Annotated in this window: 112 protein-coding genes, 2 tRNA genes and 1 other RNA gene (2 of these 115 cut by a window edge); 71 read left to right on the top strand and 44 right to left on the bottom strand. The window is 63.8% G+C overall.

Annotated elements, in window-relative coordinates; translation table 11 throughout:
• The 6 genes in view from C7446_RS11430 to C7446_RS11405 are tightly spaced (at most 47 nt apart) and all read left to right on the top strand, a layout consistent with a single transcriptional unit that may run on beyond the window.
• Positions 1–60 carry the 3' end of a phage baseplate assembly protein V gene (locus C7446_RS11430; RefSeq protein WP_121173230.1) on the top strand. The gene continues 522 nt to the left of window position 1, outside the view, so 60 of the gene's 582 nt are visible here — the last part of the coding sequence; its start codon lies off the left edge, out of view; its stop codon occupies positions 58–60.
• A gap of 47 nt (positions 61–107) precedes the next feature.
• On the top strand, positions 108–446 hold the full coding sequence (locus tag C7446_RS11425) for a GPW/gp25 family protein (RefSeq protein WP_121173229.1): 339 nt from the start codon (positions 108–110) through the stop codon (positions 444–446).
• Positions 446–1,357: a baseplate assembly protein gene (locus C7446_RS11420; RefSeq protein ID WP_121173228.1), complete on the top strand. Its 912-nt coding sequence runs from the start codon at positions 446–448 to the stop codon at positions 1,355–1,357. Before C7446_RS11425 ends, C7446_RS11420 begins: the two co-directional genes overlap by 1 nt.
• Entirely contained in the window at positions 1,350–1,973 is a 624-nt protein-coding gene (locus tag C7446_RS11415) for a phage tail protein I (RefSeq protein ID WP_121173227.1), read from the top strand. Before C7446_RS11420 ends, C7446_RS11415 begins: the two co-directional genes overlap by 8 nt.
• A gap of 9 nt (positions 1,974–1,982) precedes the next feature.
• On the top strand, positions 1,983–3,146 hold the full coding sequence (locus tag C7446_RS11410; RefSeq protein WP_121173226.1) for a phage tail protein: 1,164 nt from the start codon (positions 1,983–1,985) through the stop codon (positions 3,144–3,146).
• A gap of 13 nt (positions 3,147–3,159) precedes the next feature.
• Positions 3,160–3,771 (top strand): tail fiber assembly protein, encoded by a 612-nt coding sequence (locus tag C7446_RS11405; RefSeq protein ID WP_147408757.1) that lies wholly within the window; start codon positions 3,160–3,162, stop codon positions 3,769–3,771.
• A gap of 45 nt (positions 3,772–3,816) precedes the next feature.
• On the opposite strand, the gene C7446_RS16330 is transcribed toward C7446_RS11405, so the two are convergent.
• Both C7446_RS16330 and C7446_RS16325 read right to left on the bottom strand, forming a co-directional pair.
• Positions 3,817–4,350: a hypothetical protein gene (locus C7446_RS16330; protein ID WP_147408756.1), complete on the bottom strand. Its 534-nt coding sequence runs from the start codon at positions 4,348–4,350 to the stop codon at positions 3,817–3,819.
• Between the two features lie 210 nt (positions 4,351–4,560).
• Entirely contained in the window at positions 4,561–4,851 is a 291-nt protein-coding gene (locus tag C7446_RS16325; RefSeq protein ID WP_147408755.1) for a hypothetical protein, read from the bottom strand.
• 212 nt (positions 4,852–5,063) lie between these two features.
• On the opposite strand from C7446_RS16325, the gene C7446_RS11400 reads away from it, so the two are divergent.
• The 8 genes from C7446_RS11400 (at position 5,064) to C7446_RS11365 (ending at position 12,908) form a co-directional block, all read left to right on the top strand.
• On the top strand, positions 5,064–6,584 hold the full coding sequence (locus C7446_RS11400; RefSeq protein WP_211327941.1) for a phage tail sheath subtilisin-like domain-containing protein: 1,521 nt from the start codon (positions 5,064–5,066) through the stop codon (positions 6,582–6,584).
• Positions 6,584–7,090, top strand: coding sequence for a phage major tail tube protein (locus tag C7446_RS11395; protein ID WP_121173224.1), 507 nt, complete (start codon positions 6,584–6,586; stop codon positions 7,088–7,090). Before C7446_RS11400 ends, C7446_RS11395 begins: the two co-directional genes overlap by 1 nt.
• Positions 7,091–7,165: 75 nt before the next feature.
• Positions 7,166–7,459 (top strand): phage tail assembly protein, encoded by a 294-nt coding sequence (locus C7446_RS11390; protein ID WP_121173223.1) that lies wholly within the window; start codon positions 7,166–7,168, stop codon positions 7,457–7,459.
• 140 nt (positions 7,460–7,599) lie between these two features.
• On the top strand, positions 7,600–9,987 hold the full coding sequence (locus C7446_RS11385; RefSeq protein ID WP_121173222.1) for a phage tail tape measure protein: 2,388 nt from the start codon (positions 7,600–7,602) through the stop codon (positions 9,985–9,987).
• Positions 9,980–10,387, top strand: coding sequence for a phage tail protein (locus C7446_RS11380; protein WP_121173221.1), 408 nt, complete (start codon positions 9,980–9,982; stop codon positions 10,385–10,387). The genes C7446_RS11385 and C7446_RS11380 overlap by 8 nt, the downstream gene beginning before the upstream one ends.
• Positions 10,362–10,574 carry a tail protein X gene (locus C7446_RS11375; protein ID WP_121173220.1) on the top strand — a complete coding sequence of 71 codons (213 nt, stop codon included), beginning with the start codon at positions 10,362–10,364 and terminating at the stop codon, positions 10,572–10,574. Before C7446_RS11380 ends, C7446_RS11375 begins: the two co-directional genes overlap by 26 nt.
• Positions 10,565–11,671 (top strand): phage late control D family protein, encoded by a 1,107-nt coding sequence (locus C7446_RS11370; RefSeq protein ID WP_211327940.1) that lies wholly within the window; start codon positions 10,565–10,567, stop codon positions 11,669–11,671. Before C7446_RS11375 ends, C7446_RS11370 begins: the two co-directional genes overlap by 10 nt.
• Before the next feature lie 166 nt (positions 11,672–11,837).
• On the top strand, positions 11,838–12,908 hold the full coding sequence (locus tag C7446_RS11365; protein WP_245977828.1) for a helix-hairpin-helix domain-containing protein: 1,071 nt from the start codon (positions 11,838–11,840) through the stop codon (positions 12,906–12,908).
• 412 nt (positions 12,909–13,320) lie between these two features.
• Here C7446_RS11365 and C7446_RS11355 read toward each other — a convergent pair whose 3' ends face one another.
• The 10 genes from C7446_RS11355 to C7446_RS11310 form a co-directional block, all read right to left on the bottom strand.
• Positions 13,321–14,490, bottom strand: a complete 1,170-nt coding sequence (locus tag C7446_RS11355) for a tyrosine-type recombinase/integrase (protein WP_121173218.1) — start codon at positions 14,488–14,490, stop codon at positions 13,321–13,323.
• Positions 14,491–14,652: 162 nt separating this feature from the next.
• Positions 14,653–14,729, bottom strand: a tRNA-Met gene (locus tag C7446_RS11350).
• A gap of 93 nt (positions 14,730–14,822) precedes the next feature.
• A complete protein-coding gene (gene ychF / locus C7446_RS11345) occupies positions 14,823–15,914 on the bottom strand; it encodes a redox-regulated ATPase YchF (RefSeq protein ID WP_121173217.1) in 1,092 nt (363 codons plus the stop codon).
• 51 nt (positions 15,915–15,965) lie between these two features.
• Positions 15,966–16,550 carry an aminoacyl-tRNA hydrolase gene (gene pth / locus C7446_RS11340; RefSeq protein ID WP_121173216.1) on the bottom strand — a complete coding sequence of 195 codons (585 nt, stop codon included), beginning with the start codon at positions 16,548–16,550 and terminating at the stop codon, positions 15,966–15,968.
• Positions 16,551–16,674: 124 nt separating this feature from the next.
• Entirely contained in the window at positions 16,675–17,373 is a 699-nt protein-coding gene (locus C7446_RS11335; protein WP_121173215.1) for a 50S ribosomal protein L25/general stress protein Ctc, read from the bottom strand.
• A 129-nt stretch (positions 17,374–17,502) separates the two neighbouring features.
• Positions 17,503–18,444 (bottom strand): ribose-phosphate pyrophosphokinase, encoded by a 942-nt coding sequence (locus tag C7446_RS11330; protein WP_211327939.1) that lies wholly within the window; start codon positions 18,442–18,444, stop codon positions 17,503–17,505.
• A 78-nt stretch (positions 18,445–18,522) separates the two neighbouring features.
• Positions 18,523–18,597: transfer RNA gene (locus C7446_RS11325), tRNA-Gln, on the bottom strand.
• 34 nt (positions 18,598–18,631) lie between these two features.
• Positions 18,632–19,477, bottom strand: a complete 846-nt coding sequence (gene ispE, locus C7446_RS11320; RefSeq protein WP_121173213.1) for a 4-(cytidine 5'-diphospho)-2-C-methyl-D-erythritol kinase — start codon at positions 19,475–19,477, stop codon at positions 18,632–18,634.
• Entirely contained in the window at positions 19,474–20,118 is a 645-nt protein-coding gene (gene lolB / locus C7446_RS11315; protein WP_121173212.1) for a lipoprotein insertase outer membrane protein LolB, read from the bottom strand. Before lolB ends, ispE begins: the two co-directional genes overlap by 4 nt.
• Positions 20,115–21,908, bottom strand: coding sequence for a tetratricopeptide repeat protein (locus tag C7446_RS11310; RefSeq protein ID WP_170150067.1), 1,794 nt, complete (start codon positions 21,906–21,908; stop codon positions 20,115–20,117). The genes lolB and C7446_RS11310 overlap by 4 nt, the downstream gene beginning before the upstream one ends.
• A gap of 317 nt (positions 21,909–22,225) precedes the next feature.
• Between C7446_RS11310 and hemA the strand changes: the two genes are divergently transcribed.
• From hemA to C7446_RS11240, 14 genes are all read left to right on the top strand, one after another.
• Positions 22,226–23,509, top strand: coding sequence for a glutamyl-tRNA reductase (hemA, locus tag C7446_RS11305; protein WP_121173210.1), 1,284 nt, complete (start codon positions 22,226–22,228; stop codon positions 23,507–23,509).
• Positions 23,506–24,606, top strand: coding sequence for a peptide chain release factor 1 (gene prfA / locus C7446_RS11300; RefSeq protein ID WP_121173209.1), 1,101 nt, complete (start codon positions 23,506–23,508; stop codon positions 24,604–24,606). The genes hemA and prfA overlap by 4 nt, the downstream gene beginning before the upstream one ends.
• Before the next feature lie 8 nt (positions 24,607–24,614).
• A complete protein-coding gene (gene prmC, locus C7446_RS11295; RefSeq protein WP_342768370.1) occupies positions 24,615–25,478 on the top strand; it encodes a peptide chain release factor N(5)-glutamine methyltransferase in 864 nt (287 codons plus the stop codon).
• A gap of 25 nt (positions 25,479–25,503) precedes the next feature.
• Positions 25,504–26,016 carry an Lrp/AsnC ligand binding domain-containing protein gene (locus C7446_RS11290; protein WP_121173208.1) on the top strand — a complete coding sequence of 171 codons (513 nt, stop codon included), beginning with the start codon at positions 25,504–25,506 and terminating at the stop codon, positions 26,014–26,016.
• 30 nt (positions 26,017–26,046) lie between these two features.
• Complete coding sequence (locus tag C7446_RS11285; RefSeq protein WP_281272352.1) at positions 26,047–26,820, top strand: HesA/MoeB/ThiF family protein; 774 nt, start codon at positions 26,047–26,049, stop codon at positions 26,818–26,820.
• A gap of 89 nt (positions 26,821–26,909) precedes the next feature.
• Entirely contained in the window at positions 26,910–28,187 is a 1,278-nt protein-coding gene (locus C7446_RS11280; protein WP_121173207.1) for an NAD(P)/FAD-dependent oxidoreductase, read from the top strand.
• Positions 28,188–28,241: 54 nt separating this feature from the next.
• Complete coding sequence (locus tag C7446_RS11275) at positions 28,242–29,378, top strand: ABC transporter ATP-binding protein (RefSeq protein ID WP_121173206.1); 1,137 nt, start codon at positions 28,242–28,244, stop codon at positions 29,376–29,378.
• Positions 29,379–29,389: 11 nt separating this feature from the next.
• Positions 29,390–30,292 (top strand): ABC transporter permease, encoded by a 903-nt coding sequence (locus C7446_RS11270; protein WP_121173205.1) that lies wholly within the window; start codon positions 29,390–29,392, stop codon positions 30,290–30,292.
• On the top strand, positions 30,289–31,095 hold the full coding sequence (locus C7446_RS11265; RefSeq protein ID WP_121173204.1) for an ABC transporter permease: 807 nt from the start codon (positions 30,289–30,291) through the stop codon (positions 31,093–31,095). The genes C7446_RS11270 and C7446_RS11265 overlap by 4 nt, the downstream gene beginning before the upstream one ends.
• 52 nt (positions 31,096–31,147) lie before the next feature.
• A complete protein-coding gene (locus C7446_RS11260; RefSeq protein WP_342768369.1) occupies positions 31,148–32,224 on the top strand; it encodes an ABC transporter substrate-binding protein in 1,077 nt (358 codons plus the stop codon).
• 171 nt (positions 32,225–32,395) lie between these two features.
• Positions 32,396–33,736: a glutamine synthetase family protein gene (locus C7446_RS11255; RefSeq protein ID WP_245977825.1), complete on the top strand. Its 1,341-nt coding sequence runs from the start codon at positions 32,396–32,398 to the stop codon at positions 33,734–33,736.
• A 68-nt stretch (positions 33,737–33,804) separates the two neighbouring features.
• Positions 33,805–34,866 carry an ABC transporter substrate-binding protein gene (locus tag C7446_RS11250; protein WP_121173202.1) on the top strand — a complete coding sequence of 354 codons (1,062 nt, stop codon included), beginning with the start codon at positions 33,805–33,807 and terminating at the stop codon, positions 34,864–34,866.
• Positions 34,867–34,963: 97 nt separating this feature from the next.
• Positions 34,964–36,220, top strand: coding sequence for an NAD(P)/FAD-dependent oxidoreductase (locus tag C7446_RS11245; protein WP_121173324.1), 1,257 nt, complete (start codon positions 34,964–34,966; stop codon positions 36,218–36,220).
• A gap of 71 nt (positions 36,221–36,291) precedes the next feature.
• A complete protein-coding gene (locus C7446_RS11240; protein WP_121173201.1) occupies positions 36,292–37,140 on the top strand; it encodes an EamA family transporter in 849 nt (282 codons plus the stop codon).
• Positions 37,141–37,152: 12 nt separating this feature from the next.
• On the opposite strand, the gene C7446_RS11235 is transcribed toward C7446_RS11240, so the two are convergent.
• The 9 genes from C7446_RS11235 to gatC form a co-directional block, all read right to left on the bottom strand.
• Positions 37,153–38,526, bottom strand: a complete 1,374-nt coding sequence (locus tag C7446_RS11235; RefSeq protein ID WP_121173200.1) for a glutamine synthetase family protein — start codon at positions 38,524–38,526, stop codon at positions 37,153–37,155.
• A gap of 164 nt (positions 38,527–38,690) precedes the next feature.
• Positions 38,691–39,827, bottom strand: a complete 1,137-nt coding sequence (locus C7446_RS11230; RefSeq protein WP_121173199.1) for a lycopene cyclase family protein — start codon at positions 39,825–39,827, stop codon at positions 38,691–38,693.
• A complete protein-coding gene (locus tag C7446_RS11225; RefSeq protein WP_121173198.1) occupies positions 39,824–40,750 on the bottom strand; it encodes a phytoene/squalene synthase family protein in 927 nt (308 codons plus the stop codon). Before C7446_RS11225 ends, C7446_RS11230 begins: the two co-directional genes overlap by 4 nt.
• A gap of 23 nt (positions 40,751–40,773) precedes the next feature.
• Positions 40,774–42,234, bottom strand: coding sequence for a phytoene desaturase family protein (gene crtI, locus C7446_RS11220; protein ID WP_170150066.1), 1,461 nt, complete (start codon positions 42,232–42,234; stop codon positions 40,774–40,776).
• Positions 42,234–43,157, bottom strand: a complete 924-nt coding sequence (locus tag C7446_RS11215) for a polyprenyl synthetase family protein (protein WP_147408754.1) — start codon at positions 43,155–43,157, stop codon at positions 42,234–42,236. Before C7446_RS11215 ends, crtI begins: the two co-directional genes overlap by 1 nt.
• A 185-nt stretch (positions 43,158–43,342) precedes the next feature.
• Entirely contained in the window at positions 43,343–43,951 is a 609-nt protein-coding gene (locus C7446_RS11210; protein WP_121173196.1) for a cupin domain-containing protein, read from the bottom strand.
• 123 nt (positions 43,952–44,074) lie between these two features.
• Complete coding sequence (gene gatB, locus C7446_RS11205) at positions 44,075–45,529, bottom strand: Asp-tRNA(Asn)/Glu-tRNA(Gln) amidotransferase subunit GatB (protein WP_121173195.1); 1,455 nt, start codon at positions 45,527–45,529, stop codon at positions 44,075–44,077.
• A 57-nt stretch (positions 45,530–45,586) separates the two neighbouring features.
• Positions 45,587–47,050, bottom strand: coding sequence for an Asp-tRNA(Asn)/Glu-tRNA(Gln) amidotransferase subunit GatA (gene gatA / locus C7446_RS11200; protein ID WP_121173194.1), 1,464 nt, complete (start codon positions 47,048–47,050; stop codon positions 45,587–45,589).
• 156 nt (positions 47,051–47,206) lie between these two features.
• The gene (gene gatC / locus C7446_RS11195; RefSeq protein WP_121173193.1) at positions 47,207–47,494 is read right to left on the bottom strand and encodes an Asp-tRNA(Asn)/Glu-tRNA(Gln) amidotransferase subunit GatC; all 288 of its coding nucleotides are present in this window, start codon (positions 47,492–47,494) and stop codon (positions 47,207–47,209) included.
• Positions 47,495–47,709: 215 nt separating this feature from the next.
• Here gatC and C7446_RS11190 point away from each other — a divergent pair, with 215 nt between their 5' ends.
• From C7446_RS11190 to tldD, 7 genes are all read left to right on the top strand, one after another.
• On the top strand, positions 47,710–48,747 hold the full coding sequence (locus C7446_RS11190) for a rod shape-determining protein (protein WP_121173192.1): 1,038 nt from the start codon (positions 47,710–47,712) through the stop codon (positions 48,745–48,747).
• A gap of 63 nt (positions 48,748–48,810) precedes the next feature.
• A complete protein-coding gene (mreC, locus tag C7446_RS11185; protein ID WP_281272351.1) occupies positions 48,811–49,731 on the top strand; it encodes a rod shape-determining protein MreC in 921 nt (306 codons plus the stop codon).
• Positions 49,715–50,194 (top strand): rod shape-determining protein MreD, encoded by a 480-nt coding sequence (mreD, locus tag C7446_RS11180; protein WP_121173191.1) that lies wholly within the window; start codon positions 49,715–49,717, stop codon positions 50,192–50,194. Before mreC ends, mreD begins: the two co-directional genes overlap by 17 nt.
• Before the next feature lie 34 nt (positions 50,195–50,228).
• On the top strand, positions 50,229–50,819 hold the full coding sequence (locus C7446_RS11175; protein WP_121173321.1) for a Maf family protein: 591 nt from the start codon (positions 50,229–50,231) through the stop codon (positions 50,817–50,819).
• 52 nt (positions 50,820–50,871) lie between these two features.
• On the top strand, positions 50,872–52,335 hold the full coding sequence (gene rng, locus C7446_RS11170; RefSeq protein WP_121173190.1) for a ribonuclease G: 1,464 nt from the start codon (positions 50,872–50,874) through the stop codon (positions 52,333–52,335).
• 2 nt (positions 52,336–52,337) lie between these two features.
• Positions 52,338–56,150, top strand: a complete 3,813-nt coding sequence (locus C7446_RS11165; RefSeq protein WP_121173189.1) for a YhdP family phospholipid transporter — start codon at positions 52,338–52,340, stop codon at positions 56,148–56,150.
• The gene (gene tldD, locus C7446_RS11160; RefSeq protein ID WP_121173188.1) at positions 56,147–57,613 is read left to right on the top strand and encodes a metalloprotease TldD; all 1,467 of its coding nucleotides are present in this window, start codon (positions 56,147–56,149) and stop codon (positions 57,611–57,613) included. The genes C7446_RS11165 and tldD overlap by 4 nt, the downstream gene beginning before the upstream one ends.
• Before the next feature lie 5 nt (positions 57,614–57,618).
• On the opposite strand, the gene yjgA is transcribed toward tldD, so the two are convergent.
• Positions 57,619–58,134 (bottom strand): ribosome biogenesis factor YjgA, encoded by a 516-nt coding sequence (gene yjgA, locus C7446_RS11155; protein WP_121173187.1) that lies wholly within the window; start codon positions 58,132–58,134, stop codon positions 57,619–57,621.
• An 83-nt stretch (positions 58,135–58,217) separates the two neighbouring features.
• Between yjgA and pmbA the strand changes: the two genes are divergently transcribed.
• Positions 58,218–59,555: a metalloprotease PmbA gene (gene pmbA, locus C7446_RS11150; protein WP_121173186.1), complete on the top strand. Its 1,338-nt coding sequence runs from the start codon at positions 58,218–58,220 to the stop codon at positions 59,553–59,555.
• 15 nt (positions 59,556–59,570) lie between these two features.
• On the opposite strand, the gene mgtE is transcribed toward pmbA, so the two are convergent.
• The 11 genes from mgtE to C7446_RS11095 all read right to left on the bottom strand — a co-directional run bounded on the left by mgtE (position 59,571) and on the right by C7446_RS11095 (position 68,521).
• A complete protein-coding gene (mgtE, locus tag C7446_RS11145; protein ID WP_121173185.1) occupies positions 59,571–60,926 on the bottom strand; it encodes a magnesium transporter in 1,356 nt (451 codons plus the stop codon).
• 98 nt (positions 60,927–61,024) lie between these two features.
• On the bottom strand, positions 61,025–61,294 hold the full coding sequence (locus tag C7446_RS11140; protein WP_121173184.1) for an HPr family phosphocarrier protein: 270 nt from the start codon (positions 61,292–61,294) through the stop codon (positions 61,025–61,027).
• Positions 61,281–62,174: an RNase adapter RapZ gene (gene rapZ, locus C7446_RS11135; protein WP_121173183.1), complete on the bottom strand. Its 894-nt coding sequence runs from the start codon at positions 62,172–62,174 to the stop codon at positions 61,281–61,283. Before rapZ ends, C7446_RS11140 begins: the two co-directional genes overlap by 14 nt.
• A gap of 2 nt (positions 62,175–62,176) precedes the next feature.
• Positions 62,177–62,650 carry a PTS IIA-like nitrogen regulatory protein PtsN gene (gene ptsN, locus C7446_RS11130; protein ID WP_121173182.1) on the bottom strand — a complete coding sequence of 158 codons (474 nt, stop codon included), beginning with the start codon at positions 62,648–62,650 and terminating at the stop codon, positions 62,177–62,179.
• A gap of 371 nt (positions 62,651–63,021) precedes the next feature.
• Positions 63,022–63,330: a ribosome hibernation-promoting factor, HPF/YfiA family gene (hpf, locus tag C7446_RS11125; RefSeq protein ID WP_121173181.1), complete on the bottom strand. Its 309-nt coding sequence runs from the start codon at positions 63,328–63,330 to the stop codon at positions 63,022–63,024.
• A gap of 65 nt (positions 63,331–63,395) precedes the next feature.
• A complete protein-coding gene (locus tag C7446_RS11120; RefSeq protein ID WP_245977824.1) occupies positions 63,396–64,796 on the bottom strand; it encodes an RNA polymerase factor sigma-54 in 1,401 nt (466 codons plus the stop codon).
• A 132-nt stretch (positions 64,797–64,928) separates the two neighbouring features.
• A complete protein-coding gene (gene lptB / locus C7446_RS11115; RefSeq protein ID WP_121173180.1) occupies positions 64,929–65,654 on the bottom strand; it encodes an LPS export ABC transporter ATP-binding protein in 726 nt (241 codons plus the stop codon).
• Positions 65,651–66,223, bottom strand: coding sequence for a lipopolysaccharide transport periplasmic protein LptA (lptA, locus tag C7446_RS11110; protein WP_121173179.1), 573 nt, complete (start codon positions 66,221–66,223; stop codon positions 65,651–65,653). The genes lptB and lptA overlap by 4 nt, the downstream gene beginning before the upstream one ends.
• Positions 66,224–66,263: 40 nt before the next feature.
• The gene (gene lptC / locus C7446_RS11105) at positions 66,264–66,854 is read right to left on the bottom strand and encodes an LPS export ABC transporter periplasmic protein LptC (protein WP_121173178.1); all 591 of its coding nucleotides are present in this window, start codon (positions 66,852–66,854) and stop codon (positions 66,264–66,266) included.
• Between the two features lie 103 nt (positions 66,855–66,957).
• Complete coding sequence (locus C7446_RS11100) at positions 66,958–67,509, bottom strand: KdsC family phosphatase (RefSeq protein ID WP_121173177.1); 552 nt, start codon at positions 67,507–67,509, stop codon at positions 66,958–66,960.
• 31 nt (positions 67,510–67,540) lie between these two features.
• The gene (locus C7446_RS11095; protein ID WP_121173319.1) at positions 67,541–68,521 is read right to left on the bottom strand and encodes a KpsF/GutQ family sugar-phosphate isomerase; all 981 of its coding nucleotides are present in this window, start codon (positions 68,519–68,521) and stop codon (positions 67,541–67,543) included.
• A gap of 204 nt (positions 68,522–68,725) precedes the next feature.
• Here C7446_RS11095 and C7446_RS11090 point away from each other — a divergent pair, with 204 nt between their 5' ends.
• From C7446_RS11090 to hisD, 9 genes are all read left to right on the top strand, one after another.
• Positions 68,726–69,538, top strand: coding sequence for an ATP-binding cassette domain-containing protein (locus C7446_RS11090; protein WP_121173176.1), 813 nt, complete (start codon positions 68,726–68,728; stop codon positions 69,536–69,538).
• Positions 69,535–70,314, top strand: a complete 780-nt coding sequence (mlaE, locus tag C7446_RS11085; RefSeq protein ID WP_121173175.1) for a lipid asymmetry maintenance ABC transporter permease subunit MlaE — start codon at positions 69,535–69,537, stop codon at positions 70,312–70,314. Before C7446_RS11090 ends, mlaE begins: the two co-directional genes overlap by 4 nt.
• Positions 70,314–70,775 (top strand): outer membrane lipid asymmetry maintenance protein MlaD, encoded by a 462-nt coding sequence (mlaD, locus tag C7446_RS11080; protein ID WP_121173174.1) that lies wholly within the window; start codon positions 70,314–70,316, stop codon positions 70,773–70,775. The genes mlaE and mlaD overlap by 1 nt, the downstream gene beginning before the upstream one ends.
• A 33-nt stretch (positions 70,776–70,808) precedes the next feature.
• On the top strand, positions 70,809–71,453 hold the full coding sequence (locus C7446_RS11075) for an MlaC/ttg2D family ABC transporter substrate-binding protein (protein ID WP_121173173.1): 645 nt from the start codon (positions 70,809–70,811) through the stop codon (positions 71,451–71,453).
• Entirely contained in the window at positions 71,453–71,782 is a 330-nt protein-coding gene (locus tag C7446_RS11070) for an STAS domain-containing protein (RefSeq protein ID WP_121173172.1), read from the top strand. Before C7446_RS11075 ends, C7446_RS11070 begins: the two co-directional genes overlap by 1 nt.
• Before the next feature lie 157 nt (positions 71,783–71,939).
• Entirely contained in the window at positions 71,940–72,191 is a 252-nt protein-coding gene (locus tag C7446_RS11065) for a BolA family protein (RefSeq protein WP_121173171.1), read from the top strand.
• Positions 72,192–72,209: 18 nt separating this feature from the next.
• Positions 72,210–73,469: a UDP-N-acetylglucosamine 1-carboxyvinyltransferase gene (gene murA / locus C7446_RS11060; protein WP_121173170.1), complete on the top strand. Its 1,260-nt coding sequence runs from the start codon at positions 72,210–72,212 to the stop codon at positions 73,467–73,469.
• Positions 73,470–73,494: 25 nt separating this feature from the next.
• On the top strand, positions 73,495–74,154 hold the full coding sequence (gene hisG / locus C7446_RS11055) for an ATP phosphoribosyltransferase (protein ID WP_121173169.1): 660 nt from the start codon (positions 73,495–73,497) through the stop codon (positions 74,152–74,154).
• A gap of 61 nt (positions 74,155–74,215) precedes the next feature.
• Complete coding sequence (gene hisD / locus C7446_RS11050) at positions 74,216–75,556, top strand: histidinol dehydrogenase (protein ID WP_121173168.1); 1,341 nt, start codon at positions 74,216–74,218, stop codon at positions 75,554–75,556.
• Between the two features lie 12 nt (positions 75,557–75,568).
• Here the strand turns inward: hisD and C7446_RS11045 are convergent, their stop codons facing one another.
• Complete coding sequence (locus C7446_RS11045) at positions 75,569–76,900, bottom strand: Do family serine endopeptidase (protein ID WP_121173167.1); 1,332 nt, start codon at positions 76,898–76,900, stop codon at positions 75,569–75,571.
• A 143-nt stretch (positions 76,901–77,043) separates the two neighbouring features.
• Between C7446_RS11045 and C7446_RS11040 the strand changes: the two genes are divergently transcribed.
• The gene (locus C7446_RS11040; RefSeq protein ID WP_121173166.1) at positions 77,044–77,811 is read left to right on the top strand and encodes a Nif3-like dinuclear metal center hexameric protein; all 768 of its coding nucleotides are present in this window, start codon (positions 77,044–77,046) and stop codon (positions 77,809–77,811) included.
• A gap of 11 nt (positions 77,812–77,822) precedes the next feature.
• Here the strand turns inward: C7446_RS11040 and C7446_RS11035 are convergent, their stop codons facing one another.
• Positions 77,823–78,284 (bottom strand): Z-ring associated ZapG family protein, encoded by a 462-nt coding sequence (locus C7446_RS11035; protein WP_170150065.1) that lies wholly within the window; start codon positions 78,282–78,284, stop codon positions 77,823–77,825.
• A 160-nt stretch (positions 78,285–78,444) separates the two neighbouring features.
• On the opposite strand from C7446_RS11035, the gene zapE reads away from it, so the two are divergent.
• From zapE to C7446_RS11010, 5 genes are all read left to right on the top strand, one after another.
• On the top strand, positions 78,445–79,608 hold the full coding sequence (zapE, locus tag C7446_RS11030; protein WP_121173164.1) for a cell division protein ZapE: 1,164 nt from the start codon (positions 78,445–78,447) through the stop codon (positions 79,606–79,608).
• Between the two features lie 154 nt (positions 79,609–79,762).
• Positions 79,763–80,191 carry a 50S ribosomal protein L13 gene (rplM, locus tag C7446_RS11025; RefSeq protein ID WP_121173163.1) on the top strand — a complete coding sequence of 143 codons (429 nt, stop codon included), beginning with the start codon at positions 79,763–79,765 and terminating at the stop codon, positions 80,189–80,191.
• 12 nt (positions 80,192–80,203) lie between these two features.
• Positions 80,204–80,596, top strand: a complete 393-nt coding sequence (gene rpsI, locus C7446_RS11020) for a 30S ribosomal protein S9 (protein ID WP_070977773.1) — start codon at positions 80,204–80,206, stop codon at positions 80,594–80,596.
• 147 nt (positions 80,597–80,743) lie between these two features.
• Positions 80,744–81,376 (top strand): glutathione S-transferase N-terminal domain-containing protein, encoded by a 633-nt coding sequence (locus C7446_RS11015; protein ID WP_121173162.1) that lies wholly within the window; start codon positions 80,744–80,746, stop codon positions 81,374–81,376.
• Positions 81,377–81,483: 107 nt separating this feature from the next.
• A complete protein-coding gene (locus C7446_RS11010; RefSeq protein WP_121173161.1) occupies positions 81,484–81,960 on the top strand; it encodes a ClpXP protease specificity-enhancing factor in 477 nt (158 codons plus the stop codon).
• 69 nt (positions 81,961–82,029) lie between these two features.
• Here C7446_RS11010 and C7446_RS11005 read toward each other — a convergent pair whose 3' ends face one another.
• The 4 genes from C7446_RS11005 to C7446_RS10990 are packed head-to-tail and all read right to left on the bottom strand — an operon-like array spanning position 82,030 to position 85,369.
• Positions 82,030–82,575, bottom strand: coding sequence for a BON domain-containing protein (locus C7446_RS11005; RefSeq protein WP_170150064.1), 546 nt, complete (start codon positions 82,573–82,575; stop codon positions 82,030–82,032).
• A gap of 14 nt (positions 82,576–82,589) precedes the next feature.
• Complete coding sequence (locus C7446_RS11000) at positions 82,590–83,183, bottom strand: phosphoheptose isomerase (protein ID WP_121173159.1); 594 nt, start codon at positions 83,181–83,183, stop codon at positions 82,590–82,592.
• Between the two features lie 39 nt (positions 83,184–83,222).
• Positions 83,223–83,597: a YraN family protein gene (locus C7446_RS10995; protein WP_121173158.1), complete on the bottom strand. Its 375-nt coding sequence runs from the start codon at positions 83,595–83,597 to the stop codon at positions 83,223–83,225.
• Complete coding sequence (locus tag C7446_RS10990) at positions 83,594–85,369, bottom strand: penicillin-binding protein activator (protein ID WP_121173157.1); 1,776 nt, start codon at positions 85,367–85,369, stop codon at positions 83,594–83,596. Before C7446_RS10990 ends, C7446_RS10995 begins: the two co-directional genes overlap by 4 nt.
• Before the next feature lie 175 nt (positions 85,370–85,544).
• Here C7446_RS10990 and rsmI point away from each other — a divergent pair, with 175 nt between their 5' ends.
• The 16 genes from rsmI (at position 85,545) to lpxC (ending at position 103,751) form a co-directional block, all read left to right on the top strand.
• Entirely contained in the window at positions 85,545–86,399 is an 855-nt protein-coding gene (rsmI, locus tag C7446_RS10985) for a 16S rRNA (cytidine(1402)-2'-O)-methyltransferase (RefSeq protein ID WP_121173156.1), read from the top strand.
• Between the two features lie 104 nt (positions 86,400–86,503).
• Positions 86,504–86,862: RNase P RNA component class A (gene rnpB, locus C7446_RS10980), an RNA gene on the top strand.
• A gap of 44 nt (positions 86,863–86,906) precedes the next feature.
• Positions 86,907–87,869, top strand: a complete 963-nt coding sequence (rsmH, locus tag C7446_RS10975) for a 16S rRNA (cytosine(1402)-N(4))-methyltransferase RsmH (protein WP_121173155.1) — start codon at positions 86,907–86,909, stop codon at positions 87,867–87,869.
• The gene (gene ftsL / locus C7446_RS10970) at positions 87,866–88,222 is read left to right on the top strand and encodes a cell division protein FtsL (protein WP_245977822.1); all 357 of its coding nucleotides are present in this window, start codon (positions 87,866–87,868) and stop codon (positions 88,220–88,222) included. The genes rsmH and ftsL overlap by 4 nt, the downstream gene beginning before the upstream one ends.
• A complete protein-coding gene (locus tag C7446_RS10965) occupies positions 88,219–90,048 on the top strand; it encodes a peptidoglycan D,D-transpeptidase FtsI family protein (protein ID WP_121173153.1) in 1,830 nt (609 codons plus the stop codon). Before ftsL ends, C7446_RS10965 begins: the two co-directional genes overlap by 4 nt.
• On the top strand, positions 90,045–91,535 hold the full coding sequence (locus C7446_RS10960) for a UDP-N-acetylmuramoyl-L-alanyl-D-glutamate--2,6-diaminopimelate ligase (protein ID WP_121173152.1): 1,491 nt from the start codon (positions 90,045–90,047) through the stop codon (positions 91,533–91,535). Before C7446_RS10965 ends, C7446_RS10960 begins: the two co-directional genes overlap by 4 nt.
• Positions 91,532–92,917 (top strand): UDP-N-acetylmuramoyl-tripeptide--D-alanyl-D-alanine ligase, encoded by a 1,386-nt coding sequence (locus C7446_RS10955; protein ID WP_121173151.1) that lies wholly within the window; start codon positions 91,532–91,534, stop codon positions 92,915–92,917. Before C7446_RS10960 ends, C7446_RS10955 begins: the two co-directional genes overlap by 4 nt.
• 9 nt (positions 92,918–92,926) lie before the next feature.
• Positions 92,927–94,009, top strand: a complete 1,083-nt coding sequence (gene mraY / locus C7446_RS10950) for a phospho-N-acetylmuramoyl-pentapeptide-transferase (protein ID WP_121173150.1) — start codon at positions 92,927–92,929, stop codon at positions 94,007–94,009.
• A gap of 1 nt (position 94,010) precedes the next feature.
• Entirely contained in the window at positions 94,011–95,399 is a 1,389-nt protein-coding gene (murD, locus tag C7446_RS10945; protein WP_245977820.1) for a UDP-N-acetylmuramoyl-L-alanine--D-glutamate ligase, read from the top strand.
• The gene (gene ftsW / locus C7446_RS10940; RefSeq protein ID WP_121173149.1) at positions 95,399–96,601 is read left to right on the top strand and encodes a putative lipid II flippase FtsW; all 1,203 of its coding nucleotides are present in this window, start codon (positions 95,399–95,401) and stop codon (positions 96,599–96,601) included. The genes murD and ftsW overlap by 1 nt, the downstream gene beginning before the upstream one ends.
• Positions 96,598–97,695 (top strand): undecaprenyldiphospho-muramoylpentapeptide beta-N-acetylglucosaminyltransferase, encoded by a 1,098-nt coding sequence (gene murG / locus C7446_RS10935; protein WP_121173148.1) that lies wholly within the window; start codon positions 96,598–96,600, stop codon positions 97,693–97,695. Before ftsW ends, murG begins: the two co-directional genes overlap by 4 nt.
• A 19-nt stretch (positions 97,696–97,714) precedes the next feature.
• A complete protein-coding gene (gene murC, locus C7446_RS10930; protein ID WP_121173317.1) occupies positions 97,715–99,160 on the top strand; it encodes a UDP-N-acetylmuramate--L-alanine ligase in 1,446 nt (481 codons plus the stop codon).
• A 78-nt stretch (positions 99,161–99,238) separates the two neighbouring features.
• Positions 99,239–99,970, top strand: coding sequence for a cell division protein FtsQ/DivIB (locus C7446_RS10925; RefSeq protein ID WP_121173147.1), 732 nt, complete (start codon positions 99,239–99,241; stop codon positions 99,968–99,970).
• Positions 99,971–100,174: 204 nt separating this feature from the next.
• Positions 100,175–101,458, top strand: a complete 1,284-nt coding sequence (gene ftsA, locus C7446_RS10920; RefSeq protein WP_121173146.1) for a cell division protein FtsA — start codon at positions 100,175–100,177, stop codon at positions 101,456–101,458.
• A gap of 37 nt (positions 101,459–101,495) precedes the next feature.
• Positions 101,496–102,668 carry a cell division protein FtsZ gene (ftsZ, locus tag C7446_RS10915; protein WP_121173145.1) on the top strand — a complete coding sequence of 391 codons (1,173 nt, stop codon included), beginning with the start codon at positions 101,496–101,498 and terminating at the stop codon, positions 102,666–102,668.
• Between the two features lie 171 nt (positions 102,669–102,839).
• Complete coding sequence (gene lpxC / locus C7446_RS10910) at positions 102,840–103,751, top strand: UDP-3-O-acyl-N-acetylglucosamine deacetylase (protein WP_121173144.1); 912 nt, start codon at positions 102,840–102,842, stop codon at positions 103,749–103,751.
• 99 nt (positions 103,752–103,850) lie between these two features.
• Here the strand turns inward: lpxC and C7446_RS10905 are convergent, their stop codons facing one another.
• Complete coding sequence (locus tag C7446_RS10905; protein ID WP_121173143.1) at positions 103,851–104,321, bottom strand: DUF721 domain-containing protein; 471 nt, start codon at positions 104,319–104,321, stop codon at positions 103,851–103,853.
• 67 nt (positions 104,322–104,388) lie between these two features.
• Between C7446_RS10905 and C7446_RS10900 the strand changes: the two genes are divergently transcribed.
• From C7446_RS10900 to C7446_RS10885, 4 genes are all read left to right on the top strand, one after another.
• On the top strand, positions 104,389–104,727 hold the full coding sequence (locus C7446_RS10900; protein WP_121173316.1) for a hypothetical protein: 339 nt from the start codon (positions 104,389–104,391) through the stop codon (positions 104,725–104,727).
• Between the two features lie 48 nt (positions 104,728–104,775).
• Positions 104,776–107,535, top strand: coding sequence for a preprotein translocase subunit SecA (gene secA, locus C7446_RS10895; RefSeq protein ID WP_121173142.1), 2,760 nt, complete (start codon positions 104,776–104,778; stop codon positions 107,533–107,535).
• A 33-nt stretch (positions 107,536–107,568) separates the two neighbouring features.
• Positions 107,569–108,777, top strand: coding sequence for a bifunctional glutamate N-acetyltransferase/amino-acid acetyltransferase ArgJ (argJ, locus tag C7446_RS10890; protein WP_121173141.1), 1,209 nt, complete (start codon positions 107,569–107,571; stop codon positions 108,775–108,777).
• A 77-nt stretch (positions 108,778–108,854) separates the two neighbouring features.
• Positions 108,855–109,805, top strand: coding sequence for a Nudix family hydrolase (locus tag C7446_RS10885; RefSeq protein WP_121173140.1), 951 nt, complete (start codon positions 108,855–108,857; stop codon positions 109,803–109,805).
• Between the two features lie 112 nt (positions 109,806–109,917).
• On the opposite strand, the gene yacG is transcribed toward C7446_RS10885, so the two are convergent.
• The 4 genes from yacG to C7446_RS10865 form a co-directional block, all read right to left on the bottom strand.
• On the bottom strand, positions 109,918–110,154 hold the full coding sequence (gene yacG / locus C7446_RS10880) for a DNA gyrase inhibitor YacG (RefSeq protein WP_121173139.1): 237 nt from the start codon (positions 110,152–110,154) through the stop codon (positions 109,918–109,920).
• A 58-nt stretch (positions 110,155–110,212) separates the two neighbouring features.
• Entirely contained in the window at positions 110,213–110,833 is a 621-nt protein-coding gene (gene coaE / locus C7446_RS10875) for a dephospho-CoA kinase (RefSeq protein WP_342768367.1), read from the bottom strand.
• A 45-nt stretch (positions 110,834–110,878) separates the two neighbouring features.
• A complete protein-coding gene (locus C7446_RS10870; RefSeq protein ID WP_121173138.1) occupies positions 110,879–111,724 on the bottom strand; it encodes a prepilin peptidase in 846 nt (281 codons plus the stop codon).
• Between the two features lie 86 nt (positions 111,725–111,810).
• Positions 111,811–111,832 carry the end of a type II secretion system F family protein gene (locus C7446_RS10865; protein ID WP_121173137.1) on the bottom strand. It continues 1,223 nt past the right edge of the window, so 22 of the gene's 1,245 nt are visible here — the last part of the coding sequence; its start codon lies beyond the right edge, outside the window — the gene reads right to left on this strand; it ends in the stop codon at positions 111,811–111,813.

The following is a 111,832-nucleotide window of genomic DNA, read 5'->3' as shown; positions in this document are numbered from 1 at the left end:
CAGGTCGATCATATCCACGACGGCGACAGCGGCGGCAAGACCAGCCCGCCCAAACGATAGAACCCCTGCCAGCGGCTCGCACGCGCCCGCTCACGCAAGCTGACGGCATGAACGGTACGAACGCACAGACCGGGCGCTCCCTTTCCGGCATCGACCATCTGCGGCAGTCGCTGCGCGACATCCTGACAACGCCAATCGGCACCAGGGTGATGCGGCGCGACTACGGCTCAAGGCTGTTCGAGCTGATCGATGCGCCCATGAACAACGCGACCCTGCTCGAGCTCTACGCGGCCACCGCCGAGTCAGTGGCGCGCTGGGAGCCGCGCTTTCGATTGACGCGAGTGCAGGTTGCCAGTGCCGCCCCCGGCCATGTCGTTCTGGATCTGCACGGTCGCTACCTGCCGAACGGCCAGGCCCTGCAACTCGATGGCATTGAGGTGCGCTGATGGCATCCCCGATCAATCTGTCCGCGCTACCGGCTCCCGACATCGTTGAAACCATCGATTACGAGACGCTGCTGGCGGAGCGCAAGGAATATCTGATCTCGCTGTATGCCGAATCCGAGCGGGCAGGCATCCGGGAGACTCTCGAACTCGAATCCGAGCCGATCACCAAGCTGCTCGAAGAAAACGCCTACCGCGAGACTATCCTCCGGCAGCGCGTCAACGAGGCCGCCCGGGCGGTGATGCTGGCCTACGCCGGCGGCGATGATCTTACCCAACTTGCGGCGAACTACAACGTCACCCGCCTGACCGTCGATCCCGGCGCTCCGGATGCCGTACCGCCGGTACCGGCGACGATGGAGAGCGATACCGACCTGCGCCTGCGTGCCCAACGGGCGTTCGACGGCCTGAGCGTCGCCGGCCCGCGGGCGGCCTACGTGTTTCATGCCCTGTCAGCCGATGGCCGGGTGGCCGATGCCACCGCGATCAGCCCATCGCCCTGCGTCGCTATCGTTACCGTGCTATCGCAATCCGGTACCGGCGAGGCGGATGCCGAGCTGCTCGATATTGTCGAAGATGCGCTTTCCGCCGAGGACATCCGCCCGCTCGGCGACCGGCTCACCGTGCAGTCGGCCCGCATCGTCGATTACGCCATCGCCGCCACGCTCTATCTCTACCCCGGGCCGGAGCAGGAGCCGATCATCGCCGCCGCACGGACCAAGGCCGAGACCTACGTCAGCGAGCAGCGCCGGCTGGGGCGCGATATTCGCCTGTCCGCGATCTATGCCGCACTGCACGTCGAGGGCGTGCAGCGGGTCGAGCTGACCAGCCCGGCTGAGGATCTGGTGATCGACGAAACCCAGGCTTCGCACTGCACTGGCATCACGATTACCAACGGTGGCACCGATGAGTAGCCCGATTCTGCCCCCGAATGCCACCGCGCTTGAGCGCGCCGCCGCCGAGGCGCTGGCCGAACTCGAACGCGTCCCGGTACCGCTGCGCACGCTCTGGAATCCCGACACCTGCCCGGCCTCGCTGCTGCCTTATCTCGCCTGGGCGTTCAGCGTGGATCGCTGGGATCCGACATGGTCCGAGAGCGCCAAGCGCGGCGTGATCCGCTCAGCGTTCTACGTCCATCAGCACAAGGGGACGATCTCCGCGCTCAGGCGCGTGGTTGAGCCGCTCGGCTATCTGCTTGAAGTTGAAGAGTGGTGGCAGCAATCGCCCGAAGGCGAGCCCGGCACGTTCGCCCTGCGCATCGGCGTACTCGATACCGGCATCACCGACGCGATGTATACCGAGCTGACGCGGCTGGTCGAAGATGCCAAGCCGCTGACGCGCCACATCGCCGGCCTCGATCTGCTCGGCGAGACGCGCGGGCCGCTTTATTTCGGCTGCGCCACCTACGACGGTGACGTGACCACGATTTATCCCTACGCCGCCCCGGATGCCGAGACGACCGGGCCGCTCTACATCGGTGCCGGGATCGATGTGCTCGACACCCTGACCGTTTACCCGCAGACCGCATAGGAGCCGCCCATGGCCCAGTACTACACACTGCCCACGGCCGTCGGCGAGGCCAAGCTGGCCAACGCCATCGCCCTGGGCGGCACCATCACCATCAGCGAGCTGGCTCTCGGCGACGGTGGTGGCACCCTGCCCACCCCGGACAGCGATCGCACCGCGCTGATCAACGAGGTGCGCCGCGCCCAGATCAATACCTCGGTCGTCGATGAGGATAATCCGAACTGGATCGTAGTCGAGCAGGTACTCCCGCCCGATGTCGGCGGCTGGACCATTCGCGAGGTCGGGCTCTACGACGCCGACGGCGACATGATCGCCTATGGCAACTACCCCGAGACCTACAAGCCGCAACTCTCCGAGGGAAGCGGACGAACCCAGACCATCCGCTTTGTGATGCAGGTCAGCGACACGGCAGCGGTGACCCTGAAAGTGGACCCGACCGTGGTACTGGCCACGCGCAGCTATGTCGATGACTCGATCCGAGCCCACGCCGAGAGCCGCAATCATCCCGAGGCCACGACTACTGCAATCGGCTTCGTCGAGCTGGCCACCGGCACCGAGGCGAAGGCCCGGGCGGATAAAAAGCGTGCGCTGACACCGGACACAGGCGGCCAGATGTTGGCCGCGCACGAGCAGGCCGAAACGGCGCATGATGCCGGGCAGATCGCGTTGGCTGAGGCGCTGGCGAATTTCACTGATGCCGAGACTGTGCAGGCCGTGCTGGCGTTAATTCAGCGAGCTGCGCTACTCCCTACAGCAACCACTGAGCAGGCACAGGCATTGTCGAGCGATGATGTCGTGCTGACGCCCGCGTCGCTTGCGGCCATCTTTTCAGGCCCTGGCCAGACGCTTGGACCCAAAGGGTGTCAGCCACTGCCGGGCGGTCTCTATCTACAGTGGTCTGAAGTGACGGTCACGGGGCAGGTCAGAACACAGAACATTGGGGATGCCTCGCTGATCATCTACGACGAAAGCGCCTATGTCACATGGTCGATGAAGTATCCCAATGCATGTGTGCTGGCAACTGGCAGCTTTGGGGATATTGGCGAAGGAATTATCGAAAACATGACCTGCCGGGGCTCGCAGACGGGCGCCAGTGTTCGCGCCAATGGTCTCGCCAGCCGTCCAGCCGGCACCAGCTACTCGATCAGCGGCACTATTTACGCGCTGGGTCACTAATAGAGAGGGACTCATGAAATTCAGTCCGAGCGAATTATCTTTCCTCCCCGACGCGTTGCTCGAAGCGTATCGCAAGGCCGGTAGTCTGCCGGATGATCTGGTCAGTATCTCTGATGACCAGTATCGCGAATACGCACTGAGCAGCACCCCGGCCGGCAAAGTGCTCTCTGCCGACAGTAATGGCATGCCAGCATGGGTCGATGTTCCTACACCTGAGCCCCAGCCCGCCGAAACCCGCCGCGCCAGCGCCATCGCCCGCATCGACACCCGGGCCGGCGCGGTCCGCGCGGCCTACGCGAGTGACGGCATCCTGGTCGACGCCGAATACCAGCAGGCTCTGACCGCTGCTCAGAACTGGGACGCCGCCGGCCGGCCGGCCGATGACGTGCCTGACGATGTCCAGGCATGGGCCGATGCCACCGGCAACGATGCCGGCTGGGCCGCTGATGACATCATCAGCACTGCCGAGGCGTGGTCGCATGCGCTATCACAGATCCGGCGCGTGCGGCTGACGGGGAAAGAGGCGATCAGGGCGGCGGCCGATGACGCCGATTTCGACGCCCTCGCACAGCAGTACATCGACCAGCTGGAGCAGATCGAAGCGGCCGTGCCCGAGGATATGTGACCCTAGAACGCTTAACCCAAGCCCGCCAAACGGCGGGCTTTTGCATTATACATCTCCCCAAGAGCGGCTGACCTTCCTTCCATGTTTATCAAACACTGTATGCCATTTCTCATCAAACATGTCTCGATAAAAAACCGTTAGTTTTATTTGTTTTAACATTTTTTCGAGGCTTATTGTGCCATCGATGATTTCCGAGGTATCATTGTCAATTATTTGTGTGAAATCAATAATCAATTTGCTTTCATCTTTTCCGAAAGGGTGCCCTTTGCCGAAAAAGGAAGATCCGTTGATTTTCGGTAATATTTTTTTGTTGTCGCGAAACAGCTTTTTGAGCGATTCGTTGAAGAGGATTTCAGGGGGCGCTACAACCTCTTTGTTATCAATGAAAACCTTAACTTCATCAATAATGGCGGGGCCATTACCTTTATTGCTCAAGTAGTACTGATAGCTTTCAGCTTTCTTGTCTCTCCATACAGATAATACGGGTCGCATGGAAAGGCGACTGCTACGTATCGAGAAAATAGCACTTACTATTGCTACCAAAGTTGCCACTACAGACACCCAAACATCTGGTGACATGATACCTCCTGTAGGTCTGTTATATTCCTCTACTCTACAGCGCCCAGCGCGTGTAAATGGATTAAGCACCGCCGATTTAACCACGTTAATCGAGGACTACACCGCACTTCACAGATCTTTTCCGAACGCTTGCCGAGGCGCATCCTTAGATTTTCGATATACCGCTCAATGCGAAGCCCGCCACTCGGCGGGCTCCTTGTAACTAAGCCATTAGGCTTTAGAATCTCTGATTGTCCTACCGCCCGCATTGAGCCAAGAGCCGCTTCTTTGCATGGTGTTCGTAGCACCCCAGTTACTCACGAGTTCTCCAACAAATAGCTCATCATCACTATCAACGTATTGCTGTAAATGATTCCTTATTTCAACTGCGCTCTTGTATGAGTCAATAAACCAGAATGACTCCAGCTCACTATCGTAATATGTATAAGTTTTTATAGCTGCATAAAGCCTTTGATAGTCTTTATATTTATTCAGATCGTAGCTGACGATATAAACTGGCATTTTGCCCTCGCTTGGTCTTGGTCTGATAAGGTTATTGTACAGACACTTAAGGTAAGCTTTATCAAGGCTGCACACAGGTTTGTAACTTAATGTCACTGCGATGACAAGTAGCGGATAGAACTACTGCCAGCGGAGCCTGTTGCCCTCACGCGCGATGCTGTAAGCACCATTGGTCATCACCGATTCCGCTGATCAGCAGAGGCAATATCCGCATGGCTGACACTTTCCTGCATGGTGTGGAGGTGCTGGAGATTGATACCGGCCCCCGGCCGATCCAGACCGTCCGCTCCAGCGTCATCGGCATCGTCGGCACGGCGCCGGATGCCGAGGGCGCCACCGCCGCAACGCTCACTGCCGGTACCGTCGCTGCCGATTCGGCAGTCGATTACACTGCCGTCCAGACCGGCACCAGCGGCAACAACATCCGTATTCGCTACGTCGATCCCGGCCAGTCCAGCGCCACGCTGGCGGTCTCGGTATCCGGCAATGACATCACTGTCACCCTGGGCACCGATGCAGATGGCATCGTGTCGAGCACGGCCACCGATGTCGTTACCGCTGTCAACAATTCGGCCGAGGCTTCCGAACTGATCTCGGCCGCCTTGCCCGATGGCTCTGACGGTGCCGGCCTGACCCGTGCTCGGGGCTATCGCTCGCTCTCCGGCGGCGAAGCCGAACCCTTCCCGCTCCATACGCCGACGCTGGTGGCCGGCAGCCGTACCAAAGCTGCCCGGCTCGGTACCGCTGGCACCCTGTATCGTGCGCTGGAAGGCATCTTTGATCAGATCGGTGCCGTGGTGATCGTCGTGCGCGTCGAGGAGGGCGACGACGAGCAGCAGACCATCGCCAACGTGGTCGGCGGTGCCAATGCGCAGACCGGCAAGCTCGAGGGCGTGCATGCGCTGCCGGGTGCCAAGTCAGTGGTTGGCTACCAGCCCCGCATCCTGGCTGCTCCCGGCTTTACCCATCAGCGCGAGTCAGGCCGGCGCAATGCCGTGGTTGCCGAGCTGGTCGGGATCGCCGATCGCATGCGCGCCATCATCGTCGTGGATGGTCCCAATACCACCGACTCGGCCGCCCAGCAGTATGCCAACGACTGGGGTAGCGCCCGGGTCTACATGCACGATCCCTGGTATCAGGTGCTGGCGGATGATGGCAGCTATGCGGATGAGCCGTCATCGGCGCGCATTGCCGGCATCATCGCCCGTACGGATAACGATCAGGGCTTCTGGTGGTCACCTTCCAATAAGCCGGTGAACGGCATTGTCGGAACCAGCCGGGCGATCGACTTCACCCTGGGCGATGCCAACGCCCGCGCCAACCTGCTCAACGAGGGCGGCATTGCCACCACTATCCATCAGGATGGGTACCGGCTGTGGGGCAATCGCACCCTGACCGATGACACCCAGTGGATGTTTCTGTCGGTGCGCCGCACGGCGGACATGATCAACGACAGCATCCTGCGCGCTCATTTATGGGCGGTCGATCGCAACATCACGAAGACCTACGTCGAGGATGTCGAGGAGGGTGTCAACGCCTATATCGCCAGCCTCAAGGCACAGGGTGCCTTGCTCGGCGGCCGCTGCTGGGCCGATCCGGATCTGAACACACCGGCCAACATCCAGCAGGGCAAGGTGTATTTCAACTTCGAGTTCACGCCCCCGTACCCGGCGGAGCACATCACCTTCCGCTCCATGCTGGTGAACGATTATATCGAGGAGGTCTTCGACTGATGGCTGCGCGCGACATCATCAAGAACATGACCATTTCGGTCGACGGCCGCGGCTATGCCGGCAACGTCGACGAGTACACGCCGCCCCAGCTGACGCTGGCCACCGAGGACTACCGCGGCGGCGGGATGGATGCGCCGATCACCCTCGATATGGGGATGGAAGCGCTGGAGACCTCTTTTGTGCTCAGCGCCTATGACGCAGACGTGCTGCGCCAGTTCGGCGTTGCCGAGGGCAATCAGGTGCCGTTTGTTGGTCGTGGGGCGCTGGAATCCTATGACGGCACCGTGCGGGCTACCAAGCACGTGATGCGCGGCAAGATCACCGGTGTTGATCGGGGCACCTGGACGCCGGGCAGCAAGCCGACCATGACGGTCACCATGCGGCTCGACTACTACCGCGAGGAGCACAGCGGCGAAACGATCCACGAGATCGACGTGGTCAACATGGTCCGCACCGTCAACGGCACCGACCGTCTCGCTGAAATCCGCGACGCACTCGGCATCTGATTGCAACCGCGTGGCAGCCCCTGGGCCGGCTTCGGTCGGCCCCTTTTTCCTTCCCCATCTTCATGAGTGACCCGCATGAGTAACCAGCAGGAAACCCCAGACTATCTCGAGTACGCCGATGATGGTAGCCACGTGGTAATCACGCTGGTGCGTCCGGCGAGCATCGCCGGTGTTGAGCAGAGTGCGCTCCAGATGCGTGAGCCGACCGTCGAGGATCAGATCGTGGCCAGCGAAATGAAGGGCAGCGATGCCACCCGGGAAGTGGCCATGTTCGCCAATCTCTGTGAAGTGAGTCCGGACGACATCCGCCGGCTGCCGATGAAATCGTTCCGCCGCGTGCAGGAGGCGTACGCGGGTTTTTTGGAATAAAGGGCCCGGAAGCGCGGCGCCTGGTACTGGCGCTGGCGTCGTACACTGGCTGGTCGATGGCGGAAATCCTCGCCCTGCGTACCAGCCGGTTTCTGTGGTGGATCGACGGCCTGCCACGGCGGAAGCAATAGGGAAGCGGTATGGCGAATCAGCGCCTCAATGCGGTCATCAATATCGGCGGATCGGTCTCCCGGGCATTCAATTCGTCCATCGGGACCACCCAGCAGCGCATTGCCGGTATCGGTGATTCGATCCGGGATGTCGAGCAGCAGCGGCGGCGCATTGATCGCTTCGACATCAAGGGGCTGCGTGAGACCCGCGATCAGCTGAAGGAGGCGCGGCGTAACGTTTCCCGGCTATCCGATGAGCTGAGCGAATCCCGCCGTTCTACCCGGCAGGCCAGTGATGCCTATGACGCGGCAAAGGATCGCGTCGAGCAGCTGGCGGATGAAATGCGCCGGGCCGATGAGCCCAGCGAGGTGCTGCGCCATGACTTCGAGCAGGCCCGGGAGGAGGCCAAGCGCCTCGGCAAGGAGCTGCAGGACAGCGAAAAACAGACACGGAAGTTGGCGCGGGAGCAGAAAGCCGCCGAGCGTAGCGTCGATGCCCTGCAGGGGCAGTTCGAGCAGGAGCGCGATGAGCTCAGGCGCACCCGGGATCAGCTGCAGGAGGCGGGTGTCGATACCCGCAATCTGGCCGATGAAAGCGAGCAGCTGGCCCGGAAGATGGAACGGTTGCAGCGACGCCAGCAGGGCTGGCAACGCGTGCAGGATCGCTCCGGCCGGGTGGGATCGTCGTTCTCCCGGATGAATCAGGAGGTCGGCGCGCTCGGGCGGAACATGGCCGTGCTCGGCGGTGCTGCCACGGCGGCCGTCGGCACGGTGGTGCATTCCTTTGCAGAGGGTACGGAAGAAACCGACCAGTGGGCCAGGCGGCTGGGGATGGCCACTTCATCGCTTTCCCAGTGGGTCTACGCCGGGCAGCAGTTCGGTGTGCAGCAGGATGCCATGATCGACGGCTTCAAGGAGCTGTCGATGCGTACCGACGAATTCGTTAAAACGGGCAAGGGCCCGGCGTCGGAGGCTTTCCAGCGGCTGGGCCTGAGCGCTGATGAACTGGGCAGGGTATCGGATGACACCGATGCCTTGATGGGCAAGGTGCTCGGCCGGATCCGGGAGATTGATAACGTTGCCTCACGGCAGCGCATCGTGGATGAGGTATTCGGTGGCCAGGGCGGTGAGCAGCTGGCGGAGATGGCATCACTCTCCGCCGAGCAGCTGGGGAATCTGCGACGCGAGGCGGACAGGCTCGGCGTATCGTTGACCCGCAAGGACGGCCCGGCAGCACGGGAATACATGACGGCATGGCGAGGCTTCAAGGGCGCCATGCTGGGGGTGCGCAATACCTTCGGCAGATCGCTGATGCCGCTCATGACGCAGGGGCTCAACAAGCTCACCAGTTTCATCAAGGATAATCGTGACCAGATCAAAGGCTGGGCGAACGATTTCGGCCAGCACCTGAAGGACGCGCTGCCGACCGTCATCGACATCGGCCGTGGCTTCTGGCGTGCGGGGCAGGCGGTAGGGGCCGTCATCAACAAAACCGCGGATCTGGTCGGTGGCTTCGACAATCTGGCGACCATCGTGGGCACGCTGTTTGCAGCCAAGGCCATCGGCTCGATTTTCTCCTTCGTCGGGGCGGTATTCAGCTTGGGTCGAGCAATGGTGAGTCTGGCCAGCGCCACGCCGCTGGTTGCGGGTGGTATTCGAGCCATCGGCGCGGCACTGATGGCCAACCCCATCGGCGCCATCATCGGTGGTATCGCGCTGGCGGCCGGCCTCATCTATGCCAACTGGGACAGTCTCGGCCCGTGGCTCTCCGATCTATGGGATGGCATCACGGCCAAGGTCAGTGCCGTGTGGGACTGGTTCAAAAGCACCTTTTCCTGGCACCCGCTGGCGATGATTGCCAATCACTGGGGTGGTATCACGGACTGGTTCGGCGATCTATGGAGCGGTTTCAAAAGCGCGGCCAGCACCGCATGGGACGGTCTCAAAACCGTACTGGCGTGGTCGCCTATCGGATTGGTCGCTCGCGCATGGGGCGGCGTTTCTGACTGGTTCGCGGGTCTCTGGAGCAGCATTACCGGGCAGGCGCAGAAAGCCATTGACTGGATTGCCGGCAAGCTGAGCTGGGTTGGTGATGCGTTCTCGACAGCGGCCGGCTGGATCGGCCTGGGCGATGACGAGAGCAAATCCGGGGAAGGGAAATCCCGAAACTCACTTGAAAGCACCGCCGATCGGCCAACATTCGAGGCGCCGGACATCCAGCCCAGGGGATCCGGATCCTCAACTCAGGCAGCTGCCGAGGCGGTACGCAAGGTGACCAACAACATCACCAATAATGTCTCGCTGAGCGTCTCCCGCCGGGAGGGTGAGCGAGACGAGGCCTATGCCCGGCGCATCACCGACATGGTGCTCGAGGAGCTCAACGACCGACAACAGGGGGCACTGTACGACCATGGCTGATGTGATGCTCAAGCTGGGGCGCTATGCCTTCTCGATCGAGACTGCTGCTTATCAGCAGCTCAGTCGCAAGACGCAATGGACATGGGCATCCCAGTCCCGGGTCGGCGCGCGCGAGGCGCTTCAGTTCACGGGGAAGGGCGCGGATACCATCACCCTGGATGGCGTGATCTTTCCCGAGTGGAAAGGTGGCACCAGTCAGCTCGACAACATGCGCTCGGAAGCCGACCGTACCCTCCCGCTATTGCTGGTGGATGGTAATGGCTACGTACATGGTCGCTGGGTGATCGAGTCCGTGGAAGAACTCGGCGATACCCATGCCCGTGCCGGTACGCCTCGGCGCCAGCGCTTCACTCTCCAGATCAGGCATTACGACGATGGCCCGACAGTATCGAACCAGTAGCAATGACTCGCTCGATCGGATTGTCTGGAAAGTCTACGGTCGGCAGAGCAATCGGATCGTCGAGACCGTGCTGCAGGCCAATCCCGGGCTGGCCTCCCATGGCCCATTGCTGCCTGCCGGGCTGCTGATCGAGCTGCCCCAGGTGTCTAACGCTACCGGTCAGCAGCAGGTACGGCTATGGGGCTGAAAATTGCGCCATCGTTTCGCATCGAGGCCAACAGTGAGGACGTGACCGCGGCGATTGCCGACCGTTTCGTCTCGCTGCGCATCACCGATCAATCGGGCATCGAGTCCGACGAGCTGACCCTGACTTTGGCGGATCATGACCCGCAGAATCCGATCGCCTTTCCGGCGACGGGCGCCGAGCTCGAGGTGTGGCTCGGCTACGATGACAAGGTCGATCGTATGGGACTGTATGTGGTCGACGAGGTCGAGCTGCGCTGGCCACCGAACCAGATCCGGGTGAAAGCCAAGGCGGCACCTCAGGCAATCAGTAAGAGTGATGACAGCGACGACAGTCCGGCGGCGGGTACCGGCGCTGGTTCGAAGCGCCCTCAGTTGCAGGGCCAAAAAACGCGTTCCTGGGAGAGTGGCACCACTATCCGTGACATGGTGGCTACTATCGCGCAGGAGCATGGCCTCGATCCGGCGGTTGGTGATGGGGTGTCCGCTATTGAGCTGCCGCAGGTCGATCAGATCGATGAATCCGACATGCAGGTGCTGACGCGTATCGCCATGCAGTATGACACCATTGCCAAGCCTGGTGGCGGTAAGCTGCTGTTTGTTGCCCGGGCAGCGTCCAGGGCAGTGGCGGCTGCCGGCGGCGCCGGTTCGAACAGCGATGCATCCGGCATGACAGAGAATGCGCCTGAGCTACCCACGGTAGCCATTACCCCCGAGATGGTGACCTCGGGCCGCATGACGCTTTCTGAGCGCAAGAGCCCGGGTAAGGTAATAGCGCGGTGGCGGGATGTGGTCGAAGCAATCACGCGGGAGATAACTGCCGGTACCGGTGACCCCATTCAGCGGCTGTCGCAGATCTTCCCGGACGCCGAGAGTGCGACAGCGGCTGCCCGTTCGGTGCTCAGCAGAGGAGAGCGCAGTGGCCAGTCACTGAAGCTGACCCTGCCAGGTATGACCATGCTGATGGCGGAGGGCAGGATCTCGCTGTCCGGATTTCGCACGGGAGCGGATGGAGAATGGCTGCTGACGAAGGTGGAGCACACCCTCGATGAAGCTGGCTATAAGTGCAGTGTTCAGGCCGAGGCGCCGAAGTCAGATTGATACGGCTATGCAGTTTTTGCTCAAGGCAGACCGGGTGCGGCCGATAAGATTGCCGTGTCTATAGACACCCATTCGAAGTAATTCCCCGGCCGTATCCTGGCCGGGGTTTTTTGTTTGGTGGGTCATGCAGGTATCGTGCATGACTCAATCTCCAAGAGTGGCAGGTATGACCCGAGCAAGATGCACCGCCATCGGAATGGTGTTGGCGGCAACAATGGCACTGGCGGGCCCGGTCGCGGCTGATATGACGATCGGATCGTGGAACCTGAAGCATTTGGGCTGGGATAACGGCAAGGATCTGAGTCAGGTGGCACAGATCGCCCAGGGCGCTGATTTGTGGGCGCTCGAGGAGGTGATGGATTCCGATGCCGTCACTCGGCTTGAGCGCCAGTTGGAGCAGCAAACCGGCGAGCAGTGGAACTCCATGGTCTCGCATGAGGTGGGGCGCAGCTCGTACCGGGAAAGCTACGCGTACCTGTGGCGTGACAGCGCTGTCGAATACACGAAAGGCGCGGTGGTCTACATGGATCCGGGTGACCAGTTCGCACGGGAGCCATATCTGGCCGAGTTCCGTGATCGCGATGATGGCCAGACCGTCGCCATGGCCGCGGTGCACATCGTCTACGGCGATAGCCGCGCTGATCGCACACCAGAGATCCGAGAGCTGTCGAGCATCTGGCAGTGGATGAGCGAGGTCTACCCGGGCACGCCGCGAATTATCGCCGGAGACTACAATTTGTCGCCCGATAACGCTGCCTGGCTGCCGCTACGAGAGCAGGGCGCACAGCCTGCCATTACATCTGGAGCCTCGACGCTCAGCGAGACAGACGGGCAGTACGCGCACCTCTACGACAATCTCTGGTACGACTCTGGCGCGCTCGACGTGACCGGTAGCGGCATCGTGCAGTACCCAAGCTTACTCGGGATCACGAACGCGGAAGGACGCAGCACGGTCTCCGATCACGCGCCGGTCTATCTCACGCTCGGCGATGCGGAGCCCGGGTTCACTTCAGCTGAAGCTGGTGATAATTCCAGTGGATCGGCGAGCAACTGCATCGACCTGAATAGCGGCTCCGCTGAGCGACTGGATGCGCTGCCGAACATCGGCCCGGCCCGTGCGCAGGACATCATCGATGGCCGGCCGTGGCAGAGCGTCAGCGACCTGACCCGCATTGATGGTATTGGCCCCGCTAGGATGCGGGAGATTCAGGATACCGGGCAGGTCTGTAGCATCTGATCTCGAATTGGTCGCAGTTTGGTCGCAGACAGGCTGCGACCATCCATTATCATGCGAACAATGCAATTCCGTAAGCCATTGATTCGCTGGGCAACCGGCGTGCAAGCGCGGCCGTGGAAATGCCCTAAAACGGATTCAAAATCCGCCGAGCCTTCAAAATCAATGGCTGGCTACTAGTATCTTATGCGCAAAACGGTGCAAAGCATGTCCTCGCCATCGATCTTGTCGATACGGAAATCAAACCACCGGTCTGGTTCGCCATCATTAGGAATGAGATGCGCATGCGTTGAATCGGGCGCTGTCGAATAAGTCCCACCTACCTTGGGCTCGTCAAAACCCCGAAACCTGTCCGTGGAGAGATGAATTACGTCTCCCGGTTGAAGCCTTCTGTTCTCGGTATTCATTACGATCCTTATTTTTGCCGTTCTAATTGGTCCAAGTAATCAGCATACCATTGCATCATCTCCCGACGCTGCTTCAGGTACGTTGCTCGGTTATAGATGCCCGCCACACCTTTCTGACCGTGCGATAGCTGGGCCTCAATGTGATCAGATGGCCAGCCGTGCTCATGGAGCAGAGTGGATGCGGTGTGACGTGAACCGTGACCGACCAGCTTACCCTTGAATCCGATCCGGTGAATCACCTTGTTGATGGTGGCATCGCTCATTACCGCGCTGTCGCGTTGCCCAGGGAACAAATACTGGCTTCGGCCTGTACGTTCATGGAGGCGCCGCAGATCCGCCATCACTTGGGTGGCCAAAGGCACATGATGCTCTCTGCGCATCTTCATCTTGTGCGCCGGCACGACCCAGAGCGATTCGTCGAAGTCGATCTCTGACCACTCGGCATTTCGCACCATCCCCGGCCGTGATGCCGTTCTGAGCAGCATCCACGTGGCGATGGTGGCGATCATGTGGCTGTTGGTATTGCGAAGCGCACGAAGAAACTCAGGGAGCTCAGGCTCGAGCAGGTGAGGGAAGCGCTGGGGCTGGGTGGGTAGGGCAATCTGACGGAGCTCTGAGGCCGGGTTCAGCTCGCAATGGCCCTGGGCGATCGCGCGACTGAATATCTGGGTCATCCAGCCCCGCACCTTCTCGGCGGTGCGCCGGGCATTCCGGGACTCGACGCGGGTCTGCACTCGGGCGCAATCACCGCGAGCTACGTCCTCGATATGCATGTCGCCCAGCAAGGGCAAAATATCCTTGTCGAGGTAGATCCGCATCTGGCGCGTACTGCTGGGAGCGATGCCGGCGGTGACCTTATGCTGGTACCAATCTTCGGCCGCCTGGCGGAACGTGTATACGGGCTTGTCCGGACCGTGTATATCCTCCCGCCCGTGCTGTATATCGTGTACACGTGCTCGTGCTGTCTTGGCACTGACGGCAGGGTATGACCCGAGACCTTTCCAGCTCCACTTGCCATCCCGTCGCTTGAACCGGTAGTGCCAGAGCTTGCTGCCTTTGGGCGTCACGCACAGGTACAGGCCGTTGCCGTCATGTTCACGGTATTGACGTGCTTCGGGCTCCAGCTTCGATATGGTGGTGTCTGCCAGCGGTCGCCGCTTGATCTCTGAGCGCTTCATACCCGTCCCCTTGTATACGCTGACAGCACATATACAAGCCGATATACACGGTTGGCAATCATGGGCGGGTGTAACGAGGGGTAGAGAGAGGCAAAGAAAAAGCCCGGAGCCGAGTGTTTACGGGCTTCCGGGCTTGATCAGAGCCTTTCGGACTCTTCAATCTGGTGGCTACGCCCTGATTCGAACAGGGGACCCCATCATTATGAGTGATGTGCTCTAACCAGCTGAGCTACGTAGCCGTTCAACGGAGGCGAATATTAAAGATGCCTCCCCGTATCGTCAAGCCCTTTCCCGCATGAAGTCGTTGATCATGACGGAAAAGGGCAGGGCGCTCAGACGTTGAAGCGAAAGTGCACCACATCGCCGTCGCGTACGACATACTCCTTGCCTTCCAGCCGCCAGCGGCCGGCATCCTTGGCACCGCTTTCGCCCTGGTAATGGACGAAATCGTCATAGGAGACGACCTCGGCGCGGATGAAGCCCTTCTGGAAGTCGGTGTGAATCGCGCCTGCCGCCTGTGGGGCAGTAGCGCCGATGGGTACCGTCCAGGCACGCACTTCCTTCGGTCCGGCAGTGAAATAGGTCTGCAGCCCGAGCAGGCCGAAGCCGGCGCGAATGACGCGATCGAGGCCGGGCTCGCTCATGCCCATCTCCTCCAGAAAGAGCGCGCGCTCCTCGTCTTCCAGTTCGGCAATCTCGGCTTCAAGCTTGTTGCAGACCGGCACGACCACGGCACCTTCCTCTTCGGCGATGGCGTGTACCGTATCGAGGTGCGGATTGTTGTCGAAGCCGTCCTCGTTGACGTTGGCGATGTACATCGTCGGCTTGAGGGTCAGGAAACCATATCCCTTCACCAGCTGGCGCTCGTTGTCGTCCAGGCTCAGGCTTCGCAGCGGCTGACCCTCTGCAAGATGAGGCTGCATGCGCTCCAGCACGCTGCGAGTGGCAATGGCCTCCTTGTCACCGCCCTTGGCGACCCGGGTGAGACGCTGGATGGCGCGTTCGACGGTATCGAGATCGGCCAGCGCGAGCTCGATGTTGATGGTCTCGATATCCCCTCTGGGATCGACCCGGTTGTCGACGTGAATGACATTGTCATCATCGAAGCAGCGCACCACGTGAGCGATGGCATCGGTCTCGCGGATATTGGCCAGGAACTGGTTGCCCAGCCCTTCACCCTTCGAGGCCCCCGCCACGAGTCCGGCGATATCAACGAACTCCATGGTGGTCGGAATGGTCTTTTCGGGCTTTACGATGGCCGCCAGTGCGTTCAGGCGCGGATCCGGCATGGGGACAATACCGGTATTGGGCTCGATGGTGCAGAAGGGAAAGTTCTCGGCATCGATGCCCGATTTGGTCAGGGCATTGAAGAGGGTGGACTTGCCGACGTTGGGCAGACCGACGATTCCGCAGTTGAAACCCATGGCACGTTCCTGCGTTGAGAAGGGTGAACGATTGAGGCGACGGCTGGCGCTTCAGTCGCGAGCGCTGTGAAGGCGATTCATGGCGCGAGCCCAGTCGCCGCCAACCGCAAGTGGCAGCTGCTCCAGGGCCGCCCCGATGGCCTCGTCGATGGCCTGGCGTTCGGCCTTGCCGGGGGCGCTCAGCACGTAGTTGACGACCTGAGCGGCACTGCCCGGATGGCCGATGCCGAGACGCAGTCGATGAAAGTTGCGATTGTTGCCCAGGGCCGCAATGGTATCGCGCAGCCCATTGTGCCCACCATGGCCGCCGCCCTGCTTGAAGCGGGCCGCGCCGGGGGGCAGGTCAAGCTCATCGTGAACGACCAGCAGCTGTTCGGGGGAGAGCTTGAAGAACTTGCACAGCGCACCTACCGACTGACCGCTGTGGTTCATCAGGGTGGTCGGGGCAAGCAGGTGAACATCCCGGCCAGCCAGCGTGACCCTGGCGTAACTGCCGAGGAACTTGCGCTGTTCGCGCAGGGTGACGCCACAGTCGCGTGCCAGCGCCTCGAGCAGCCAGAAGCCGGCATTGTGGCGGGTTGCCTCGTAGCGTGCGCCGGGATTGCCCAGACCGATGATCGCGTGCAGTTCGTTCATGTCGATCCATTCGACGAAAGCGTGGAGAGGCGGACCGTTTCAGCAGGCCCGAAATGAAACGGCCGGTCGGCCCCGACAGCAACTGCCGGGGCCGACCGGCCGGATCCCGTACGACGGAAGAGGCTCAGTCGCCCTTGTCTTCGCTGTCGTTGATCGGCTCACCGGCGCTGCCCTGCTCGGCGTCGGTGTGATCGACGTCGGTCGGCGGCTCGCCTTCACCATGGGCTTCATCGGTGCCGCGATCCGGATGAGTGACACTGACGATGCCGGCGTCGAAATCGTCGCCATGACTCAGGGTGGTCAGGGTCACGCCCTTCGGCAGCGGGATGTCGGAGAGGTGCAGGGTGTCGCCGATCGACAGCTTGAGCACGTCAACCTCGAGATACTCGGGCAGATCGTTCGGCAGGCAGGTGATCTCGACATCATTGTGCAGCACGTGCAGCACACCGCCCTCGACCTTGACGCCCTCGCACTCTTCGGTATTAGCGAAGTGCAGCGGAATCGTCATGGTCAGCTCGTGGGTCGCATCCACGCGCATGAAGTCGGCATGCACGACCACCGGCTTGTAGGGGTGGCGCTGCAGATCGCGCACGATGACCTGCTCTTTTGTCCCCTCGACATCGATATCGAGAATCGAGGAGAAGAAGGCCTCGTCTTCCATGGCCTTGTAGAAGGCCGATTTCTCGACGGCGATCGGCTGCGGCTCGGCAGTGCCGCCGTAAACGATGGCGGGGACGTGAGTGTTCTCACGACGCAGGCGGCGGCTCGCACCTTTCCCCAGCGCCCTGCGAACATTGGCGGTCAGGTTGTACTGGTGTTTCATGGGATGGACCCTCGTTGGTCAATGAAGGAAAACGATACCGCCCGCGACCAGGTCGGTATCGTTTCCATGGTGAGAAGCGCCCGGGACGCCTCTCGGGTCAGCGCGCGCTGCCCGGCTGTCGGAACGAGCCTAGTGGAACATGGCGCTGACGGATTCCTCGTTGCTGACGCGGCGGATGGCCTCGGCAATCAGGCCGGCCACCGAGAGCTGACGAATCTTGCCGCTGCGCCTTGCATGCTCGGCCAGCGGGATGGTGTCGGTGACCACCAGCTCATCGAGGTTGGAGTCGGCAATGTTGTCCACTGCCGGGCCCGACAGGATGGCGTGGGTGGAGTAGGCCAGCACCCGGCGGGCACCGTGCGCCTTGAGTGCTTCGGCAGCCTTGCAGAGTGTCCCGGCGGTATCCACCAGGTCATCAACCAGCACGCAGGTGCGATCGCGGATGTCACCGATGATGTGCATCACCTGGGCCTGATTGGCCTGCGGGCGACGCTTGTCGATGATGGCGAGATCGGCATTGAGCTGCTTGGCGATGGCGCGGGCACGGACCACGCCGCCCACATCCGGGGAGACAATCACGACATCGTCGTAGTTCTGCCGTTCGATGTCGTCGAGCAGGATCGGCGAGCCGTAGACGTTATCGACCGGCACATCGAAGAAGCCCTGGATCTGATCGGCATGCAGATCCATGGTCATGACCCGGTCAACGCCGGCCTTGACCATGATATCGGCCACCACCTTGGCGGAGATCGGCACGCGGGCAGAGCGCACGCGGCGGTCCTGCCGGGCATAGCCGAAGTAGGGCACCACGGCCGTGATACGTGTCGCCGAGGCCCGACGCAACGCATCAACCATCAGGATCAGCTCCATCAGGTTGTCATTGGTGGGGGCGCAGGTTGACTGCAGGATGAAGACGTCCTTGCCGCGGACGTTCTCATTGATCTCGACGGCGATCTCTCCATCGCTGAACTGGCCGACCGTGGCGTGCCCGAGCCGGTTGTCGAGACATTCGGCGACCTTACGGGCCAGCTCGGGGTTGGCGTTCCCCGCAAAGACCATCAGTTTAGACACGCGCTTCCACCTTACGGACGCTTGTGGGATATCGAGGCGGTTGACGACCCGGTCGGGTACTCGTCGACACGAAGAAAATGGCTGGGGTACCAGGATTCGAACCTGGGAATACCGGTACCAGAAACCGGTGCCTTACCACTTGGCTATACCCCAGTGACGATGGGTCATGGATAGTGTCATGACCGCTTTACTTCAGAGCGACATGAAGGGGGGAGATGTTACACCCCTGCGCCATGAATGTCTGCCATTGCGGATGCTGCCGCCCGGTTTCCTGCATGACTTCCGTGGCGGCGCTGCAATCGGGCAGCGGGCAGAACACGCAGGACCCTGTGCCCGTCATCATGGCAGCTCCGAAGTGTTTCAGCCAGTCAATGGCGACTCCCACGGATGGCTGCAGGCGACGAGCGACGGGTTCGCAATCATTGCGTCCCCCCTGCAGTGCGCGCGCCATACTAATCGAGGGGGTCTGGCGTGTCAATTCCGGGTGGTTGAAGAGCGCGCCGGTCGAGACACTGACCCCGGGGTGAACCACCACGAACCAGGGGGTATCCAGCGGCGCCGGCTGCAGGCGTTCACCGACACCTTCCCCCCAGGCAGCAAAGCCGCGCACGAACACCGGAACATCGGCGCCCAGCTCGACACCGATCGCAGCCAGCCGCTCTTCGCCGAGCTCGAGCTGCCAGAGCCGGTCGAGCGCCAGCAGGGTGGTGGCCGCATTCGAGCTGCCGCCCCCCAGACCGCCGCCCATGGGCAGCCGCTTGTCGAGCGTGATGTCGATGCCACGAGAGGGGGCGGCCAGCGCCTGCAGGCGCTGTGCGGCCCGCACGATCAGGTTGGCATCGTGGGCGACGCCGGGGATGTCGGGGATGAGCCGGATCCGGCCATCCGTTCGCGGGGTAAAATGAAGGGTGTCGCCATGGTCGAGGAACTGGAACAGCGTCTGCAGTTCGTGATAGCCATCCGCACGCCGCCCGGTGATATGCAGCATGCGGTTGAGCTTGGCCGGCGCCGGCAGGCTGAGCGGGCGACTCATGGTGACGCGGTATCGAGCTGCCACTGGTTGAGCACCAGAATGGCGTGCAGGTCACCATAATCCATGGTCAGCTTGCGCGGCAGCCAGAGCCCGTCTGCCCGCGTCCAGTCCTGATAATGGAGGGTCCAGCCATTCTGCTGCATGACGGCCGGGAAGCCGGCCCGGTCATGCTCGATGTCATGAGGGGTGTCGGGGGCAGGCAGTCCGCGCACCCAGTAGTCGAGAGCCGAGATCGGCAGCGACCAGCCCATGCGGGCCTGCATCAGGGCTTCCGGGGTTCGGGCAGTAAAGGTGCCTTCACCATTGGAGAGCGTGACGCGCTGTCCGTTGCCCTCCAGGGTGTTGCGGCCGGCCCCGAAGGGACCGCTGACCATGATCCGGTAGTGCCGGGGCGTACGTTTCCAGTCGAGATTGGCACTTTCACTGTTGTCGGGCGTGCGAATGGCCACCTTGCCGGCAATTTCCCACTGCTCCAGGGCGGTCAGTCGTTCGCGCTGGCTCTTCCAGTCGCCGGGGTGGCGATCCACGTCGGGCTGGGGCGGTTGTCCGGCGCAGCCGGCCACCAGTGCCACGAGCAGTGCGGCCGCAATCAGTCGTATCGACTGCCGGGGATGGCATGAAAGGGGCGTCGCGTGTGTCATGAGTCGGTCTTCTCGGCATCGGGAGTCGAGGGAGTGGGTGATTGCAGTCCGGGATAGCGCTGCAGTAGTCGGTCGAGCCGGGGATGGGGTGAGAACCGCTCGAGCATGCCGTCGAGCATCCGGCGCGCACGCACGGGCTGATCGGCCAGCCACAGCGCCTCGATCAGGTGGGCGCCGATCTCTTCGTCAGGCTGCGCCTGCCAGGCGCGATTCAACCAGTGCGTGGCCTTTTCATGCCGGTCGAGCCGGAACCAGGCCCATCCCAGGCTATCGAGTATTGCAGGGTTGTCGGGCTCGAGACGATGAGCGTGCCGGATCATCTGCAGGGCTTCCCGGTAGCGGTCGGTACGCTCGAGCAGGGTGTAGCCATAAGCGTTGAGGACCGTGGCGTCGTCGGGGTTGCGCTCGAGCAGGGTGGTCATGTCCCGCTCCATGGCGCTCAGACTGCCGGATTCCAGCGCCCGAACGGCACGCATGAACAGCAGGGCATCATTGTCCGGCGCGCTGGTCGTGATGGCACGATCGAGCAGCCGATCGGCGCGCTGGTGCTGCCCGGCACTGTCCAGCAGGGAGAGTTCGAGCTCCAGCAGGTCGGCATTGCTTTCCGGATAACGGCTGCGCGCCCGGTCGAGCAGGGTCAGGGCATCCTCGAAGCGCTGATGGTCCACCAGCAGGCCGGCCGCTCGGGCCCGGGCGCCGAGGAATCGGTTGCCGGGCGGTACTCGGCTGTAGAGTGAAACGGCGCGGTCGATCCGTGCCTGGCGCTCGGCGGTCATGGCGGCGAGCAGCAGGGCTTCGGCCGGCGGATCCTTCCGGGCGACCAGGGGGGCCAGCAGGCGCTCGGCCTGGGCCTCGGCGTGATGATTCAGATAGAGCTGTGCCAGTGACAGGCGCAGCTCGCTGCTTTCCGGCATGCGGGTCAGCAGACGGTCGAACTGGCGTTCGGCCCGGTCCGGCTGGCCGAGGGCGAGATGGGCCTGCGCCATGGCCAGCAGGAAACGATTGTCATCGGGGGCCAGCCGATGACCGTATTGCGCGGCCTCCAGCCCTTCCCGGAAACGGTGGCGTTCCATGGCGATCTGGCTGCGGGCCAGCCACAGTGACGGATGTTCGGCAAAACGCCCGGCGACGCGCTCGAGCGTGCGGTCGGCCGCCCGGAAATCCTCCGTTTCGGCCTGCAGCAGGGCCATTGCGATCAGCGCATTCGGTCGGCCGGGGTACGTTTCGGCATGCGCCTTGAGCTGTTCGATCAGGGCGGGAATGTTCGCGCCGGCTGCGGCAGCCTCCTGCACGAAGGTTTCCAGCTCGGCCCGTGCGTTGCGAGCGTCAATGGCCAGCAGCTGGGTCAGCGCCTGCTGCCACATGCCATGGGCAGCCGCCTGCTCCGCCAGCAGCTGGCGCGGCTCCTCGGCAGCGGGAGAGAGTCGACTCCACAGCAGCGCGGACCGGTTCAGCAGCTCATCATCACTGGCCAGACGGGCCGCCAGTGCCGCCCGACGGGCCAGCTCCGGTGACCGATAGCGCTCGCCCTGGGAGAGATAGCCGCGCGCCGCCCGGGTGAAATCACCCCGCTGGCCGGCGAATTCGGCCTCGAGCAGGGCGGTGAGTCCCCGGGCATCCAGCCCTTCGGTGATGGCCGGTGCCTGCGCCAGCAGGTCATCGCTCGCAGGGCGGTCCGTTGACGGGGCCGACTGGCAACCGGCCAGTGCGCCCGCGGCCAGCAGAATCGCCGCCATAAAAAAGAACAATGAGCGTGGGCGCATGCCATCCTCTTCAATACGGGCAGACATCAGCATAACGCCTGATCCGAGCGGGGCAACAGCACCCCATGACAGAAACGGTTATGTTAGAATGTCGAGCAGTAATCCGCGAGGGTGAACTCCTGATCAGTGCGTAATTGCATCCCGACATCGAGTTCGATCGTCTTTCCGGCCTGACCGACCAGCGAAAGACGCGTTTCCCTGTTGGCCGTTGCGTCTGCTTCGCCTTCGCGGCAGAGGACCTGACAGGCACTGGTGTCACACCACGGCAATAATCATGGTGCGGGCGCCGGGTGTCGGCGTTCTCCGAAAAAATTTCGGATACACGTTTCTGACACGGAATCACGATGCTTCTTGTACTCGGCATCAATCATACTACCGCCGAAATCGCCGTACGTGAGCAGGTAGCCTTTGGTCCGTCCCAGCTCGGGGTGGCGCTTGATGAGTTGCGTACCCTGCCGGGCATGCACGAGGCTTCGATCCTTTCCACCTGCAACCGTACCGAACTCTACTGTGCCCTGCAGGATGGCAGCGAGCAGACCATTCTGGACTGGCTGGCCCGCTTTCACCGGCTGCCCGTCGAGGCCCTGCAGGCGTGCACCTATTACTATCGCGAGGGCGAGGCCGCCCGCCACATGATGCGGGTGGCCTGCGGGCTGGATTCGATGGTGCTGGGCGAGCCCCAGATCCTCGGCCAGCTCAAGGAGGCCTATCACGGTGCGCGCGAGCATGGCAGCCTGGGCAGCGAGCTCGAGCGCCTCTATCAGCATACCTTTGCGGTGGCCAAGCAGGTGCGCAGCGAAACCGGCATCGGCGAGAATCCGGTATCGGTGGCCTATGCGGCGGTCAATCTGGCCGGTCGTATCTTCGATGATATCCGGCGCTCCCGGGCACTGCTGATCGGCGCCGGCGAGACCATCGAGCTGGTGGCGCGCCATCTGAAAAAGGCCGGCATCCAGGGCATCATCGTGGCCAATCGGACCCGCGAACGTGCCCAGGCGCTGGCCGACGAGATCGATGGCGTGGCGATCGGGCTCGATGAGCTGCAGTCGGCGCTGGTCTGTGCCGATGTGGTGATCTCCTCGACCGGCAGCCCGATGCCGATGCTGGGCAAGGGCATGGTTGAAACCGCCCTCAAGGCTCGCAAGCATCGTCCCATCTTCATGGTCGACATCGCCGTGCCGCGCGATATCGAGCCCCAGGTCGGCGAGCTGGATGACATCTTTCTGTACACCATCGACGACCTCCACGAGGTGATCAGCGAAAACCGTCGCTCCCGCGAGAGCGCGGCCGCCCAGGCCGAGGAGATCATCGTCTCCAATGTCTCGGCCTGGCAGCATGAGCGGCGTATTCGCGGGGCCGGTGATCTGATTCGCCGTCACCGTCAGCAGGCCGAAAGCGTGCGCGAGGCCGCGGAAGCCCAGGCACTCTCCCAGCTTGCCCAGGGGCAGGATCCGGAGGCGGTGATCCGGCGGCTTTCGCAGCAGCTCACCAATCGGCTGCTGCACGGTACCACCCTGCGCCTGCGCGAGGCCTCCGGCGCCCAGCGAGAGGATCTGATCGCTGCCGCCGAGGAGCTGCTGCTCGATGCGCCCGCGCCGGCATTCGAACCCGAGCGTACCCCATCATGAAGACATCGCTGCGGCAGAAGCTCGACGGTTTCCGGGAGCGTTTCGAAGAGCTGGCAGCACTGCTCTCCGAGCCCGATGTGATCGGGGACCAGAAGCGCTTTCGCGATTATTCGCGCGAATATGCCGATCTCGAGGCGCTGGTCGAGAGCTGGGATCGCTATCGCCGGGTCGAGGCCGATCGCGATACCGCCGAACAGATGCGTCACGATGGCGATCCCGACATGCGGGCCATGGCCGAGGAGGAGCTTGCCGAGGCGGAGGCTGCGCTGGAACGCCTCGACGGCGAGCTCAAGCGGCTGCTGGTACCGAAGGATCCCGACGACTCGCGCAGTGTCTTTCTCGAGATTCGTGCCGGGACCGGGGGCGACGAGGCGGCACTGTTTGCCGGTGACCTGTTTCGCATGTACACCCGTTACGCCGAAGCACTGGGCTGGCGAATCGAGACCATCAGTGCCAGCCATGGCGAGCATGGCGGTTTTCGGGAGATCATCGCCCGGGTCGCCGGCAGCGGGGTTTACGGGCGGCTCAAGTTCGAGTCCGGGGTGCATCGGGTCCAGCGGGTGCCGGCCACCGAATCCCAGGGCCGCATTCATACCTCGGCCTGTACCGTCGCCATCCTGCCCGAGGCCGATGAGGTCGGCGAGGTCGAGCTCGACAGCAATGATCTGCGCGTGGATACCTTTCGGGCCAGCGGGGCCGGCGGGCAGCACGTCAACACTACCGATTCGGCGATTCGCATCACCCATCTGCCCACCGGGCTGGTGGTGGAGTGCCAGGATGAGCGCAGTCAGCACAAGAATCGTGCCCGGGCGATGGCGTTTCTGGCCGCACGCCTCAAGCAGATGGCGGTGGACAGCCAGCGTCAGCAGCAGGCCGATGCCCGCCGCTCGCTGGTGGGCTCGGGTGATCGCAGCGAACGCATCCGGACCTACAATTTTCCGCAGGGGCGGGTGACCGACCATCGCATCAACCTGACCCTCTACAAGCTTTCCGAGGTCATGACCGGTGCGCTCGATGATGTCATTGATCCGCTGGTACACGAATACCAGGCCGAGCAGCTGGCAGCGCTCTCCTCGGCCGAAGCCACCACGGCCTGAATGCGGCGATGATGGCCATTGACCACTGGCTGGCCCGGGCCGCCGCGCGGCTCGGCGCGGTCAGCGAAACCCCGCGACTGGACGCCGAGCTGCTGCTCGCCCATGCCTGCAGACAGAGCCGTACCTGGCTCTATACGTGGGGTGATCGCCCGCTTGCGGCGGATCAGCAGGAGCGCTTCGAGACCCTTTTACAGGCGCGCCAGGCAGGCGAGCCGGTGGCCTATCTGCTCGGCCGGCGCGAGTTCTTCGGCCTCGAGCTGGAACTGACCCCTGCCGCGCTGATTCCCCGTCCGGATACCGAGCTGCTGGTCGAGCAGGCGCTGGCGCTGATGCCTGCCGATCACGGTGGGCAAGTGCTGGATCTGGGCACCGGTAGCGGGGCCATTGCGCTGGCGCTGGCGACTGCCCGAGCCGACTGGCAGTGCACCGGGGTGGATCTGAGTGTCGCCGCCCTCGAGCTGGCCGCACGCAATGCGCGGCGACTCGGCGCAGCCAACGTACGCTTTCTGCAGAGTGACTACTTTGAGGCGCTGACCGGCGAGCGCTACGGTATCATTGTCTCCAACCCGCCCTATCTGAGCGACAGTGACCCGCACCTCGGGCAGGGCGATCTGCGTTTCGAGCCGCGTTCGGCACTGGTGGCCGGGGATAACGGCCTGGCGGATCTGGCACGCCTGATCCGCCAGGCGCCCGGTTACCTGCAGGCCGGCGGCCATCTGCTGCTGGAGCACGGCATGGCGCAGGGCGCCGGGGTAAGAGCGCTGTTCAGGCAGGCAGGGTATGACATGATCGCAACCCATGAAGATCTGGGTGGGCGCCCCCGGGTCACCCTGGGGCGTTATCGACCCGTGGATGAGGTGAGTCAACGATGACCGGCCGAAAGGCGGAGAGATCAGCATGACCGGCAAGCAGCGTGCCAGAACCCTGGACCGTATCGATCTCAATATCCTGCGCTGTCTGCAGGAGAATGCCCGCATCTCCTATGTGGATCTTGCCGCTCAGGTAGGCCTGTCGACCACCCCCTGTCTCGAGCGGGTGCGCCGGCTCGAGCGCACCGGGGTGATTCGCGGCTATCGGGCGCTGCTCGATCCCGGCGCGCTGCGCTCCAACCTGATGGTCTTCATCGAGATCAGTCTCGAGAATCAGTCACCGACCGCCTTTGATGAGTTTCGTCAGGCGGTACTGCAGCTGCCCCAGGTACGCGAGTGCCACCTGGTCTCGGGCCAGTTCGACTACATCCTCAAGTGTCGTATTCCCGAAATGTCGGCCTATCGTCAGCTGCTGGGAGATGTCGTGCTGCGGCTGCCCGGGGTCAAGGAGTCGAAGAGCTATGTGGTCATGGAAGAGGTCAAGGAGGATTTCACGCTGCATGTGCCCGATATCGACGAATTCACCGATAGTGAGCCCTGAGTACCGTCTCCGGGTTCGGGAGCAACGTCCGTGACTACCTCGCTCAACGATGACCAGCTGCTGCGCTACAGTCGGCAGATCATGCTGCTGGAGCTGGACTATGAGGGGCAGCTGCGTCTGCAGCAGAGCCACGCCCTGATCATTGGTCTGGGTGGGCTGGGCTCGCCGGTAGCGCTCTATCTGGCGGCCGCCGGGGTGGGCGAGCTGACGCTGGCGGATCATGATCGGGTCGATCTCTCCAATCTGCAGCGACAGATTGCCCATGGGGAAGCCGACATCGATACCCCCAAGGCGGTCTCGGCCGCGCAGCGTATCGATGCCATCAACAGCGACTGTCGCACCCGGGTGATCGAGTCCCGGCTGGTCGATCATGCCCTTCATGAAGCGGTGGCGGCCGCCGATGTGGTGCTCGACTGTACCGATCGCTTCTCCAGCCGTTTTGCCATCAATCGGGCCTGCGTGGCCACGCGTACGCCACTGGTGTCCGGAGCGGCCATTCGCTTCTCCGGGCAGCTGGCGGTGTTCGATCTGCGCGACGACAGCGCGCCCTGTTACGCTTGCCTTTATGGTGAAGAAGGGGGCGACGATGACGAACTGCGCTGCGCCGAGAATGGCGTGATTGCCCCGCTGGTAGGCGTGATCGGGGCGTTTCAGGCGCTCGAGGCGCTCAAGCTGCTGGGCCGCGTGGGCCGGCCCCCGGCCGGGCTGGCAACGCTGGATGGGTTGCAGGGCGAGTGGCGCCGCTTCGGGGTCCGGCGTGATCCCGGCTGCCCGGTCTGTGCCGGGCGGCCGCCCGGCGAATGATCGCTCGAGTGCCGTGGCAACGGCATCGAACATGACGGGGCAGCGCCGGACCATGCAGGCGAATGGTCGCAGGGCAGGTGGAGAGTGGCATGACGTCAGTGGAAGACAGCTACTACCGTGACACCATGACCGTGGCACCCCGGGCGCAGGCACCGCTGGCCGGCGAGCGCCGGGTGGATGTCTGCGTGATCGGTGGCGGGGTGACCGGCTGCTCCACGGCGCTTCACCTGGCCGAGCGCGGCTATCGGGTGGCGCTGCTGGAAGCCGGTCCGATCGGCTTCGGCGCCTCGGGGCGCAGCGGCGGCCAGATCCTGCCCGGGCTGGGCACCGACATGCGCACCGTCGAGAAGCAGCTCGGCTTCGAGGATGCCCGCGCCATCTGGGAGCTCAGCCGCGAAGCCGTCTCCCTGACCGCCGAGCTGATCGAGCGGCACGCCATCCCCTGCGATTTTACCCGGGGCTATCTGCATGCCGCCCTCCGGCCTCGCCATGTGCGTGAAATGCGTGCCTGGCAGGCGACCATGGCCCAGCGCTATGACTACCATGCGCTCGAATGGCTCGAGCCGGAGCGTTTTCGCCAGCGGGTGGTGTCCGAGGCCTATCTGGGGGGACTGGATGATGCCGAGGGCGCGCACCTGCATCCGCTCAATTACACCCTGGGACTGGCTCGGGCGGCCGAGCGCCAGGGGGCCGAGCTCTATCCCTTCAGCCGGGTGACCTCGCTCGAGCCCGGTGCACCGGCGAGGGCAGTGACAGAACAGGGTGTGGTGCGGGCCGACCACGTGGTGGTCGCTGCCAACGCCTATCTCGGTCGCCTGCTGCCCGAGCTCGAGAGTCGCATCATGCCGGTGGCCAACTACATCATTGCCACCGAGCCGCTGAGCGAGGCGCAGGCCGCTCAGCTGCTGCCCTGCAACGATGCGGTGTCCGATGCCAATTTTGTCCTCGATTACTACCGGCTCTCGGCGGATCGGCGGTTGCTGTACGGGGGCCAGGTCAGCTATACCGGGCGCGAACCGCGAGGGTTGCGACGGCGCATGGAGCTGAAGATGGCGCAGCTGTTTCCGGTGCTGCGCCATGTCGGTATCGACTATCGCTGGGGCGGTTCGGTGGCGATTACCCGCAATCGTGCACCACATTTCGGCAGACTGCATGACAATATCCTGTTCGTGCAGGGCTATTCGGGCCATGGCATGGCACTGGCCGGGCTGTCGGGTAAACTGTTGGCCGAAGCCGTGGCCGGTCAGGCCGAGCGCTTTGATCTGTTTGCACGCTTGAGGCACGCTCGCTTTCCCGGCGGGGCGTATTTGCGTACGCCGCTGCTGGTGATGGCAACCTCGCTGCTGAAACTGCGTGATCAACTGTGATGGGTGGCAGAGCCTGTCGTCGCGTGATGAACAATGAGCCCGGGAGACGCACACATGACGCAGACCACTGCACAGGCGGATAGCCCCGATACCCGTGGCACCAGTACGACGCCGGAGTATGCCGCCCCGGATGCGGTGCCGCGCGATGCGTCCTCGATTTCGCTGCGCCGGCTCAGGAAGAGCTTTGGCGCCGACGCCGTGGCCCTGGATGGCGTGGATCTCGATATTCGGCCGGGCGAGTTCTTCACCCTGCTGGGGCCGTCAGGCTGTGGCAAGACCACGCTGCTGCGGCTGCTGGCGGGGCTGGAGCTTGCCGATGACGGGCATGTCGAAATCGGGGGCCGGGATGTGACCGAGGTGCCGCCGCACAAGCGCAGCGTCAATACGGTCTTTCAGTCCTATGCGCTGTTCACGCACCTGTCGGTGCGCGACAATATTGCCTTCGGACTCAGGATGCGCGGTGTGGGCGGCAGTGAGCGTCAGCGGCGGGTCAGCGAGATTGCCGATTTCATCAAGCTCGGTGGCCTGATCGATCGCCGGGTCGATCAGCTCAGCGGTGGCCAGCGCCAGCGTATCGCGCTGGCCCGGGCGCTGGTCTGCGAACCCGATGTGCTGCTGCTCGATGAGCCGCTGTCGGCGCTCGATGCCGGTCTGCGCAGCCAGCTGCAGGTCGAACTGCAGCGTATCCAGAAGCGTCTGGGCATGACCTTCGTGTTCGTCACCCACGATCAGCAGGAGGCGATGGTGATGTCCGATCGCATCGCCGTACTCAATGACGGTCGCATTCAGCAGATCGGTACGCCCCGCGAGATCTACGAGAAGCCCGTCAATCGTTTCGTGGCCTCTTTCATGGGCCATGAGAACCTGTTCGATATCGAGTCCCGCGAGGGTGATTGCATCGATACCGCTGCACTGGGACGCCTGAAGGTCGAAACGCCGCCCCATGGCGAGCTGGTCATGATCCGCCCCGAAGCCCTGGAATTGGGCAGCGAGGTCTCTTCGGAATTCAATCGTTTCGAGGGCGAGGTCCGCGAGTTCTTCTACCGGGGCAGCCACATCGAGTACCGGCTGGAGGTCAATGGCATGCGCATGAAGGCGCTGAGCAGCAACCAGGGTCAGCGCCTGTTCCGGATCGGGGATCGGGTGCCGATGTGCGTCTGGCCGGAAGATCTGGTCACCCTGGCGCGCTGAAGGAGAGGCCGATGTCATCGGGAGTGCCCCGTGCCCTGCGCGAGACGCGCCATCTGCTGTGGACCACGCTGCCGGCTGCGCTGTGGATCGTGATCTTTCTGATCCTGCCGAGTCTCTATCTGGTCTCCATGGCATTCATGACCAACGGCCCCTACGGTCAGCCGCAGCTGCCGCTGTCGCTGGAGGCCTTCCATCAGCTGGCCGGGTTCGGCTTTCTGGGGTGGAGTCCCGGCAATCTCTATACACTGCTGCGCTCGCTGTGGCAGACCGTGCTCTCCACCACGATGGTGGTGGTGCTGGCCTATCCGCTGGCCTACTACATCACCACCTGTCGACAGAAGTGGCGACCGATCATGCTGCTGGCGGTGGTGGTGCCGTCCTGGACCAATCAGGTGATTCGTGCCTTCGGCTGGATGAACCTGCTGGCGCCGGATACCTGGCTCTCCGAGCTGGCCGTTCGGCTGGGCTTCATTCCCGAGCACCTGGGGCTGTTTCCCTCCTCGTTCGCGGTGACCCTGGGGCTGATCTACAACTTCCTGCCCTTCATGGTGCTGCCCCTGTATGCGGCGTTCGAAAAGCTCGACATGTCGCTTTTGGAAGCAGCACGCGATCTTTACGCCTCTCCGGTGCGGGCCTTTCTGGCGGCGGTCGTGCCGCAGACCCTGCCGGGGCTGCTGGCGGGCATCGTGCTGGTGGCGATTCCCGCCTTCGGCATGTATGTGATTCCCGAACTGCTGGGCGGTGGACGCTCGATGATGATCGGCAATCTGGTGGCCGCCCAGTTCGCCGAAGGCTCCAACTGGCCGCTGGGTGCGGCGGGTTCGATCCTGATGCTGATTGCCACGCTGGTGGGCATCGTGCTGCTGCGCCGGCTGGGGCGCCGCTTCGGTGGCGGCGAGGAGGTCGTGATATGAGGGGCGGAAGCATGCGGCGGTCGCTGGCCGTGGTGTGGTGGGTGGTGATGGTCTTTCTCTACCTGCCGCTGGGCGTGGTGGTGCTGTACTCCTTCAACTCGGTCAACAGCGCGGCGACCTTTGCGCACTTCTCCCTGCGCTGGTATCACAGGCTCTTCAGCAACCCGCAGATCATCGAGGCCTTCTGGCACAGTCTCCTGCTGGCACTGATCTCCTCGATGATTGCCGTGGTGCTGGGCACCCTGATCGGCTATGGCATGTATCGCCATCGCGGACGCCGGCTGGGCTGGCTCATTGCGCTGATCTACCTGCCGATCGTGATGCCGGATATCGTCTTCGGTATCTCCGAAATGACCTTTTTCGTGCGCTTCAACCAGCTGACGGGGCTGCTCGGTCCGGGGCTCGGGACCATGATCATCGCGCATGTCACCTTCGAGATCCCGTTCGTGGCACTGATCGTCTATTCACGCTTCGTGGGCATGGACGCAACCCTGTTCGAAGCCAGCAAGGACCTCTACGCGGGCCCGGTCAGGCGGGTCTGCCATTTCATCATTCCGGCCATCAAGCCGGCGCTGATCTCGGCATTCTTCCTCTCCTTCACGCTCTCGATCGATGACTTCGTGATCAGCTTCTTCACTTCGGGGCCGGAGAGTACCACGCTGCCGATCTATATCTGGGGCGCCATCCGCAAGGGGGTCTCGCCGGAGATCAACGCCATTGCGACCCTGATGATCGGAGCCGTGGCCATTGCGGCGCTGCTGAGTCTGGCGCTGTCGAGACGCCGTTCGGCTTCCCGGCAGTAACGATGTCATGAAGCCCTCTACACCAATACCGACAGGCAGGGAGATGATTCAGATGGGAATGGCCAACATGCGCAATGCCGTGCTGCTGACGCTGGGTCTCGGCAGTGCGCTGGCTGCCGGCACCACTCCGGCGGCAGAGCAGAAGCTGTATCTGTTCAACTGGACCCAGTACATGGATCCGGAAATCATCAGCGAATTCGAGCAGCGCCATGATGTCGATGTGGTGCAGAGCTACTTCGGCTCTCTGGCGGAGATGTATGCCAAGCTGCAGGCCGGTGGCGACAGCCAGTACGATGTCATCGTGCCCTCGAACTATTTCATCCCGCGGCTGATCGACTCCGGGCTGGTGCAGAAGCTCGACAGGTCGCAGATCCCCAACCTCGATCATGTCATGTCGCGCTTCCAGAACCCGGCCTACGACCCGCAGGCGCAGTATTCCGTGCCCTATCAGTGGGGGACCACCGGCATCGTCTATAATACCGAGACCTTTCCCGATGCGCCGCAGAGCTGGTCGCTGCTGTTCGATCCCGACGTCAACGCGTCACAGCCGTTCTCGATGATGACGGATGGCCAGGTCATGCTGGGTGCGGCCTGCGCATGGCAGGGCAATGACTACAACTGTGCCAATCGGGAGGCCTGGGTAGAGGCCGCGAAACTGCTGCTCGATACCAAGGGACGGCGCAACTTTACCGGCTTTGTCGATGGTACTCCGGTACTGCAGCAGCTCGAGCGCGGGGTCTCCCAGGTGGGGCTGACCTATAACGGTGATTACCTGCTGAACCGGTCGGAAAATCCCGAGGCGTATGAGCATCTGGATTTCATGCTGCCGAAGGAGGGCTCGGAGCTCTGGGTCGATGCGATGATGATCCCGGCCCGGGCGCCGCACCCCGAGCTGGCGCACGAGTTCATCAACTTCATTCTGGAGGCGCAGATCGGCGCCCGGCTGTCGAACTACAATCGCTATTCGACCCCCAACAAAGCGGCGGTACCCTATCTCGATGAAGAGCTGCAGGGCCCGCCGGCACAGCCGAGCAAGGAGCAGATGGCGCGGCTGCAGTTCACCCCGAGTCTCGACGGGCAGCAGCTGCAGACCTTCCAGCAGCTCTGGAACGAGGTGAAATCCCGCTGATCCATGCCAGCGCCCCGGCCATTGCCGGGGCGCTGGCATGAGCGGTCGAAGGACCGGGAAACTGCGGCAGTGCCGCATGAGGGCGCCGCGCCGACCGGGCGCTCCCGGGTCCTTGTCATCGCAATACCAGTATCAGGAGCCGTTATGGCGGTGGAGCGCAGGGGCGTTGACATGAATGCCTGGTTCGAGGAACACGGCATTACCGAAGTGGAGTGTCTGGTCAGTGACCTGACCGGCATTCTCAAGGGCAAGATCATGCCGGCCGGCAAGTATCTGCATGGTGGCCGGCCGCGACTGCCGGATTCCATCTTCATCCAGACCGTGACCGGCGGCTACCCGGATGATGATGAGCTGCGCTTCTGGAATCCGGCCGAGCTCGACATGCAGCTGGTGGCCGATCAGGCGGCGGTCTATCCGGTGCCGTGGGCGGAGGATTCGACGGCGCAGATCATCCACGACTGCTACTACATGAACGGCGAGCCGGTCGAGGTGGCGCCGCGTTACGTGCTCAAGCGCGTGCTCGAACTCTACGCAGCGCGAGGCTGGCGGGTGGTGGTGGCCCCCGAGGTGGAGTTCTACCTGGTCAAGACCAACGTCGATTCGGACTACCCGCTCGAGCCCCCGGTCGGGCGCTCGGGACGTCAGGAGAGCGGGCGTCAGTCCTACAGCATCGACGCCGTCAACGAGTTCGATCCCGTCTTCGAGGAGATGTACGACTTCTGCGAAGCCGAGCAGCTCGATATCGACACCCTGATCCACGAAGAGGGTGCCGGTCAGATGGAGGTCAACTTCCAGCACGGCGATCCGCTGGCGCTGGCCGATCAGGTGGTCATCTTCAAGCGAACCCTGCGCGAGACGGCTCTGCGCCACGGCATGTATGCCACCTTCATGGCCAAGCCGATGGCCAACGAGCCCGGCAGTGCCATGCACATTCATCAGAGCCTGTGGGACAGCGAGGGCAGGCGCAACCTGTTTGCCGACGAGAACGGTGATCCCAGCAAGCTGTTTTTGAACTACGTGGGCGGGTTGCAGCAGTACATGCCCGCGGCGATGCCGTTCTTCGCCCCCAACATCAACTCCTATCGTCGTCTGATGCCGAGCGATACCAGCGGTTCGGCACCGGTCAACGTCGAGTGGGGATTCGACAATCGCACCGCAGGCCTGCGGGTGCCGGTGGGCTCGGCGCAGAACATGCGGGTGGAAAACCGGTTGCCCGGGGCCGATGCCAACCCCTATCTGGTGATGGCGGCCTCGCTGGCCTGTGGCTATCTCGGCATGATGACCCGGATCGACGCCCGACCGCCGCTGTCCGGGTCGGCATGGGCCTCGGGCTTCACCCTGCCCAACGACGTGGGGCCGGCGCTGTCGCTGCTGAGCGAATGCGAGGCATTGGCCGACGTGCTGGGCGAGCGTTTCGTCAAGAGCTACCTGGCCGTCAAGCGCGCCGAGCACCAGGCGTACTTCCGGGTGATCAGCTCGTGGGAGCGGGAGCATCTGCTGCTGCGGGTCTAGCGGCCAGCTGTTCGGATGACAACAACATTCAGGGGAGACGTCCCGTAACGGGGCGCGGGGAGGGCAGCATGCAGTTTCCGTCAGTCCGCTGGCTCCTGGCCGCAGCGCTGCTGGCCGGCAGTGCCATGGCACAGGCCGCCGACAGGCTCTATCTGTTCAACTGGGCCGATTACATGCCGCCCGGGGTCATTCATGACTTCGAGCAGCAGTACGACGTGAATGTCGTGCAGAGCTACTACAACTCCAATGCCGAGATGCTGGCCAAGCTGCGCGCCGGCGGGGACCGTCAGTATGATGTGGTCTTTCCCACCGATTATTTCGTGGCCCGGCTGGTGCAGGCCGATCTGCTGCAGCCGCTGGGGAAGAAGGTGACCGGGCGTGATCATCTCTTCCCCGAGTTCCGGGCGCCATCCTACGACCCCGAGGGGCGCTACAGCGTACCCTATCAGTGGGGCGATACCGGGATTGTCTATAATACCGAAACCCTCCCGAACCTGCCGCACAGCTGGGATGCGCTCTATGACCCCGAGCTCAATGCCGAGCAGCCCTTCGCGCTGCTCAAGGGCGATGGTCAGTTTACCCTGGGCACGATCTGTGCCTGGCAGGGCCACGGTTTCGATTGCCATGATCGCAAGCAGTGGGTCGCGGCTGCGAAGGCGGCCCGGTCGACCATGAACCGGCCCAATTTCAGTGGCTTCGTCAATGGACTGGCGGCGATCGATCAGGTGGCCCGGGGTGTGATCCAGGTCGGCATCGCCTATAACGGTGATTACGTCAACAAGCGGGCCACGGGGGGTGAAGCCTATCGGAAGGTGGGTTTCTTCGTGCCTGAAGAGGGCTCCCAGCGCTGGGTGGACAGCATGGTGATCCCGAAGCATGCGCCTCACCCCGAGCTGGCCCGGCAGTTCATCAGCTACATGCTCAGGCCGGAAGTGGCCGCCCGGATTTCGAATTTTACCGGCTACACCACGCCCAACCGGGATGCCTTGCCACGGCTGGAGCCCCGTCTGCGCCAGCCTCCGGCCCTGCCGGATGAGAAGACCCGGCAGCGGCTGAGCGTGACGCCGGCACTCTCCGGAGAGGATCTGCAGTTCATTCAGCAGCTCTGGACCGAAGTGCGCAGCCGTTAGTCGGCCCCATGATTCAGGATATCGGTAACCAGTGAGCAGCAACAGCAACTCCCAGGCAGCCCGGGGCGAGCATGCCGCCTCCTGGTATGTCGCCTCGATGAACGATCGCCGCGAGCGCGCACGCCTCGATGGTACGGTGAGCGCCGATGTCTGTGTGATCGGCGCCGGCTTTACCGGTATTTCCGCGGCGCTGCATCTGGCCGAGCAGGGTCATCGGGTGGTGGTGCTCGAGGCGGTGCGCATCGGGTTTGGCGCTTCGGGACGCAACGGCGGGCAGATCGTCAACAGCTACAGCCGCGACATGGATGTCATCGAGGCGCACTACGGCGCCGAGACCGCCCGGGCACTGGGAAACATGGCGTTCGAGGGCAATCGGATCATTCGCGAACGTGTCGCGCAGTACGCCATTGACTGCGATCTGAAGGATGGCAACCTGTTTGCCGCCTGCAATGAGCGTCAGTTCAGGGCGCTGCGTGAACATCAGCAGCTCTGGGCGCGCTACGGGCACGACCGGCTCGAGCTGCTGGGGCCGGACGAGTACCGTCGCGAGATCGGCTCGAACCGCTATCGGGGCGCGCTGCTCGATCACAGCGGCGGCCATCTGCATCCGCTCAATCTGGTGCAGGGGCAGGCGCGGGCGCTGGAGTCGCTGGGTGGGCGCATCTTCGAGCACTCGCCGATGAGCGAGCTGCTTCATGGTCAGCCGGCGGTGGTGCGCACGCCCGGAGGCGAAGTGCATGCCGAGCGGGTGGTGATCGCCGGCAATGCCTATCTCGGCCAGGGCCCGGGGCAGCACAGCGTGCCCGAGCTGCTGCAGCGCAGCATGCCCTGCAGTACCCAGATGATCGCCACCGAGCCGCTGGACGAGGCCCGGGCGCGGGCACTGCTGCCGACCGATCGCTGCGTCGAGGACTGCAACTATCTGCTCGACTACTACCGGCTCTCGCGCGAGCGACGACTGATCTACGGCGGCGGGGTCAGCTACGGCGGGCACGATCCGGCCAGCATCGAGGCCGTCATTCGCCCCAAACTGCTCGAAACCTTCCCCGAGCTGAGCGATGTGCGCATCGACCATGCCTGGAGCGGGGCCTTTCTGATGACCCTCAACCGGCTGCCCCAGTTCGGCCGGCTCAACGACAACGTCTACTACGCCCAGGGCTACTCCGGCCACGGTGTGACCTGCGCCCATCTTGCCGGGCGACTGATCGGCGAGGTGATTCGTGGCGAGAGCCAGCGCTTTGACGCCTTTGCCGGTATTCCTCATCTGCCGTTTCCCGGCGGGCGGCGCTTTGCGGTACCGCTGTCGGCGCTGGGCGCCTGGTACTATGCGCTGAGAGATCGGCTGGGCATCTAGTGGCGTCCGGGCAGGCTGGCATCATGACGGGGCCATGCTACTGTCATGAGTTCTTCTGAAACCGGGGGCTCATGACCACTTCGGTCTTTCTCGCCATTCTTGCCGCTGCCGCACTGCACGCCGGCTGGAATGCGCTGGTACGCGTCAACCTCGACCGCCTGCTGGCCATCACCCTGATCCAGATCGGCTCGGGAGGACTGGCGCTCCTCGGTCTCGCTTTCGTGCCGGTACCGGTGAGGGCGGCCTGGCCGTGGCTTGCACTCTCGGCCGTCATGCACATCGGCTATAACGTCTATCTGGCACGGGCCTACCGCATCGGCGAGCTGGGGCAGGTCTACCCCGTTGCGCGCGGTGCGGCGCCGCTGCTGGTGACGCTGGTGAGCGTGATGTGGCTCGGCGATCCGCTGGCGCCGGCCGAGGTGAGTGGCGTACTGGTACTGGTGGGCGGTATCGTCACCATGGCATTCGTGGGCGGCCGCCGCGGGGCCGCGCCCATCGATCGCCGAACGATCGGGTGTGCCCTGATGACCGCCTGTTTCATTGCCGCCTATACCCTGAGTGATGGTGCCGGTGCGCGCATCAATGGTCATGCCCCGGGCTATGCGCTGTGGCTGTTTGCCGTCAACGGGCTGGTCATGGGCGGCATGCTGTGGCGGCTGCGCGGTCGGCGTGCGCTGGCGGCACTGAGCGGCTACTGGCGAGTCGGCCTGGGCGGTGGGGCAATGTCATTGCTGGCCTATGGCATTGTCATCTGGGCCATGAGTCGGGCGCCGATGGCGCTGGTGGCGGCACTGCGCGAGTCGAGCATACTGTTTGCGCTGCTGATCGCCACGCTGTGGCTGAAGGAGCCGCTCGGTCGAGGACGAGTGCTGGCCGCCGGCATGATGCTTGCCGGCATGGTGGTGATGCGGCTGAGCTGAGGGGCACGGCGCTCAGACCGTGCGCAGGTACCAGTCATATTCCAGCGCGCTGACGGCCTGGCGTGCCTGGGCGCGTTCCGCTTCGCGGTTGGCCAGATAGACGTGGTGAAACCGTTCGCCCAGCGCCTCGCGCAGTACCGTGCTGGCGGCCCAGGCATCGAGTGCCTTGCCCCATGAATCGGGCAGGCCGGGGGCCACGCTGGTGTAGGCGTTGCCCTCGATGGGGTCGGGCGGCGTCAGTTCATGGCGAATGCCGTGTTCGATGGCAGCCAGCAGAGTCGCCATCAGCAGGTAGACATTGACGTCGGCCCCGGCGACACGATGCTCGAGCCGCTTGGCGGCGGGAGGGCCGGCGGGCACGCGCAGTGCCACCGAACGGTTGTCGTACCCCCAGGTCGGTGCCATGGGGACGTAGAGCGCCGGCTGGAAGCGCCGGTAGGAGTTCAGGTTGGGCGCCAGGATGGCCATCGACTCCGGCATCAGTTCGAGCATGCCGGCCGCGGCCTGATGCAGCAGTCGGCTGCCCAGCGGGGCATCGCCATCTGCCATCAGATTGTTGCCGGCGCTGTCGATCAGGCTGATGTGCACATGGGTACCGCTACCGGCTTCCCCGCCCCATGGCTTGGCCATGAAGGTCGCCTCGAAGCCGTGGCTGATCGCCACGCCCTTGATCAGTCGCTTGAGCATGACGGCATCGTCACAGGCGCGCAGGGCATCATCACCATGCAGCAGGTTGATCTCGAACTGGCCCGGCGCGCACTCCTTGAGTGCGGTATCCAGCGGCAGCGACTGCTCCCGCGCCGCGCTTGCGATATCGTCGAGGAAGGCCTGATACTCGTCGAGTTCGGAGATCGAGTAGACCTGACTCTGGCGAGCGCGCTCGCCGGTCAGCGGTGAGCAGGGCGGCAGCGGCAGGCCGTGCTCGTCGCGCTGCAGATCGACCAGATAGAACTCCAGCTCCAGTGCCGTGACCGGACGCATGTCACGGGACAAGAAGCGCGCCAGCACGCGGCTCAGGACCTGACGCGGATCGGCCTCGAAGGGGGAGCCGTCGGTATCGAGCATGGTCATCAGCAGCTGGCCGGTGGGCGTGCGCTGCCAGGGAGCCAGGGTGAGCGTGCCGGGTACCGGCACACAGCGGCGATCGCCGTCGCCGCTCTCCAGGCCCAGCCCGGTCTCCTCGATGGTATTGCCGGAGATGTCCAGCGCGAACAGCGAGGCCGGCAGATGAATGCCCTCCTGCCAGGCCTTCTGCAGGTTGTCCCGGGGGATGCGCTTGCCGCGGATCACCCCGTTGAGATCGCTGATCAGCAGATCGATATGCGCCACCTCGGGGTGGGCCGCGAGAAAGCGGGCCGCTTCGTCATCGGGCAGGTCATGGGCCATGGGAGTCGAGTCCTGTCACGCATCCATGGCTTCCGGGCGGATACGCCATGCTGATGTGGATGAAAGCGGGGATCAGGCGCTGCGACATCCTGGCCTGTCCGGGACGGCCCGAGGGGTCGCCGATGGCATCCATTCAAGAGCAATCGTCGGGGATTGGCAAGCGGCTATCCCCGCAGCGCCGCCTGCAGGAACGGGCCCGGTGGCAGGCTGCGCATGATGTTCAGGGTATCGCGCCAGCGCGGAGCCCCGGCCAGAAAGCGTACCACGCTGGCAGCCGGGGCCCGCGCAAACAGCTGACGATAGAACTCGGGAGCCTTGCCGGGGTGATGCTCGATGGCCCTCATGTAGATCCGGTCGAGACGCTCGAGCCACGGCTGGCGTCGGGGCGCACGGGGAGGATCACCCTTCAGCAGCGCCTCGCTGCACTCATCGGCCCAGCGCTGGATGGCGTGAAAGGCGTAACCGGTTGCCGCCCGCATCGAACCGGCATAGGCGCCGGCCACCACGCGTGCGCCATGGGAGACGGCCGTGGGCGGCGCCATCGGCAGGGAGCCCATCTCCTCGCGCACAATGCGATAGCCTCCGGGGAACTGCGCCTCGAGATGGGCGATCAGCGACGCCCTCAGCGCATGGGGATCGGAGGCCGGCCGGCCGAAGCGGGTCCACTCGAACAGTGCACGCCCCGGTGCATGGGGCAGCCGATAGATGAAATCCAGCTGCTCCGGCGTGGCGACCCGGAAGTCCATCAGATCCGGTGGTTGCGTGGCGTCGATGCCCCCGGCTTCGATCTCCAGTCCGGCAAAGTCCTGCCACGCCCAGGGCGTGCCCAGTCGCTCGGGGCGGGGCAGGGTATCCACCACATGACGTGCCTGCAGCTGCTGTCCGTCGGCAAGTCGGACCTGCACGCCATCGGCGTGATCCTCGATGGCCACCACGCGGTGACCGCGCCAGAGGGCAATGTCGGGATGGGCCTCGATGGCGGACAGCGTCCGTTCGTGAAACGCGGCCGAATTCAGCATTTCGTAGGGCCAGGGGCTGCCGGTGACATGCTGGCTGCCCTGCGCCGTATGGATCCACCAGCTCTCCCAGCGGGCCGTGACCAGATCGCTGAACGGATGCGGGGTCAGCGCCCAGCCGCACCAGGTACGGTCATCGCTGTGTTCATGGCGCGGTTCGATGATGATGGTGCGGGGAGGCGCAGGACTGCAAGCCAGCCGGTAGGCAAGGCTCAGCCCGGCGCAGCCTCCGCCGAGAATCAGCAGTGGAACCCGAGGATTGCTGTCAGGGTGAGGGCCATTCATGGCATCTCGCGGACCCCGGCATCGGCGCCGGGACGATGGGCAATGTGACGATGCAGTTCGGGATCGTGACGCGCCCGCCCGGGGGCGCGAATATCCCCCTGACCGCCGAGGGTGCGGGTAGCCAGCCAGAGCTTGCCGCCCAGGGGGACATGGACCCGTCCCTGATGCCAAGCATGGCCCGAGCGGGCAAGGCGCCGGCCGATGCCGCGATAGACCTCGGCGGCCACCCGGATGGCGCGGCGGTTGCGGCGGGGAATATAGTTGAAGCCATCGGCGGCGCTGCAGTAATAGGCTTCCGACAGGTGCAGCAGTCGCTCGACCGCGGCTGCCACTGCGGCATGATCCTCCTGCCGGGTTGCCGCCAGCCGGGTGGCACTGCGCTGCTCGAGCCACTCGCCGGGCAGGTAGCGTCGCCCCTGACCGGCATCCTCGAGCACGTCGCGGGCGATATTGGTCATCTGCATCGCCATCCCCAGATCGATGGCATGGGCGCTGGCTTCCGGGCGGGCGCCGATCACCGCACACATCATGACGCCCACCGTACCGGCCACCCCATAGCAGTAGTCGAGCAGTTCGGCTTCGGTGGCCACCGTGGCGGGCCGGTCGACATCCCGGATCAGGGCATCGATGAGCGCGGTGGCGGCCTCGAGGTCGACGCCGCGGCGTGTCGACAGATCGAGCAGGTTGAGACTCAGCGGATCATGGCCGCGACGGGCCTGAATCTCGCGGCGGATGGTCATCAGACGATCACGGGCACGCTCGTTCTGTTGCGGGTCGGGCAGTTCCTGATCGGCGAGATCGTCGAGCTCGCGACAGGCCATGTAGAGTCGCGCTGCATCATCGGTATCGTGACGCTCCATGAAGCGGCTGGCGAACCAGAAGGACTTGCCGTGTTGTGCCAGGGTCTGTCGGGCCGGGTCCATGAACCTTCCTGTCAGTATGGGTCTCAGACAGACGGTAGCAGATGTTCGAGTACGCGGGCGCTGGATAGCACTCCCGGCACACCGGCGCCCGGATGGGTGCCGGCGCCGACCAGCAGCAGGTTGTCGAGCGCCTCGCTGCGGTTGTGAAAGCGAAACCAGGCCGACTGCCGGAAGATTGGCGCAATCGAGAAGCCCGTTCCGAAGCGGGACAGGTAGCGCTCGCTGAAATCCTCGGGGGTCATGTGAAAGCGGGTCACCAGCGATTCCCGCAGCCCCGGCAGGGTGGTGCGATCCAGCGCATCGATGATGCTGTCCGCCAGCCGCTCGGCCTCCGTGTGCCAGTCGACGTTGCCCTGCAGGTTGGGGACCGGCGCCAGGATATAGAAGGAGTCGCCCCCCGGGGGTGCAAAGGAAGGATCGGTGGCCGTCGGTCGATGAACATAGAGCGAAAAGTCCGCGGCCAGACGGTGATGTTCGAAGATATCTGCCAGCAGCTCCCGAAAGCGCGGCCCCATCCAGATGGTGTGATGCTCGGCATCGGGAAACTGCCGATCGGTGCCCAGATAGAGGACGAACAGCCCCATCGAGTAACGCGCATGCTCGAGCTTGAAACGCAGCGACGCCGGCACGGTGTCCACCATGCTGGTGTAGAGATGGGCGGCATCGGCATTGCTGATGACCAGATCCGCCGGCAGCCGCTCACCGCCGGCCAGTGCCACGCCGTTGGCGCGACGCCCCTGTGACAGGATGCGCTCGACCGTGGTGTCGGTGGCGATGGTGATCCCTTCCTCGCGCATCAGCCGCTCCATGGCGGCCACCAGCGCCCCGGTGCCGCCCACCGGGAAGTGCACGCCCCAGCGGCGCTCCAGCCAGGGGATCAGGGCATAGATGCTGGTGGTATGAAACGGATTGCCGCCGACCAGCAGCGGCGGGATGGAGAAGGCCTGGCGCAGTGACGGATCCTCGATGTGGGCACTGACCATCCCCCACACCGAACGGTAGCTTTTCAGCCGCAGCAGTGCCGGCACCTGCGCTGCCATGGTGGAGAAGCGATGAAAGGGGCGATCGGCCAGCTGTTCGAAGCCGATCTCGAAGATTTCCCGTGAGCTCTCCAGAAGCCGCTGATAACCCTCGACATCACGCGCATTGAAGGCGCGGATATTGTCCAGGGTGGCCGCCATGTCGGCGCCATAGCTGAAGCGTCGGCCGTCCTGGAAATAGAACTGATACCAGGTGTCGAGGGCGATCAGTTCGACGTAGTCCGACAGGCGCTTTCCGAACAGTTCGAACAGCTCCTCGAACAGGAAGGGCGCGGTGATCACGGTGGGCCCGGCATCGAAGCGAAAGCCGCGATCCTCGAACACCTGGGCGCGCCCACCGAGCTGGGCGCAGCGTTCGATGAGCGTGACCTCGTGACCGCGACGGCGTGCCCGCAGTGCGGCCGCCATGCCGCCGAAACCGCCGCCGATGACAATGGTACGCATTATCCCGATGCTCCGGTCAGGCCGTGGATGCGCGTGCGCAGCAGGTCGCATTCGTCAGTCAGGGCAGTGCCGCTGGCGGCCGGCAGCCGCCCGGCGAGTCGCTGACTGCGTGCCAGCAGCAGGTCGGAGTAGCTTCTGGCGCGTGGCAGCGGCTCGGAGGAGATACGCTCCAGCGCTCTGAGCATGTTGCCTGCCCCGTATTCGGGATCCAGCGCCATGTCCGCGTCATAGTCCTCGATATCGTCGGCCAGCTGAAAGATGGTGGCGAAGGCGCCGGTGGCATGGCGCGCGTTCATGCGGGCCTCATGATGACCGGTCAGCACCAGCGGGGCCTCCAGCGCCAGCCCGAACAGCGGTCCGGACTTGCCGCGCGCCGCCTCGGCGTAGCGGCGAAACCGGTCGCTGGCATGCAGCCGGGGCGAGAGGCTGGAGAGCTGGCCGTGAATGGTGGCACGCACGTGCTCGTGGACCAGCGTGATCAGCGGTGGCAGCCGGGATGCGAACGTGTCCAGTCCGGCAATCAGGCCGAAGGCCGCCGAGATGAACAGATCGCCCAGACAGATGGCCACGCCCTCATTCCACTGATGCCAGACACTGGCCTGGCCGCGTCGTCGAGTGTCCCGGTCGAGGACATCATCATGGATCAGCGAGGCGTTGTGCAGCAGTTCACTGATCGAGGCCACCGTGATCGCATGATGGGACTCGATACCCAGTGCGCTCGCGGTGTGATAACCCAGCCGGGCACGCAGATAGCCACCGGGGGAGCGAAAGTGATGATCGATGGCTGCCTGTAGTGCATCGCTGCCGGCCTCGACCATGACGGCATTCTGCATGGTGTGGCGGATGACTTCGGGAAGGTCGGTGACCGGGGAGCCGGCCGGACATTCGACAGCCGGATCGGTCAGCGTGGATGGACCGGTCATGAATCTCTCCTGAATGAGCCACCGCGCCCCCGTCTGCTCGGGCGACGAACGGGGATGCGGTGCGGAATGCTGCCAGCCGGTGGCCGTCTCGATCGGCAGGAAGGTTCCGCTGCTGTCGCCATGCGGCACTGCTGTATTGTCAGAGAGTGTAACGCCTGTGCTGCGGGATGCGAGTCTGCAGCTGCTCAATCTGAATTCAGTTCAGCTTCGGGGGGTGTCTCCTCATGCACTTCCGAGCGATGCATGTCGGGCTGTGCGGGGGTGCAGCAGCTGATCAGGCGACAGGCGGTGCGGCCCGTATTGCGAAAACGGTGCGGAATGTTGGTATCGAAATACCAGGTATCCATGGGGCCGAGATGCCGGGTACGTCCGCCCACGGTGACCTCGATCTCGCCTTCGAGTACCAGCCCGGTCTCTTCACCGCGATGAGCGGCGACCTCGCGGCCGGTATCGGCGCCGGGAGGGTAGGTCTCGATCAGAAAGGAGAGGGCCCGTGCGGGCCGGTCAGCGCCTACCAGACGATACAGGATGTCGCCGCTGTAGCGCGTGGGCAGCTCGGCATACTGGTAGAACACCTGATCCGCCCGCTCGATATCCATGGTGAAGAAGTCGCCGATGCTGATCGGAATGACATCCAAGATCTTCTTCAGCGAGCTGACCGAGGGACTGACCCGGCCCTGCTCGATCTGCGAAAGACTCGAATGGGTAACCCCGCTGAGCCTTGCCAGCTCGCGCTGGGAGATGTTGCGCAGTTCACGCAGGGCACGCAGGCGTACGCCGACGTCATCGGACATGGCAGGCCTTCCTGTTCATGGTATCGACTCTCCGAAAACCGGGGTTGCCGGGGCGGGGCTCCCCGAAAGAAACAGCCACGGGCTGCAGATGGTGACTCACGCACCGGCCCGTGGCCCGTCGTGTTACAGCAGGGCGTCGAGCTTCTCCCTGAGCATGGTGTTGACCTGCTGGGGGTTGGCGGTGCCCTTCGAAAGCTTCATGACCTGACCGACAAAATAACCGATCATCTTGCCACGCTTGTCCTCCGGTGCTTCGCGGTACTGGGTGACCTGTACCGGACTGTTGGCGATGACCTCGTCGATCATCGTTTCGATGGCGCCGCTGTCGGTGACCTGCCTGAGGCCGTGGGCCTCGATCAGCTCGTCGGCGCTTTCGCCCCGGCGCTCCCACAGATCGGCAAAGACCTGCTTGGCGCCCTTGCCATTGATGGTGCTGTCTTCCAGGCGTACCAGCAGCTCACCGAGCTGGGTAGCGCTGACCGGTGACTCCTCGACGGTCAGACTGTCATGGTTGAGACGCCCCATCAGTTCGCTCTGCACCCAGTTGGCGGCCAGCTTGGCGTTGCCGCAGATGGCGTGAACCTGCTCGAAATACTCGGCCAGCGGTCGGGTGGCAATCAGAACGCCGGCATCATAGGCCGAAAGTCCCAGCTCGCTGGTAAAGCGATGGCGCTTTTCCGAGGGCAGCTCCGGCAGCAGGGTGCGCTGGTGGTCGATATAGGCGCTGTCCAGCATCAGCGGCAGCAGATCGGGGCAGGGGAAGTAACGGTAGTCGTTGGCCTCCTCCTTGAGTCGCATGCTGCGGGTCTCGCCGTGATCCGGATCGAACAGCCTGGTTTCCTGCACGATCCGACCGCCATCCTCGAGAATCTCGCTCTGGCGCTCGATCTCGAAGGCGATCGCCTGCTCGACAAAGCGGAACGAGTTGACGTTCTTGATCTCGGCCCGGGTGCCCAGTTGCTCGCTGCCGGCCGGGCGCAGCGAGACGTTGACGTCACAGCGCATCGAACCTTCGGCCATGTTGCCATCCGAGATGCCCAGATAGGTGACGATGGCGTGCAGCGCCTTCAGATAGGCGGAAGCCTCGGCCGCACTGCGCATGTCCGGTTCGGAAACGATCTCCAGCAGCGGCGTGCCGGCGCGGTTGAGGTCGATCCCGGTCATGCCGTGATAGTCCTCGTGCAGCGACTTGCCGGCATCCTCCTCGAGATGGGCATGATGGATGCGTACCAGCCTGGCATCACCCTCGCCATGGGTGATCTCGACCTCGCCACGGCCGATGATCGGCTGGGCCATCTGGCTGGTCTGATACCCCTTGGGCAGGTCGGGATAGAAGTAGTTCTTGCGCTCGAACACGGAGTATTCCGGGATTTCGGCATTGATGGCGAGGCCGAAGCGCACGGCCATGGCCACCGCGTTCTCGTTGAGCACCGGCAGCACGCCGGGCATGCCCAGATCGACCGCGCACGCCTGGGAGTTGGGTTCGGCACCGAAGGCGGTCGAGGCCCCGGAGAAGATTTTCGACTGGGTCGCGAGCTGAACGTGAACCTCCAGCCCGATCACGGCTTCCCACTGCATTTGTATTACTCCTGATTACGACGATCCGGCTGAAAGGGGGCGGTACTCATCGGTGCTTCATGCCGGCTCGGAGCCGTCGATGTCGGGACGACGCTGATGCCAGTCGGTGGCCTGCTGGAAGGCGTGGGCGACATTGAGCAGATGCGACTCGGCAAAGTGCGGCGCGAGAATCTGCAGTCCGACCGGCCGCTGGCCGACAAAGCCGGCCGGCACGCTGATGCCGGGAATGCCGGCCAGGTTGATGGCGATGGTATAGATGTCCTGCAGATACATCTGCAGCGGATCGGCCGTCTCGCCCAGCGGGAAGGCCGGCGTCGGGGCAGCCGGCCCCATCAGGACGTCCACCTGGCGGAAAGCGTCGAGGAAGTCCTGCCGGATCAGTCGACGCACCTGCTGCGCCTTGCGGTAGTAGGCATCGAAGAACCCTTCCGAAAGGGTATGGGTGCCGATCAGGATGCGACGCTTGACCTCTTCCCCGAAGCCTTCGGCGCGCGAACGCTTGTAGAGGTCCTCGAGTGTATCGGGGTTGTCGCAGCGATGGCCGAAGCGTACCCCGTCATAGCGCGACAGGTTGGAGGAGGCTTCGGCCGGGGCGATGACATAGTAGGTCGGAATGGCCAGCTCGGTATGCGGCAGGCTGACATCGATCACGCTGGCACCGAGCGACTCGTAGACGCGAATGGCGTCGCGAATGGCGCTGTCCACGCCGCCATCCAGCCCTTCACCGAAATATTCCCGCGGCAGCCCGATACGCAGTCCGTCGAGCGGCTTGTCGAGCTCGCTGGTGTAATCCGGCACGCTGCGCGAGACACTGGTGGAATCACGGGCGTCATGGCCGGCCATCACGTTGAGCAGCCAGGCGCAGTCCTCGGCCGTGCGCGCCAGTGGTCCACCCTGGTCGAGACTGGAGGCGTAGGCCACCATGCCGTAGCGCGAGACCCGCCCATAGGTCGGCTTGAGTCCGGTAATGCCGCAGAAGGCGGCCGGCTGGCGGATCGAGCCGCCCGTGTCGGTACCCAGCGCTGCCGGTACCAGGCCGGCGGCCACCGCGGCGGCCGAGCCGCCGGAGGAGCCGCCGGGGACCAGTGACTGATCCCAGGGATTGCGTACCGGGCCGTAGTAGCTGTTCTCGTTGGATGAGCCCATGGCGAACTCGTCCATGTTGGTCTTGCCGAGGCTGACCGTGCCGGCCAGGCGCAGCTTGTCGACCACGGTGGCGTTGTACGGCGCAACGAAGTTGTCGAGCATGCGGGAACCGCAGCTGGTACGCACGCCTTCGGTACAGAAGATGTCCTTGTAGGCCAGGGGGATGCCGGTCAGCATGCCGGCCTGGCCCCGGGCACGGGCCTCGTCGGCTTCCCCGGCATCATGCAGGGCCTGCTCGCCGGTCACGGTGATGAAGCTGTTCAGCGTCGGGTCGAGCCGTTCGATGCGTTCGAGCAGGGCCGTGGTGATGTCGCGGCTGGTCCACTGGCCCCCGGCCAGACCGCGTGCCAGCTCGGCAAGTGTCTTGTCATGCATGAAGTGTGACTGCTCCCTGTAAATGGCTGTCGGGTCCGCAACGGCCCGGAAATGCCTGCAATAAGGCCTGCGCTCGACAATACGGCGCTGAAACGGCTTGAAAGGTGCTCATGTATTCCGCGGCAGGCGGCGTTTCGGCTGTTGCCGTCTCACTGCCTATTCCACGACGCGCGGTACCAGATAGAGCCCGTCTTCCACGGCCGGGGCACAGGCCTGCAGGGCGTCGCGGCGGTTCGGTTCGATCGCCTCATCGGCCCGCAGCGGCTGGGTGGTATCCAGCGGATGTGACAGGGGGGTGACGCCTTCGGTATCGACCTCCTGCAGGCGGTCCACCATTTCCAGGATGCGCGACAGATCGCTGACATAGCGTTCGGCCTCGCGCTCATCCAGCCCCAGCATGGCCAGATGAGCCGCACGCCGGACATCCTCATGTTCGATTGCCATGAATAGGTTCCTCTGCTTCGGCAAGCGCTGCGACGGGAAGCACCCGCGACGCCTGCCACGAATGAACGGATTGGGAGTGGCAGGACGCTGCCGGAAAAGGCAAACGGTACCATATGGCAAAGGCGCATGGCAGCGGGCTTGCTTGCCGCGCCATGGGCACGATGATACCGTTTGCATCCGCACAGGGTTCCGGTCTGCTCCAGGTAACGACTTTCATGTTCAAACGTTTGAGAGGCCTGTTTTCGAGTGATCTATCGATCGACCTCGGAACGGCCAATACGCTGATTTATGTGCGCGGTCGCGGTATCGTGCTCGATGAGCCATCGGTAGTGGCCATCCGCCAGTCCGGCAGCATGCGCAGCGTGGCCGCAGTAGGCCATGATGCCAAGCGCATGCTGGGGCGTACTCCGGGCAACATTACTGCCATTCGTCCGATGAAGGACGGGGTGATCGCCGATTTCACCGTCACCGAGCAGATGCTGCAGTACTTCATCCGCAAGGTGCATCAGAGTACCTTCCTGACGCCGAGCCCCCGGGTACTGGTCTGCGTGCCGTGCATGTCCACCCAGGTGGAGCGTCGCGCGATCAAGGAGTCCGCCGAAGGGGCCGGGGCACGCGAGGTGTTCCTGATCGAGGAGCCGATGGCGGCGGGTATCGGTGCCGGTCTGCCGGTCGAGGAAGCCCAGGGCTCGATGGTAGTGGACATCGGTGGCGGCACCACCGAGATCGCCATCATTTCGCTCTCCGGCGTGGTGTACTCGGAATCGATCCGCGTTGGCGGCGATCGCTTTGATGAGGCGATCACGGCCTATGTTCGGCGTCACTACGGCAGCCTGATCGGCGAGGCCACCGCCGAGCGCATCAAGCACGAGATCGGCTGTGCCTGGCCGGGTGGCGAACTGCGCGAGATCGATGTACGCGGGCGCAATCTGGCCGAGGGTGTGCCGCGTGGCTTTACCATGAACTCCAACGAGATTCTCGATGCGCTGCAGGAGCCGCTGTCGTCGATCGTGGCGATGGTCAAGAGCGCGCTGGAACAGTCACCTCCCGAGCTGGCATCCGACATTGCCGATCGGGGGCTGGTGGTGACCGGTGGCGGTGCGCTGCTGCGCGACATCGACAAGCTGCTGGCCGAGGAAACCGGTCTGCCGGTGGTGGTCGCCGAGGATCCGCTGACCTGTGTGGCACGGGGTGGCGGCAAGGCGCTTGAAATGATTGATCAGCATACCTTCGAACTGCTGTCGACCGACTGAGTTCGGCGGTGACCGACCGGTACCGCCGGCGGTCGGCCCGCGGGAGTATGGCCTATCAAACCCTTGTTTTCGCACGGCCCCGCGCCGGGCTATCGGATGCTGCTGTGCGCCATTCTGGCGCTGACGCTGCTGTATGCCGATCACCGCTTCGACTGGATGGACAGTGTGCGGGGGCGAGCGGCCACGATGACCACCCCCATTCAGTGGATGGTCAGCCTGCCATCGCGGGGCCTCAGCCGGCTTTCCCGCATTGTCTCGAGCCAGAGTGAGCTGATCGAGGAGAACCGGCGACTGCATCAGCAGCTGCTGACACTGTCGCAGCGGGTGCAGCGCATGGCCAGCCTGTCGGCCGAGAATGCGCGACTGCGCCAGCTGTTGCATGCGACCCCACGCCAGGATATCCCCTGGATGACCACCGAGCTGATGACGCTCGACAATGATCCCTTCCTGCACCAGATGGTGGTCGATCGCGGCCGGGTCAACGGCGCCTACATCGGTCAGCCGGTGGTTGATGCCTCGGGGCTGGTCGGGCAGGTGACTTCGGTGTCGCGTTATACCAGCCGGGTGCTGCTGATCACCGATGCCAGCCATGCCGTACCGGTGCAGATCAATCGCAACGGCCTGCGCTTCATTGCTCAGGGTGCCGGGCAGTCGAACAGCCTGAGCGTGATGAACGTGCCCAACAATACCGATATCCACGAAGACGATCTGCTGGTGACCTCGGGCATGGCGGGCCGTTTTCCCGAAGGCTACCCGGTAGCCCGGGTCAGCCGGGTCAGGCGCAATCCCGGTGGCCCGTTTGCACATGTCGAAGCCGAGCCCATCGCGCGGCTTGATCGCTCCCGCCAGTTCCTGATGCTGTTTGCGCGCTCAAGCGAGCATCACCAGGATGAGCAGCTCGAGCCGGCGGCGGTCAGTATTGCGCTGCAGGTCGTACAGCAGGGGCGTGATACCACGGGAGGCAGCAATGGCAGTTCGCCCTGAATCGCTGGCCGTGATCTGGAGTTCACTGATCCTGGCACTGCTGCTGCAGGTCATGCCGCTGCCCGAACAGTGGCTGCTGTGGCGCCCCGACTGGCTGGGCATGATGCTGGCCTTCTGGTGTATCGTGGCGCCCCAGCGGGTGGGGGTCTTCCACGGCTTCATCTTCGGGTTGCTGCTGGATCTGCTGGAGGGCTCGCCGCTGGGGCAGAATGCGCTGCTGATGTCGTTGCTGACCTGGCTTTGCCTGCTGCTCTACGCTCGGCTGCGGGTCTATTCGTTGTGGCAGCAGGCCGCGCTGATTACCATCGTGCTGGGACTGATCCAGCTGCTCGATCAGTGGCTGCGGGTGGCCTTCGATGTCTCGAGCCTGCATCTGGAGTTCGTCTATGCGGCCGTGATCGGCGGGGTGCTCTGGCCCTGGTTCTTTACGCTGATGCAGCACGTACGCCGCCGTTTCCGCTGAGGTCGCCATGTCATTCGAGCCGGAAGCAGACACCATGACCAGTCCATTGATCCTGGCGTCGGCATCGCCGCGCCGGCGCATGCTGCTGGAGACGATCGGTGTCTGCTGTGAAGCGAGGCCGGCCGCCATCGATGAAACGCCCCGCCCCGGGGAAATGCCGCCGGAGTATGTGCAGCGCATGGCACTGGAAAAGGCGCGGGCCGGAGCAGCGGCCAATCCGCACGCGGTGGTACTGGGGGCGGATACCGCGTTGTCGCTGGAGGGCGCCATCCTTGGCAAGCCCGGCAGTGATGACAACGCCCGCCGAATGCTCGAGGCGCTGTCGGGCAGGGCGCACGAGGTACTGTCGGCTGTTACGGTCGTGGGGCCGGCCGGTGAGCTGAGCGAGTGCGTGATCAGTGAAGTGACCCTGGCGCCGCTCGGCCGTGATCGCATCGAGGCCTATCTGGCTACCGGCGAGGGTCAGGACAAGGCCGGTGGCTATGCCATTCAGGGGCTGGCCGGTGCCTTCATCCAGCGGCTTGTCGGCAGCTATTCGGCCGTGGTGGGGCTGCCGCTCCGTGAAACCGCCGAGCTGCTGATTCGTCAGGGGATCGCGATCTGGCAGCACCCCCGCTCGCCCTGATGTCTGCCGGCGCGGCTTGCGCCGGTGAAACGCTTTGATCAAGGAAACCTGCATGAGCGGTGAAATCCTCATCAACATGACGCCGATGGAGACCCGGGTTGCGGTGATCGAGAGCGGTGTGGTGCAGGAAGCCTGGATCGAGCGGCAGCGGCGTCGCGGCATCGTCAGCAACATCTATCTCGGTATCGTGGCACGGGTCCTGCCCGGCATGCAGGCTGCGTTCGTGGATATCGGACTCGAGCGCACGGCCTTCATCCACGCCCAGGAGATCATGCCGCCGGGGACCCAGCACAGCGAGATCGTGCCCATCAGTGAGCTGCTTCGCGAAGGCCAGGCGCTGGTGGTGCAGGTCGTCAAGGATCCGATCGGTACCAAGGGGGCGCGACTGACCACGCAGCTGTCGATACCCTCGCGCTATCTGGTCTATATGCCTGGTGCTTCGCATACCGGGGTGTCGCAGCGCATCGAGGGGGATGCGGAGCGTGAGCGGCTGCGGGGGCTGGTCGAACGCTGCCGGGAACAGCATGCCAGCAACATGGCCGGTGGTTATATCATTCGTACGGCTGCCGAGGGTGCCGAGGGTGAGGCGCTGGTCAGCGACATGCAGTTTCTGCTGCGACTCTGGCAGCGCATCGAGCAGCGTCGCCGCGAGCAGGCCGCGCCGGCGCTGTTCTACGAGGATCTCTGCCTGGCATCCCGTACCCTGCGCGATACGGTCCGGGATGACATCGAGCGCATCCGCATCGATTCGCGGGAGAACTTCGAGCGCCTGCTGCAGTTCGCCCGGGATTTCATGCCCCGGGTGGCGCCCCGCATCGAGCTCTACGCCGGCGAGCGGCCGATCTTCGATCTGTTCTCGGTCGAGGACGAGCTGTCGAAATCGCTTGGTCGTCGCACCCCGCTGAAGTCGGGCGGTTATCTGGTGATCGACCAGACCGAGGCGATGACCACCATCGATGTCAATACCGGTGCCTTCGTCGGTCATCGCAACTTCGAAGAGACCATCTTCAAGACCAATCTCGAGGCCGCCACGGCCATCGCCCGGCAGCTGCGGCTGCGCAATCTGGGCGGCATCATCATCATCGATTTCATCGACATGCTGGATCCCGAGCACCAGCGTCAGGTGCTGCGCGTGCTGGAGAAGGCGCTGGAGCGCGATCCTGCGCGCAACAAGCTCAGCGGGGTGACCGAACTGGGGCTGGTCCAGCTGACCCGCAAGCGGACCCGTGAAAGCCTCGAACATGTGCTCTGCGAACCCTGTCCGGTATGCGAAGGAAGGGGCTCGCTGAAGACTCCGGAAACGGTATGTTATGAAATCTTTCGCGAAATCATACGCGAAGAGCGGGCCTACGCTCCCGATTCCTATCTGGTCACGGCTTCCCGGCAGGTGGTGGATCGACTGCTGGATGAGGAATCCACGGCGGTCGCGGATCTGGAAGCCTTCATCGGCAAGCCCATCCGTTTCCGGGTGGAACATCACTACTCCCAGGAGCAGTACGATATCGTACTGATGTAATCATGGTGCTGCTGCGAACGATTGCGCGCTGGAGCCTGATGCTGCTCGCCGCCCTCCTGACGCTGCTCGCGGCAACGGTGGTGGCCTTGCGAATGGGTGCGCTCGATCAGCCGGACCTGCAGCGCCATCTGCTGGAGGCGCTGGGGCTGCCCGATCGGCTGATGGTGCACTACGACGATCTCGATATCACCCTCGAGGGGCTGGACGTCATTGTCAGCCTGGAGGGGGCACATGTCGGCGATCGTCAGCGCAGTGGCCGGACACTACTTGGTGTCACCCATCTGCAGGCCCGGCTGGATACGCTGGCCTCACTGCGGCACTGGCAGCCGGTGACCACCGACGTCGTGATTCGCGAGCCGGTCGTCGAGCTCTATCGTCTGCCGGAAGGCGGCTGGGGCTGGTGGTCCGGTCGCCGTGATACCGACACGACCGGCGGGGTCACGCCGGCGCACCTGACCGGTTGGGTCGAGCAGCTGATCGGGCAGCGGGGGGCGCTCCATGGCGGTCGCCTGACCTTCCACGACGGGCAGCGTCAGCAGACCCTGATGGTGCCGCGCCTGGCGATCACCCATTCAGCTCAGGGAGCGCATCTGCAGGGCAGCGCCCATCTGCAGGATCGTGAGCAGACGGCGCTGCGCGTGGTGGGGGAGTTCGACAATCGCCACGCCCTGACGGGAAGGCTGCAGCTGACCGTCGATGCCGGTGAATCGGGCACGCTGGGGCGCTGGCTGCTGGCGGGGCTTGAAGATACGCGCTGGCATCTCGACCGGGCATCGGGCCGGCTGCGACTCTGGGCCGGCTGGCAGCAGGGGAGCCTTGAGCAGAGCCGCTTCGACCTGGCGCTGGCAGATCTCGAGTTCGGGCGCGGTGAACATGCCTTCCGGCTGGCGAGTCTGGCCGGGCGGGGGTTGCTCGAGCGTGATGGTGAGCACTGGCGTGGCTGGATCAATCAGCTCAAGGCCCGGCCGGCCGGAAGTGATGCCTCGCTGCTGCCGCCACGCCTGTCGCTTTCCGCTGCCGGACAATGGGACGAGTGGCACTTCAATATTGCCGGTTTCGAGCTGGCTCCCCTGGATGGACTGCTGCCGCTGCTGCCACTGGAGGGTGAAACGCGTCGCAGCGTCGAGCATCTCGATCCGACCGGGCGGATCAATGGTGTGGCAGTGGATTTCGATGGTCAGTGGCACTTCCGGGCCGGGCTGGTCGGTGTCACGACCCGGGGACGCAACGAGGTGCCGGGACTGGGACCGGTCGACGGCTGGCTGAGCGGCACCCCGCGCCAGGGCTCGCTGAGACTCTCGGGCAGTGATACCACCTTTGAACTGCCGGGCGTCTTCCCCACGCGCTGGCAGCTTGCGAAGCTGCACACCCGACTGACATGGCAGGGGGATGCCGACGGCTATACGCTGCGCGGTCGGGATCTGCAGGTAGAGCGTGACGGTGCCACGGCCCGGGGCAGCTTTGCCTTCCTGCTGCCCCGGGATGCGCCCGAACGGTTCAATCTTGATCTCGAACTGCGTGATGTGCAGGGCGATCGGCCGCGCGATTGGTTGCCGCTCAATGCACTTGATCCCGAGGCCCGTCAGTGGCTGTCGCAGCACCTGCATCGCGCCGATGTGCCCCGGGCCAGCGTCGCCCTGCGGCTGGTATTCAACGGTGATCAGGCGCCGGATCGGGATCGGGATCGGGTTCGGGTGTCGCTGGAGGCGCGGCGCGCCAGCGTCGATTACCTCGAGGACTGGCCGGCGCTGACCGGGGTGGACGGGCATATCGACATCCGCGGCGAGACCATCGATGCCAGGATTGACCATGCCAACCTCAACGGTCTGGTGTCGCGCGGGGCCCGGGTACATCTCGGCGACAACCGGCTGACGGCCTCGGCTGCAGTCCACGGCGATGCCGGCGCCATGCTGGATGTGCTCAAGGCGGCACCCCTGGATGCTTCGCTGGCGGATACCATTGCCAGCTGGCGTGCCCATGGCCCACTGACCGGCATGCTGAATGTCGAAGTGCCGCTGGAGGACTCCGATGCGGCCCGGGTCGATGGCAATATCCGGATCGATCGCGCAGGCATCTACTTTCGCCAATCGGATCTGACCGTGACCGATGTCAGTGGCCGGCTGGCCTATCGGTATCGCAACGAGCAGAGCGATGTCACCGGGGATCTGACGGCCCGCGTGTTTGACAGTGTCTCGAAGGTCCATGTTGACCTGGCGCGCAACCGCATTACCGCCCGTGGTCATGCGATGGCCGCCGGCGTCGCCGGCTGGCTGGGCATCGAGACGGTGATTCCGCTGCTCAGCGGTGGCGTGGATTACAGCGCCAGTCTGGATCTCGAGGCCGGGGGCCCGATCGTGCACGTCAACACCGACCTGGCGGGGCTGTCGCTGCGCCTGCCGCCACCCTTCCAGAAGGCCCCGGATCGCGAGACGCCCCTGTCGCTGGAGGTCAATCTCGGCCAGGGCAGTGGTAAGCTCCAGGTGGCGGATCGTGTCAGGGCCCGCTGGCGTCACGACAGCCGTCAGGGGCAGGTATGGCTGCAGCACTGGCCCTCGCGCTTCGGTGACTGGCCCACGGCGCAGCACTGGGAGGTCTACTGGCAGGCCGAGCGCATCGACATGCAGGCCTGGCAGACCGCCATCGCCAGACTCAGCGGCCAGAGCAGCAAGGGACCAAGCATGCGTACCCGGGCTCCTGCCCAGAAGGTGGCGCCCATCGAGCACATTGTCATTCGCACCGACTGCCTGTCGCTGGGCGTGCAGTGCATCGGTTCGCTGGGGGCGACCGCGAATGCCCGGGGCAATGACTGGCATGCCGAGATGGCAGGTTCCTTCCTGAAAGGCAGCGCCGACTGGCGTGACCGCCCCGATCTGCCGCTTCGGGTACGGCTCTCGCGACTGGATATCGCTCCCTTTCTGCGCATGGGCGAGCGCAGCCGGGATGACGAGAGCGAGGGAGGTGGCGCGAGCGGCGAAGCCACCGATTACGCTCCCGGGCTGAAGAGCCTGCCGCCCGGCAGGATCACCATCGACCGGCTATTGCGCGATGAGATGTCGCTGGGGAACCTGTCGGCCCGCTGGCAGGCAAGCGATGAACGGCTCGAACTCTCCTCGATCGTCTATCGGTTGCCGGATGCCACGATTACCGGTCGGCTCGACTGGGAAGCTTCGGGCAGTGATCGCAGCCTGACCCGGGCGCGGCTTGACCTCGATGCCGGGGATCTGGGCAAAACCCTGAAATCATTCTCGCTGCCGGATGCCATTCGTACCGAGAGCGGCCGGGGAGAGGCGAAGCTCGCCTGGCCGGGAGCGCCCTGGCAGTTCGCGCTCGACGCCGTGACCGGGCGGTTTGATGTCGAACTGGGCAATGGCCGGATCACGGCCATCAACTCCGATCTGGCCCGGGTGGTCAGTCTGCTCAATCTCGATAATCTCTTCGAGCGCCTGCGCCTGAATTTCAGCGACGTGACGCATTCGGGCATTTCCTTCCGCTCGCTCGAGGGGGCCGCCACGCTCCACGATGGCCGACTGCAGACCCTGAAGCCGATCCGGGTGGCCGGCTCGGCCACCCGTTTCACGCTGGCAGGTCAGGTGGATCTGCTGGCGCAGACGCTTGATGGTCAGCTCGGGGTGACCGTACCGGTCACGCAGAACCTGCCGCTGGCCGCGGTGGCCATTGGCGCGCCGCAGGTTGGCGGCGTACTCTGGCTGTTCCATCAGCTGTTCGAACCGTGGCTCAGTCGGGTGTCACGCATCTACTATCACGTGTGGGGCCCCTGGGCCTCACCGCAGATCAAACTGGAAGACGCGCAATGACGGATACTCCCCAAGCGGCCCATGCGGATCAGCTCCAGCAGGCTGCGTCGATTCTGCTGACTCCGGGCGGGCTTGATACCGAGGCACTCGATCGGGGGCTGGAGCATGCCATGGGGCCCGGCATCGATTTCGCCGATCTGTTCTTCCAGCGGACCTGGCGTGAGCTCTGGTCGCTGGAGGACGGCGAGGTGCGCGATGCCGGTTACTATATCGACGGGGGCGTTGGCGTGCGCTCCCAGCATGGCGACCAGAGCGGCTTTGCCTACTCCAGTCAGATTACCGCCGAGGCGCTGGCCGAGACCGGCCGCATCGCGCGCGGTATCGTGCGCAGCGGGGAACGGCAGCGGATCGTCCGGGCGCAGAGCCACGAGCATGCCCTGCGTTACGGCCGGGCTGATCCCCTCGCCTCGCTGGAGGCCGGCGAGAAGGTGGCCATGCTTCAGCGTGCCGATCGGATTGCGCGAGCGGCGGATCCGGCCGTGAGCCAGGTCAGCGTGTCGCTGGCCGGAACGCATGATGTAGTGCTGATACGGGCCAGCGATGGCACGCTGGCAGCGGACATCCGCCCGCTGGTGCGGTTCAATGTCTCGGTGATCGCGGTGCGTGGCGGTCGGCGCGAGCGTGGCAGTGCCGGGGGAGGCGGGCGTTTCTCGATGCGTGAGCTGCGCGATCGCAACGTGGCTGAAGCGTATGCCCGTGACGCGGTACGCCAGGCGCTGGTCAACCTCGAGGCAGTCGAGGCCCCGGCCGGCCAGCTGCCCGTGGTGCTGGGCAACGGCTGGCCCGGGGTACTGCTTCACGAAGCCGTGGGCCATGGTCTGGAAGGCGACTTCAATCGACGCGGCAGCTCGGCCTTTGCCGGCCGGCTCGGTGAGCAGGTGGCAGCACGGGGGGTCACGGTGGTGGATGATGCCACGCCGCAGGAAGGGCGCGGCTCGCTGTCGATCGATGACGAGGGCACTCCGGGTGCCTGTACCCCGCTGATCGAGGATGGCCGGCTGACCGGTTACATGCAGGACAAGCTCAACGCACGCCTGATGGGCATGCAGTCGACCGGCAATGCCCGGCGCGAGTCCTATGCCCATCTGCCCATGCCGCGCATGACCAATACCTACATGCTGCCCGGTGAGCGTCATCCCGACGAGATCATTGCCAGCGTCGATCGGGGGCTTTATGCGGTCAGCTTCGGTGGCGGTCAGGTGGATATCACCTCGGGGCGCTTCGTCTTCTCGGCCAGCGAGGCCTATCTGATCGAGAACGGGCGGATTACCACTCCGGTCCGGGGCGCGACCCTGATCGGCAATGGCCCCGAGGCGATGAGTCAGGTCTCGATGATCGGCAACGACATGGCGCTCGATACCGGCATCGGGGTCTGCGGCAAGGAGGGACAGGCGGTCCCGGTGGGGGTGGGGCAGCCGACCCTCAAGCTCGATGAGATCACGGTGGGGGGCACCGCGGAGTAGCAGTGCTAGATGCCGGCCGCGTCACGCAGCAGCCGCATCAGCTTGCGGGCGCTGTTGCCCGGCTTGCCCTGCTCGCGTTCGCGGCGCGCGTTGCGCATGACCTGACGCAGGGTCTGCAGATCGACGGCCGGGTAGTGTTCGACGAAGTCGGTGACCGCCGCATCGCCGTCCTCGATCAGCCGTTCGCGCCACTGTCCGAGGCGCTGCAGGTGCACTTCGCGGCCCTGTTGCTCGCGTTCGAAGGTGGCCAGGGTGTCACGGATGCCGGCAATATCCTCGCTGCGCATCAGCTTGCCGACATACTGCAGATGGCGGCGGCGCGCTTCGCGAGAAGGAATGCGGTGAAACTCGTCAATGGCGGCGAGCAGTTCCGCCGACAGGGGCAGCCGGGCGCGCTGCCGCTCGGGCATGGCGATGATCTGCTCGCCCAGGGCCTTGAGTTCGGCCATCTCGCGCTTGAGCTGCGTCTTGTTGGGGCGTACGACGTATTCGGACTCTTCGTCCCGGGAGTGGTCGGTCATGAGGTATCGGTTCAATCGGTTGGGATCCTGCCCGGGAGTATATCAGTCTCGCCGGGCATGCCATCAGTCATGAAGGAGTGAACATGAGTCAGGCATTCGATGCACGGGCCCAGCAGGCCGAGCTGGAAGCACGCGTGCGCATGGCGATCGAACATGCCGGCCAGCGGGGGGCCGATGCCTGCGAGATCGGTGCCGGTGTGCAGCAGGGCATGGAGATCACGGTGCGGCTCGATCGGGTGGAAACGCTCGAAATGGCGCGTGATCAGGGGATCGGTGTGACGGTCTATGTCGGGCAGCGCAAGGGCAGCGCCTCGACCAGCGATGCCAGTGAAAGCGCACTGCGCGATGCGGTGGACCGGGCCTGCGAGATTGCCCGTTACACCGGCGAGGACCCGGCTGCCGGCCTGGCCGAGGCCGAGCTGATGGCGCGTGAGCTGCCCGATCTGGGCCTGCACCATCCATGGCCGCTCTCCACCGATGAGGCGGTTGAACTGGCGCGGCGCTGCGAACGGGCCGGACGCGTCGTCAGCGGGATCGACAGCAGCGATGGTGCCACCCTCTCGAGCAGCGAGGGCGTGACGGTATATGGCAACAGCCACGGCTTCATCGGCAGTCAGCTGGGGAGCCAGCACTCGCTCTCCTGCATCATGATCGCTCGTGGTGAACAGGGCATGCAGCGCGATCACGACTATACGGCCGAACGTGACCCGCAGCGATTGCGGGATCCGGAATCGGTGGGCCGTCAGGCCGCGGAACGGGCGGTGGCACGATTGGATGCCGGACGTCCCGAGACCGGCCGCATGCCGGTCCTGTTCGTGCCCGAACTGGCCAGCGGACTGATCGGCAGCTTCCTCAATGCCATCGCCGGCGGCGCGCTCTATCGCAATGCCTCCTTTTTGTGTGATGCGCTGGGTGAACGTCTCTTTCCCGAGTGGCTTTCCATCGGCGAGCGGCCCCGCGAACCCGGCGCCATGGCCAGCGCGGCCTTCGACGGTGACGGCGTCTATACCCGTGACAATGACTATATCCGTGACGGACGGCTCAAGAGCTACATGCTCTCGACCTACAGTGCCCGGCGACTCGGCATGACCACTACCGGCAATGCCGGCGGCGCACGCAATGTGCGTCTGACCGCTCCGCTGACCCCCTGGCAGACACTGCTCGAATCGATGGGCAATGGCGTGGTGGTGATCGAACTGATGGGGCAGGGGGTCAATGCCGTGACGGGGGACTACTCACGCGGGGCTGCCGGCTTCCGCGTGGTCGACGGACAGCTGGCAGGGCCGGTCGAGGAGTTCACCATTGCCGGCAACCTGCGGGAGATGTTCGCCGGCCTGCGGGCGATCGGCGATGACATCGATACCCGCGGCAGCGTTCATACCGGCAGCTGGCTGATTGATGAGATGGTGGTGGCTGGCTGACGCGGCAGGTCGGATTCAGGTGTAGAAGACGGTGGCCAGGCCAAGAAAGGCCACGAATCCGACCACATCGGTAATGGTGGTCAGCAGGACGCCGCCGGACAGTGCCGGATCGATCGACAGGCGCTTGAGCAGTACCGGGATCAGCGTTCCCACCAGTGCGGCGGTGACGAGATTGATCACCATGGCCAGCGCAATGATGACCCCCAGCTGGAGGTCATCGAAACGCACGACGGCGATGACCGCGACCACGCAGGCCCAGAGCACCCCGTTGAGGCTGCCGGCCAGCAGCTCGCGGACGACCAGCCAGCGCAGGTTGGTACGGGAGACGTGTCCCAGCGCTATGCCGCGGATCATCACGGTCAGCGTCTGCGAGCCGCCGATGCCGCCCATGCTGGAGACGATCGGCATCAGCACGGCGAGCGCGGCGATGCGCTGGATGGTGTCCTCGAAAAAGCCGATGGCCACCGAGACCACGGTGGCGGCGATCAGATTGATGCCCAGCCAGACGGCACGCCGTCGTCCGGTACGCAGTACCGGGGCGAAGGTATCCTCGTCATCCTCGAGACCGGCCATGCTCATCATGGTATGGCCGGCGCCTTCACGAATCACATCGACCACGTCGTCGATGGTAATGCGGCCCAGCAGCTTGCCGTCCAGACTCAGCACGGGGGCGGAAATCAGGTCGAAGCGTTCGAATACGCTGGCCACTTCCGTCTCCGGCGTGAGCGCCGTGAGCGTGACCAGGTCGGTTTCCATGATCTCGCGTACCGTGATGTCCGGATCGCTGACCAGCAGGCGCGTCAGCGGCAGATGACCGATCAGTTCACGCCGGCGCGTGACCACCAGCAGGGTGTCGGTGGATTCCGGCAGGCGTTCGTGCCGGCGCAGATAGCGCTGAACCACGGCCAGCGTCACCTCTGGGCGGATGGTGATGGTGTCGGTATCCATCAGCCCGCCGGCGGTATCCTCGGGGTAGGCGAGCACCCGCTCGACCTGCTCGCGCTCGGCAGTGCCCATGGCCGCCAGTACCCGCTGGATCATGGTATTGGGCAGGCGCTGGAGCAGGTCGGCGGTGTCGTCGGTATCCAGTCGCCGAGCGATCGACAGCAGCTGCTCCACACTCATGCGGCCGAGAAATTCGGTCTGGATATCATCGACCAGGTACTGCAGTACCTCACCCTGCAGCTCGGGCTCGATCATCGCCCACAGCTGCTCCCGCTCCCGGGGCGGTGTCGACTCCAGCAACTGGGCGACATCCACCGCCGCCAGGCCGCGATTGAGCATGCGTCTGACCTGACCGGTCGAGCCTTCTTCAAGGGCCGAGTTCAGGCGTTCCAGACGCTGCTGGAGGGTTTCCGGTTGCGTGCTCATGGGTGGGGCTTTCCGAACCGACATGGACGGCCGCCAGTTTAGCACCGCTGTTCGTTAACTGCCCGGTCCGGGACGGCGTTCCATCGCTGCGAGGCCTTTCAGCCGTCCTCGTCGAAGCGGGCCTCGACCAGCCGGGTCACGGCGTCCAGCGCCGCTTCGGCCTCCGGTCCTTCGCTGACAACGGTCAGGCAGGTATGGCAGGGGGCGGCCAGCATCATCAGGGACATGATGTTGGCGGCATCGGCACTGCGCTCGTCATGGTGGACGGTGACCCTGGCATCGAACTGCTGACAGCACTGTACCAGTCGGGTCGCGGCGCGGGCGTGCAGGCCACGGCGATTGATCAGGGTCAGTTCACGCTGTGCCATTACCGGCCCCAAGGGTACGCTGAACCGTCAGTTCGCGGTGACGGATGCGTACCGAAGGATACCGCTCGGCGAGGTACGAACCGAGCCGTTCGATCAGATAGACCGAGCGGTGCTGGCCGCCGGTACAGCCGATGGCAACGGTCAGATAGCTGCGTCGGCTGGCGTTGTAGGCCGGCAGCCAGCGATCCAGCCAGTGGCGGATATCGACAAGCATCTCCTCGACTTCGGAGTACTGCTCGAGAAAGTCGATGACGGCCTGATCCTGGCCGGTGGCTCCGCGCAGACGCGGATCCCAGTAGGGGTTGGGCAGGCAGCGGGCATCGAAGACCAGGTCGGCATCCAGCGGCACGCCACGCTTGAAGCCGAAGGACTCCAGTGTCAGCGTCATCTGGCTGGAAGTGTCCCGGGCCACCTGTTCACTGATGCGGCGACGCAGGTCATGGAGGGTCAGGTTCGAGGTGTCGATGACCAGATCGGCGGTATGCCGGATCGGCGACAGGAACTGCTCTTCGGACTCGATCGCCTCTGCCAGGGTCATGTCGCTTTCGCGTGTCAGCGGATGGCGCCGCCGGGTGGCGGCATAGCGCTCCAGCAGCACGCGGGACTCGGCTGTCAGATAGACGACCTGGCAGTCGAGGCCCCGGCCGGTCAGCGATTCCAGCAGGCCCGGAAACTGCTCCAGCGCGGTCGGCAGGTTGCGGGCATCAATGCTGACTGCCACGCGACGGCGATGAGGGCTGCCGGCCTCGAGCTCATCGATCAGTGGTGCCAGCAGCATCGCCGGCAGGTTGTCGATCGCATAGAAGCCGAGATCCTCCAGGGCCTGAAGGGCGATCGACTTGCCGGAGCCGGAGCGGCCGCTGATGATGACCAGTTGCATGATCAGTTGTGCTCGTTCTGCTGGCGAATGGCCCCGATCAGGGTTTCATAGAGTGCCGGCTGGCTTTCGGCCGCGCGCAGGGCCTTGCGGGTATCGTCCGAATTGAGCAGTTCGGCGATCTGTGCCAGCAGGGCCAGATGGGTGTCATCAGCCGTCTCGGGTACCAGCAGCACGAAGATCAGATCGACCGGTTCGCCATCGATGGCATCGAAATCGATCGGATCGGCCAGGCTCAGAAAGCTGGCGAGAGGCTGTCGGCAGTGCGGGTTGCGGGCATGCGGAATGGCCACGCCATTGCCCACGCCGGTGCTGCCGAGACGCTCGCGGCTGATCAGACGACCGAAGACTTCCTGGGCGTCGATGCTGGGAGTGTTCTGCGCGATCAGGGTACTGAAGAATTCCAGTACCCGTTTCTTGCTGCCGCCGGTGACATCGAACATGGTGCGTTCCGGCGGGAGGATCTGATCGAGCGTCATGATGGTCGGGTGCCTGTCAACACTTGCGAAATCGTGGTGCCGCGGGCGAACGAACTGCAAAGGCCGGTGCGGAACGCGTGATGTAACAGGCTGTACGTGGGCAATGCAATGCCGTGATGCGCACTGGCCTGCTGCATGGACACGGGCAGGGCCCGGAGACCGCTGCTGCGGCGTGGCTCATGAGTCATCTCGGCCCACCGGAATATGCTGCTCGCGCCTGGCCCGAGCTATCTCCGGGCCAGCGGTGGGGCGAGACATGTGAACGTCAACAGGCCTGTGCATCTCTGGTCTCCGCCCGGGAAGCGCATCCGCCTCCCGGGGCTCGGTTTGCCTGCGGATTGTCGGGTCGTCGGTCGTGCTGCTACCGACTGCTAGTGCCTGCCGTTGCCCTGGGCACGCGCCTGCACCTTCTCCTTGTGCTTGACCAGCTGACGATCCAGCTTGTCGGTCAGGGCGTCAATGGCGGCATACATGTCGTCCTGTTCGCTGTCGGCGTGCAGTTCCGCGCCTGATGCGTGCAGGGTGCAGGCCGCCTGCTGGCGTGACTTTTCAACCGAAAGCGTAACCTGAACATTGGTGATGTTGTCGTGATGTCGTTCGACCCTGGCCAGCTTCTGGTGGACATAGTCCCGCAAGGCATCGGTCAGTTCCATGTGATGGCCGGTGATGTTGACCTGCATGACACGCTCCTTTCCGACAGGTGACCTGTTGATTGTAAACCTTTTGGCCCGGGTGCCTACCCTGCTCATGCCAGGCGCTTGCGTTCGCTCGACGAAGGAATGCCCATCGATTCGCGATACTTGGCAATGGTGCGCCGGGCAACCGTGATGCCGCTCTCCGACAGCAGTGAGACCAGCCGGGCATCGGAGAGCGGCTTGCGCGGCGATTCGTCGCTGATCAGTTTCCTGATACGCGCCCGGATGGCGGTGCTGGCATGGGCTTCGCCCTCCTGACCGACATGGCTGGAAAAGAAGTGCTTGAGTTCGAACACGCCGCGCGGCGTATGAATGTACTTGCGCGTGGTGACTCGGGAAATGGTGGATTCGTGCATTTCCACGGCGCTGGCAATGTCGGCCAGAATCAGCGGTTTCATGGCTTCCTCGCCATGTTCGAGAAACGCCTGCTGATGCAGCATGATCTCCCTGCCCACCCTTAACAGCGTGTCATTGCGGCTCGACAGGCTCTTCATCAGCCAGCGCGCTTCCTGCAGATGCTGCTTGAGAAAGCTGTTGTCATCGCTCTTGTCGGCGCGTCGCACCAGGGCGGCGTAGTCCGGCTGAATGCGCAGACGGGGCAGCGCATCCGGATTGAGTTCGAGCTGCCAGCCGTGCTGAACGCTGCGGCGCAGGATCAGATCGGGCACGATATAACCCTGCTCGGTGTTTTCGAAACGCTGTCCCGGTCGCGGATCGAGCGTGCGGATGGTGGCAATGATGGTGTCGAGCACCTCATCCTCCACGCCCAGCCGGCGCCGCAACAGCTTGCGGTTGTCCAGCCCCAGTGCTTCCAGAAAATGCCGCACCAGCCGTCGTGCCTGGGGCAGGTGAGGGGTGTCGGCGGGCAGCTGGGCCAGCTGCAGCAGCAGGCATTCGCGCAGGTCGCGGGCGAAGACCCCGCTGGGCTCGAACTGCTGCAGACGGGGCAGCAGCTGTTCGAGCTCACTGACGCGCAGTCCCTCCAGGCCCTGGGCGTGCAGACCCTGGCAGAGCTCTTCCAGGGAGAGGCTCAGATAGCCGTTCTCATCGAGCGCATCGATCAGGGTTTCGGCCATCTGCAGCTCGCGCTCGTCGAGCGACAGCATCGCCAGCTGGGCACCGAGGTGTCGGCTCAGGGTTTCGGCGACGCTGTTGCGCTCGAAGTCGGGCGTCTCACTGCTGCCGCCCGGAGACTCGGGGGCCATGTCGGGGTAGATATCTTCCCACTGGTTGTCCAGGGGGAGCTCGTCGGGAATATCGGTCGCCCACTCCTCATCGGTTGCGGTGGCGATTTCCTGCTCGCCGAAATCCTCGTCGAGCTCGAGCATGGGGTTGCTTTCCAGCGCCTGCTGAATCTCCTGACGCAGATCGAGCGTCGACAGCTGCAGCAGGGCGATCGCCTGCTGCAGCTGCGGCGTCATGTTCAGCTGGGCGCCGATTCGAAGCTGCATGGAGGGTTTCATCATGGACATGATGGCCGGGCTCGTCGCTGGTACATTGACGACACGCTATCGGGCCCGTCATCACCATGCAATAGTCATGACGGCCTTTTGAAGCAATTTCCATGCCACGCCAGCGAGGGGTCAGAGCCGGAATTCGTGTCCCAGGTAGACATCCCGGACGTGCTGGTTGGCCAGGATGGCGCTGGCATCACCCTCGGCAATGATCATGCCGTCACCGACGATGTAGGCGTTGTCACAGATATCGAGGGTCTCGCGAACATTGTGATCGGTGATCAGTACGCCGATGTTGCGGGTGCGCAGTTGCCGGATGATGCCCTTGATCTCGCCTACCGAGATGGGATCGACCCCGGCGAAGGGTTCGTCGAGCAGAATGAAGGCCGGTTCGGTGGCGAGCGCCCTGGCAATCTCGACACGCCGGCGCTCGCCGCCGGAGAGGCTCATGCCGACGTTGTCGCGAATATGGGTGATGCTGAACTCCTCGAGCAGCTGATCGAGCCGGCGCTGGCGCCCGGCCCGGTCCAGGTCCTTGCGCGTTTCCAGAATGGCCCGGATGTTGTTGGCCACCGTCATCTTGCGAAAGATCGAGGCCTCCTGCGGGAGATAGCCGATCCCGGAGCGGGCCCGCCGGTGCATGGGCTCGCGGCTGAGGTCGAGCTCGTCGATTGCGACATGGCCGGCATCGGCGCGGATCAGCCCCACGATCATGTAGAAGGAGGTGGTCTTGCCGGCACCGTTGGGCCCCAGCAGACCGACCACTTCGCCCTGACTGATCGACAGGCTGATGTCCTGCACCACACGCCGACCCTTGAAGCTCTTGGCGAGGTGGGTAACGTTCAGCGTCTTCATTGACCGCTGCTTCCCTCGTTGTCATTGCTGGCACTGTTGGGGGTCAGGGTCATGTGCACCCGACCGTTGTCACCGCTGGTGCTGTCGGCCTGGTCGGCACTCTGCCGGCCGCGGGCATCGACCTGGCGCGTATCGAGATGATACTGGACATAGCCCCCGTTGAAGGTGTCTTCACCCTGATGCAGTTCGGCGTTACCGATCATTTCCACGCGTCGCTCATCGGCATGATAGATCAGGGTATTTCCCCAGCCGCGTACCAGCGGGTCGCTGGGGTTGGGCTTCTGTTCGATATAGGCGCGTGTGCCACCGCCACCCTTTGCCGTTACCCGTGAGACGCCGCCACTGTTGCCCCGATGAATGGTCACGGTGGCCGCATCGAGCTTCATCGAGCCCTGCGCCATGTGGACATCGCCCGTGTAGACGGCCGTACCGGCCTCGTCGTCGATCTGGAGGCGATCCGCCGAAACCTGAATCGGTTTCCCGGAGTCGCCTTCCAGCGCTGCTGTCGGGCCGGCAGCGATCAGGCCGGCCGTCAGGGCGGCAGAGCAGAGCAGCAGGCGTCGCTTCATGTCGGGTTCCTTGTCGGTGCTGTCGAAAAGATGATCGCCATCAGGGCGCGTCGGATTGATCCGTCATCGGAAAGTGGCCGTGAACGTTGCCATCAATGATCAGCTGATCGCGGTCGAGCCAGGCATCGAAACGGTCGCCGCGGGTACGCTGATTGCCCCGATGAAAGGACGAGTCGGTGTCACTCCAGGCGTGACGGTCATTGCGGTCATAATGCAGCGTATCGGTTTCCAGACGCCATTGCCGATCGGGTTCGAACAGTCGGGCGTTGCCGGCCAGGGTCAGGGTATCGTCGGTGCCGTTCAGCCTGGCCTGCTTCCCGGTGGCATGCCAGTGACGGCCGTCATCATCGAGCAGCATGACCCTGGGGGTGCGAGCCCGGGTGACATCATCGTTCGGTGTATGCGCAATACGCGGCGAGGAGAGCGTCTGATCGGCCTGGCCCCGCTCGTTGAAGCGGGTGTACTCGACGCCCTCGAGATAGTAGTCGGGCTGAGCGCCGCCGCTGGTGGCATCGAAGGTCGGCGATGGCAGGCGGCCCCGCTGTTCGATCAGGGTCAGCCCGATGCCGAGTGCCAGCAGCAGCAGCAGCAGCCAGAGCCGTGGCGCCAGGCGCTTGAGGGTCGCTATCATGTTCGGGTACCGCTGTCGTGAACGAACGCCGCCGACTCGGGCGGCAGCGCTGGATTGATGCAACGGATTCTAACGTACTCGGCGAGTGTGATGGAGGCTCTCATCAGGACGAGGCAAATTCCTCGACGATGGCCTCCCATTCGCCACGCGCCTTCAGGATGAGTTCGCAGAGTTCCCGGACGGCGCCCAGGCCACCCGGGGTGGTGGTGATATAGTCGGCATGTTCGCGAATTTCACGCGGGGCATCACTGACCGTGACGCCCAGACCGGCGTGGCGGATGGCGGCCAGGTCCACCAGGTCATCGCCGCAATAGGCGATTTCATCTGCCTCGAGCTGCAGTCTGCCGAGCAGCTCGCTCAGGGTCTGCCACTTGTCTTCACACCCCTGATAGAGGTGGGCGATCCCCAGTTCTTCGGCACGGCGTGACACTGCCGATGACTGGCGTCCGGTAATGATGGCCAGTTCGATGCCGCTGCGCTGCAGCAGCTTGAGCCCCAGGCCGTCACGGACATGGAAACGCTTGTTCTCGTGCGGATCGCCGGTATAGTCGAGACCTCCGTCGGTCATGACACCATCGACATCGAGGGCCAGCAGTCTGACACGGGCGGCCCGCTCGAGCAGTCCGGGAGAGAGATCGCGTTCGGTTCGGGACATCGGCAGGACTCCGTAAGGGATGGGTGATTGATCAGACCACACCGCTGGTCAGCAGGTCATGCATGTGCAGGGCGCCGATCGGACGCTGCTGCTCGTCGACCACGGCCAGGGCGGTGATGCGGTGGTCTTCCATCAGTCGGACGGCTTCGGCCGCCAGCAGTTCACGAGCGATGGTCTGACCGCCCCGGGTCATGACATCATCAATGCGCAGCTGGCCGAGATCGCTGTAATTGTCCAGCGTGCGGCGCAGATCGCCATCAGTGTAAATGCCGGCGAGTCGTTCTGCCTCATCCACCACGCAGGTAAAACCGAGCCCCTTGCGGGTGATCTCCAGCAGTGCATCGCGCAGCGGGCTGCCCAGCGCTACCCGGGGCAGCCGGTCACCGGTATGCATCAGATCCTCGACCCGCAGCAGCAGTCGCCGGCCCAGCGAGCCGCCCGGATGCGAAAGGGCGAAATCCTCGGCGCTGAAACCGCGTGCTTCCAGCAGGGCGATCGCTAGGGCATCGCCCAGCGCCATCGCTGCGGTGGTGGAAGAGGTGGGCGCCAGGTTGAGCGGGCAGGCTTCCTGGATCACGCCATTGTCGAGATGAGCATCGGCATGACGTGCCAGGGTTGAATCCGGACGACCGGTCATGGCGATCAGGGTGATGCCCTTGCGCTTGAGCAGCGGCAGCAGCGAAGTGATCTCGGCACTCTCGCCCGAGTTCGACAGCGCCAGCAGGATATCGCTGGCGGTCAGCATGCCCAGGTCGCCATGATTGGCTTCGGCGGCGTGCATGAAAAAGGCCGGGGTGCCGGTGCTTGCCAGGGTAGCAGCCAGCTTGTGGGCGACATGTCCCGACTTGCCCATGCCGGTCACCACGACCCGGCCGGAGCTTGCCAGCACGAGTCGACAGGCAGTTTCAAAGGCGTCATCGAGGCGCGGTATCAGGTCGCCGATCGCCTGCTGTTCGAGGGTCAGGGTGCGCCGGGCACTGGCGCGGAAATCGTGATCAGGGTCGACGGTCATGGTTTCGTTCACGGGCAGCGCAGTGGTGCGGGAATGAAACGAGCGGCCCGGCCGGTAGTGCAGCCGCGCCATGCGACAGGTGGCCGGATCTCGTTCTACCCTGCATTAGACTTGCCATATCAGCCCTTTGCAAGGCGGCACTGGCTAGGGTCACGGTAATTCGGATACGATGTTCGTTAATTCGGTAAATAATTCGGGAGTCGCATGACCGACTCAACGCTGGTCAGGGTCGAAGACCTCCATTTCACGCGAGCTGGCCGGGCCATCTTCTCGGGGGTCGATCTCGAGATTCCGCGTGGCCGGATCACGGCCATCATGGGCCCCAGTGGCACCGGCAAGACGACGCTGCTGAAGCTGATCGGCGGTCAGCTGGTGCCCGATCGCGGACGGGTAAGCATTGCCGACGAGGATGTGCATCGCCTTTCACGGCGGGCACTGTTCGACATGCGCCGTCGCATGGGCATGCTGTTTCAGAGCGGGGCCCTGTTCTCGGATCTGAGCGTGTTCGAGAATGTCGCCTTCCCGCTGCGGGTACACACCGATCTGCCCGAGCGGATGATTCGCGATCTGGTGCTGATCAAGCTGCAGGCCGTGGGTCTGCGGGGTGCTCGCGACCTGTCGCCTGCCGAGCTGTCGGGGGGCATGACACGGCGTGTGGCCTTGGCGCGGGCGATCGCGCTCGATCCGGAGCTGATCATGTATGACGAGCCGTTCGTGGGGCAGGATCCCATCTCCATGGGCGTGCTGGTCAAGCTGATCCGTGAGCTCAACCACGCCTTCAGGATGACGGCCGTGGTGGTGTCGCACGACATCAAGGAAACGCTGTCGATTGCCGACTACGTCTATGTCATCTCCGATGGCCGTGTCATGGCGCACGGCACGCCGACTTCGCTCGATACCGAGGTCGATGCCCGGGTCAGCCAGTTCATTCACGGACAGCCCGATGGGCCGGTACCGTTTCACTATCCGGCGGCCGACTTCGCGTCGGACATTCTCGGTACGCGGGAGGTGCCATGATCGAGTGGCTTGCATGGCTCGGCCGCGTCGCACTGACCACGCTGGCAGCGCTGGGACGCAGTGCCATGTTTCTGGCCCAGACGCTGTTCCACATGCCCGGGCGCGAAGGGGTTCATCTGTGGGCCAGGCAGATGCATTTCGTGGGTGTGATGTCGCTGCCGATCATTCTGGTGTCGAGTCTGTTCATCGGTATGGTAATTGCCCTGCAGGGGTATATCGTGCTGGTAGGATTCGGGGCCGATGAGGCACTGGGGCAGATGGTGGCGCTGTCGCTGCTGCGTGAGCTGGCACCGGTAGTGACAGCACTGCTGTTTGCCGGGCGGGCCGGTTCCGCGCTGACGGCCGAGATCGGCCTGATGAAGGCCACCGAACAGCTGACCAGCATGGAAATGATCGGGGTTGATCCGCTTCGCCGGGTCGTGGCGCCACGGCTCTGGGCCGGTTTCATTTCGCTGCCGCTGCTGACCGCCATTTTCGGTGTGATCGGCATCTATGGCGGTTATCTGGTCGGCGTCGACTGGCTGGGCGTCTACAGTGGTTCCTTCTGGAGCAACATGCAGTCCAGCGTCAACTTCGTGGACGATGTGCTCAACGGCATGGCCAAGAGCGTGGTATTCGGCCTGGTTGTGACATGGATCGCCGTTTTCCAGGGCTATGACCTGGTACCGACCTCGGAAGGCATCTCCCGGGCTACCACGCGCACGGTAGTCTACGGCTCGCTGGCCGTTCTGGGGCTGGATTTCATACTTACCGCGCTGATGTTTGGAGAGTTCTGATGACGCGCACCAAATGGGTCGAATGCGGCGTCGGTGTATTCGTACTGGCCGGCTTTCTGGGGCTGGTGTTCCTCGGGCTGCAGGTCAGTGGGCTGAACCTGTCGCGGGCCAATGACACCTTCACGCTGCATGCCAGTTTCAGCAACATAGGTGGCCTCAAGGAGCGCTCCAGGGTCACGGTGGCAGGCGTTACCGTGGGTCATGTCACCGATATCGAGCTGGATCCGAAATGGCTTGACGGTCGGGTGACCATGCAGATCGATGAATCCATGAAGGACAAGCTCTCTTCGGATTCCACGGCTGCCATCCTCACGTCGGGACTGCTGGGTGAGCAGTATGTCGGGCTGTCGACGGGCGGAGCTCCGGAAACACTCGAGGATGGCGATACGATCCGGGATACCCAGTCGGCCCTGGTGCTGGAAAATCTCATTCAGCAGTTCGTATCCAACATGTCGAAATAACCTGCCGCACTGGCGGTACAAGGAGAAGTCCCGATGAGAATGCCATTCAAGAGCTGCATGGCCACGCTGCTGCTTTCGTTCGGTCTGGTGGCAGGCGCGGTTCAGGCCGCCGATCAGCAGTCGCCGGAACAGGTGGTGCGTGACAGCGTGCAGCAGCTGATGTCGAAGATCGACAGCCGTCAGCAGTACTACCGTGAGCATGGTGACGAGCTCGAGCAGGTGGTCGACAACACTGTTGGGCCGATCGTCGACTGGCGCTATGCCGCAGCCAGCGTGATGGGCAAGTACTTCCGGCCTGCCTCGCCCGAGCAGCGCTCGCGCTTTGCCGATGTCTTCAAGCAGACCCTGATCGATACCTATGCCCAGGGGCTGGTGACCTTCAACTACCAGTCGATCAACGTGCTCGACAATGATCAGCAGCGCTATGAGGATCAGGCGACCGTGCAGATGGAAGTGGTCTCCGACAGCGGGGAGCGCTATCCGGTCTCCTATACCCTGAAGCAGCGTGATGGTCAGTGGAAGGTGGTCAACGTGGTGGTCAACGGCATCAATCTCGGGCTGACCTATCGCAACCAGTTCGATCAGGCCATGCGCGACAACAATCGCGACTATGACAGGGTGATCAGCAACTGGTCGCCGGAAGACGTCGATCTCGAGCAGGGTGGCGAGGAGCAGTGATGGAAACCCTGCTGGAGCGCAAGGAGGTCTGCCTGCAGGCCGAAGCCGGCACCCTGCGCGTCACCGGGTTTCCGGATTTCGATGATGCCGCCGAACTGGCGCGGGCGGGTGTCAGCTGGCTCGAGTCGCAGAGCTGTGCCGTTACCTTCGACGCCTGCGGGGTCCATCGCATCAGCAGCGCCATGCTGTCGGTCATGCTCGAATGGATGCGGGCCGCACAGCGCCTGTCACTCTCCGTGGACAGGATCGTGCTGTCGGAGCGTCTGCATGAACTGATCGAGCTGGCCGATCTGAGCGAAGTCTTTCCGGTTGAAAGCGAAACCTGCTGACAGCCGCTGCCGGCCACGCCGTCCCGGGCGGCGTGGTCGCCCTGATGCTTCCCCATGAGAATCACGGCAGCGAGTCGCACGTGATACGGGTTTTCATTTACCATGGGCACCACTTTTCACATACGCCCGGCAACCGTGGGCATGAGGAGGACAGCACATGCAACCCGAGCAAGTGCAGCAGCGCCTGAATGAACAGCTCGATGACTGCGAGTTTCATATCCAGGGCGAAGGCTGCAATTTTCAGGTTACTGCCGTGAGCGAGCGCTTTGCCGAACTCTCGCGAGTGAAGGCCCAGCAGCTGATCTACGGTGCACTTTCCGAGGAAATTGCCAGTGGTGCGCTGCATGCGGTCAGTATCAAGACCTACACGCCGGAGCAGTGGGCTGCGCTCGACAACGGTCGGACCTGAGCGTGGCGGACAACGGGAATGGATAAACTGATCATCAGTGGCGGCCGGTCACTGTCCGGCGAGGTCTGGACATCGGGCGCCAAGAATTCGGCGCTGCCGATACTGGCCGCTACCCTGCTCACCGATGAGCCGATGACCATCGGCAATCTGCCTCACCTGCAGGACATTACCACCACGCTCGAACTGCTGGGTCGGATGGGCGTGGAGCCGGTCATGGGTGAGAAGATGAGCATTCAGCTGGGTGGCAGGGTGCGTGACTGTCATGCGCCCTATGACCTGGTCAAGAAGATGCGGGCCTCGATCCTGGTGCTGGGGCCACTGCTGGCACACTACGGGATGGCCGATGTCTCGCTGCCCGGTGGCTGCGCCATCGGCACCCGGCCGGTCGATCTGCACATTCGCGGCATGGAAGCGATGGGTGCCGATGTCAGGGTGGAGGGTGGCTATATCCGGGCGCGCACCGAGGGTCGTCTCAGGGGGGCCCATATCGTATTCGATACCGTGACCGTGACCGGCACCGAAAACCTGCTGATGGCGGCCACGCTTGCCGAGGGGCGGACCATTCTCGAGAACGCCGCTCGCGAGCCCGAGGTAGTCGATCTGGCCGAATGCCTGATTGCCATGGGCGCCCGCATCGAGGGGCAGGGCAGTGGCACCATTGTCATCGATGGTGTCGAGCGGCTGCATGGTGGACGTTTCGATGTCATGCCCGACCGCATCGAAACCGGCACCTTCCTGGTGGCGGCAGCGGCCACCCGCGGCCGGGTCAGGGTTCGCAATGCGCGCGCCGACATCATGGAAGCGGTGCTGCTCAAGCTGGAAGAAGCCGGCGCCAGTATCGAGGTCGGTGACGGCTGGATAGAGCTCGACATGCAGGGACGGCGGCCGCGTGCCGTCAGCGTGCGTACCGCTCCCTATCCGGCATTTCCTACCGACATGCAGGCCCAGTTCGTGGCTCTCAATGCGATTGCCGAAGGCACCGGCCGGGTGGTGGAAACCATCTTCGAGAACCGGTTCATGCATGTTCAGGAAATCAACCGCATGGGCGCCAGCATTTCGCTGGAAGGCAACACGGCGATCGTGACCGGCGTCGAATGGCTTTCCGGTGCTCCGGTGATGGCGACGGATCTGCGTGCGTCCGCCAGTCTGGTGATTGCAGCGCTGGTCGCGGAAGGCGAGACCGTGGTTGATCGGATCTATCACATCGATCGCGGCTATGAGTGCATCGAGGAAAAACTGCAACTGCTCGGGGCGCGCATTCGCCGCGTGCCGCGCTGAGGTCACGAGAGGTTCGCAAGCGATCATGAGCAAGCCGCTGATCTTCGCCCTGTCGAAGGGACGCATTCTCGAAGAGACACTGCCCCTGCTGGCGGATGCCGGTATCGAGCCGGCAGAGTCACTGGACAAGAGCCGCAAGCTGCTGTTCGACACCAATCTGGAAAACGTCAAGCTGGTCATGCTGCGTGCAGTGGATGTGCCGACCTATGTGCAGCTAGGCGCTGCCGATCTGGGGGTTGCCGGACGCGACGTGCTGCTCGAGCACGGCGCCGACGGGCTCTATGAGCCGCTGGACCTGCGCATCTCCCGCTGCCGGCTGATGACCGCCGGCATCGAGGGCCAGTCACCGGGACGGGCGCGCCGCCGGGTTGCAACCAAGTTCGTCAACCTGGCCCGGCGCTACTATGCCGAACAGGGTATCCAGGCCGAAGTCATCAAGCTCTATGGGGCCATGGAACTGGCCCCGCTGATGAATCTGGCCGATGAAATCGTCGATATCGTCGATACCGGTAACACCTTGCGTGCCAATGGCATGGCACCGCGCGAACTGATTGCCGACATCAGTACCCGGCTGGTCGTCAACAAGGCATCGATGACCATGCAGCACGAACGACTGATGCCGCTGATCGAACAGCTGCGTCGCGCTGTTGAAGTGCGCAATCCGGACGCCTCCGCCATCGGCTGAGACGTCCCGTTCATCCTGTACTCCGCCTGTCATCCTGTCGGAGCCCTGCGAGAAACCGATCATGTCCGAAACCCGAGACTCCCGAACCCTGCCGGAGGGGCCGGCACGACTCTCCACCCGCGACGCCGATTTCAACCAGCGGCTCGATGCGCTGCTCGACTGGGAGAGTGTTTCCAGTGTCGAGGTGCAGCAGCGGGTCGACGAGATCCTGCAGGGGGTTCGCAGCCGCGGCGATGAGGCCCTGCTGGAGTATACCCGGCGCTTCGATCGGCTCGATGCCCCGGACATGACAGCGCTGACGCTGGAGACCGCCCGGCTGCGACAGGCCTTCGAAGGGCTCGAACAGACCGAACGCGAAGCCCTGGCGACGGCCGAAAGGCGCATTCGCGACTACCACCACCGTCAGCGCTCGGACTCCTGGTCGTGGCGCGATGAGGACGGCACGCTGCTGGGCCAGCAGGTCACTCCGCTGGACCGCGTGGGCGTCTATGTCCCCGGTGGCAAGGCGGCCTACCCCTCGTCGGTACTGATGAATGTGGTGCCGGCGCGGGTGGCCGGGGTCGCCGAGATCGTGATGGTGGTCCCCACCCCGGATGGCGTGATCAACGAGCTGGTGCTGGCAGCGGCGCACGTGGCCGGTGTCGATCGGGTGGTCACCGTGGGAGGGGCCCAGGCAGTGGCGGCGCTCGCCTACGGTACCGAGAGCGTGCCCCGTGTGGACAAGATAGTGGGTCCCGGCAACATCTATGTGGCGACTGCCAAGCGTGCGGTATTCGGTCTGGTCGGCATTGACATGATTGCCGGGCCCTCGGAGATTCTGATCGTCTCCGACGGCGGTACCGATCCCGACTGGCTGGCCATGGACCTGTTCTCCCAGGCCGAGCACGACGAGGATGCCCAGTCGATTCTGATCAGCTGGGATCGGGCGCATCTCGATGCCGTCGAGGCCAGCATGGCACGGCTACTGCCGACCATGGAGCGGCGTGACATCATTGCTGCATCACTCGGACGGCGCGGTGCCCTGATCGAGGTGGCCAGTGAGGCGGAAGCGATCGAGCTGGCCAACCGGGTGGCACCGGAGCATCTGGAGCTCTCGGTCGAGACGCCCGAGGCAATGGTCGGTCAGATTCGCCATGCCGGCGCCATCTTCATGGGTCGCTACACTGCCGAGGTGCTGGGAGATTACTGCGCCGGTCCCAACCATGTGCTGCCCACTTCGGGCTCCGCTCGCTTCTCGTCACCGCTGGGAGTCCAGGACTTCCAGAAGCGCTCGTCGCTGATCCAGTGCTCCCCGAAAGGCGCGTCGCGGCTGGGGCGTGTGGCCTCGGTGCTGGCTCGGGGGGAGTCGCTGACCGCGCATGCCCGTTCGGCGGAGAACCGCATTGGCGAGGATGAGGACTGAACCGGTGCCCGGCTAGGGGCCGGTCCCTCCACCGGCCGTCGGCGGCGTGCCGGCATTCCCCTGGACACTCTCATCGGCAGGACCGGCAGGGGCGTCCGGCGGCCTGGTCCCCACGGTAACCGTCACCTGGATGGTTTGGCCGTCCCGGTAAAGTTTCAGCGGCAGTTGCTGCCCCGGATCGAGTTCGGCAACATCGACCATCGCGCTCTGGGCATCGAGCATGGTCTTGCCATTGACCGACAGCAGTACGTCGCCGGCCTTGACACCGGCCCTGGCGGCCGGGCTGCCGTCAACCACATCGGACACCACCACCCCGCGCGGGGCGTTGATGTTGAGCGAATTGGCCAGTGCCGAAGGCACCTCGTGCGCTTCGATGCCCAGCCAGCCGCGTACTACATGCCCTTTGGTCACGATATCGTCGAGAATGTCGCGGGCGAGATCGGTGGGGATGGCGAAGCCGATTCCCTGGGAGCCCCCGGTGCGGGAAAAGATGGCCGTATTGATGCCGACCAGCGCGCCATCGGCATTGACCAGTGCGCCACCGGAATTGCCGGGGTTGATGGCCGCGTCGGTCTGAATGAAGTCCTCGTAGGCATTCAGCCCCAGATGGTTGCGGCCCACGGCGCTGATGATACCCATGGTCACGGTCTGGCCCACCCCGAAGGGATTGCCGATCGCCAGGGCCACATCGCCGATCCGCAGCTTCGAAGAATCGGCCAGTGAGATGACCGGCAGATGGTCGAGATCGATCCTGAGTACGGCCAGGTCGGTTTCGGGATCGGTGCCGATAACCTGCGCCAGCGTCTCCCGGCCGTCTCGCAGGGCGACCTGAATCTCGTCGGCACCGCTGATGACATGGTTGTTGGTGAGAATGTAGCCGTCGGGGCTGACGATAACGCCCGAACCGAGACTCGACAGCATGCGCTGACGATTGGAGTCTCCCTTTCTGAAGAACTGCTTGAAGAAGGGATCCGACATCAGAGGATGCTTTTTCTGCTCGACCAGTCGCGAAGAGTAGACGTTGACCACGGCCGGTGCGGCGCTACTGACGGCGTCGGCATAGCTGCCGACGGGGGCATCACTGCGTTTCAGCGGAGCCGCGGTGCGGGTTCGGGGCGGCTGCCGGGAAACCGGAGCGGATGCGGTGATGGCCGGGGAGGTGGTCGGGTTGTCCTGTTGCGGTGAGCCCTGGCCGGGCGGCTCCTGGCGCGGCGAGTCCTGCCGGGCCGCCGGCGAGTGCGCCGCCGGCGTATCGACCAGGCTGGGCAGGTGATCCAGCAGCACGACAGCCAGCAGTACACCACACAGCACCGGCCATATCAGGGATACCAGCAGTCGGCGCATGCAGACATCTCCCACGACTTTGCAAAAAACACGCGCCCGCACTGATCGGTCATCAGTACGGGCATTGTCGGGGCACTCCGGGTGCCGCTCGGCAGCAACAGTCTACCATTGCATTTACATTCCTGTCCGGGAGGCCTGATCCAATGACAGCCGAAGTGCCACTGAACGACCTGATCAGCGACATGAGCCGTCTGCTGGAACCGCAACGCTTTCGTGATTTCACGGTGAACGGCCTGCAGGTGGCCGGCCGGGAGCGGGTCAGGCGAGTCATGACCGGAGTAACGGCCTGCCAGGCGCTGCTGGATGAAGCCGTGGAGTGGCAGGCCGACATGGTCATGGTACATCACGGTTATTTCTGGAAGAACGAGCCGGTCGAGGTGGTCGGCATGAAGAAACGCCGACTCGCCACGCTGCTGGCGCATGATATCAGCCTGGTGGCGTGGCATCTGCCGCTGGATGCCCATGTCGAGCTTGGCAACAATGCGCTGCTCGGGCAGCGGATGCGCTGGTCGATCGAAGGCAGTCTGGATGCGCCCATGGGTCAGGGCCTGCTGTTTCATGGTGATACCGGGGAGGCACTGACGACCGAGTCGCTAACGGCGTCACTGGAGCAGGCACTTGCGCGCAAGCCTCTGGTCATTGAAGGGCATCAGCGTCCGATACGGCGGATTGCCTGGTGCACCGGCGGAGCCCAGGACATGATCCAGACGGCTGCCGACGCCGGCATGGATGCCTTTGTCTCGGGTGAGATCTCCGAGCGGACCACCCATCTGGCACGCGAGCTGGGAATCACCTATGCAGCGGCCGGCCATCATGCCACCGAGCGCGACGGGGTTCGCGCCCTCGGAGAGTGGCTGGCCGGGCAGCACGGTCTCGAACATCGCTTCGTGGAGATCGATAACCCCGTCTGAGCAGCGCTGACTCAGTAGCGGGGTGGCGTGGCCGGCTGCTCGACCTGCTGGCTGCGCTGGTCGCGGCTGCGGGAGAAATACGCTTCATCAAGCGTGCCACGAGCACCATCGGCATAATCCCGGGGCGCATCCGGGGAGGCATCATCCTGCCCGGCCTCGGCGCCGGCGAGTGGCTCCGAGCGGGCCCGGTCATGCCGGTTGCCGCGCAGCTGCCGGTCATCACGGCCGATCTGCTGACGGAGCGCCTCGCTCTGACGCTGCAGGTTCTCGACCAGCTCATCAACACTGGTGAAGTGCTGATCGAGCTGCTCGCGCATGCGATCAAGCTCGAGTTCGGTTTCGGCCAGCCGCCGGCGCGTGCGCTGCGGCCCCGGGCCGGTTCGTCGGAACAGCAGGGTGGCTGCGATGCCGATGACGACACCGGCTGCCAGACACAGCAGGGCAGTGCCCCACAGGGTAGTACCATCGGACACGAACAACTCCTTGTTGCCTTGTCGGAAAATCAGGCGGCTACTGTAAAACGCTCGTCGCTTTCTTGCACGTACCGGGCACCGGTTGTCATGAGCGACAGCACGCCGACAGCCTCTTATACTAACGGCCATCACTGTAGCCGTAAGCGGATTGCGAAGCGACATGACAGCATCATCCGGCAAGCGCCCCCCTCTGGAACAGTATCACCTTGATCTTGAACGAGCCGATTTCCAGCATGACCCGACCCAGGAGGAAGCGGTCAGGCATCTTCAACGGCTGTACGATGAACTGGTGGGTGCGCCGCCGCCCAGCCCCGACCCCGAACCGGGCAGCGCTGGCGGCCTGAAAGAGCGGGTATCCGGGCTGTTCGGCCGGCGTCAGGAGAAGCAGCCGGAGCCGGTTCTGCCGAGTATCCGGGGGCTCTACTTCTGGGGTGGAGTGGGTCGCGGCAAGACCTGGCTGATGGATACCTTTCATGACAGCCTGCCGTTCGAGGACAAGCTGCGGACCCACTTTCATCGCTTCATGCAGCGGATTCACCGTGAACTGGAAACCCACAAGGGCAAGAAGAATCCGCTGAACCTGATTGCGGCGGGTCTGGCACGGGAAGCCCGGGTCATCTGTTTCGATGAGTTCTTCGTCAAGGACATCACCGATGCCATGATTCTCGCCAACCTGCTCGAAGCCCTGTTTGCCCAGGGCGTGGTGCTGGTGGCCACCTCCAACATCGTGCCCGATGAACTCTACCGGGATGGCCTGCAGCGCTCACGCTTTCTGCCCGCCATCGATCTGCTCAATCGTCACTGCGAGATCGTCAATGTCGACTCGGGGGTGGATTATCGGTTGCGGACCCTGGAAAAGGTCGAGGTCTTTCATGTTCCGGCCGATGAGCAGGCCGAGCAGCAGCTGATGGAGAGTTTTCGGCGGCTGGCCGGGGGCGAGGGCCAGAGCAATCAGGCCCTGACCATCAACCATCGCCAGCTGACCGCGCGACGGCTGCGTGAAGGGGTGGCGTGGTTCGATTTCAGCACCCTCTGCGATGGTCCGCGCAGTCAGAATGACTATATCGAGCTGGCCCGGGAGTATCATACGGTGCTGCTTTCCGGCGTGCCCCGGCTGGGCAGCCAGAAGGAGAACCAGTCGCGGCGCTTCATCAATCTGGTCGACGAGTTCTACGATCGCGCCGTCAAGCTGCTGATGAGTGCCGAGTGCGACCCCGAGTCACTCTATGGCGGAGGCGATCTCGCCTTCGAATTCGAGCGGACCGTCTCCCGTCTGCAGGAGATGCGTTCCAGGGAGTATCTGGCGCTGCCGCACAAGCCGTAACGGGTTTGCGCGCCATGCCGATGACTCTGTATAATGCGCGCTCCTCGCTGTTGGTGGCCTGCTGGTCGCCAACCAAGAAAAATAGGGATTGGCCGCGCACTGGCCCGTACGCCGGGTACATCGCGAGCCACGTGTTCACCAGAGTGATTGATTCATGAAAACGTTCAGCGCCAAACCGCAGACCGTGGAACGCGACTGGTATGTCGTCGATGCCACGGACAAGACGCTGGGTCGCCTCGCGACCGAGATCGCCCGCCGTCTGCGCGGCAAGCACAAGCCGGAATACACGCCCCACGTCGACACCGGCGACTACATCATCGTGGTCAACGCCGAGAAGGTCCGCGTGACCGGCAAGAAGGCATTCCAGAAGCAGTACTATCGTCATACCGGTTATCCCGGTGGACTGCGTTCGATGAATTTCGAGCAGATGATCGATCACGCTCCCGAGCGCGTCATCGAGTTTGCCGTCAAGGGGATGCTGCCCAAGGGACCGCTGGGACGTGCCATGCACGCCAAGCTCAAGGTCTACGCCGGCGCGGAGCATCCGCACGCCGCTCAGCAACCCCAGGCTCTCTCTCTCTAAGGACGATCGATCATGGCACAGCAGCAATATTACGGCACCGGCCGTCGCAAGACTTCCACCGCGCGCGTGTTTCTTCGCCCGGGCAGCGGGAAGATTACCATCAATCAGCGTGAGCTGAACGAGTACTTCGGCCGCGTTACCGCCCAGATGGTGGTGCGTCAGCCGCTGGAACTGACCGAGCTGAGCGAACAGTTCGACATCTACGTGACCGTCGAAGGCGGTGGTGGCTCGGCCCAGGCCGGCGCCATCCGGCACGGCATCACCCGTGCGCTGATCGACTACAACGAGGAGCTGCGTCGTCCGCTGCGCAGCGCCGGCTATGTGACGCGTGATGCGCGCATGGTCGAGCGCAAGAAGGTGGGACTGCGCAAGGCACGTCGTCGTCCGCAGTTCTCCAAGCGCTGATTCGCTTCGCTGTCAGCGACGCCCGGGGCCTTCGGCTCCGGGCGTTTTTGTTTGCGACCCTCCGACCATTATCCACCGCACCGGGCCGAACACGCCTGGTGCTGTACGTGCTATCATCGCTGCCTGGATCCAGGTGAGGACAGTTTTATGGGTGTTGTGGCCAAGCGTTCGTCGATGACCTTTTATACAGGTAGCGACGACCATTACAGTCATCGCGTCAGAATCGTTTTGGCCGAGAAGGGTATTGCCGTCGATATTCTCGAGGTCAGCGAGGAGAACTGTCCGGCGGAACTGGCAGATCTCAACCCCTATAACAGTGTGCCGACGCTGATCGATCGTGACCTGGTGCTCTATGAGTCCCGGGTCATGATGGAGTACCTGGATGAACGCTTCCCTTATCCGCCGCTGCTGCCGGTCTACCCCGTGGCCCGGGCGCAGAGCCGTTTGTGGATGCATCGCATCGAGCGCGAATGGTGTCCGATGGTGGAGACCATCACGGCACCGGGGAGCTCGCGCCGGGATGTGGATCAGGCGCGCAAGGAGCTGCGGGAGAGCATGGTGGGTATCAGCCCCATCTTCGAAGACCTGCCGTTTTTCATGAGTGAGGAGTTCTCGCTGGTGGACTGCTGTATCGCGCCCATCCTGTGGCGTCTGCCGGCGCTGGGTGTCGAACTGCCGGAAGCTCAGGTGGCGCCGCTGATGGACTACATGGAACGTCTCTTCTCCCGTGATGCCTTTCGAAGCTCGCTGCTGGAGTCGGAGCGAGAGCTGCGCGCCTGACCGCTGGCCGGAATCGGGTGTATTCGTAACCAGTTTGAGCAAGCATGGTCGGCACTTGTGACGCGAGTCGGCCGACACGCATCGGAACAGACAACAGGAGGTGGCGCATGCTTTCCAGTCGTCCCTATCTGACCCGGGCACTGTATCAGTGGCTGCTGGACAACGAGCAGACTCCCTATATCGTGGTGGATGCCCGGCAGTCGGGAGTCATTGTCCCCGAGCAGTTCGTGCAGAATGGCCAGATAGTGCTCAATATCAACCCCGAGGCGGTTCGCGATCTGTTCATGGAAAATGACATGATCGCCTTCAATGCCCGTTTCGGTGGTCAGCCCATGGATGTGCAGGTTCCGATCGAGGCACTGATTGCCATTTACGCGCGCGAGAACGGTATCGGCATGGTCTTCGGCCAGGAACCCGTCATGCCGGCTGCCGAGGAGAGTGAGGAGCACTCGGAGAGTCAGGAGAACAGTGGTGCCCACCTCGAAGGCATCGAGGGCGGCGCTACAGAAGAGGCTTCGGAAGATACGGAGAGTGACGATCGTCCGCCGCGCAAGGGGCGACCGTCACTGCGGGTCATCAAGTAGCCTTGCTGATACGGGTAGACCTGCCTGACATCGGGGCCGCTATTGCGGCCCCTTTTGCGTTTTATCGCCTCAGATGTATTCGAAGACCTTGACGATGCGCTGAACGCCATCGACGTCGCGCACGATGCCGATGGCTGTCTCTGCCTCGTCATGACGAACCAGCCCCATCAGGTAGACGACCCCGTTTTCGGTGGTGACCCGAATGCGATCGGCATCAATGTTCTCGCTGGCTGCCATGCGGGTCCGGATCTTCGAGGTCAGCCAGGTGTCATGAAGGCGCTGCCCCGTGGAGGTATTGGCCGCCACACTGAGCTCGTTGCGCACATCATGGACAGCCTCGACATCGCGGGCCAGCCGGGCCGCCTGCTGTTTTGAGGCGGCATCAGGCACCTGACCGGTCAGCAGTACCCGGGTATTGTAGACATCAACGTTGATATGGCCGGTCGCCAGTGACTGGTTGTCGTTGATGCGTTGCCAGAGTGTCCGGGCGATGCGCTGGTCCTGCTCGACCACGTAGTCGGGCCGAAAGCCGTAACCGTGTTCACCGGTGATGGTCGAGCAGCCGGCCAGCGGTATCAGTGCGATCAGGCAGGTCAGTAGCAGCCGCTGTAGCATGGTGTTCCTCATGACTAGTCATCACTGCCGAACAGCTGGTGGTCGATGAGATCGCACAGGCAGTGCAGTACCAGCAGGTGCACTTCCTGAATGCGGGCAGTGGTGGTGGCGGGAACGCGGATCTCGCAGTCTTCCTGACCCAGCAGCGAGGACATGTTGCCGCCGTCGCGTCCGGTCAGGGCGATGACGCTCATTTCCCGATCGTGAGCGGCCTGGATGGCCTGCACCACATTGGCGGAATTGCCGCTGGTGGAAATGGCCAGCAGGATGTCGCCCGGCTGCCCCAGTGCCCTGATCTGCTTGGAAAAGATGTCATTGTAGCTGTAGTCGTTGGCGATCGAGGTCAGCGTCGAGGTATCGGTGGTCAGCGCCAGCGCCGGCAGGCTGGGGCGCTCCCGCTCGAAGCGATTGAGCAGCTCGGAAGAGAAGTGCTGACTGTCACCGGCGCTGCCGCCATTGCCACAGGCCAGAATCTTGCCGTCGTTGATCAGGGCCTGAACCATCATCTGACTGGCGGCCTCGATGAAGGGGGGCAGCACTTCGCTGGCGTAGGTCTTGGCGTCAATGCTGTCGTTGAAGTGATGCAGGATACGTTCCTGGAAATCCATGACAACTCACGATGAGGTTGTGGGCTTGATGGCGCTGATTCAGAAGGCGTCGAAGGCCGCCCTGATCCAGTCGAACTCCAGCGCTTCCGGCGTCCCGGTGACGCCGACCACGTCGAATCGACAGGCGCATGATAACCGCTCGCGGGCCAGATAAAAACGCGCGGCCTGCACGATGCGCCGCTGCTTGGCCGGGGTGACGGACTCCACCGCCGAGCCGTGATGGCAATCCCGTCGGTAGCGGACCTCGACAAAGACGAGCGTGTCACCGTCGCGCATGATCAGGTCGATCTCGCCGCCACGGGCGTGCTGATTGCGCGCGATCTCGCGCAGCCCCCGTTCACTCAGCCAGCGCGCCGTCAGAAGTTCGATATCATGACCATGACGGCGACGCTGGGCCGGCGGGCGTGTGCTCACCGGGAGAGCTCGGGAGTCAGGCCGGAGAGTCCCGGCAGCCCGGGCTCCCCGTTGCGGAAGACCGCCCAGGGGAGGGTGCGAACGATGCGACCGTCATCGCGTGGCTGCAGGGTGCCGGTGGCGCCCTGCATGACGTTGTTCGATGTGGCCTCGAAGATCGGCAGGCGCCGGGCCAGCTCGAAGGCATCCACGCCCATGGCCTGCAGCTTGAGCAGTCCGGGATTGCCGTCGTTGCCCTGCAGCAGCTGCTGGCGGGTGGTGGCGAACGGTACGGCATCGGCACCTCCGGCAGCCACATCCGGAATCTGCCAGGGGATATCGACGAACTTCACGTCGTCGAGGTCACTGTCCAGCCGCGGCTGCGGGGTCCCCTCGTAGACGTGCGAGGTGGCATAGACCGGCAGGTCGCCGGCATAGAGGTATTCCAGGGTCGGCGGGATCTGCCGGGCATAGTCGGGGAGGGCCAGCAGAAACAGCATGTCAGGCTTCTTTTGACCGGATTTGAGCAGGGTGCGGGTGCTGTCGGCGACCGACCCCTTCGGATCATAGTTCACGATCGAGGCGATTTCCCCGTTCTGCTGCTGCCACTGATTGCGGAAGGCATCGAGCACCCGTGCTCCCCAGTCATTGTCGGGCACCATGATGCCGGCCTGCGAATGACCGTCGAGGCGGGCACGATGAGCGGCCTGACGGGCCTCATCCTCTGCCGATAGGCCATACTCGTAGAGTCCGGCGGCACTGTTGTGCTCATGGGTGCCGTAGTTCAGGGCGAGGGTCGGGATCGGCACGTCGCTGCGTGTTTCGAGCTGCGAGACCTTGCTCTTGTCGAGCGGTCCGATGACAACCTGGGCGCCATTCATCATCGCCTTGCCATAAAGCGACTGCAGCGTGCCGTCGGCAGTGTCGTAGAAGGAGAGTTCGGGTACCTGCTGACCCTGTGAGCGGGCCACCTCGACGCGCGAGCGCATGCCTTCACGCAGGGCGTCGGCCACCGTGGAGAGCGGGCCGCTCCGGGGCAGGAAAACGGCGATACGCTGCACCTCCTTGCCTTCCAAGGCCTGCAGCTGGGTCAGGTCGGTCGGCAGTCGTCTGGCGGCGGGGTGCTGCGGATTGGCCTGTCGCCACTGCTGCACGGCATCGAACAGGCCGGCAATGTTGCCGCTGCGGTCGCGCCTCAGCCGCGCCAGTTCGACCCAGCCCTGTGCCAGGGCGCCGCTCCGGCTTGCCACTTCGCCGAGCTGACGGGTGTCCAGGCGCGAGAGCTGCTGCCAGATGGTGTCGTTCAGCGCCGTGTTGTCAGTGTCCCGCTGCAGGGCGATCAGGGTCAGTGCCGCCGTGCGGGCATCGCCCTGCATGGCCTGAGCGAGCCCGCGGCGCTGGCGCAGCGTATTGCGATCGTCCGACTCGAGCGTGAGCCCGCTTTCGTCGACCAGGGCAGTCGCCTGCAGGGCGCTGGCAGGATCATCCTGGTCAAGGGCGAGCCGGGAGGTCAGCAGCGCCCAGGCAATGCGATTGCTGTCATCGAGCTGCTGCTGGTCGAGGTTTCCGGCGACGCTCAGCGCCTGCGCGTTGTTACCCTGGCGTGCTAGAATCTGCGCCGCCTGCAGCCGGGTCGCCGCGGCCTGGGCACCCTGCTGCTGTCGGGCCTGCTGAAGCAGGGTGTCGGGGGAAGGACCGCTGACGCGATCCACTATCGAGGAGGTGCTGGCGCAGCCGGCCAGCGCCAGGGTCGCCAGCATGACGCCGGTCATGCGTCGCAACGAGGTGCGCATGGGTCGTGTCCCCTTGGTCTGCCTTGTCCATGGCGGCGGGGCCGCCGTCCTGTCCCGACCATTGAGCCGCGGACAGGCTCGGTACGTATTCGGCGCAGTGCCGGCACACCATTGATGTACCTGCTGCCGTCGGCAGGCTCTTTGTTTCAGTCAGTTCAATCAGGGAAAACCGACCATGTCCGAACCTGGTGAGGGCGCATTGTACGTGGTTGCCACACCGATTGGTAACCTCGATGATCTTTCTGTCCGCGCCGGCGAGGTGCTGGGCCGGGCCGATCTGATTGCCGCCGAGGATACCCGCCACAGTGCCCGGCTGCTGGCGCACCTCGGCATCCGGGCAAGCCTGCTGTCGCTGCATGAGCACAACGAGGCGGCACGGGTCGAGCGGCTTCGCGAGGCGGTGGCGGCGGGGCAGCAGGTGGCCCTGATCAGTGATGCCGGAACGCCGCTGATTTCCGATCCCGGCTTTCGTGTCGTTCGCGAACTGCGGGATGCCGGGTTGCCGGTAGTGCCGGTTCCCGGCCCCTGTGCACTGGTTACGGCACTGTCGGCGGCGGGTCTGCCCACCGATCGCTTTCTGTTCGAGGGCTTCCTGCCGGCCCGCTCGGGCGCGCGTCGCAACCGGCTGGAGGCCGTATCGGAGCTGCCGGTCACGCTGGTGTTCTATGAGGCGCCGCATCGGATCAGGGCCCTTTTGGAGGATGTGGGCGTCGTGTTCGGGGAGCGTGAAGTGGTTGTCGCCCGCGAGTTGACCAAGACCTTTGAAACCTTTCTGAGCGGTAGTGCCGGGCAGCTCGTCGAGCGCATGGCAGCCGACAGCAACCAGACCCGGGGCGAGTTCGTGGTGATGATCGCCCCGGCGGCGGAGCGCGCCCGGGAAACGGTGGCCTCGCTTGCGGCCGAACAGCTGCTCACGACCCTGCTGGAGGAGGGCGTGGGCAGCAAGCAGGCGGCCGCTATCACGTCGCGTCTGATGGGGGGGCGCAAGAGCGACTGGTATCAGCGTGCCCTGACGCTGCAGGGGCGCTGAGCGTGACATCCTGTAACGCCTGTCAGCCCCCGTCATGACGCGGCGCAATAAAATCGTCTGCACACTTGGACAGGCGTGCAGGCACTGATATTCTTGCGCGCTTGGGAGTCGGCCGGACAGTCGCTGCCGAACCCGCAGGGTTCGGGGGAGGAAAGTCCGGGCTCCGCAGGGCAGGATGCCAGGTAACCCCTGGGCGGCGCGAGCCGACGGAAAGTGCAGCAGAGAGTAGACCGCCCAAGCAGCGCATGGCGCTGCCGGCAAGGGTGAAAGGGTGCGGTAAGAGCGCACCGCACGCCTGGCAACAGGTCGTGGCAAGGTAAACCCCATCCGGAGCAAGACCGAATAGGAACCCGATGGTGTGGCCCGCACCGGGTTCGGGTAGGTTGCTTGAGGCATTCGGTGACGAATGTCCCAGAGGAATGACTGTCCTCGACAGAACCCGGCTTACAGGCCGACTCCCTCCCTTTTGATTACAGGCATTACGTTTTTACAGCTCGCGAGTCGTTCATGTCCCGACAGCCACGCGCCGATCAGGCACGCGCGCATGCCAGTGTCCTGCTTGAAGGTGCGGTGGACGCACTGATCCATGATCCTCGCGGTGCCTACCTGGATGGCACCTTTGGCCGTGGTGGCCACAGCCGCGCCATTCTTTCCCGTCTCGCCCCCGAGGGGCGGCTGCTGGCACTCGATCGCGACCCTGAGGCCTGTGCCGCGGCCGCAGCCATCGACGATTCACGCTTTGCCATCGAGCGCACCGCCTTTGACCGACTGACAGACGCCGCCGATCGGCATGAGCTCCATGGTGCGCTGTCCGGTATCCTGCTGGATATCGGGGTCTCTTCTCCCCAGCTGGATGATGGTGAGCGGGGATTCAGCTTCATGCGCGATGGCCCGCTGGACATGCGCATGGACCCGGACAGCGGCGAGAGTGCAGCCCGGTGGCTGTCCCGCGCCGGGGAGCGCGAGATTGCCGACGTCTTCAAGCGGCTCGGCGAGGAGCGTTTTGCCAGGCGGCTGGCGCGCGCGGTGGTCGAGCGGCGTCAGCAGGCTCCGATTACCCGCACCGTCGAGCTGGCGGAGCTGCTCAAGGCTGCCCATCCCGCCTGGGAGAAGGGGCGCCACCCCGCGACCCGGGCATTTCAGGCCATCCGCATTCACATCAACGATGAGCTGGGGCAGCTGGAGCGGGCGCTGACAGCCGCGCTCGAGGCACTGGCGCCCGGCGGCCACCTGGTGGTCATCAGCTTTCATTCGCTGGAGGACCGGCTGGTCAAGCGCTTCATTCGCGACCAGTCCCGGGGGGATGCCCATTTGCCGCGAGGCCTGCCGCTGCGCGAGGATCAGCTGAACCGTCGGCTCGAGCCGCTCGGCCGGGCACGTTATCCGAACGAGGCCGAAGTGGCGGACAATCCCCGTGCGCGCAGTGCCGTCTTGCGTGCCGCCCGCAAGCTGGATCGGGAGTCATCATGAGCGAACGCGCCGGCCGATCCGCTGTCTCTTCCAGAGGTCGTCGCGCCATGTCGCGCTGGGGGCGCTGGCCGTTCAGTTTCCGCTTCAGGTACGGGCATGCCATCATTGCTGTCCTGATCCTGGCGGTGGTGCTGAGCGCGGTGGCCTCCATCGCCAGTGCTCACCTGACCCGGGTGCAATACTCCCGGCTGCAGCACATGGAGAGTCGTCACGATCAGTTGCAGGCCACCTGGAGTCGACTGTTGCTGGAAGAGAGTACCTGGTCGACGCCGTCACGCATCGAGAACCTGGCGCGTGATCGGTTGTCCATGCATGTCCCTGATGTCGATAACACCCGGGTCATGCGTCCATGAGCGAGCGCAATACTTCCAGGCGTCGTGGCGTCAACGAACGCCGCGGGCAGCCTCCCGGTAACGGTGGTGCGCCGCGTTCGGCTGCCAGCCATGTCAGCGCCGCCCCCCAGTGGCGCTTTCGCTTCATGGTGGCACTGGTGCTGCTGGGAATGCTGGTCCTGGCCGGCAGGATCGTCTATCTCCAGGTGCTGGATCACCAGTTCCTGCAGGGCCAGGGGGATGCCCGGACGCTGCGTACCGAAAAAATCGATGCCCACCGCGGCATGATCGTCGACAGCGAGGGCAGCCCGCTGGCGATATCGACCCCGGTCATCACGCTGTGGGCCAACCCCCAGCAGCTGCCGAAGGATCCCGTGCAGCTGACCCGGCTGGCCCAGGCGCTGGACGAGCCCGCCTCGAAGTTCATTGATCGCGTGCAGCGCTATCGCGACAAGGAGTTCATGTATCTCAGGCGGGAGGTGACGCCCAAGCCGGCCAACCGGGTGCTCGACATGGACATTCCGGGCGTTTACGGCCGGCATGAGTACAAGCGCTACTATCCGGCCGGTGAAGTGGTGGCTCAGCTGGTCGGCATTACCAATATCGATGATCACGGCCAGGAGGGGCTGGAGCTGGCCTACGATCGCTATCTCAGCGGGACGCCCGGCAAGCGCCGGGTGCTCAAGGACCGGCGCGGCCATCTCGTGCGCGATCTTCACCTGATCAAGGAGCCTCACCCCGGAGGCGAACTCAGGCTGTCGCTGAATCTGCGCATCCAGTACATGGCCTACCGCGAGCTCAAGGCTGCGGTACGCGAGCACCGGGCCGAGGCCGGTACGCTGGTGATGATGGATGCTCGTACCGGTGAGGTGCTGGCGATGGCCAGCTCTCCCTCCTACAACCCCAACAACCGTGCCAACATGAATGCTGCCGGTCTGCGGGCAAGAGGGATCACCGATGCCTTCGAGCCCGGTTCGGTAATGAAGCCACTGGCCATGAGTGCCGTCCTTCACACCGGCAAGTACACGCCGCAGAGCATCATCGATACCAGTCCGGGCTGGATGATGGTGGATGGCTATACCATTCGCGATGTGCGCAATTTCAAGACACTGACGCTGACCGGGGTGATCACCAAGTCCTCCAACATCGGCATGACCCATCTGGCACTGGCGCTGCCCGAGGACACGATCTGGAACATGTACAACCGGATGCATCTGGGTCAATCGCCGCAGCTGGGCTTTCCGGGGGAAGCCTCGGGGAGCCTGCCGCCACCCTATAACTGGTCGAAGGCGAAGCGGGCCACCATGGCCTATGGCTATGGCGTCTCGGTCTCGGCGCTGCAGCTGGCGAGTGCCTATACCACCATCACCAACGATGGCAAGCGGGTGCCGCCGTCGCTGGTCGAGCTCGACCAGCCGCCCGAGGGCGAACAGCTGATCACACCGAAGACGGCTCATGAGGTACTGCGCATGATGGAGACCGTGGTGGGGCCCTATGGCGGTGGCTCGCGGGCGCAGGTGGATGGTTACCGGATCGCCGGCAAGACCGGTACCGTGCGCAAGGTCGGGGATTCCGGCTATCAGACCAAGGCCTATCGCTCCAATTTCGTGGGGATCGCGCCGGTGAGCAACCCGCGCATCATTACCGTCATCTCCATCGATGATCCCAAGGGGGAGGAGTATTACGGCGGACTGGTGGCTGCACCGATCTTTTCACGGGTTGCCGGCAAGGCACTGCGCATGCTCGATGTGCCCCCCGATGAACAGACCCGCACCGATTGGAAATCGCCGAAGGAGCGGGTCAAGGCGGCCCGGGCAGCCGGCGCAAAGGAGGTCCCTGAACCATGAGTAATCCCCATCCCGCCACGCCGCTCACCCGGGCGCTGGCCCGCCTGTGGCCGGAGCAGGCCTGGCCTGCGCTCGCGCCCGGAGCCCGCCTGAGGCTGGATTCAAGGCGGGTCGAGCCGGGCGACGTGTTCGTGGCCTTCCCGGGGACCCGGGTCGATGGACGCGACTACATCCTGCAGGCGCTGGAAAACGGCGCCGAGCTGGTGCTGGCACATGCGCCCTGGCCCTTGAGTGACGATATCGTGGTGGTCATCGAGGCGCTGGATGCCCGGGTCGGCCGGCTGGCAGCGCTGGCCTGTGAAATACCGCCCTCGGTCGAGCAGATCGGCGTGACCGGCACCAACGGCAAGAGTTCGGTCACGCACTATATCGCCGCGCTCTCGGAGCTGCTCGATCGGCCCGCTGGTGTGGTGGGTACCCTGGGGGCCGGTCGTCCGGGGCAGCTGGACGAGGCCGGGCTGACCACCCCGGATGCCATTGCCCTGCAGGAAACGATCCGCCGACTGGCGGATCAGGGCGCAACCCGGGTTGTGCTGGAGGCCTCCTCGCATGCGCTCGATCAGCAGCGCCTCTCCGGCTGTCACCTGCGTGCCGGGGTATTCACCAATCTCAGCCGTGATCATCTCGATTATCATCGCAGCATGGCAGCCTATGCCGCGGCCAAGGCCCGGCTTTTCCAGCGCGAGGAGCTGGAACTGGCAGTGGTCAACGGCGATGATCCGCTGGCGAAGCTGATGCTGGCCGGGGTCGGTGAGCACGTCTCGGTACTGCGGGTGGGCAGCGGGGACAACGCCGATTTCCGGGTCGGTCACTGGCAGCCGCACGGCACCGGTCTGCAGGCCGAGGTAATGACGCCGGAAGGGCCATGGCAACTGGCGCTGCCCCTGATGGGGCGCTTCAATCTGGATAATGCACTGCTGGCGGCGGCTACCCTGTACGGCCTGGGCACACCGCTGGCCTCGCTGAAGACGGCGCTTTCCCGCCTGACGCCGGTGCCGGGGCGAATGCAGCGTCTGAGCATGCCCGGTGCGCCGGTCGCGGTCGTGGATTATGCCCATACCCCGGATGCGCTGGAGAGTGCCCTGAGTACGCTGCGTCCCCATGTCGAAGGTCGACTGTGGTGTATTGTCGGCTGTGGCGGCGATCGGGATGGTGGCAAGCGCCCGCTGATGGCCGCCTGTGCCGAACGCCTGGCCGATTGTGTGGTGCTCACCGATGACAACCCGCGCAGCGAGGCGCCGGCTGCCATTCGTCATGCGATGCGCGAAGGGCTGAAAGCGCCGGAACAGGCCCGGGAGATCGGCGATCGGGGGGAGGCGATCCGCACGGTGCTGGCAGAGGCCGAGGCCGGGGATATCGTGCTGATTGCCGGCAAGGGGCATGAAACCTGGCAAGAGATCGATGGCGTTCGCCATGCCTTCAGCGATCCGGATACGATCAATGAGTTCTGGCAGTCACGGCAGGTCGGAGAACGAAGTACATCATGAATAACGCTCTCGGGACGGATACCCTGGCCGGCGTGGCGGCCGAGCTGGGTGTTGACCTGTCCGATGACGGGGCAGGGCATCTTGCAGTGCAACGTCTCACCACCGATACCCGTCAGCTCGAGCGGGGCGATCTGTTCCTGGCGCTGCGTGGTGAGCGGTTCGATGGTCATGAATTCCTGCAGACGGCATTCGAGCGGGGGGCGGTAGCGGCCATTGTCGACCAGCGGGACGAGCGGGTCAGTGACCTGCAGCAGCTGGTCGTGCCCGACACCCGGCTGGCGCTGGGGGTACTGGGTGCCGCCCGACGACGACAGTGGGGCAGGGAGCTGGTGGCCATTACCGGCAACAGCGGCAAGACCACGGTGCGCGCCCTGACCACATCCATTCTTGAGCTGGCCGGGCATACGCATGCCACCCGCGCCAACCTCAATAACGATATCGGTGTGCCCCTGACCCTGCTGGAACTGGAAGCCGAGCATCAGCGGGCAGTACTGGAGCTGGGCGCCAACCATCCCGGCGAAATTGCCTGGACCACGGCCCTGTCGCGCCCCGATGTGGCAGTGATTACCAATGTGACCGGTGCTCATGTCGGCGAGTTCGGTGGTCCGGGACATATTGCCCGGGCCAAGGGGGAGATCCTGGCGGGGCTGAGTCGGCAGGGAGTGGCGGTGCTCAACCGCGATGACCGTTTCTTTGCCATCTGGCAGCGACTGGCCGGTGAAGCGACGCTCATCGATTTCGGGCTCGACCAGCGTGCCCGGGTGCGGGCCCGCGATATGGTCTGCGATGCGCTGGGGCGATATGCTTTCACGCTGGTCATCGACGGGCAGGACTGCGGTCGTGTGCAGCTGACCCTGATGGGGCGTCACAACGTGCTCAATGCGCTGGCCGCTGCCGCGGCGGCGCATGGTCTCGGCATCGAGCCTGCCCTCATGTGCCGTGGCCTGGAAGAGGCCGAGGCGGTGGCCAGGCGCATGGTGGTGGTGCCCGGCCCGCGCAACAGTCGGCTGGTGGATGACAGTTACAATGCCAATCCGGGCGCCGTGAAGGCGGCCCTGGACACCCTGGCGACCCTGCCCGGACCGCGCTGGTGCCTGCTGGGCGCCATGGGCGAGCTGGGCGGTTACAGTGATCGCGCACATCGCGAGGTCGGTGAGCATGCCAGACAGCTGGGCATCGAGGTGCTGGGCACCGTGGGCGAGCCGGCGCGGGTGGCTTGCGACGCCTTTGGTGAAGGTGGCTACCACTTTGAACAGTGGTCGACGCTGGCGGATTTCGTGCGGGAAAGGCTGCCCGAGAATGCCAGCGTCCTGATCAAGGGATCGCTCAGTGCCGGCATGGATCGTCTGGTGAGCGCGCTTCGAACCGATACAATCAGGTGATTGCTTTAGATGCTGCTATTCATTGCCGAGTTACTGGCAAACTTTCAGGATGCCTTCGACGTTTTCGGTTATCTGACGCTTCGCATGGTGCTGGCGACACTGACAGCCCTGCTGCTGTGTCTGCTGATCGGCCCGTGGATGATTCGTCGTCTGGTCGAGCGCCAGATCGGTCAGGCGATTCGCGACAATGGTCCGCAGTCGCATCTCTCCAAGGCCGGGACACCGACCATGGGGGGTGCCATGATCCTGATTTCGATTGCCGTCTCCACCCTGTTGTGGGGGGATCTGGCCAGTCACTATATCTGGCTGGTACTGCTGGTAACGCTCGGCTTCGGTGCCATCGGCTGGGTCGATGACTATCGCAAGGTCGTGGAGAAGAATCCACGCGGGCTACCAGCGAAGTGGAAGTATCTGTGGCAATCGGTGATCGGGCTGGCCGCCGCCGCCATTCTCTATTCAACCGCTGCAGCGCCGGTGGAAACCAGCCTGATCGTGCCCTTTTTCAAGGGGATCGTGGTGCAGCTGGGGCTCGGCTACATCCTGCTGACCTACCTGGTGATCGTGGGCAGCTCCAATGCCGTCAACCTGACCGACGGGCTCGATGGGCTGGCGATCATGCCCACCGTGCTGGTGGCGATGGGGCTGGCGGTATTCGCCTATGCCAGCGGCAATACCCGGTTTGCCGAGTATCTGCATATTCCCTTCGTGATGGGCGCCGGTGAAATGGCGGTCTTCTGCGGTGCCATCATCGGTGCCGGGCTGGGCTTTCTCTGGTTCAATACCTATCCGGCGCAGGTGTTCATGGGCGATGTCGGGGCGCTGGCGCTGGGTGCTGCGCTGGGCGTGGTGGCCGTGGTAGTGCGCCAGGAGATCGTGCTGTTCATCATGGGTGGAGTCTTCGTGGTGGAAACACTGTCCGTCATGGTCCAGGTCGGTTTCTACAAGATGACCGGTCGACGCGTCTTTCGCATGGCACCGCTGCATCATCACTTCGAGCTCAAGGGCTGGCCGGAACCTCGGGTAATCGTGCGCTTCTGGATCGTGACAGTGGTGCTGGTACTGCTCGGTCTTTCGACACTGAAGATTCGCTGACATGAATGATGAGGCCATGACAGGCAGCGTTGACGCGCCGGTACTGGTCATCGGGACCGGCCTGTCCGGATGTGCCATCGCCCGTCACCTGCATCATCTGCGCCAGCCCTTCGAGCTGGCCGATACCCGTGAAGCGCCACCGGCACTGGCGGAGCTGCAGGCCGCCTATCCGGAAATCAGCGTGCATTGCGGGCCGCTCGAACAGCTCGAGCTGGAGCGCTTTTCCGAAATCGTGCTGAGCCCGGGCATCGATCCACGCCAGCCGGCCCTGGCTGCAGTGCGTGGGCGCATCATCGGCGAAATGGCCCTGCTGCGCCGGGCACTGGATGCCATGACCCGGCCGCCGCTGCTGGTGGCGATTACCGGCTCCAACGCCAAATCGACAGTGACCACCCTTGTCGGGGAGATGGGGCGTGCCGCGGGCTGGTCGATCGCGCTCGGCGGCAATCTCGGCATGCCGGCACTGGATCTGCTGAGTGAAACGCCGGATGCCGAGGCGCTGGTGCTGGAACTCTCGTCCTTTCAGCTGGAGACGACGCCGCGGCTGGCCGCCGATATCGCCTGTCACCTCAATCTCAGCGAGGATCATCTCGATCGTCATGATGGCCTCGAGGGCTATGCCCGTGCCAAGCAGCGCATCTTCGAGGGGGCGAAGCAGGCCGTTTACAATGCCGATGATCCTGCTACCCGGCCGAATAGCGCGATCGGCAGTGCCACAAGTTTTACCCTGGGCGAACCACTGGCCAATCAATGGGGGCTGCAGCAGCAGTCGGGTCAGCTGATGCTCTGTCTGGGCCGTGAGCCGATCATGGCGGCTGCCGACATCGGGATGCCGGGTCGTCACAATCTGGCCAATGCGCTGGCGGCGCTGGCGATCGGTGAACGGGCCGGATGGTCGATGGATGCCATGCGAAAGGTGTTGCAGCGTTTTACCGGGCTGCCGCATCGTGCCGAGCAGGTGGCCGTGCGGGATGGCGTGCAGTGGATCAACGATTCCAAGGGGACCAATGTCGGGGCGGCCCTGGCGGCCATCGAGGGCATTGGTGCCACACTGCCGGGCCGGCTGATCCTGCTTGCCGGCGGAGTAGGCAAGGGGGCCGATTTCACGCCGCTGGGGCCGGCGATGAACCGTCATGGCAGGGCGGCCATCGTGTTTGGACGGGACGCCGAGCTGCTGGCCGAAGCGCTGACCGGTCATGTGCCGGTCGCCCGCGTTGAGACGCTCGAGGCCGCCATGACGCAGGCCCGACAGCTGGCCGAGGCCGGGGATGCGGTACTGCTGTCGCCGGCCTGTGCCAGCCTCGATCAGTTCGCCAGTTACATTGCCCGTGGCGAGGCCTTCAGGGCCTGGCTCGGACGTCATCCTGCACCATCTGCCGGAGACGCCTGATGAAGTCGAACCTGCGACTCGGGGAGCGCTCGTGGTCGGAGCGGCTTTCCACCGACCATCACATGCTGGACAGCTGGCTGCTGCTGCCGCTGATGGCACTGCCCATCATCGGCTGGATCATGGTGACTTCGGCTTCGACCGAAATTGCCAGCAGCCAGACCGGCAGTCCCTGGTATTTCAGTATTCGCCATGGCGTGTTCGTGTTCGCGAGCCTGATCGTGGCGCTTGCCGTCATGCGCTTCCCGGTGACGCTGTGGCGCAGCAACGGGCCGGCGCTGCTGATGCTGGCCATGATCCTGCTGGCGCTGGTGCTGGTGGTCGGCAACGAGGTCAATGGCAGCCGCCGCTGGATTCCGCTGGGGCCGATCAACATTCAGCCCTCCGAGGTGGCCAAGTTCTGCATGGTGATCTATGTCGCCGGCTACATGGAGCGTCATCTGACCCGCCTGCGACGCAGCTGGTGGGGCTTTCTGGCACCGCTGTCGATCACGCTGGCGCTGGGCGTGCTGCTGATCCTGGAACCCGACTATGGTACCACCGTGGTGCTGCTGGCGACCGCCATGGGCATGCTGCTGCTGGCGGGGGCCTCGCTGTGGCGCTTTTTGCTGCTGCTGTTCGCCGTGGTGGCACTGGGCGCCTTCATGGCGATCTCGGAACCCTATCGCATGCAGCGCATTACCGGCTTTCTGGATCCCTGGGCGAATCAGTACGGTACCGGCTACCAGCTGACCCAGGCGTTGATTGCCTTCGGTCGCGGTGGCTGGACCGGGCTGGGGCTGGGCAACAGCGTGCAGAAGCTGTTCTTCCTGCCCGAGGCACATACCGATTTTGTCTTTTCCGTGCTGGCCGAAGAGCTGGGGGTCGCGGGGTCGCTGACGGTCGTGGGCCTGTTCGCGTTGCTGGTCTATCGCGGCTTCCGGGTCGGGCGGGTCGCAGAAGAGAACGGCCAGCTGTTTGCCGCCTATGTGTGTTACGGGTTTTCGCTGATCATCGGTGGCCAGGCGTTCATCAATATTGCCGTCAATGCCGGCATCCTGCCGACCAAGGGGCTGACCCTGCCACTGCTGAGCTATGGCGGTTCGAGTCTGCTTACCAGCGGTGCGATGGCCGGCTTGCTGTTGCGTGTCGATGGCGAAAACCGCGGGCGCCGACGCGCCTCGCGCAAGCGTCAGCAGCATGCTGATCAGGAGGGGGCGTCATGACCACGACGGCGACTCCACGGCGTGTCCTGATCATGGCCGGTGGTACGGGCGGGCATGTCGTGCCGGCGCTGAGCCTGGCGAAGGCCCTGCAGGCCGAGGGCATTGAAGTCCACTGGCTGGGGACGCCCCGGGGAATCGAGAACACGCTGGTGCCCGGGGCCGGACTGCCGCTGCATCATGTCAGCGTCGCGGGGCTGCGGGGCAATGGCCTGGCCGGCTGGCTGAAGGCACCCGGGCGACTGGCGAAGGCCGTGGCTGAAGCGCGTCGCCTGATGCGGGAACTCGATATTCGCCTGGCAGTCGGACTGGGAGGCTTTGCCAGTGGTCCGGGCGGGCTGGCGGCGCGACTCTACGGCGTGCCGCTGGTGATTCACGAACAGAATGCTGTGGCCGGCCTGACCAACCGCTGTCTGGCCCGGCTGGCCCGGCAGGTCTATGCCGCCTTTCCGGGGGCCTTCCCGGCGGCGGTACGTGCCGAGGTGATCGGCAATCCGGTGCGTCCCGAAATCGCCGCGGTAGGCGCCCGGCCGCGTGAACAGCACCGTCTGGAAGATCGCCCGTTGCATGTGCTGGTCATGGGCGGGTCGCTGGGCGCGCTGGCACTCAATGAGCGGCTTCCCGAGGCCATGGCCGCACTGGCGCCCGGCAAACGACCGGTGATCCGCCACCAGGCCGGCCGTGACAAGGAGCAGGCGACCCGGGAGCGCTATGCCGCCGCGGGGGTCGAAGCGGAAGTCAGCGCCTTCATCGAGGACATGGCGGCATGTTACGACTGGGCTGATCTGGTCATCTGTCGCAGCGGTGCGCTGACCGTGACCGAACTGGCGGCGGCGGGCAAGCCTTCACTGCTGGTGCCCTTTCCGCATGCGGTGGATGATCACCAGACCACCAATGCTCGTTACCTGGTCGATGGAGGCGGAGCGCGCCTGATCCAGCAGCGTGACATGAGCGTGGAGGCCCTGCACGCCCTGCTGGCGGAACTGCTGGAGCCATCGGTTCTGGCCGACATGGCGCATCGGGCCCGACAGCGGGCTCAACTGGAAGCGGTCACGATCATGACCCGTGGTTGTATGGAGATAGGCTTTGAGCATTGAAACCCGTGCCCGCAGCGGCATGCGCCGTATTCGAGGCATTCATTTCGTCGGCATCGGTGGCGCGGGCATGTGCGGCATCGCCGAGGTGCTGTGCAATCAGGGGTTTCGGGTCAGCGGCAGTGACCTGAAGGAGTCACCGGTCACGGCCCATCTGCGTCAGTGCGGCGTGCGGGTCACCATCGGCCATGACACCGCGAATGTCATGGATGCCGACGTGGTGGTGGTCTCCAGTGCCATCGATACCACCAATCCCGAGATCAGCTGGGCCCGCGAACACCGGATCCCGCTGGTACGTCGCGCCGAGATGCTGGCGGAGCTGATGCGCTTTCGCAACGGGATTGCAGTGGCCGGTACCCATGGCAAGACCACTACCACCAGTCTGACGGCCACCCTGCTGGCCGAGGGCGGCCTGGATCCGACCTTCGTGATCGGCGGTCGTCTGACCAGTGCCGGTACCAATGCCCGGCTGGGGGAGGGGGAGTATCTGGTGGCCGAGGCCGATGAGTCGGATGCCTCCTTCCTGCATCTTCAACCCATGACCGCGATCGTCACCAATATTGATGCCGATCACATGGGCACCTATGAGGGGGATTTCGTTCGCCTGCAGGATACCTTTCTGGAATTCCTGCACAATCTGCCCTTCTATGGACTTGCCATTCTCTGTCTCGATGATCCCATCGTGCGCGGACTGCTGCCCCGGGTACAGCGTCAGTTCGTGACCTATGGCTTCGATGAGCAGGCCGACTATCGTCTCGAGAACTTCCGTCAGCAGGCCGGCGAGGTGCACTTTACGGTGCGGCGGCCGGATGATCATGCGCCGCTTGATATCCGGCTCAACATGCCCGGCGAACACAATGCCCTCAATGCGCTGGCGGCGATTGCGGTTGCCACCGATGCCGGAGTGGAGGACGAGGCCATCATGCGGGCACTGGCGGGCTTTGCCGGAGTGGGGCGGCGCTTCCAGGTGCAGGGGCATTACCGGCTGCCGGTCGGCCGGGTGCCCGCTACCGGTGGTCTGTCCGCGGAACAGTCGGTAATGCTGGTGGACGATTACGGTCACCACCCGCGTGAAGTGGAGATGGTGATTCGTGCCATTCGTGCCGGCTGGCCACAGCGCCGGCTGGTCATGCTCTATCAGCCGCACCGCTATTCGCGCACGCATGACCTGTTCGAGGATTTCGTGCGGGTCCTTTCCGGAGTGGATACCCTGCTGCTGCTGGATGTCTACAGCGCCGGCGAAACGCCCCTGAAGGGGGCCGACAGCCGGACCCTGGCAGGTTCGATCCGACAGCGGGGTCAGATCGACCCCCTGTTCGTGGAGAGTCGTCAGGCGCTGGCTACCCTGCTGGGCAATGTGCTGCTGCCGGGCGACATTCTGGTCACCCAGGGGGCCGGGGATGTCAGCGGCATCAGCATGGCGCTGGCAGGGTGTGAGCTCGACTTCGAGCGGCTGGAGCTGTCATGACTGCCGCGCCATGGCAGTTGTCGCCTGCTGGACAGGGCAGGGCGGCCCCGTACGCATGGTGTGGTGACGGGATCCCTCATGGCGAGTAGTACTTCCAATCGTCTGCTGGGGCTGATCCTGATCGTGGCGCTGCTGGGTGCAGGAGGGCGTACCCTGTGGCTGTGGCTGGATACGCCGATCGAGCGGGTATCGATCCGCGGGGATCTGAATCATGTGTCGGCGCGCTATCTGCAGCAGCGTCTGACACCGCTGATCCAGGGGCAGACCTGGCTGTCGGTGGATCTGGATCGCATGCGTCAGGGCGCAAGGGCGATCCCCTGGATCCGGGATGCGAAGGTGACCCGACGCTGGCCCGATGCCTTGACCTTCGAGCTCTACGAGCAGCGCCCGGTGGCCTGGTGGAATGACGATTCGCTGCTCAACAGCGAGGGCGAGCCCTTCCGGGCCGGGCCGATCAAGCAGGTGGGCGAGCTGCCCAACCTGGCCGGCCCGCAGGGCAGCGGGCCCGAGGTGCTGGCATGGCTCGATCAGCTGCGCCAGAAGCTTGCGCCGCTCGATGTCAGGGTGACCCAGCTGCGTCTGGAAGCCCGCGGTGCCTGGCGCTTTCAGCTCAATGACAGTTTCTGGGTCATGGTCGGACGTACCAATAGTGATGATCGCCTCAAGCGATTCATGACTGCCTGGCAGCGCGGGCTGAGCGAACGGGCGGGGGATCTTCGCTATCTTGACCTGCGCTATCCCAACGGTCTGGCTGTTGCCTGGCATGGCCAGAGTGCGCCGGTGGAGGATGGTGACAATAGCGAGCAGTGACATTGATGATAATTGCCGGTTGGCAACAGCTGTAACTTTATGTATTAGGAGCAATACGGGTATTTCTTTCGCCTGGAAATGGCCGTATTCTCGGTGAAGCTTTTTATGTCCCTGCGTCAGTGCTATTGCGGTCTTTGCAAATGACAACGGGAAGCCTGATGCACGCTTCAGAAATGATCGATCAATAGGGAGTAGGCCCGACCTATGGCAGGACAATCCAACGCTTCCAATATGGTCGTCGGGCTGGATATCGGAACGTCCAAGGTCGTGGCGATTGTCGGTCAGCCGACCGACGATGGCGGTATGGAGATCGCAGGTATTGGCTCACATCCTTCCCGCGGGATGAAAAAGGGCGTGGTGATCAATATCGAATCTACCGTGCAATCCATTCAGCGTGCGGTCGAAGAGGCCGAGCTGATGGCAGGCTGCGATATACACTCGGTTCATGTCGGTATTGCCGGCAGCCATATCAGTTCCATGAATTCCGATGGCGTGGTGGCCATCAAGGAGCGCGAGGTAACGCCTTCCGATATCGAGCGGGTCATCGATTCCGCCCGGGCGCGCGCCATCATGGAAGGGCAGCGCATTCTCCATGTGCTGCCCCAGGAGTATGCCATTGATGCCCAGGAGGGCATTCGCGAGCCGCTGGGCATGTCCGGGGTTCGCCTCGAAGCGCGGGTGCATCTGGTCACGGCTGCGCTCAATGCGGTTCAGAACATCGAGAAATGCGTTCGTCGCTGCGGTCTCGAGGTCGATGACATCATCCTCGAACAGCTGGCCTCGAGCCACGCCGTGCTGACCGAGGACGAGCGTGAACTGGGCGTGTGCATGGTCGATATCGGTGGCGGAACGACCGATATCGCGGTGTTCACCGAGGGGGCCATCCGGCATACGGCGGTCATTCCCATTGCCGGGGATCAGGTTACCAATGATATTGCCATGGCCCTGCGCACGCCGACCCAGTATGCAGAGGACATCAAGGTCAAGTACGCCTGTGCACTGACACAGATGGCCAGCGGCGATGAGCTGATCAAGGTGCCCAGTGTCGGGGATCGTCCGGCCCGGGATCTTTCCCGGCAGGCCCTTGCCCAGGTGGTGGAGCCGCGTTACGAGGAACTGTTTACCCTGGTGCGCGAGGAGCTGCGTCGTAGCGGCTACGAGGATCTGGTGGCGGCCGGCATCGTGCTGACCGGCGGTACCTCGAGAATGGAAGGCGTTGGTGAGCTGGCGGAAGAGATCTTCCACATGCCGGTCAGGATTGCCTGTCCCCAGAATGTACGCGGACTGGCGGATGTGGTACGCAATCCGATTTATTCCACGGGCGTGGGTTTGTTACTCTACGGCATGAATAACGCATCACACTCGCGTGGAATTACCCAATCGCGCGGGGAAGAGCATTCTCGACGCGGTCACTCCGAGCGCCATATGACGGATTCCCTGCCTTCGGCACTGTCGCGGATCCGGGGCTGGTTCAGGGGAAATTTCTGATGAGGTCGCGCCAGGCGCGATCCGGGAGATGGGTATTATGTTTGAGCTGGTAGATAACGCACCCTCCAGCAGCGCAGTTATCAAGGTGATCGGCGTTGGCGGCGGCGGCGGTAATGCCGTCAACCATATGGTCGAGAGCAATATCGAGGGCGTCGAGTTCATCTGCGCGAACACCGATGCGCAGGCCCTCAAGCGTGTTGCAGCCAAGACCGTACTGCAACTGGGCAGCGAGATTACCAAGGGACTGGGCGCCGGCGCCAATCCCGAGGTCGGTCGTCAGGCTGCCATGGAGGATCGTGAACGCATCTCCGAGCTGCTCAATGGTGCGGACATGGTCTTCATTACCGCCGGCATGGGCGGGGGCACCGGTACCGGCGGGGCGCCGGTCGTGGCCCAGGTAGCCAAGGAGCTGGGGATCCTGACCGTGGCGGTCGTGACCCGGCCGTTCCCGTTCGAGGGGCCCAAGCGTCAGCGTGCAGCCGAGGAGGGCATGAAGGAGCTCTCCGAGCATGTGGATTCGCTGATCACCATTCCCAACGAGAAGCTGCTGACCGTTCTGGGCAAGAGCGCCAGCCTGCTTACGGCCTTCAGCGCGGCCAACGACGTACTGCTCGGTGCCGTACAGGGCATCGCCGAGCTCATCACTTCGCCGGGGATCATCAACGTCGATTTTGCCGACGTTCGTACCGTGATGTCCGAAATGGGCATGGCGATGATGGGTACCGGTTCGGCGACCGGCGAGAATCGTGCTCGCGAGGCTGCCGAAAAGGCCATCCGCAGTCCGCTGCTCGAGGATATCGACCTCAACGGCGCACGCGGGATTCTGGTCAACATCACTGCCGGCCCCGACCTGTCGATCGGCGAATTCAATGATGTCGGTGCCACGGTACAGGAGTTCGCTTCCCAGGATGCGACCATCGTGGTGGGTACCGCCATCGACATGGAAATGAGTGATGAGCTGCGGGTGACTGTCGTGGCTGCCGGCCTTGACGGTCGCGTCGAACGCTCCGGGCAGCGGGAAACCCAGAGCGTGCGCGGTGAACAGGCGGATTATCGCAAGCTGTCACAGCAGCCGGCGGTGGCGCGTCAGCAGCAGCGTGAAAAGGAGCAGGCGCGCGAACAGCAGGCTTCCCGCGACAAGCGTCGCAAGTCCCAGGAGATGGATGACTATCTCGATATTCCTGCCTTCCTGAGACGCCAGGCTGACTGAGCCGGCGTCTGCCATCTCATGAGCCGGGACTCCGCCTGCGGGGTCTCGCTCGTTTTTGCATGATACTAACAAATGAACACTGAATATCGAACAGTGTTCGTTGTTGTTGTGGCAGCCAGCTGTTATTATGCAAACATTCGTTTGAATGCTTTCCTGCGTGGCAGCGAACCTATGATCCGTCAAAGAACTCTTCAAAACATCATCCGGGCAACCGGGGTTGGCCTGCACTCGGGCAAGAAGGTCTATCTGACCCTGCGACCGGCACCCATCAATACCGGCATCGTGTTCGTGCGTACTGATCTGGACCCGGCAGTCGAAGTGCCGGCTCATCCGAACAACGTGCAGGACACCACCATGTGTACGGCGCTGTCCGTGAATGGTGCCCGAGTGGCGACCGTGGAGCATCTGATGTCAGCGCTTGCCGGGCTCGGCATCGATAACGTTCGTGTCGAGCTGAGCGAGCCCGAAGTGCCGATCATGGATGGCAGCGCCGGCCCCTTCGTGTTCCTGATCCAGTCGGCCGGTATTGCCGAGCAGGAAGCGCCGAAGCGCTTCATCCGCATCCGGCGCGAACTGACGGTGACCGATGGCGACAAGTGGGCCAGCTTCCGACCCTATGACGGTTTCCGGGTTGGCTTCACGATCGATTTCGACCACCCGGTGTTCGAGTCGCAGAAACAGTCGACCAGCGTGGACTTCTCTACCACTTCCTTTGTCAAGGAAGTCAGTCGCGCACGTACCTTCGGTTTCATGCGGGATCTGGAGTTCCTGCGCTCGCAGAATCTGGCCCTCGGGGGCAGTCTGGACAACGCCATCGTGGTCGATGAGTACCGGATTCTCAACGAGGATGGCCTGCGCTACGAGGATGAGTTCGTGCGCCACAAGGTGCTGGACGCCATCGGCGATCTCTACCAGCTGGGGCACAGCCTGATCGGCGAATTCCGGGGCTTCAAGTCCGGCCACGGGCTTAACAATCAGCTGGCCAGGGCGCTGCTCAGGCAGCAGGATGCCTGGGAGATCGTGACCTTCGAGAATCGCGAAACCTCGCCGATTTCCTATTCCGAGCCCGCCATGGCCTTGTAGTCCGACCGACGGATCGAACGCTTGCCATCAGGCGCCGGCATCAGCCGGCGCCTTTTTCGTTGCTGCCCGTGATGGCCCCTGCGTTGTGCGAGCTGCCGCTCAGGAGCTGTCGGGGTTGCGATCGCCGTGGCTGGCGAGCCGCTCCAGCGCCCGGCGCAGATGGCGATCACTGGTATCGCTGGCGCACATGCGCAGCTGCTCGGCGGCCTCGGCGGGCAGATGACGGGGCTGGTGCACCGGCTGGTAGAGGGGGCGGATGGGACGTACCTTGAATTGCAGTCCCTGCAGGGTTTCCAGTCCGCGGATCTGGTTGAGCAGCGTCAGCAGACGGCGCTGCTCGAAGCGCAGCCAGGTCAGCCAGACGGCACGATCGGTGATCAGGGTCAGACGGCCCTCACGATAGCCGCCGACGGCCACATGACCGTGCAGCTCTTCGGGGAGATGAGCATCGAGTTGTTGCTGTGCCTCGGCCAGCAGTTGTGCCGTACGAATCAGCGGGGCGAGGGTGCCCTGGTGAGTGAACAGTTTTGCAGCGGACTGGGCTCGTCCGGCTTTAGCCTTTATACTCATGGGCTTGCTTGCTGCACCGGGTTCAGGTTCCACTCAATCTACCATGTCCGATGGTTTCAAAGACAGTATGACCCGCTCCGATGGTATGGTGCGTCCGCGCCGTTATCCCATGCCTCGCTGGTGGCTGGCCGGATTGCTCATCGGTTGTCTGCTGCCGATCGGGCTGGGGCAGGCACGATTCGAGCTGGTGACCGACCGACTGTTTCGTATCTGTTTTCATACACCGGCGGCCATTCGCGCCGTTTCGCGGCGCCGGGTAGCGCAGCGCTGTCGCCGTTTTCCGCTGCGCCGGCAGCCACCGTCATGCTGTCGCCTGATTTCGCCGCGTCGTGCTGCCATGCATGTGCTGCCCATGACCGCCGGCAGCGACTGCCTGTGTCGTCGTGGGCCGCCACTCGTTTCGTGAAGCCTGTCATTTTTCGAACCGAGTTACGTCATTACAGGACATTTTTCGATGTTGAACACACTGGTACGCAAGCTGGTCGGCAGCAAGAACGAGCGCGAAGTCAAGCGCATGCGCAAGAGCGTCGAGCGCATCAGTGCCCTGGAGTCCGATCTTCAGGCATTGAGCGACGCCGACCTTCAGGCCCGCACGCAACAGTTCCGCGATCGACTGGCAGGAGGAGAGAGCCTCGACAAGCTGCTGCCCGAAGCCTTTGCCACTGTGCGTGAGGCCAGCCAGCGGGTCATGGGCATGCGTCAGTTCGACGTGCAGATGATCGGCGGTATCGCGCTGCATGAAGGGCGTATCGCCGAGATGAAGACCGGTGAGGGCAAGACGCTGGTGGCTACCCTGGCCGTCTACCTCAACGCGCTCTCCGGACTCGGCGTGCACGTGGTGACCGTCAACGACTATCTCGCGAGTCGTGATGCCGACTGGATGCGGCCGCTTTACGAGTTTCTCGGGTTGAGTGTCGGGGTCATCTATTCCGGCCAGAATGCCGATGAAAAGCGCGCTGCCTACGGTGCCGACATTACCTACGGTACCAACAACGAGTTCGGCTTCGATTACCTGCGCGACAACATGGCGTTCTCGCTCGAGGACAAGGTCCAGCGCACGCATCATTACGCCATCATCGATGAGGTCGATTCGATCCTGATCGACGAGGCGCGTACGCCATTGATCATCTCGGGTCCGGTGGAAGAGGACACCAACCTCTACAATGTCGTCAATCGACTGGTGGGCGAGCTGCACCCCTGCGAGGATGAGGAAGACCCCGATTCCGGGGACTTCACCATGGACGAGAAGCAAAAGCAGGTCGAGCTGACCGAGCGTGGTCACCAGACAGTAGAAATGGTGATGCAGCGCGAACAGCTGCTTGACGATAACGAATCCCTCTATGCGGCCCAGAATCTCGGCCTGCTGCATCACGTTCATGCCGCACTGCGCGCCCGTCACCTGTTCCATCGTGACGTCGACTATGTGGTCAACGAGGGTGAGGTGATCATCGTCGACGAACACACCGGTCGTTCCATGCCCGGTCGACGCTGGTCCGAGGGACTGCACCAGGCGGTTGAAGCCAAGGAGGGAGTCGAGGTTCAGAAGGAGAGTCAGACGCTCGCCTCGACCACCTTCCAGAACTATTTCCGGCTCTATGACAAGCTGTCCGGGATGACCGGTACGGCCGATACGGAAGCCTTCGAGTTTCAGCAGATCTATGGTCTGGACGTGCTGGTCATTCCCACCAATCGGCCGATGGCGCGCCAGGATCTCAATGATCTGGTCTTCATGAGCACCACCGAGAAGTACGAAGCGATCATCGAGGACATCAAGGAGAAGATGGCCGGAAATCGCCCCGTGCTGGTGGGGACGGCCTCGATCGAAAGCTCGGAGATCCTCTCCGAAATGATGCGCAAGCAGCAGGTGGCGCACAACGTGCTCAATGCCAAGCAGCATGCGCGCGAGGCGGATATCATCGCCCAGGCGGGGCGCCCCGGGACGGTGACCATCGCCACCAACATGGCAGGTCGTGGTACCGACATCATGCTGGGCGGCAGCTGGAAGAACGAGGTGGCTCAGCTCGACAACCCCTCCGAGGAGCAGGTAGAGGCGATCCGTGCCGACTGGCAGCGTCGTCATGATGCCGTACTGGAAGCGGGTGGCCTGCACGTGATCGGCTCGGAACGGCACGAGTCAAGGCGCATCGACAACCAGCTGCGCGGCCGCTCGGGGCGTCAGGGCGATCCGGGCTCGACCCGCTTTTTCCTCTCCCTCGAGGATAACCTGATGCGGCTGTTCGGCTCCGACCGGGTGCAGCGCATGATGGGGGCGCTGGGGCTGGAAAAGGGCGAAGCCATCGAGCATCGCATGGTGTCCAATGCCGTCGAGCGGGCCCAGCGCAAGGTCGAGGGACGCAACTTCGACATCCGCAAGCAGCTGCTCGAATACGATGACGTGGCCAATGATCAGCGCCAGGTGGTCTATGATCAGCGCAACGATATCCTGGCGTCCGATGATATTTCGGAAAACGTGCAGAATCTGCGTGTCGAAGTGCTCGATTCCGCCATTTCCGACTTCGTGCCACCCCAGAGCCTGCCGGAGCAGTGGGACCTGGAAGGTCTGGAGCAGCATTTGCGTCAGGAGTTCGGTCTCGATGCGCCGGTAACCCAATGGGCCGATGAAGACGGTTTCCATGAGGAGGTCCTGCGCGAGCGGCTGCAGGAGCAGTTGCGCAAGTCCTGGGCCGAGAAGGAGGTGGCTGTTGGCCCGCAGATGATGCGGCGCTTCGAGAAGCAGGTCATGCTGCAGGTGCTCGATACCCGCTGGAAGGAGCATCTGCAGGCGATGGACAACCTGCGCCGTGGCATTCACCTGCGCGGTTACGCCCAGCGTAACCCCAAGCAGGAGTACAAGCGTGAAGCCTTCGGCCTCTTCCAGACCCTGCTTTACAACATCAAGTCCGACGTGGTGCGCATTCTTTCCCATGTGCAGGTGCGCCAGCAGAATGAGGTCGAGGAGCTCGAGCGCGAGCGTCGCGAGTCGCTGGCACGCGAGCAGGCCAGCAGTGCCATGAGTCGCGAGGATGAAGCGCTGGCCGCAATCGAGGAAGAAGCCGAAACGCCACTCGACAGCGAGGCAGTGGCTGCTGCCGGCGAGGCTGCCGAGGGTGGTCAGCAGACGGTACGTCGCGATGCCCCCAAGGTAGGGCGTAATGATCCCTGCCCGTGCGGTTCCGGCAAGAAATACAAGCAGTGTCACGGACAGCTGAGCTGATCAGCGCTCGGTGACCGGCCCGGGGAGAACACGATGGCCACAGGTGAAGCCCGCTTTCCGGAAATGCCCGAAATCGCCGGTGTCCGGCTGGGCACCGCGATGGCGGGAATCAAGCGGCCCGGCCAGCGGGATCTGGTCGTGGTCGAAATCCGCGACGGGGCTCATGTCGCGGCCACGTTTACCCGCAACGCCTTTCGTGCCGCGCCGGTCTGTGTGGCACAGCAGCATCTGGCGCAGGCCGCGCCTCGCTATCTGCTGATCAATACCGGCAATGCCAACGCCGGTAATGGCGAGGCCGGCATGACCGCTGCACGGGACTGCTGTGCGGCGCTGGCCGAGCGGGTCGAGGTGCTGCCCTCGACCGTGCTGCCCTATTCGACCGGCGTGATCGGTGAGCCATTGCCGATCGAGCGCATTCGCGGAGGACTGGACGGCGCGCTCAGTACTCTGGATGGCAGCGGCTGGACGGCAGCGGCCGAGGGTATTCTCACCACCGATACCCGCCCCAAGGGGGCAACGAGGCAGGTGGCGCTGGAAAAGGGGACGGTCACCATCAACGGCATCGCCAAGGGTGCCGGCATGATCCGGCCGAACATGGCCACCATGCTGGCCTTTTTGGCTACCGACGCCGATATCGAGCAGGGCCTGCTGGAGCAGCTGCTGCGGGAAGGCGTGGAACGCTCCTTCAATCGGATCACCATCGATTCCGATACTTCAACCAATGACGCCTGTACACTGATCGCGACCGGCGCGGGGGCGGCCCTTGACGGTGACGGGGATATCGCGGCATTCCGGGAGGCACTGACCATGGTGCTGCTGGAGCTTTCGCATGCCATCGTGCGCGATGGTGAAGGCGCCACCAGGTTCGTCACCATTGCCGTCGAACAGGCGCGCAGTGAAGACGAGGCGCTGGAAGTGGCCTTCAGCGTAGCGCACTCACCGCTGGTCAAGACTGCGCTCTACGCCGGTGATGCCAACTGGGGCAGACTGCTGATGGCCATCGGCAAGGCCCCGGTCGAACAGCTGGAGGTCGAGCGGGTGGGGCTTGATATCAACGGCGTCACCATTGCCGAAAACGGGGGCCGCGCTGCGAGCTATACCGAAGCGGCAGGGGCGGCCGAGATGGCGCAGGAGGATATCGTATTGACCATTCGGCTCGGCCGGGGCGAGCAGGCCGCCCGGGTCTGGACCTCCGATCTGTCGCACGATTACGTTTCAATCAATGCCGATTACCGCAGCTGAGCGGTCGTCCGGCGTCATCGGCGTGCCCGGCACGCCCGAATTTCACAACAGTTCAATCAGGCAGGTAGAGCGGGATCATGCCGAAAAGACGGGTGCATGTCGCAGCAGCGGCTATTTTCAATGAGCGGGGACAGGTACTGATTGCCAGGCGCCCCTCGATTGCCGATCAGGGTGGTTTGTGGGAGTTCCCCGGTGGCAAGCTGGCGCCGTTCGAAACCGGTCTGGAGGCATTGCGGCGCGAACTTGCCGAAGAGCTGGGCGTGACCATCGGCCGGGCGCAGCCCCTGATCCGGGTGCATCACGAATACCCTGACAAGCATATCCTGCTTGATGTCTGGGAGACCCATGATTATGAGGGGGAGCCCTGGGGCCGGGAGGGGCAGGCAGTGCGCTGGGTCGAGGTCGGTGATCTCGAGCGCTATCCGTTCCCTGAAGCCAATCATCCCATCATTCGGGCGGTCATGCTGCCTCGCCATTACCTGATTACCGGTGAGGAAGAGGATGAAGCACGCTTCGAGCAGAAGCTCGACCGGGCCCTCGAGGAGGATGGCATCAGGCTGGTACAGCTGCGGGCGAAGACGCTGGTAGACGAGCGCTGGCAGCAGCGTGCCGAGCAGGCGCTGGCGCTCTGTCGCAGGCATGGCGCGCGGCTGATGCTCAATGGTGATCCGGCGCTGCTCGAGCAGGTGGATGCCGATGGCATTCATCTGACCAGTACGCGTCTGATGGGGCTCGATCGACGCCCCATTGCCGCGGACAAGTGGCTGGCGGCTTCGACCCATGATCAATCCCAGGTGAATCAGGCTGCCCTGATAGGGTGTGACTTCATTACCCTGTCGCCACTGCGTGAGACACCGAGTCATCCGGGTGCCATCACCATGGGCTGGCACGATTTCCAGAAGCTGGTGGAGCATGCTGTCATGCCGGTTTATGCCCTGGGCGGCGTGACCCGGCATGACTGCGATCGTGCCCGCGCCGTGGGCGCGCAGGGCATTGCCTCGATCCGGGATTACTGGTATCCCGAATGAGCAGGGCCAGCGCGTGTCTGCATCGCTCGGCCTGAAAGCTCAAGCCATGCAGGCATGCCCGCGGGCGGGATGCTTTACGGCATTCCTGCCACTGCGGCCGGTTCCGGCCGTGTCACTTGTTCGATCCCCCGCCGCGTTCGAGCTGATCGATCAGACTGTCGAGATTGGCTTCATCCATCGCCGGCTCGCCGGCGATGCGGTGGGATTCATCGGCCCAGGCGCCGAGATCGATCATCTTGCAGCGTTTGGAGCAGAACGGACGCCACGCGCTCTCGGTTGACCAGACGACTTCACGGTTGCAGTGCGGGCAGGTAACGATCGGCTTGCCCTCGGCAGTTTTACGGCTCATGGCATACTCTCCGGTGTTGGTCCTCGGAACGCGCAGGGTGGGCGTGTCGCACTTGTGGTCACACCCCCGGCTGCATTTCGCGAGCGAGCTGTCGATACCGGCCATCGAGTCGCTCGATCCGGGCTTGCATTTCCTGTGTGGTGCCGCTGTTGTCGAGGACATCATGCGCAGCGGCAAGACGCTGCGCGCGGGGAAGCTGGGCGGCAATGATGGCCCGGGCCTGTTCGCTATCAATGCCATCACGCTGTCGGGTGCGTGCCAGCTGGGTCTCCTCGTCGACATCGACCACCAGTATCCGGTCCACCAGCCGATACTGATCGGTTTCCAGCAGCAGGGGGGAAACCAGCAGGGCATATTCCGTTCCGCCCTGGCGAAACCCTTCCAGCCGGGTCACGATGCGCTCGCGTATGAGTGGATGGGTGATCTCTTCCAGTTTCCGCCGCTGCACCTCCTCGCTGAAGATGCACTGTCGCAGCCGGACGCGATCGAGCTGGCCCTCGGAGGTGATCATCTCCTCGCCGAACTGCTGCCGGATCCTCTCCAGCGCGGGCTCTCCGGGGGCCACGATGTCACGGGCGACGTCATCGGCATCCACCCAGGCGGCCCCGAGTTCGGCGAAGGCGCGCGCCACGGTACTCTTGCCCGAGGCAATGCCACCGGTCAGACCCACGATCAGCACTGGCGCTCTCCTTTGACATGATGACAGGTATTGGCGCTGGGCAGTCTACAACCCCAGTACACTCATGTAAGCCGCTGTCAGCATCGGGCCGTGCAGCAGCATCAGCCAGCCGGCAATGACCAGAAAGGGGCCGAAGGCCAGCGGCTGTCCGCGGGTGCCGGGACGCCGCAGCTGCAGTCCGATGCCATAGATTGACCCCAGCAGCGTGGCAATGACCAGTAGCGGTGGCAGCGAGGGCCAGCCGCACCAGGCGCCCAGCGCGGCCAGCAGCTTGAAGTCGCCCTGGCCCATCCCTTCGCGCCCGGTGAGCAGCCGGAACAGCCAGTAAAGGGACCATAGCACCAGATAGCCGGCCAGCGCGCCAATGACCGAGTCTGCAAGCCCGGAAGGTGCGAAGACCAGATGATAAAGCAGGCCGCCCCAGAGCAGTGGCTGAGTCAGGATGTCCGGCAGCAGCTGGGTGCGCAGATCGATCACGGCCAGTACCAGCAGGACCAGGCAGGCGGCCAGAAGGGCGAGACTGTCGAGGCCCAGGCCCTGTTGCCAGATGACCGCCAGGGTGAGCAGCAGGGTGGTCAGTTCGACCAGGGGATACTGGGGACTGATCCTGCCCTGACAGTGGGCACAGCGGCCACGCCGCTTGAGGTAGCCCAGAAGCGGGAGGTTGTCGTGCCAGGCGATGGGATGCTCGCAGTGCGGACAGAGCGAGCCCGGGGTCAGCAGATTGAAGCGGGGCAGTGATTCGCCGGGCAGTTCCAGCGCGTCACGCGCCTCGGCGCGCCAGCCGCGCATCAGGATCACCGGCAGTCGCGTGATGACCACATTGAGAAAGCTGCCCAGGGCCAGCGCCACCAGCAGCAGTACCGTCAGTACCGGCCAGGGCGGCAGCATCGTCAGGGATGTCAAGAAACAATCTCCGCAGCGAAGGCAAATGACTCGGACGCTGTCCGAGTGGCGTTGTCATGACAGGGCATCGCTCAGATGGCGCTGCCCAGTTCG

It is taken from the genome of Kushneria sinocarnis, assembly GCF_003633775.1.
Lineage (GTDB): Bacteria > Pseudomonadota > Gammaproteobacteria > Pseudomonadales > Halomonadaceae > Kushneria > Kushneria sinocarnis.
The sequence above is the reverse complement of the archived record's forward strand: the minus strand, read 5'-3'. Positions and strand labels throughout refer to the sequence as shown.

Bases quoted from the DNA above. Each gene is read 5' to 3' on its own strand.
- C7446_RS11410 (WP_121173226.1), top strand. From the start codon at position 1,983: ATGGCCCAGTACTACACACTGCCCACGGCCGTCGGCGAGGCCAAGCTG.
- C7446_RS11335 (WP_121173215.1), bottom strand. From the start codon at position 17,373: ATGAAACACCAGTACAACCTGACCGCCAATGTTCGCAGGGCGCTGGGG.
- C7446_RS11420 (WP_121173228.1), top strand. From the start codon at position 446: ATGGCATCCCCGATCAATCTGTCCGCGCTACCGGCTCCCGACATCGTT.
- C7446_RS11235 (WP_121173200.1), bottom strand. From the start codon at position 38,526: ATGGCCCATGACCTGCCCGATGACGAAGCGGCCCGCTTTCTCGCGGCC.
- C7446_RS11230 (WP_121173199.1), bottom strand. From the start codon at position 39,827: ATGAATGGCCCTCACCCTGACAGCAATCCTCGGGTTCCACTGCTGATT.
- rplM (WP_121173163.1), top strand. From the start codon at position 79,763: ATGAAAACGTTCAGCGCCAAACCGCAGACCGTGGAACGCGACTGGTAT.
- gatB (WP_121173195.1), bottom strand. From the start codon at position 45,529: ATGCAGTGGGAAGCCGTGATCGGGCTGGAGGTTCACGTTCAGCTCGCG.
- gatA (WP_121173194.1), bottom strand. From the start codon at position 47,050: ATGCATGACAAGACACTTGCCGAGCTGGCACGCGGTCTGGCCGGGGGC.
- C7446_RS11265 (WP_121173204.1), top strand. From the start codon at position 30,289: ATGAGGGGCGGAAGCATGCGGCGGTCGCTGGCCGTGGTGTGGTGGGTG.
- ftsA (WP_121173146.1), top strand. From the start codon at position 100,175: ATGGCAGGACAATCCAACGCTTCCAATATGGTCGTCGGGCTGGATATC.
- lpxC (WP_121173144.1), top strand. From the start codon at position 102,840: ATGATCCGTCAAAGAACTCTTCAAAACATCATCCGGGCAACCGGGGTT.
- pmbA (WP_121173186.1), top strand. From the start codon at position 58,218: ATGAGTCAGGCATTCGATGCACGGGCCCAGCAGGCCGAGCTGGAAGCA.
- tldD (WP_121173188.1), top strand. From the start codon at position 56,147: ATGACGGATACTCCCCAAGCGGCCCATGCGGATCAGCTCCAGCAGGCT.
- C7446_RS10990 (WP_121173157.1), bottom strand. From the start codon at position 85,369: ATGCGCACCTCGTTGCGACGCATGACCGGCGTCATGCTGGCGACCCTG.
- crtI (WP_170150066.1), bottom strand. From the start codon at position 42,234: ATGCGTACCATTGTCATCGGCGGCGGTTTCGGCGGCATGGCGGCCGCA.
- C7446_RS11385 (WP_121173222.1), top strand. From the start codon at position 7,600: ATGGCGAATCAGCGCCTCAATGCGGTCATCAATATCGGCGGATCGGTC.
- C7446_RS10955 (WP_121173151.1), top strand. From the start codon at position 91,532: ATGAATAACGCTCTCGGGACGGATACCCTGGCCGGCGTGGCGGCCGAG.
- mlaD (WP_121173174.1), top strand. From the start codon at position 70,314: ATGACGCGCACCAAATGGGTCGAATGCGGCGTCGGTGTATTCGTACTG.
- C7446_RS16330 (WP_147408756.1), bottom strand. From the start codon at position 4,350: ATGTCACCAGATGTTTGGGTGTCTGTAGTGGCAACTTTGGTAGCAATA.
- C7446_RS11275 (WP_121173206.1), top strand. From the start codon at position 28,242: ATGACGCAGACCACTGCACAGGCGGATAGCCCCGATACCCGTGGCACC.
- lptB (WP_121173180.1), bottom strand. From the start codon at position 65,654: ATGAAGACGCTGAACGTTACCCACCTCGCCAAGAGCTTCAAGGGTCGG.
- hisG (WP_121173169.1), top strand. From the start codon at position 73,495: ATGAGCAAGCCGCTGATCTTCGCCCTGTCGAAGGGACGCATTCTCGAA.
- murA (WP_121173170.1), top strand. From the start codon at position 72,210: ATGGATAAACTGATCATCAGTGGCGGCCGGTCACTGTCCGGCGAGGTC.
- C7446_RS11090 (WP_121173176.1), top strand. From the start codon at position 68,726: ATGACCGACTCAACGCTGGTCAGGGTCGAAGACCTCCATTTCACGCGA.
- ftsZ (WP_121173145.1), top strand. From the start codon at position 101,496: ATGTTTGAGCTGGTAGATAACGCACCCTCCAGCAGCGCAGTTATCAAG.
- C7446_RS11375 (WP_121173220.1), top strand. From the start codon at position 10,362: ATGGCCCGACAGTATCGAACCAGTAGCAATGACTCGCTCGATCGGATT.
- yacG (WP_121173139.1), bottom strand. From the start codon at position 110,154: ATGAGCCGTAAAACTGCCGAGGGCAAGCCGATCGTTACCTGCCCGCAC.
- C7446_RS11400 (WP_211327941.1), top strand. From the start codon at position 5,064: ATGGCTGACACTTTCCTGCATGGTGTGGAGGTGCTGGAGATTGATACC.
- C7446_RS11365 (WP_245977828.1), top strand. From the start codon at position 11,838: ATGACCCGAGCAAGATGCACCGCCATCGGAATGGTGTTGGCGGCAACA.
- mreD (WP_121173191.1), top strand. From the start codon at position 49,715: ATGGCAGTTCGCCCTGAATCGCTGGCCGTGATCTGGAGTTCACTGATC.
- C7446_RS11165 (WP_121173189.1), top strand. From the start codon at position 52,338: ATGGTGCTGCTGCGAACGATTGCGCGCTGGAGCCTGATGCTGCTCGCC.
- C7446_RS11240 (WP_121173201.1), top strand. From the start codon at position 36,292: ATGACCACTTCGGTCTTTCTCGCCATTCTTGCCGCTGCCGCACTGCAC.
- C7446_RS11175 (WP_121173321.1), top strand. From the start codon at position 50,229: ATGACCAGTCCATTGATCCTGGCGTCGGCATCGCCGCGCCGGCGCATG.
- lptA (WP_121173179.1), bottom strand. From the start codon at position 66,223: ATGAAGCGACGCCTGCTGCTCTGCTCTGCCGCCCTGACGGCCGGCCTG.
- C7446_RS11425 (WP_121173229.1), top strand. From the start codon at position 108: ATGAACGGTACGAACGCACAGACCGGGCGCTCCCTTTCCGGCATCGAC.
- C7446_RS11010 (WP_121173161.1), top strand. From the start codon at position 81,484: ATGCTTTCCAGTCGTCCCTATCTGACCCGGGCACTGTATCAGTGGCTG.
- murG (WP_121173148.1), top strand. From the start codon at position 96,598: ATGACCACGACGGCGACTCCACGGCGTGTCCTGATCATGGCCGGTGGT.
- C7446_RS11190 (WP_121173192.1), top strand. From the start codon at position 47,710: ATGTTCAAACGTTTGAGAGGCCTGTTTTCGAGTGATCTATCGATCGAC.
- C7446_RS11210 (WP_121173196.1), bottom strand. From the start codon at position 43,951: ATGTCCGATGACGTCGGCGTACGCCTGCGTGCCCTGCGTGAACTGCGC.
- C7446_RS11095 (WP_121173319.1), bottom strand. From the start codon at position 68,521: ATGACCGTCGACCCTGATCACGATTTCCGCGCCAGTGCCCGGCGCACC.
- murD (WP_245977820.1), top strand. From the start codon at position 94,011: ATGAATGATGAGGCCATGACAGGCAGCGTTGACGCGCCGGTACTGGTC.
- ptsN (WP_121173182.1), bottom strand. From the start codon at position 62,650: ATGACGCTCGATCAGATCCTCCCGCCGGAACGCACCATGTTCGATGTC.
- rapZ (WP_121173183.1), bottom strand. From the start codon at position 62,174: ATGCAACTGGTCATCATCAGCGGCCGCTCCGGCTCCGGCAAGTCGATC.
- C7446_RS11415 (WP_121173227.1), top strand. From the start codon at position 1,350: ATGAGTAGCCCGATTCTGCCCCCGAATGCCACCGCGCTTGAGCGCGCC.
- C7446_RS10925 (WP_121173147.1), top strand. From the start codon at position 99,239: ATGGCGAGTAGTACTTCCAATCGTCTGCTGGGGCTGATCCTGATCGTG.
- mgtE (WP_121173185.1), bottom strand. From the start codon at position 60,926: ATGAGCACGCAACCGGAAACCCTCCAGCAGCGTCTGGAACGCCTGAAC.
- C7446_RS11120 (WP_245977824.1), bottom strand. From the start codon at position 64,796: ATGCAGCTTCGAATCGGCGCCCAGCTGAACATGACGCCGCAGCTGCAG.
- rsmH (WP_121173155.1), top strand. From the start codon at position 86,907: ATGTCCCGACAGCCACGCGCCGATCAGGCACGCGCGCATGCCAGTGTC.
- hpf (WP_121173181.1), bottom strand. From the start codon at position 63,330: ATGCAGGTCAACATCACCGGCCATCACATGGAACTGACCGATGCCTTG.
- gatC (WP_121173193.1), bottom strand. From the start codon at position 47,494: ATGGCAATCGAACATGAGGATGTCCGGCGTGCGGCTCATCTGGCCATG.
- C7446_RS11270 (WP_121173205.1), top strand. From the start codon at position 29,390: ATGTCATCGGGAGTGCCCCGTGCCCTGCGCGAGACGCGCCATCTGCTG.
- C7446_RS10905 (WP_121173143.1), bottom strand. From the start codon at position 104,321: ATGAGTATAAAGGCTAAAGCCGGACGAGCCCAGTCCGCTGCAAAACTG.
- rpsI (WP_070977773.1), top strand. From the start codon at position 80,204: ATGGCACAGCAGCAATATTACGGCACCGGCCGTCGCAAGACTTCCACC.
- C7446_RS11405 (WP_147408757.1), top strand. From the start codon at position 3,160: ATGAAATTCAGTCCGAGCGAATTATCTTTCCTCCCCGACGCGTTGCTC.
- prfA (WP_121173209.1), top strand. From the start codon at position 23,506: ATGAAGACATCGCTGCGGCAGAAGCTCGACGGTTTCCGGGAGCGTTTC.
- C7446_RS10870 (WP_121173138.1), bottom strand. From the start codon at position 111,724: ATGCTGCCGCCCTGGCCGGTACTGACGGTACTGCTGCTGGTGGCGCTG.
- C7446_RS16325 (WP_147408755.1), bottom strand. From the start codon at position 4,851: ATGCCAGTTTATATCGTCAGCTACGATCTGAATAAATATAAAGACTAT.
- C7446_RS10965 (WP_121173153.1), top strand. From the start codon at position 88,219: ATGAGCGAGCGCAATACTTCCAGGCGTCGTGGCGTCAACGAACGCCGC.
- rng (WP_121173190.1), top strand. From the start codon at position 50,872: ATGAGCGGTGAAATCCTCATCAACATGACGCCGATGGAGACCCGGGTT.
- C7446_RS11100 (WP_121173177.1), bottom strand. From the start codon at position 67,509: ATGTCCCGAACCGAACGCGATCTCTCTCCCGGACTGCTCGAGCGGGCC.
- hemA (WP_121173210.1), top strand. From the start codon at position 22,226: ATGCTTCTTGTACTCGGCATCAATCATACTACCGCCGAAATCGCCGTA.
- secA (WP_121173142.1), top strand. From the start codon at position 104,776: ATGTTGAACACACTGGTACGCAAGCTGGTCGGCAGCAAGAACGAGCGC.
- C7446_RS11070 (WP_121173172.1), top strand. From the start codon at position 71,453: ATGGAAACCCTGCTGGAGCGCAAGGAGGTCTGCCTGCAGGCCGAAGCC.
- prmC (WP_342768370.1), top strand. From the start codon at position 24,615: ATGATGGCCATTGACCACTGGCTGGCCCGGGCCGCCGCGCGGCTCGGC.
- C7446_RS11005 (WP_170150064.1), bottom strand. From the start codon at position 82,575: ATGCTACAGCGGCTGCTACTGACCTGCCTGATCGCACTGATACCGCTG.
- C7446_RS11250 (WP_121173202.1), top strand. From the start codon at position 33,805: ATGCAGTTTCCGTCAGTCCGCTGGCTCCTGGCCGCAGCGCTGCTGGCC.
- zapE (WP_121173164.1), top strand. From the start codon at position 78,445: ATGACAGCATCATCCGGCAAGCGCCCCCCTCTGGAACAGTATCACCTT.
- ftsL (WP_245977822.1), top strand. From the start codon at position 87,866: ATGAGCGAACGCGCCGGCCGATCCGCTGTCTCTTCCAGAGGTCGTCGC.
- C7446_RS11290 (WP_121173208.1), top strand. From the start codon at position 25,504: ATGACCGGCAAGCAGCGTGCCAGAACCCTGGACCGTATCGATCTCAAT.
- mraY (WP_121173150.1), top strand. From the start codon at position 92,927: ATGCTGCTATTCATTGCCGAGTTACTGGCAAACTTTCAGGATGCCTTC.
- ychF (WP_121173217.1), bottom strand. From the start codon at position 15,914: ATGGGTTTCAACTGCGGAATCGTCGGTCTGCCCAACGTCGGCAAGTCC.
- C7446_RS11395 (WP_121173224.1), top strand. From the start codon at position 6,584: ATGGCTGCGCGCGACATCATCAAGAACATGACCATTTCGGTCGACGGC.
- C7446_RS11015 (WP_121173162.1), top strand. From the start codon at position 80,744: ATGGGTGTTGTGGCCAAGCGTTCGTCGATGACCTTTTATACAGGTAGC.
- rsmI (WP_121173156.1), top strand. From the start codon at position 85,545: ATGTCCGAACCTGGTGAGGGCGCATTGTACGTGGTTGCCACACCGATT.
- murC (WP_121173317.1), top strand. From the start codon at position 97,715: ATGCGCCGTATTCGAGGCATTCATTTCGTCGGCATCGGTGGCGCGGGC.
- C7446_RS11280 (WP_121173207.1), top strand. From the start codon at position 26,910: ATGACGTCAGTGGAAGACAGCTACTACCGTGACACCATGACCGTGGCA.
- C7446_RS11040 (WP_121173166.1), top strand. From the start codon at position 77,044: ATGACAGCCGAAGTGCCACTGAACGACCTGATCAGCGACATGAGCCGT.
- C7446_RS11215 (WP_147408754.1), bottom strand. From the start codon at position 43,157: ATGACCGGTCCATCCACGCTGACCGATCCGGCTGTCGAATGTCCGGCC.
- C7446_RS11370 (WP_211327940.1), top strand. From the start codon at position 10,565: ATGGGGCTGAAAATTGCGCCATCGTTTCGCATCGAGGCCAACAGTGAG.
- C7446_RS11310 (WP_170150067.1), bottom strand. From the start codon at position 21,908: ATGTCTGCCCGTATTGAAGAGGATGGCATGCGCCCACGCTCATTGTTC.
- pth (WP_121173216.1), bottom strand. From the start codon at position 16,550: ATGAACGAACTGCACGCGATCATCGGTCTGGGCAATCCCGGCGCACGC.
- C7446_RS11000 (WP_121173159.1), bottom strand. From the start codon at position 83,183: ATGGATTTCCAGGAACGTATCCTGCATCACTTCAACGACAGCATTGAC.
- C7446_RS11045 (WP_121173167.1), bottom strand. From the start codon at position 76,900: ATGCGCCGACTGCTGGTATCCCTGATATGGCCGGTGCTGTGTGGTGTA.
- C7446_RS11355 (WP_121173218.1), bottom strand. From the start codon at position 14,490: ATGAAGCGCTCAGAGATCAAGCGGCGACCGCTGGCAGACACCACCATA.
- C7446_RS10900 (WP_121173316.1), top strand. From the start codon at position 104,389: ATGACCCGCTCCGATGGTATGGTGCGTCCGCGCCGTTATCCCATGCCT.
- C7446_RS11065 (WP_121173171.1), top strand. From the start codon at position 71,940: ATGCAACCCGAGCAAGTGCAGCAGCGCCTGAATGAACAGCTCGATGAC.
- C7446_RS11390 (WP_121173223.1), top strand. From the start codon at position 7,166: ATGAGTAACCAGCAGGAAACCCCAGACTATCTCGAGTACGCCGATGAT.
- ftsW (WP_121173149.1), top strand. From the start codon at position 95,399: ATGAAGTCGAACCTGCGACTCGGGGAGCGCTCGTGGTCGGAGCGGCTT.
- C7446_RS11380 (WP_121173221.1), top strand. From the start codon at position 9,980: ATGGCTGATGTGATGCTCAAGCTGGGGCGCTATGCCTTCTCGATCGAG.
- C7446_RS11255 (WP_245977825.1), top strand. From the start codon at position 32,396: ATGAATGCCTGGTTCGAGGAACACGGCATTACCGAAGTGGAGTGTCTG.
- yjgA (WP_121173187.1), bottom strand. From the start codon at position 58,134: ATGACCGACCACTCCCGGGACGAAGAGTCCGAATACGTCGTACGCCCC.
- C7446_RS11140 (WP_121173184.1), bottom strand. From the start codon at position 61,294: ATGGCACAGCGTGAACTGACCCTGATCAATCGCCGTGGCCTGCACGCC.
- mlaE (WP_121173175.1), top strand. From the start codon at position 69,535: ATGATCGAGTGGCTTGCATGGCTCGGCCGCGTCGCACTGACCACGCTG.
- lolB (WP_121173212.1), bottom strand. From the start codon at position 20,118: ATGACACACGCGACGCCCCTTTCATGCCATCCCCGGCAGTCGATACGA.
- ispE (WP_121173213.1), bottom strand. From the start codon at position 19,477: ATGAGTCGCCCGCTCAGCCTGCCGGCGCCGGCCAAGCTCAACCGCATG.
- C7446_RS11225 (WP_121173198.1), bottom strand. From the start codon at position 40,750: ATGGACCCGGCCCGACAGACCCTGGCACAACACGGCAAGTCCTTCTGG.
- argJ (WP_121173141.1), top strand. From the start codon at position 107,569: ATGGCCACAGGTGAAGCCCGCTTTCCGGAAATGCCCGAAATCGCCGGT.
- C7446_RS11260 (WP_342768369.1), top strand. From the start codon at position 31,148: ATGGGAATGGCCAACATGCGCAATGCCGTGCTGCTGACGCTGGGTCTC.
- hisD (WP_121173168.1), top strand. From the start codon at position 74,216: ATGTCCGAAACCCGAGACTCCCGAACCCTGCCGGAGGGGCCGGCACGA.
- lptC (WP_121173178.1), bottom strand. From the start codon at position 66,854: ATGATAGCGACCCTCAAGCGCCTGGCGCCACGGCTCTGGCTGCTGCTG.
- C7446_RS11075 (WP_121173173.1), top strand. From the start codon at position 70,809: ATGAGAATGCCATTCAAGAGCTGCATGGCCACGCTGCTGCTTTCGTTC.
- C7446_RS11245 (WP_121173324.1), top strand. From the start codon at position 34,964: ATGAACGATCGCCGCGAGCGCGCACGCCTCGATGGTACGGTGAGCGCC.
- C7446_RS10885 (WP_121173140.1), top strand. From the start codon at position 108,855: ATGCCGAAAAGACGGGTGCATGTCGCAGCAGCGGCTATTTTCAATGAG.
- C7446_RS10960 (WP_121173152.1), top strand. From the start codon at position 90,045: ATGAGTAATCCCCATCCCGCCACGCCGCTCACCCGGGCGCTGGCCCGC.